Genomic DNA, 112,951 nt, shown 5'->3' on the forward strand with positions numbered 1-112,951 from the left:
AGTACTGCCCGAATTTATCCGCCAGCAGGTCGCGATATGTCTGGAAACCTACGAGCAGGTTCCCACATGTCATAACGTTGAACTGGTGAAAACCCTGGATTCCCCCTGGCTGGGTATCTGTCTCGATCCCGCCAACTGCGTTGCCGCCCTGGAAATGCCCGACGAAGTCGCCACGCTGACCGCCCCCTGGGTACTCAACTGGCACGTCAAAGACTTTACTTTTTCCCGGCGTGATGGCTGGGTCGGTTTTACGCTTTCAGGCTGTCCCCAGGGAGAGGGGCTGCTGGATTACGACGCTATTCGCGAACGTATTCAGCCGGAAAAAAGGAACATCAGCCAGATAGTTGAACACTGGCTGCCCTGGCAGGGTGACTTTGCCACAAGCTGCGAAATCGAATCCCGCTGGGCACAACATAACATGCAGTATTTGCTACAAAAAAATGCTTCCCTGACAACATCCGACACTTCCAAGGAGTCCAATCATGCCTGCTGAACTGAAAACCGTTACCGTCATTGGCGCGGGCGGCAAGATGGGTATGCGTATTTCGGCAAACTTCCAGAACAGCCAGTACCAGGTGTTTTACTGTGAAAACTCACCGCAGGCCCGTGAAAAAGTCGCCGCCGAAGGGCGTGAAATCTCCGATCCTGAGTCGGTGGTTCCACTAAGCGATGTCGTTATCCTGGCGGTGCCGGATATCGTGCTGGGGAAGGTGTCGCAGGCCGTCGTACCACAAATGAAAACCGGCGCCATCCTGCTTACTCTGGATCCTGCCGCGGCCTATGCCAACCTGATCGCACTGCGCGATGGCATTGAATATGCCGTCGCCCACCCCTGCCATCCTTCGGTATTTTTACAGCGCTATACCAAAGAGGAGCATGACGACGCCTTCGGCGGCGTGGCGGCAATCCAGCATGTTGCCGCCTCCTGGGAGAGCGGAAGTGACGCCCAGCGAAGCGAGCTGGCCAAAGTCATCAACTGCATGTATGGCCCGGTTGAGCAGGTTCACTGGGTGACGGTGAAACAACTGGCTTACCTGGAACCCACCCTGGTTGAAACGGTCGCCTGCATGGTCGGCGCCTTTATGAAAGAGTCGCTGGATGAGACCGTAAAACATTGCGGCGTACCTGAAGAAGCGGCAAAAGCCATGCTGTATGGGCATATCCAGATTGCCCTGGCGGTCGCCTTCCGCGCCACCAACCCCTTCTCAGACGCCTGTATGATCGCCATGGAATACGGCCGGGAAAAAATCATCAAACCCGACTGGAAAGTGATTTTTGAAGAGAAAGAGCTGGATACGGTGATCGCCCGCATGTTGAAGATCGACAAGATCAACCGCTAACTCTGGCATTCAGGCATACATCCTGATGGCGGGGATGTATGCCTCAAAAATCCCTTTTCCCTTCACTGCGCTTGAGGGTTTCGGCCAGACAATCCCTGCGCCGCTCCAGTTCGGCGATTTGCCGTTCGATGGCGGCCAGGCGCTTAAGCTGCATATCCCGGGTTTCCGGGCAAAAGGCGGCGTCTTCGGTCATGCGCATACAATCGGGGAAAGCGCTGATTTCCGCCAGGCTAAAACCGGTGGCGATCAGGCGCTGGATCTGCCGGACCTGGGTTATCGCCTGCGGTGCAAAGTAGCGATAGCCGTTGCAGGCGCGCCGGGATACTAACAGACCGTGCCGGTCATAATGGCGGATAGCCCGCACGCTCACGCCTGTTTCTTTCGCCAGCTCACCTATCGATAAAGACATGATTTTTCCTCCCGGGGTTAGCGCTTGACTCTGACATCAGTGTCAGGGTTCAGGATAGCTGGAAATCAACCCAGAAGGAGTAATCAATGCGATTGTCAGCCCATTCTTATTTGGCCCTGCTGTTACTGCTGTTTTCCACCGCGCTGGCGGCCCAGCCCAAAAGCTATACCGTGACCGCGCCGGACGGCGTCCGGCTGGCGGTGCAGGAGGCGGGGAATCCGCAGGGTACGCCCATCATCTTTATCCACGGCCTGCTTGGCAGCCACCTGAACTGGGAGCGGCAGTTTAGCGATCCTCAGCTGCAACGCTTTCGGTTGATCGCCTTCGATTTACGCGGTCACGGGCTTTCCGATAAGCCCACTCAGGAATCCGCTTACCGCGACGGTAAACGCTGGGCTGAGGATCTGGCGGCAGTTATCGCCGCCAGCCACGCCCACAAGCCGCTGCTGGTGGGCTGGTCGCTGGGCGGCGCGGTGATCACCAACTATCTGGCGGCCCGGGGGGATATCGATATTCGCGGCGCCGTCTACGTGGATGGCGTGGTAGAACTGACGCCCACGCAGATCCCCGCTCACAGCAGCGTCTACCGGGATATGATCGCTGCGGATCTGAAGACCCATCTGGATGGCGAACGCGCCTTCCTGCGTTTGTGCTTCCACCAGCAGCCGGATAGCGTCACCTTTGAGCGCCTGCTGGCCAACGCCGCCCTGGCGGCATGGCCCATGCAGCGCGCGGTGCCGTCGATGAGCATTGCGCTGGAACAGGGACTGGGTCAGGCCCGGGTACCGCTGCTGTTTATTTACGGCGCGCAGGACGCCCTGGTCCGCCCCCAGCCAGCCCTGGCGCGAGCCCGCCAGGTTAATCCGGGGATCCAGTCGCGTCTCTATTCGAATTCCGGCCACGCCCCCTTTATCGAAGAGCCCGCTCGCTTTAATCGCGAACTGGCGACATTTGCCGCCAGCCTGTAACCCTTAAGGCAGGGACGCCTTAGCACCCTCTTCATTAATGAACAACCCTTATTGCGATTACAAATCTTAAATCCCTACCAGGATCGCAAATCAATGACCTTATAATTTCCATATGTATACAAATTGATACATTTAGAGTGTGAAGTATTAACAAACTGATAAAACGAAGGAGCCGCCTCATGGATGTTCAACCTCTGAAAGCCGCCATGGCCAGCCCACCTTCCGGGCGCGGGCTGGCGATTATCGCCATCGACATTGTTCTGTTGATACTGCTGATTAATTTTTTGCCGTTCGATGAAAAAGCTAACGCTGGCCTGGCGCTGATGGTGTTTATCGGCGTGCTGTGGCTGACGGAGGCAATCCACGTCACCATCACCGCGTTGTTGATCCCGCTGCTGGCCATCGGTTTTGGCCTGCTGGATGCCAATAACGCCCTGAAATCCTTCGCAAACCCAATTATCTTCCTGTTCTTCGGCGGCTTCGCGCTGGCGACGGCGCTGCACGTACAGGGGCTGGACAGGCTTATCGCTAACCGACTATTGATGCTGGCGGGCGGTCGCCTGGGGCTGGCGGTCATCATTCTGTTCGGCGTCACGGCTGCAATTTCCATGTGGATCAGTAATACCGCCACGGCGGCGATGATGCTGCCGCTGGCGCTGGGGATCCTCACCAATCTGGATCAGGAAAAAGAGCGTAAAACCTATATATTCCTGCTGCTGGGTATCGCCTACAGCGCCAGCATCGGCGGTCTGGGCACCCTGGTGGGCAGCCCGCCCAACGCCATCGCCGCCGCCCAGCTTAATATCGGCTTCTTCGAATGGATGAAGTACGGCATTCCGCTGGTGGTAGTGATGATGCCGCTGATGGTGGGCGTGCTGTATCTGATGCTGCGGCCAAATCTTAAGTACAAGGTGGATATCAAGCTGGAGCATGTGGAGTGGACCACCATGCGCCTGATAGCACTGGGGATCTTCGCCCTGACGGTAGTAAGCTGGATCTTCAGCACCCAGATAAGCGCAATGCTTGGCGGCGTGAAGCAGTTCGACTCGCTGGTGGCGATCTCTGCTGCGGTGCTGATTGGCGCAAGCGGCGTCGCCAGCTGGAAGCAGATTCAAAACAACACCGAATGGGGCGTGCTGATGCTGTTCGGCGGCGGCCTGACGCTAAGCATCATCCTGCAGGATTCCGGCGCCAGCGCCATTATGGCCAACGGTATGGCGGATATTTTCGGCGCCAGCCACTGGTTTATCATTATGCTGGCGGTAGCGACCTTTATCATCTTCCTGACTGAATTCACCAGTAATACCGCCAGCGCCGCCCTGCTGGTGCCGGTATTCGCCACGGTCGCGACAGCGCTGGGCATGCCGGAAGCGCTGCTGACGCTGATTATCGGTTTCGGCGCCTCCTGCGCCTTTATGCTGCCGGTCGCCACGCCGCCCAACGCCATTGTGTTCGGTTCAGGGTTTATTAAGCAGACCGATATGGTGCGGGTCGGCATTGGGCTTAACATTGTGAGCATCGCGGTGGTCACGATGTTTGCCTGGTTCCTGTGGCAGTAACATTTACAGATGAGGGCTTATACTCCAAAGTCCTCGTTCTGCAATTCGGTGCCGATCCACGCCAGGAACAGCGCCACTTTCTCCTTCTTATCCGCCCCGTGGGGGAAGACGAAATGGTGGGCGTTAAGCGGCATGCTGAACGCCCCGTCGAACACCGGCACCAGCAGGCCACGCCGGATATAGTCCGCCGCCAGCAGGCTGCTTTCCAGAATCACGCCCATCCCCATCCGCGCCGCTTCCAGGCTCATATAGGAGCGGTCGAAACTAAAAATAAAACTTTTCCCGTGATTCTCGACATCGTGGAAAGCGAACCAGTGATTCCAGTTAATCAGCGTGCTATTGGAATGAATCAAATCACAATCCAGCAGCGATGCGGGTTCATGAATGGCGTGCGAGGCCAGATACTCCGGCGCGGCCAGTACCATCACCCGCTCGTGCTTAACGGTGCGTACGCTTAGGGTGGGCCATTCCGAAAATCCGTGACGAATATCGATGTCGATATTATCCCGGGCGAATTGCAGATTCTCGTATGAGCAGGAGAGGCTAAGCTGGAGTTCCGGATGGCGTTGACGAAACTTGTCCAGCCGAATCATCAACCACAACAGCCCGAAGCTGGGGGCACTGTGAATACGTAAATGCTCATGATGAATATCATTAATAGCCTGATCGGTGGCCCGACCTATAATACTTAAAGCCCCGGAAACGTCTTTTAAATATTGCTGACCGATACTGGTTAATATGACACCCTTACCGCTACGAACAAAAAGTTTTTTACCAATAAAGCTTTCCAGTGCGGCAATCTGATGGCTGACCGCCGAAGCGGTTATATTTAATATTTCAGCGGCAAGATGAATGCTTCCGGCATTGGCCACTTCAATAAACGCCTGAATATTACGCAGCGAGGGAAGCGGTAAATTATTGTTATTATCGCGTCGGGTCATGGCTCCTCCCGGAAAGAATGTAGCTACAGGTTAGCCGCCGATACTACACGAAGCCCTGCCAACATCCACTTCCAGGGCGGTAATGAGGACGATTGCCAGTATCTCATTGCGCCGTCAGGCTATTTTTGTGATGGACTTATCATTATTCTGCAACAGAACATCAGCCGTCAGGATTTTCCCCTGCTACATCGTTTCGGCATTTGAATCCAGTCACATAACAAATTTTTCTCAGTATCAATTGAGTTTTCTTGTCTGGTGTCTGAGTGCTGAGTCGATATATTCACCGGAAACATGCCGTAATCAACAAAAGAAAATAAAAGAGAAAGCACATGCCGTTTCTCTATAATGAGGAGAAAACATGTCCAGAATTGAGAGCACCCTGTACCCAGGAATCGCCAGGACGAATTATCGCTTTGTAGTATTAAGTCTGATATTTATTGTCTATGCGATTAACTACGCTGACCGAACCAATATTGGCGCGGTACTGCCATTTATTATCGACGAATTTCATATTAATAACTTCGAAGCCGGGGCCATCGCCAGTATGTTCTTTCTGGGCTACGCCATCAGTCAGATCCCGGCGGGCTTCTTTATTGCCCGTAAAGGCACCCGTGGGCTGGTTTCTCTTTCCATCTTCGGCTTTTCCGCCTTTACCTGGCTGATGGGCACCGCCAGCTCGGTCTTTAGCCTCAAGCTGATCCGCCTTGGTCTGGGGTTGAGCGAAGGCCCCTGCCCGGTGGGGCTCACGGCCACCATTAACAACTGGTTTCCGGCCCGGGAAAAGGCCACCGCCACCGGCGTGTTTATTGCCGCTACTATGTTCGCGCCAATTATTGTGCCGCCGCTGGCGGTCTGGATTTCAGTGACCTGGGGCTGGCGCTGGGTGTTCTATTCCTTCGCCATTCCCGGCATCGTCGTCGCGCTGGCCTGGTATCTGCTGGTGAAATCCCGCCCGGGCGAAAGCCGTTTTGTCTCAGAGAGCGAACTGTCGTTAATTACCAATGACCGTCAGGCAAACAGCGATCCGGCGCTGCAGGAGGGCAACATCGTTCTGTCCCCCCGCTTCGCGCTGCTCGACAAGCTGATTCGGGTACGCAAGCTGGCGCCGCTGGACAGCGCAAAGGCGCTGTTCACCTCCAAAAACATTCTGGGGGACTGCGTGGCCTATTTCATGATGGTCAGCGTGCTCTACGGGCTGCTGACCTGGATCCCGCTCTATCTGGTGAAGGAGAAGGGATTCAACTTTATGAGTATGGGGCTGGTGGCCAGCATGCCCTGCATCGGCGGCTTTATCGGCGCCATTGTCGGTGGCTGGATCTCCGACCGTCTGCTTGGCCGCCGCCGCAAGCCCACCATGCTGTTCACCGCCATCACCACCGTCATCATGATGCTGATTATGCTCAACATTCCCGGCAACACCCTGGCGGTCTGTACCGGTCTGTTCATGGTCGGCCTGTGCCTCAATATCGGCTGGCCCGCCTTTACCGCCTACGGCATGGCGGCGGCGGCTCCCAAAACCTATCCCATTGCCGCCGCCATCATTAACAGCGGCGGCAATCTGGGCGGCTTTGTTTCGCCCATGGTGGCGGGATTCCTGCTGGACAGCACCGGCAGCTTCAACGCGGTGTTTACCTGGTTTGGCATCTGCGCCGCGCTGGGCCTGGTGGTGATTCTGTTTCTCGACGAGCCGCAGTAGCGGTCCGCTTATACCTTTCACTGAGTGTTATCTCTACCGGAGTCAAACTATGTTGCTTAACGATAAAGTCGCCGTTATCACCGGCGCAGCCTCGGCTCGTGGCCTGGGTTTCGCCACCGCCCGTCTGTTCGCCGAACAGGGGGCCAGAGTCGCCATTCTCGATCTGGACGCCGATGCCGCCGCGGCCGCCGCGGCGCAACTGGGTGACCAGCACCTGGGGCTGGCGGCTGATGTCACCAATGAACATCAGGTGCAGCAAGCCATTGCCGAAGTGATTAACCGCTATGGACGTATCGACGTGCTGGTCAATAACGCCGGTATCACTCAACCCCTGAAGCTGATGGAGATCGCACAGAACAACTACGATGCCGTGCTGGACGTCAGCCTGCGCGGCACCCTGCTGGCCTCACAGGCGGTGATTCCCACCATGCGCGCCCAGGGCAGCGGCAGCATTGTCTGCATCTCTTCGGTTTCCGCCCAGCGTGGCGGCGGTATCTTCGGCGGCCCGCACTACAGCGCCGCCAAAGCAGGCGTTCTGGGGCTGGCGAAAGCGATGGCCCGGGAACTGGGGCCGGATAATATTCGGGTCAACGCCATCACGCCGGGGCTGATTCAGACCGATATCACCGCCGGTAAGCTGACCGATGAAATGCGCCGCAACATTCTGGCCGGTATTCCGCTGAACCGCCTGGGCGACGCGCTGGATGTGGCCCGCGCCGCCCTGTTCCTGGGCAGCGACCTCTCCTCTTATTCCACCGGCATCACCCTTGATGTCAACGGCGGCATGTTAATTCACTAAGGAGCCAGCTATGCCATCACCTGCTGAAATCGAAAAGGTTGCCGCTGCGGCCTGGCGCATCCGGCGCTACGCCCTGCGTATGGGCGAAGTTCAGGGCCAGGGCTATATCGGCCAGGCGCTGGGCTATGCCGACGTGCTGGCGACCGCCTTCTGCCACACCATGCAACTGCGCCCGCTGGAGCCAGAATGGGAAGGGCGCGATCGCTTTCTGCTTTCTCACGGCCACTACGCCATCGCCCTGTATGCCGCACTGCTTGAGGCTGGCGTCATTCCGGAGGAAGAACTGGAAAGCTACGGCGCCGACGGCAGCCGCCTGCCAATGTCCGGTATGGCGACTTATACGCCAGGCATGGAGATCTCCGGCGGTTCGCTGGGCCAGGGTTTAAGCATCGCCGTTGGTATGGCGCTGGGGCTGCGCCACAAGAATAGCCCGGCGCTGGTGATCAACTCGATGTCCGACGGCGAACTGGACGAAGGCTCCACCTGGGAAGCCGCCATGTCGGCAGCCCACCACGGGCTGGGCAACCTGATTAACATCGTCGATATCAATCGCCAACAGGCCGACGGAAATTCCCAGCAGATCCTGGGCTACGAGCCGCTCCAGGATAAGTGGGCATCGTTCGGCTGGTATGTTCAGCGGGTGGACGGCAACGACACCGCCGCAGTTATCGACGCCTTCGACAAAGCGAAAAACCATGTAGGCAAGCAGCCACGGGTGATTCTGTGCGACACCCTGATGGGCAAAGGCGTCCCCTTCCTGGAAGAGCGGGACAAGAACCACTTTATTCGCGTGGAGGCAGACGAGTGGCAGAAAGCGCTCGCCGTATTAGACGCGCAGCAGCCGACAGGAGGCGCCCAATGAGCAACGCAGCCAAACCCCGTTTAACCACCTCTGCCATGATTGCCTCTATTGCCGAAGAGGGTCAACCCACCCGCGCCGCTCCCTTCGGTCACGCGCTGGTAGAGCTGGCGGCCCGGCGCCCGGATATCGTCGGAATGACTGCCGATCTGGCGAAATACACCGATCTGCACATCTTTGCTCAGGCCTGTCCGGAACGTTTCTTCCAGATGGGCATGGCCGAACAGCTACTGATGGGCGCCGCAGGCGGCATGGCTAAAGAGGGTTTTACCCCCTTTGTCACCACCTACGCCGTGTTCGCCACCCGCCGGGCCTATGACTTTATTCACCAGGTAATTGCCGAAGAGTCGCTGAATGTGAAGATCGCCGCCGCACTGCCGGGGCTGACCACCGGCTACGGACCCAGCCATCAGGCAGCGGAAGATCTGGCAATGATGCGGGCGATCCCGGGGATGACCGTGATCGATCCCTGCGACGCGCTGGAGATCGAACAGATGGTGCCTGCCGTTGCCGATCTACCCGGACCGGTCTATATGCGCCTGCTGCGCGGTAAAGTTCCTCTGGTGCTGGATAAATACGACTACCAGTTTGTTCCTGGCAAGGCGCAACTGCTGGAAGATGGCCGCGAGGTGCTGATTATCTCTTCCGGCCTGATGACCATGCGGGCTCTGGAGACGGCCGAACGTCTGCGCAGGGACAATATCGGCGCTGCGGTATTGCACGTGCCGACCATCAAACCGCTGGACGAGGAAACCATTATCGCCCAGGCCTCGAAACCGGGGCGGCTGGTGGTCACGGCGGAAAACCACAGTGCGGTTGGCGGTCTTGGCGAAGCGGTAGCCGCGCTGTTAATGCGCCGCGGCGTGCGCGCCCAGATGGCGACCGTCGGCCTGCCGGACGAGTTCCTGCTGGCCGGGGCCCTGCCTACCCTGCACGACCGCTACGGCATTTCGACCAGCGCTATGGTCGACACCATTAAGGCCCGTCTGTAATCCTGCCCCGCCGCCGGGCGGCCATGAGCCGTCCGGCACTTTTTCATCCCGCTTCGCGATCCCGCCAACACTTTTATCGCCCTGCCACAGTACCATCCGCTGGTAGCACAGCGCATCAATATGGAAAACCCGTTTTGTTTTAAAACAAACACCTATAAGGCATTTTTTCGATGTCTGAAAGGTATGAGTATAGTCGGCGACGCTACTTTGCGACAGGAAAGGGATAACCGGCTTCGATAATCTCCATCAGCTCTTTCATATACGGCGTAGCAGTAGTTTTAACCAGCGCCGGAAAGAAGATCTGAGGAGAGGGGAAAATATCCAGCACGTGGCAGTTCTTCAGCTGGCGGTCAGTCACTTCAGAAACGGGCAACAGCGTGGCGGCTGCCAGCCCATCTTCCAGCCATTCCAGAATCACTCCGGGTTGTGTGATATGCATAATCACATGGGGATCGACGCCCCCCTTGCGAAACAGATCGAGCAGGGTTTCATAGGTGCCGGAATCCCGGGCGCGGTGCAACAGCATCAGGGGAAATTTTCCCAGTTTCAGATAGGGGAAAGGCTGTACCGGCGGCTCTGACAGGAGCTTCTTACTGACCACCGCAACCAGTCGTACCGGCTCAAAAGCCACGTAATCGAAGCCGTCACTGTTATAGGGTTTCTGGATGAGAGCAATATCGATCAAGCCATCATTCAGATAAGACTCCAGATTGCTGGAATCGGAAACAGAAATACTTAATTCGGCATCCGGATGAAGGCGATGTAATTCCAGGAGCAATGGCCTGAAATAAGACTGAAAAAGATGCGTCAGGCCAATCCTTAATAACCGACTTTCTCGATGGGCAATTTTTAATGTTTCACGCGTAGTATCTTCGACTTCACGTAATATCTCACAGGCTTTACGGTATAAATAATATCCGGCATCGGTAGGCTCGATGCGTTTACCATTGCGCACAAACAGAGGAACATTGAGCTCTTCTTCCAGTTCGTGGATTCGTTTACTCAGCGGCGGTTGCGCCATATTGAGCATGCGAGCGGCCTGGCTGACAGAGCCCTGTTCTACCACCTTACAGAAATACCTTAGCCTTTTCAGATCCACAATTCCTCCTGAAGTCCGCCGCCCCGGCCCCAAACGCCTTTTGCCCTTTAGCATTATCTCACATCGGAGAGGATTCCTGCATATAAACAATAAGTGCGAATAGTTGTTAATAAATTGCGTAAATAATGAAAAGAAAAAAGAATAAAAACGCCATTACTGTTAATTAACATGGCAAAAACACCGATTTCTGACAAGTTATCGCCATAGATTCACCGTTCTTTACTCACACCATTTTGATCTGATCGCTATAACCTAAATGGTATTTGTTCAAATGACGACCCGGGAATATATTTTCAATCACCGACGGGGCGACCCGATATAGTGGAGAAAAAGAATGAAAGATTCTAAAAATAAAAACCCCAGTGGGGTACATGATTTACGTTCGGCGTTAGAATTATTAAAAAGAACGCCCGGAGAATATGTTGAAACTCATGTAGAAGTGGATCCCCATGCGGAACTGTCCGGCGTTTATCGTTACGTTGGCGCAGGCGGTACCTGCCAGCGTCCAACCCGCAAAAATGGTCCGGTGATGGTCTTTAATAAAATTAAAGGCTTTAAGGATATCAGTGTCGCTATCGGCCTTAATGGTTCCCGTAAGCGCGTGGGCCAGTTCCTGAACTGCGAACCGGAAAAACTGGGCTTTCTGCTTAAAGACTCTGTGGAGCACGCCATTGCCCCCATCGAGGTAAGCGCCGATAAAGCGGTATGTCAGGAAGTCGTTCACCTGGCGAGCGACGACGACTTCGATTTGCGCAAACTGCTGCCAGCGCCGACCAATACCGAAGAGGATGCAGGCCCTTACATCACCATGGGTCTGTGTTACGCCTCCGATCCTGATACCCACGAATCCGACGTTACGATTCACCGCCTGTGCGTACAGAGCCGCGACGAGCTTTCCATGTGGCTGACCCCTGGCCGCCATATCGATGCTTTCCGTATGAAAGCCGAAGCCGCCGGTAAACCACTGCCTATCTCCATCAGTATTGGTGTGGATCCCGCCATTGAAGTCGCCGCATGTTTTGAGCCGCCGACCACACCGCTGGGCTTTAACGAGCTGAGCATCGCCGGTGCCCTACGTGGACATCCGGTAGAGATGGTGCAGTGCAAAACCATTAATGAAAAAGCCATTGCCCACGCAGAAATCGTGATCGAAGGTGAACTACTGCCGGACGTAAGGGTTCGTGAGGACCAGAATACCGATACCGGGCGTGCCATGCCGGAATTCCCGGGTTATACCGGCGAAGCAAAAGCTGCGATTCCGGTCATTAAAGTTAAAGCGGTCACCACCCGCCGTAATCCTATCTGGCGTACCACGGTAGGGCCGGGCGAAGAACACGTGAACATGGCCGGAATTCCCACTGAGGCGAGTATTCTGGATATGGTAGAACGTGCCATGCCAGGCAAACTGCTAAATGTCTTTGCCCATACTGCGGGCGGCGGCAAGCTTCTGGCCGTTATGCAGTTCAAAAAATCAGCGCCAGTGGATGAAGGACGGCAGCGTCAGGCTGCATTGCTCGCCTTCTCGGCGTTCCCGGAACTCAAACACGTCATTCTGGTAGATGAAGATGTGGACATCTTCGACAGTGACGACGTTATGTGGGCGATGCAAACCCGCTACCAGGGCGACGTCGATACCGTTTTCATTCCCGGTGTACGCTGCCATCCGCTGGACCCTTCTCAGGACCCGAAATACAGCCCGAGCATTCTGCAACAGGGGATGTCCTGTAAGACCATCTTCGACTGCACCGTGCCTTTCCATCTAAAAGAGCACTTCGAGCGTTCAAAATTCAAAGAGGTGGATGTGAAACGCTTCCTGCCTGACTTCGAATAACGGGAGGAATCATGAGCAAGCAACGTATCATCGTCGGTATCAGCGGCGCGTCAGGCTTTCAGTACGGCGTTAAAGCGCTTGAACTGCTGGGCAATCGGGAGCTGGAAGTACATCTGGTGATCTCTAAAGGGGCAGAGCGCACCTGCCAGTTAGAGACGGACTACAACCTGAAACAGATCATGGAGATGGCTGATGTCGTTCACGCCATCGGAAATCTGGGAGCTGCTATCTCCAGCGGTTCCTTTAAAACCCTGGGGATGCTGATAGCGCCCTGTTCCATGCGCACGCTGGGCGCCGTCGCTCACTGTCTGACCGATAACCTGCTGACCCGTGCGGCGGATGTTGTGCTCAAAGAGCGGCGTCGTCTTGTACTTCTGGCTCGTGAGACGCCGCTTAACCTGGGGCATCTGCGCAATATGCAGCAGGTCACCGAAATGGGTGGGATCGTCTTCCCACCGGTTCCAGCGCTTTACCAACGTCCGCAAAGCGCGGATGAGATTGTCACTCACAGCGTCGCTCGCGCCCTCGATCTGTTCGGGCTTGAAAACGACATTCCCCGCTGGGGCGAAGGCGCCCTCCACCACTAAACATAACAAGGGTGCCGAAGGCACCCGATAACAGGTAATCAACAATGTTAATCGGACCTTATGTTAACGGTGCCGCGGTCATTATCGGCGGTTTGATCGGCGCTATGGCAGGCAATAAGCTGCCGGATCGCGTAAAAGCCGCGCTGCCGATGACCTTTGGGCTTTGCTCAGTTGGTCTTGGGATCAATCTGGTCATCAAGGTAAAATTTATGCCAGCAGTGGTGCTGGCCATGGTCATTGGTGCCGTGATCGGCGAGCTATTTTATGTCGAAAAAGGTATTGGTAAGGCAGCCGGGATGACCCGCGGCCTGGTCAATAAATTCCTGCCCCCCGTTCAGGGCCTCAGTCATGAAGAGTTCACCGAGAAATTTGTCGCGATTCTGGTCTTGTTCTGCGCCAGCGGTACCGGCATCTTCGGTGCGATGCATGAAGGTATGACCGGCGATCCATCTATCCTGTATATCAAAACCGTACTGGACCTGTTTACCGCCGCGATCTTCGCCACCATGCTCGGCTATTCAGTCGCGACCGTCGGTATTCCGCTGGTTGTCATTCAGGTCGCGTTAGCGATGTTGGCTAACTATATTATGCCCATGACCACGCCGGATATGATGGCAGACTTCTCCTGTGCCGGGGGATTGATCATGGTCGCTACCGGCCTGCGTATTTGTAATATCAAGCTGTTCCCGGTCGCCAATATGCTGCCCGGACTGTTCCTGGTAATGCCTTTTTCCTGGCTTTGGTACGTCCTGGTTGTCAGTTAACCGCGTGTTTATGGCAGGCTTCACCTGCCATAAACAAGATGCATACCCCCACCATCCTGAATGCATAACATCTCCTTACTTACCCGCCCTTAGAGCCTAAATATTTCCACAACGCTTTGTTATTTGCTTCACAGATTAAAAATAACTCATAGGGGTAAAAATGTTTTTTGCCGGACACCGCGCCTCCGGCTGCCTTAAGTTGGAACCAGCACAACATCAGACTTCCGCTTAAGGATGCATACCCTATGAGTCATAACATTCCTGTCGATGTGAAGGCCTGGATAGACAGTCGCCCTATCGCTCCCTTTCAGTGGGGCGTCGTGGCGCTCTGTTTTCTGATTATTACCCTGGATGGCTACGACGCCGCGGTGATGGGCTTTGTCGCTCCGGCCCTGATTGAGGACTGGGGCCTGTCGCGTGCTGCCCTGGGCCCCATTCTCGGCGCCGCCATGTTCGGCGTGGCTATCGGCGCTCTGGTCGCTGGCCCACTTTCCGATCGTTTTGGCCGTAAGCGAGTACTGCTGGGCTGTGTGCTGCTGTTCGCCCTCTTCAGCCTGGCCTGTGCCGCAGCCCAAAACCCGACCCAACTGGCGCTGCTACGTTTTCTGACCGGACTGGGGCTTGGGGCAGTCATGCCCAACTGCGTCACTCTGGTAGCCGAATATATGCCCGCCCGCCGCCGCGGGCTGATGATTACCCTGATGTACAGCGGCTTTAACGTGGGTTCCGGGCTGGGTGGCTTTATTGCCGCCTGGCTCCTTTCCCACTATAGCTGGCATTCGGCGCTGATTTTCGGCGGCGCAGTGCCGCTGGTGCTGCTACCCATTCTGTTGTGGCGCCTTCCGGAATCCGCCATGAGCATGGTGGCGCGCAACATTTCCGGGGCGCGAATTGCCGCAACCCTGAATCGTATGGGCGGCGCTTTTACGCCGCAGACCCGCTTCCGGCTGGAGGCCCCTCTTCTGAAGAGCGGCAGTAAAGTTTCCGGGCTGTTCCGGGATGGCTACGCCCGTGGCACCCTGGCCCTATGGCTGACCTACTTTATGGGGCTGTTCGTTATTTACCTGCTCAACGGCTGGCTGCCCACAATTCTGCGCTCTGGCGGACTTTCGCTTCAGCAGGCAGCCATGATTACCGGACTGTTCCAGCTCGGCGGCCCGCTGGGTGGAATCATCGTCGGCCTGTTGATGGATAAAATGCAGGCCCGCTCAGTGATTGCGGCCACTTACCTGCTGGGCTGCCTGTGCCTGTTCACTCAGGGATTGATGGATTTCGGCGCCGTGATGCTGTCAGCGCTGATTTTTATAAGCGGCATGTGTATTAACGGCGCCCAGAACGGTCTGCAAGCCTATTCACCGGCTTTTTATCAGACGGAAATACGCGCCACCGGAGTTAGCTGGATGCATGGCATTGGCCGCAGCGGCGCCATTCTCAGTTCATCGCTGGGAGGCGTCATTCTGGCGCTGGCACCGGGTCAGGGCGCCATCTTTAGCGTACTGGCGATTCCGGCGCTGCTGGCGGCACTCGCTATTTTACTGCACCGTATGCGCCCCTCCTCCGGTAATGCCAGCCCCGCCGCTATGACAGGCGCTTGCGCCCTTTCGCAACACATTAATCACCGATAACTGGAGTAAGACTATGGCCCGAATCATTGGCGGAATCGCCGTATCCCACACGCCGACGATCGGCTTCGCTGTCGATCACAACAAGCAGGAAGAGGCGGCCTGGGCTCCGATTTTTAAAAGCTTCGAGCCCATGCAGCGCTGGCTTGACGAGAAAAAACCAGACGCGCTGGTCTACATCTTTAACGACCATGTCACTTCGTTCTTCTTCGATCACTACTCCGCCTTTTCGCTGGGTATCGACAGCGAATATGGCGTGGCGGATGAAGGCGGCGGGCCGCGTCATCTACCGCCCGTACAGGGCGATCCGGCACTCTCAAGACATATCGGCACCAGCCTGATGAGCGACGAATTTGATATGTCCTTTTTTATGAATAAGAAGCTCGACCACGGCCTGTTTTCGCCATTGTCGGCCCTGATGCCCTGGGAACAGGGCTGGCCGACAAAGGTGATTCCGCTCCAGGTAGGCGTACTGCAGTTTCCCATTCCCAGCGCCCGTCGCTGCTATAAGCTGGGCCAGGCGCTGCGCCGGGCCATTGAAAGTTATCCCGAAGATATCAGTGTGGCCGTCGTCGCCACCGGTGGACTGTCGCATCAGGTACACGGCGAACGCTGCGGCTTTAACAATCCCGAATGGGACGCGCAGTTTATGGATCTGCTGGTCAACGATCCCGAAAAACTGGCTGAAATGACTATCGCGGAATATGCCGAACTGGGCGGAATGGAAGGATCTGAGGTGATCATGTGGCTGATTATGCGCGGTGCGCTTTCCGCCAACGTTAGCGAAAAATGGCGTGACTACTATCTGCCTTCCATGACCGGTATCGCCACCCTGATTCTGGAAAACCAGGCCCGCACGCCGCCAGTAGATACGCTAAGCCGCCATCGCGAACAGATGGCCCGCCAGTTGGCCGGGGTGGAGAAGCTGGAAGGCACCATGCCCTTTACTCAACAGCGCAGTCTCAATGCCATTCGCCTGAATAGCTTCCTGCACCAGCTTACCGATCCGGCATGGCGCGACCGTTTTCAGAAAGAGCCTCATGCTCTGTATCATGAAGCACAGCTATCGCCGCAGGAGCAGGAGCTTCTGAATCGCCTCGACTGGCGCGGGCTGATTCACTACGGTGCCAGTTTTTTCCTGCTGGAGAAACTGGGGGCGGTGGTTGGCGTTTCGAATCTGCACATCTACGCCGCCATGCGTGGGCAGTCGCTGGAAGAATTTCAGAAGACCCGCAACCAGCAGGTACTCTATTCCGTAGCCGGGGATAAGTAACAGAAGAAGGTATGCGGATCGCGATGATCCGCATACCACAGCGGAAAATTAGCCTTTCACAATTAATTTAACGTCATAGCCGCCAGTGTTGTTCTGATATTCGGTGGCCGGATTAATATCGTTAAAGATAAAGGCAATTTCACCGCTTTCAGGCGCCGGCCAGTCGAACTCACCGCTGCCGATGCCGTAACTCTGGCTGCCGACCTGAATAATCAACGTTCCCGCGATAGCATCCGGGCAGACGAAGTTGGGATCCCGCTGCTGCGCGGAGGGATGCTGGCTGTCGCCATCAGGGCCAAAGCTGCGTCCATTGCGGTCATATTGCGCAATACCCGACGCGGCAACCGAAATTTTATCGCCTTTATTTACGGTCACACCGGTTTTGGTCCAGTTGCTGTTGGTCGCATCAACCCGGCCTTTCCACTCACCTTTTTTGGCATTACTGACTTCCTGATAAACCACTGCATCGAAGCTGCCGCTGTTATCGGTATATTTCCCTGCGCCGTCAACCACGACCAGCACCAGCTCGCCATCCGTCGGCACGGTCCAGCGATACAGGCTATTGCCAACCGGCTGTTCGGTTGAACCAATTTTCGCCTTCAGTACCACATGTTTAGACGCGGTCAGGCTACCATCGCGGGGAATCGCGCCCTGAGGCGCCGCCAGGGTATAGTCTTCCTTACCAAGCTTGATCCAACCACTGGCAGTAATGGTGATAATATCGCCCGCCTTCAGCGTCTTACCGGTATTGACGCCCTGCTCTGCCTTAGCATCCACTTTTCCAGACCACAGCACGTTATCAGTCATAATATGTCTCTCTTTGAGATAATTAATAAAAAGGCCAACAATAACCAGCGCGGATTCCTTCAGCACATCCACATGAAATATCCCACACTGATTCAGTGGCTATTAAAAATAAACAACCAGACGACTATTTCTGCTGCACAAATAATAAGAAACCAATCCATAAAAATAACTATTCAGACAGTAGAAATATAAACAAAACTTTAGAAAATAATGAGTTAACCGGCAAACCAGAAAAAACATAAAAATAACAAAACAAACACAACGCACTGAAATTACGTGATTATTTAATTCATTTATGAGAATTTCCCCAAAATACACCTGATAAGATTCGGGAATATCCAGAAAATTTATTAATGATTTATTTTCACTGTGAATGGGCCACCTGACGAATAGCTTCCAGCAGCGCTGCCGCAGCAGGAGATGGCAATGCTCCGATCCGGAATGTCAGACCAATCGCGCGACGAGTACCGGAAAGCGTCAGCGGTAGCGGCGCCAGTACGCCGCTTTCAATCTCTACGGCCAGCTGACTGGCTGACACCGCCGCCAGCATATCGGAATCCAGCAGCAGACCGCGTACCATGGCCAAATCGCCAGTCTCCACTCTGGGCTGCGGCGCTGGTAATCCCATCTCCCGGAAAGCCGCTTCCAGTAATTGGCGAGCTGGCGTCATCGCCCTTGGCAACACCCACCGGGCCCGGGTCAGAGCTTCAGGAGTAACAGGCTGGTGCTGCAAAGGGTGACCGACACGTGCCAGGACCAGCATCTCCTCTTCAAACAGCGGTTCAACGCTAAGATCGGTTCCTTCACAGTCGCGCAGAGCGCCGATAATAAAATCGATATTCCCGGCACGCATCTCCGATACCAGCGCATCGAAGGGGCTCTCATTGGTCATCACCCGAATGGTCGGATAGTCACGCAAAAACTGACTGACGGCGCCGGGCAACAGGCGGGTGCGGCTCAGGGGTAACGCGCCGATTCTTACCTCGCCTTCCAGAATACCGCGTCGGGCCGAGATATCGGCCGCGATAAGCCGCAGTTCATTCAGGGCCCGGCTAATGCCCGGATAGATAGCCTGCGCGGCTGGCGTGGGCATCACCCCTTCCGGGGTGCGGCGAAATAGCGTAAAGCCGCTGCCTTTTTCCAGCATCTTCAGCGCAGCGCTGACCGCGGGTTGGGTAATGTTCAGTAGCCTGGCCACGCTCTGGGTATGATTTACGCTCCACAGCATCAGGAAAATTTGCAGACGCCGGGCGTTAAACAACCATACCGGCTCCACATATTCCCGTCCCGGGCTTGCCGCGGGCTTCAGCCGTTCCAGTATGGCCGGAATGGCCTGTAACTCTTCAATAGCACGCCGGGCGCGGGGCAGAATAGCCCGACCATAATCGGTCAGGATCATACCGCTGAAATGACGTTCGAACAGCGTCACTTCCATGCTCTGCTCCAGATCGCGAATGGCACGGGTCACTGCCGACTGGGTACGAAATAAATCATTAGCTGCCCGAGAGACAGAACCCCATTTCACCACCTGGCAGAATGCACGTATCTGCATGATATTTATGATATTAAAATCAAGAAACGATTCCACACTGCTCTCCAGAACCCGGCGTGCATTTTTCACGAACATAAATAAAAATCATAACCGGCGCAAATAAAATGATTACCCACGCCCCAGCTCCCAATGACAAGCTTTTCATCAAATCACAGAGGGAGTTTCAGCCATGAGCCATTCGATTACTCAAAAAAGCGCGCTGGTGGTCAGCGCCCATTCAGCGGACTTTGTCTGGCGTGCCGGCGGCGCTATTGCGCTACATGCCAGCCAGGGTTACCAGGTACATATCGTCTGTCTGTCATTTGGCGAACGCGGCGAGTCGGCAAAGTTGTGGCGACTGGGGGAAATGACCGAAGAGAAGGTGAAAGCGAAACGCCGGGAAGAAGCCCAGGCCGCCGCTGAAATCCTCGGCGCCGACATTGAGTTTTTCGATATGGGAGACTATCCGCTGCGGGCCGATAAAGAGAACCTGTTCCGGCTGGCGGATGTCTATCGCCGTATCCAGCCCCATTTTGTTCTGACCCATTCAATGCAGGATCCCTACAACTACGATCATCCCCTGGCATCTAATCTCGCCCAGGAGGCACGCATCATCGCCCAGGCCGAAGGCTATCGGCCCGGCGAAAAAGTGGTGGCAGCGCCGCCTGTCTACTGCTTCGAACCTCATCAGCCTGAACAGTGCAACTGGAAACCGGACGTACTGCTGGATATCACCAGCGTCTGGGATAAAAAATATCAGGCGATCCAGTGTATGCAGGGCCAGGAGCACCTCTGGGAGTATTACACCCGGGTGGCGCTGCAGCGTGGCGTACAGGCCAAACGCAATATCGGTATTACCGAAGCCCGCAACATTACCCATGCCGAGGGGCTCCAGAGCATCTTTCCACGCGTCACGGAGAATCTGTCATGAGCCTGATTAACAAAAAAGGGGTGGTGATCCGTACCCTTCCGCGCAGTGAACCCGCCACTCTAAAGCAGTTTGCCGGACTGGGGGTCGCCACGGTTCACGAAGCCTGGCAGCGCCAGGGGCTGATGCACCATGCCATTCGCCCTGTTCAACAGGGAAAGGCCGTGGCCGGTAACGCGGTGACCGTACTGGTCGCCCCCGGAGACAACTGGATGTTCCACGTGGCGGTGGAACAGTGCCGCCCCGGCGATATTCTGGTGGTCTCCCCGACTTCACCCTGCGGCGATGGCTTCTTCGGCGACCTGCTCGCCACCTCACTTCAGGCTCGCGGCGTTATTGGCCTGGTGGGCGACATTGGCATTCGCGACTCTCAGACCCTGCGTGAAATGGGCTTTGCCGTCTGGTCGCGTACCGTCTTTGCCCAGGGGACCGTAAAAGAAACCCTGGGTTCGGTTAACGTCCCCATCGTCTGCGGCGGTCAGTTGGTCACCCCCGGGGATATCATTGTTGCCGACGACGATGGCGTGGCCGTGGTCCCTCACGCCGAACAGGCAGAGGTACTTCGCCGGGCACTGGCACGGGAAGAGAACGAAACCATGAAGCGCGAACGGATGCGCAACGGTGAACTGGGGCTGGATATTTACAATATGCGCCCCCGGCTGGCGGAAAAGGGGCTGAGTTATTACGACACGCCGCAGCAGGCGGAGGATGACGATGGCGCAGCGTAAAATTCCTTGTCTGCTGATGCGGGGCGGCACCTCGAAGGCCGCCTGCTTTCTGGCAGACGATCTCCCGGATGATCCAACGCTGCGCGATCGGGTACTGCTGGCGGCTATGGGTTCACCGGATCCTCGCCAGATAGACGGCATCGGCGGCGCCGATCCGCTGACCAGCAAGGTTGCCATTATTCGCCGCTCCGCCAGAGCGGATGCCGATGTCGACTATCTGTTTGCGCAGGTGAGCGTCGATCGGGCTGTCGTCGACTACGGTCAGAACTGCGGCAATATTCTGGCCGCCGTCGCCCCTTTCGCCATTGAGTGTGGCCTGCTGCCAACAACGCCCCCCTTAACCCGGGTGCGCATCTATATGGAAAATACCGGTCAGACCGCCGTTGCCAGCGTGCCCTGTCGCGGTGATGAGGTCGAGTACGCAGGCAGTCTCCACATCGACGGCGTTCCCGGCAGCGCCAGCGAGATCCTGCTCGACTTTCCGGACGTCGCCGGTTCAAGCTGCGGTGCCCTGCTGCCCACCAGCAATGCCAGCGATCGCTTCGATGACGTGGCGGTAACCTGTATTGATAACGGAATGCCGGTGGTTCTGGTACGAGCGGCGGATCTCGGACGTACCGGCTATGAAAGCCGCAGCGAACTGGACGCCGATGAAGAGCTAAAGCAACGGCTGGAGTCCATTCGTTTGCAGGCGGGGCCACGCATGGGGCTTGGTGACGTCGCTGAACGCAGCGTGCCAAAAATGACGCTACTGGCTGAGCCGACCCACGGCGGCACAATCTGTAGCCGTACCTTTATCCCCCATCGTTGCCATGCTTCCGTAGGCGTTTTTGGCGCCGTAAGTATTGCCAGCGCCTGCCTGGTGCCTGGCTCCGTAGCCCAGGGGTTATATCGGGGGGATATCCCAACCGAAGGCGACCAGCACATCAGCGTAGAGCACCCCAGCGGAGAGTTCAGCGTAGTGATACGCCGCAACCAACAGGGCGAACTGGCAGGCTGCGCCCTGCCGCGCAGCGCCCGGCTGCTGTTTGCCGGTTATGTCGCCATTCCGGGCGCGCTCTGGCCCGTGAAGGAGGTTTTATGACACGGATAGCCTTTATTGGTTTCGGCGAAGCGGGCGGGATTCTGGCTGAAGAGCTGGCTGCCCGGCATCGCATCAGCATCTGGGACTGCAAACTGACAGGCGAACAGCGTACGGTCATGCAGGCCAGAGCCCGGCGGGCCGGCGTTCAGGCTGCGGATTCTTTGGCGCAAGCGCTATCAGATGCAGAACTTATCTTCTCAACCGTTACCGCCGATGCGGCACTGGAGGTCGCACAGGAAGCTGCGTCGCTGCTGAGCCACGGTCAATGCTTTCTCGATCTTAACTCAGTCGCCCCCAACACCAAACGCAGCGCCGCCCTGGCTTTTCAGCACGCCACCTATATCGATGTTGCCGTAATGGCACCGGTACCGCCGTCGCTGCTGGCTACCCCCATGCTGGCGGGGGGCCAGGGCGCGGATGCACTGTGCGAGCGGCTAAAGGGTATGGGGCTGAATATCCGCTACGGTGGTGAAGCGGTGGGTAAGGTTTCTGCCATTAAGATGTGCCGCAGCGTCATGATCAAAGGGCTGGAAGCGCTGACCACCGAATGCCTGCGCGGGGCACGAAAATATGGCGTGGAACAAGAGGTGTTAGCCTCGCTACATGCCAGTTTTCCATCTTTGGGCTGGAACGATACCCTGCCGGATTATCTGATTAGCCGGGTTGCCGAACACGGCCGTCGCCGGGCCGCAGAAATGCAGGAAGTGGTGAAAATGCTGCAGGATGGCGGTATGACCGGCGAGATGAGCATGGCCAGCGCCGCCATACAGTTAGCGCTGGTGGAGGCGATGGCCCATGCTCAACTGGACTATGCATCACTGGAGCCGTTCTGCTGGCAGCGCCTGGCGGACAGCCTGGAAACCTGAACCGCGCCGACGGCCAGCAGCGCGGTTTGTTATCAGACTTCTTTCTCGTGCCAGTACTCCACGGCGCGCAGGCGCCGGGCGTCAAACTCCGGCGTCTCGAAGCGGCTGCTCAGGCGCTTCACGGCTTTACCTTCCCCGGTTACCCACAGGAAGTAGTCATCCGTCGGGATAGAAGCTACGACCTTTGCTGAATTCAAGGGCTATCTGATACGCCTTCGTACCCGGGAGGGTATGGCAATTTCGCATGCAAAGGGGAAACGTTGGGTAAATAACCAAAACTGTCTGATAAATAACAGAAAGATCTGTGCCGGATACATCAAGCCGGGTGGTACTCAATCAGCGATCTCGCTGAGTTATTTTCAGTCGCACGGTCGAGTGTTTACCAGACACTTTCCCGTATCAAGATGATGCATCATTATCAAACAAATATTATCCCCGGCCTTAAAACCGGGGATAACCCATTAAATTAAATGATCCCTTTTTGGGTAAAAGTGACCCTGGTTGCTTCATTTAAATCCATGCTTTTTATAGTTTCAGGAGACACCCATATAATCTCCTGAAATTCTTCGTTAAATGTAATATCTCGATTAGCACTAACACAATCGAAAATAAGATAAATCATATAAATATCTTCGGTTGTACCATCTGGATACGTTTTAGTACGGATGTCGTCACGAAAAGCCCACGGCTTAATATCGGTGATAAGCAGTTTATCACCTAACTCTTCCATAATTTCGCGTCTGAGGGATGTTTCCATCGTCTCCCCGGGTTCCATTCCTCCACCAGGTAGAGCCCACTGTCCAGGGAAAACGCCACGATCAGAAGCCATTTTACAGAGCAGAAACTCACCGTCATTTTGTATAACAGGGCACACGATCATTCTCTGGCGCATTTTATCTCCTTAATAACATTGCTTTCTGAAATATCATATCAGAAAAGGTATCAATCTCATCAGGATGATGGCAAATCATCACCCGTTGACGAAGATGTTCCGGAAGGTTATCAACAAAATGCCGGTATTCCGAATACCAACCTTTTATCCATTTAAGTTTCATATCCTCATCAGGAAATTCCTGAGGTCGGATACCATGCATTTCGTCATCATGGAGATGGGCGAGTGAATGATCTACAGGGTAATCTATAAAAACTATAACATCAGGTTCGGTTAGCAATTCGTTGATTCTTTTCCAAAGGTTAGTGTAAGTATCATACTGCATTTTGCTAATATATTCAGCTTTGAACATGAAGTTTATAAAAATATAATCTTCAAGATGAGAACGTTCCATTATCAGATTAAACCCTTTATCCAGCCAGGATTTAATAATAAGTGCACGCTGTATCATAAAGTTGAGCTGAATAAGATAACCATAATTGCTTGTGCCATCGAATAAATAAGGCAAAAGAGAATGATGAACACTTTTTTCATCTATAGCGACAGTATACGAATCTTCCTTAAACAAACGTGAAGACAATCGTTTTAGGAGGGTACTTTTACCTACCCCTGAGTTTCCGGAAAGGCATATATAAAGAGGAGGTCGTACCTCATAACACTCTTTTTTATCTGCCGACCATGGATCCATATAAAGATAGTTATATCTCATGAGATGAACTCCCGTTCCTCCAGCCAGAACCTATTGTTTTCACATTTTCTCATGATTTCATTATTTCCAAAAATGGCTTTTACAATTTTGTCAGGTGCGTCTGTTAACATATTACCCAACAGAGTATAGTTTTCACCATCAGGAATAATGATGTCACAATTTGGCTCCATAACAACATTGGCTTTGTCCCTTTCTTCGAAGGTTGCCCAGCTGATGGGCATGCCGGGATGTTGTTTTTTCAGCATATCCATTTTAGATATAAACACATCTGTATTAATTTCTAATTTATCTCTTTTTTCTTTCCCAACCCTAGTGGGCAGAATTGATAAAACCGCCACGCATGGATCTTATAGGGAAGATTTTCAACCCAACTAACAATATCGCTCAGCAGATTAGCATTTGATTGAGAAACCACTGTAGTGAGTTTTATATTAATACGGTTATTATTATCCGGAAGCCATGTTAGTATATTTTTGATAACTCTGTGCTGGTTACTCATTTTATCACTACGAATATCTGTGTTTACATGCCTGTCAATACCATCAATTGGCATTCCTACCCAATCCAGAACCTGATTTAACCTCTCGTGATCCATTATGAAGCGGTGTCCAACTGTGGAGAGATAGGTCATAAACCCCATCTGTTTCGCATATTCAATCAGATTAATATAATCTGCTCTGGATGTCGGTTCACCACCAGTAAAACCTATACGGCGGAAACCCATTCTATACATACGGTTAATAACATTAAGGGCACTGGAGAGAGAAGAATCTTTGATACCAGGGTTACGAAAACACAGATCACATCCGAGATTGCAATGTGATGTTATTCTAAAATCCAGAAGCAGCTTGCTAATATCCATAACTAGTTCCTCTGATCGTTGAATTTAAACATCAAACACACACAATTTAAATGGATATAGCACCACAATACGCTCATACTGGACAGGTTTAAAGCTTAAATATAGTTTTGTTTATCCTCAGATCAGCTTAGCAGCAATGCCTGGTGGCTTCCGGCACACTCTTGGTTTTGCCTGATACGGGCTACGGAAATTTCTACGGTTCCGCCCCTAATGATCATCAGCGCAACTTTCCCCTGGCAGTGAGTCATGCCTGCCTGACGCTGATAATGACGGCTAAAATCAGTACGCTGAGCTTATCCCCGTTCTCTTTCTGTTCCATTAACGATAGATTAGAGGCACTATCGTAAAATTATCTGCAGATAACGGATAACCCCGACAAATGGCACTGATCCCCAAAAACTACGCGCGGCTGGAAAGCGGCTATCGCGAGAAAGCACTAAAAATCTATCCGTGAGGATGCGGACGCTGCGCGCGGGAGTTTGTCTATTCCAACCTGCGCGAACTCACGGTTCACCATATCGATCACTACCATACCAACAACCCGGAAGATGGCAGCAACTGGGAATGATTGTATCTGTACTGCCATGACCATGAACATTCGAAGTACACCGAAGCGGACCAGTACGGTACCAGCGTGGTGGCGGGGGAAGATACGCAGCAGGATGTCGGCGCCGCAACCTATAATCCGTTTGCCGATTTAAAGTCGATACTGAATAGCAAAAAATACTGCCAGCAGCGCCGCCCGCAGACGGCGCTGCTGAGTATCAGGTCTCTTTCTCGTGCCAGTACGCCACGGCGCGCAGGCGCCGGGCGTCAACTTCCGGCGTTTCGAAGCGGCTGCTCAGGCGCTTTACGACCTTGCCTTCCCCGGTTACCCACAGGAAGTAGTCATCCGCAGGTATCTCCAGAGTTTCCAGGCGACGAGCAATGGCCTGCTCATCGTCGGCCGCGACCCATTCAATATCAAAGTCGGACAGATGCGCCAGATAGGCTTTGCTGGCCGGATCGCGAATAGCAACGATGGCCGTCACCTTTACCCCGCTGGCCAGACGGCTTAGCGCTTCCAGACGGCGGCGCAGCGCCGGCATTCCGGTTTCATCACAGACATAAAGCTGCCAGCCGTAGTTTTCGGGAACAATCAGCGAACCGCGCGGGCCGCCGGCGAACAGCGTATCGCCCGGTTGCACTCGTTGCGCCCAGTCGCTGGCGACGCCGCCGTCGTGAATAAAGAAATCGAGCGCCAGTTCGTGGCGCTGCACGTCATACAGCGGGGTGTAGTCGCGCGACGGCGGGCGTTCATCGCTGCTCCAGATAATCCCTTCATCCGTGGCCTGGGGCGCGGTAAAGGTGGCGGGATCGGTGGGGAAAAAGAGTTTGATATGATCATCAAACCCTTGTGAGACAAAGCCTTCCAGCTCCGGGCCACCCACCACCACGCGCCGGAAACCCGGGGCGATGGTTTCACTACGCAGTACCGTCAGGGCGCGGAACCGTAGTTCGTTACGTACCCGACGCGGAAGATTCTCGTTTTTCTGTTCAGCCATCGTTTCTCTCTTCAACCGTAAAAGGACTCTTGTGCAGGCATGCTCACTGGCGCCCGCATCCATTAGATATATCTAAACTTCAGTGTAAGTGATAATGATTCCTGATTGCGTTAAATGCAACCTTTTTTTGATATAGCCATTCAGACGGCAGAACTCTCGTTGAGAAGTACATTTAATTTATTTATTATCAAAGAATTAACATAAAATCCCGCATACTTCATTGCATATAGATTATATTTAGATATAAATAGATATATCTATAAAACAGGACATCACATCATGCGAGACAGCGATAATCCCTGGGGCTCCGTTGCCAGTGAACTGAGCCATGAAGCCTCCCGTCACGGGCGCGGAGGCCGACACGGCAAGCGCCCGCGCTTCTTCGGCCACGGCGAACTGCGCCTGGTCATCCTCGACATCCTGACCCACGGCGCCAGCCATGGTTACGAGCTAATTAAAGCCATTGAAGGGCTGACCGGCGGCCACTATGCGCCAAGCCCGGGGGTTATTTATCCCACTCTCGATCTGCTGGCCCAGCAGCAGTTCATCAGCATCAGCGAAGAGGAAGGCGGCCGTAAGCGAATTGCCATTACCCCTGAGGGAGAAACCTGGCTTGCAGAGAATCGGGAACATCTGACCCATATCCACCAGCGTCTGAAAGCGCGGGCCGTGGGCCATCAGTTGCGCAAAAACCCGCAGATGAAGCGGGCGCTGGAAAATTTTAAGGCGGTGCTCGATCTGCAGGTCAATCAGGGTGAGTGCGACGAAGCGCGACTAAAGCGCATCGTCGCTGTGATTGACCGGGCGGCGCAGGAGATAGCCCAGCTTGAGTAACCCCGGCTAGCTCACATTGATGAACTCGCCTTTCGGGCCGGTCACAATACAGCGATTGCGGCCGGCGGTTTTGCCGAAATACATCGCCTTATCGGCGCGGCCAATGGCTTCGTGCAGGCTTTCATCTTCCAGAATCGGCGTCAGGCCGCCGGTGACCGTCACCTGAATTTCTTCGCCATTGCGCTTAATGGGGCGCTGCTCCAGATAGCGACAGATACGGGCACCGGCCCGGGCCGCTTCCCGCTCGTTATCGGCTTCCAGCAGCATCACAAACTCCTCACCGCCAAAGCGATAAATGCCCTCTTTGCGGCGGGTTCCCGCCTTCAGAGTCAGCGCCACGCTGCGCAGTACCTCATCACCGGCATTATGGCCCCAGGTATCATTAATGCGCTTAAAACGGTCGATATCCATCATCAGCAGCCACAGCTGTTTATCCTCACGCCGACAGCGCTGGCGACGTAGGGCGAAGTCGCTGTATAACATCTGACGCAGCGGTAATCCCGTTAGGGTGTCGTGCAAATTTCTTAATGAAAATAAATAGACCTTATAGCTATCGATCGCCTGAATAAATTCCTGCTGAGCCTTTAAATAATCATCCAGCAGTTCACTCGTCACCGTCGAGGCAATAATCGCATTAATTAACAAGCGCGCCTGGTGATGGACAATCTCGTGCCATCGATTAATTTCACTAATAAGTTCAACCTGTAAATCGTCCATTTCCGCCTGCGCAGCCAGCCAGTAACTAAAATGGCAGCGCTTGTGGGACTCAATATGGATCAGATCGTCATCAGGTTCACCGCCCAGCAGCTCCAGGCGCAGCAGCTTTCCGGCCCACTCATAGTGATTTTTAATCGCCAGATTCAACTCGCCCAGAGCCCGATCGATTTCATTGATATTCGTATTGGGCTTACATCCATTTACCATGGGTCACATCCATCATATCTATTTACACCAGGACAACGCCTGTCGGCGAAAATGAATATAGGAATAAACTCATGAAATAACAAACACAGGAAAGCACCCCATGATCCCGTAATAAGATAAGACTTACCAAATAAGATTACTTACAGACAAATAATTACATTTGTTTTCTCGGACAAAGAATGAAATATTCGCGTATTTTAAGCGTCGATATGGTGTTCACCCCTTACAGCATGCGCCCTGCGTGAATTCCGTCACAATCCTTCATCACCAACAGGCTCGATCGCCAACGGCGGATTATCCTTAACTCATCCGACCACATAAATTGTTCGCACCGGAATCAATTATGCGCTATCCCACACTGTTCACGCCGCTGGATTTGGGCTTTATCACATTAAAGAACCGGGTTTTGATGGGTTCAATGCACACCGGGCTGGAAGAGCGCCCGGACGGCGCCGAACGCCTTGCCGCTTTCTATGCCGAACGGGCGCGCCACGGCGTGGGGCTGATTGTAACCGGCGGTATCGCCCCCGACCCCAGCGGCGTCACAATGCCAGGCGGCGCGCTTCTCAACGCCAGTAGCCAACTGCCCCCCCACAGGACCATCACTCGGGCCGTTCACCAGCACGATGGGCGCATCGCGTTGCAGATTCTGCATACCGGGCGCTACAGCTATCAGCCTCATCCGGTGGCGCCTTCTGCCCTGCGCGCCCCCATCAACCGCTTTACCCCCCACGCCCTGACACCCCGGGAAATTCGCCAGCTTATTGACGACTTCGCCCGCTGCGCCATGCTAGCCAGGGAAGCGGGCTACGACGGCGTGGAAATTATGGGCTCAGAGGGCTATCTGATTAATCAGTTCCTGGCAGCCCGTACCAATCAGCGTAGCGATGAGTGGGGCGGTGACGCCGAACGTCGGATGCGCTTCGCCACGGAAGTGGTGCGTGCGGTACGCGCCAGCGTAGGGGATGATTTTATTATTATCTGGCGCCTGTCGCTGCTGGATCTGGTGGAAGGCGGCAGTACCTTTGAAGAGTCCCTGACGCTGGCCCGCCGCCTGGAAGCCGCAGGTATCACGCTCATTAACAGCGGCATCGGCTGGCATGAAGCACGTATCCCCACCATTGCCGCCTCGGTGCCGCGCGGTGCCTTTGCCTGGGCGACCCGTCGCCTGAAAGAACAGGTGAACCTGCCCACCATCGCCACCAACCGCATTAACGATCCCGGCGTGGCCGAGGCGATCCTTGCCGCCGGTGACGCCGATATGATCTCCATGGCGCGTCCCTTCCTGGCGGATCCGGCTCTGATCAGCAAGGCACAGGCCGGGCAGGAGGCGGATATTAACACCTGTATCGGCTGTAATCAGGCCTGCCTGGATCAGGTGTTCGCAGGTCAGGTGAGCTCCTGCCTGGTCAACCCGGTCGCCTGCCACGAAACTCTGCTGACACCCGCGCCGCTGGCTACCATCAAAAATCTGGCCGTGGTGGGCGCAGGTCCGGCCGGGCTGGCTTTTGCTATCAATGCCGCTCAGCGCGGCCATCGGGTGACGCTGTTCGACGCAGCGATGGAGCCCGGCGGTCAATTTACTCTCGCCCGCCAGATTCCGGGTAAGTCGGAATTCAACGAAACGCTGCGCTATTTCCACAACCGCCTCCATCATCTGGATATTCGGCTGTGTCTGGGCCAGCGCGCAGATCCTGAAGATCTTAAGGGCTTCGATGAGATCGTACTGGCCTGCGGCATCCGCCCCAGAACGCCCGATATTCCCGGCATCGGGCACCAGAAGGTGCTCAGCTATCTGGAGGTGCTGCGCGATAAAAAACCGGTAGGCAAGCGGGTGGCGATTATCGGCTGCGGCGGTATTGGCGTGGATACCGCGCTCTGGCTCAGTCAGAGTGCGACTCCGCAAAGCATTCCCGCCTTTTGCAGCGAATGGGGGATCGACACCGATCTCCATCATCCTGGCGGCCTGCTGCCGGCAGGCGCCCGGCCACACCCCAGCCCGCGCCAGATTGTGATGCTCCAGCGCTCCCCCGGTCAGCCGGGCGCAAAACTTGGTAAAACCACCGGCTGGATCCACCGACTGACGCTGAAAACCTGCGGCGTGGAGATGCTGTCCGGCGTGGCCTATCTGGGAGTTGATGACGCGGGGCTGCACATTGATACCCCGCAGGGACTGCGCACGCTGGCGGTGGATAATGTGGTTGTCTGCGCCGGTCAGGAGCCGGAACGTAGCCTGGCGCAGGCACTGGCCGGGGATCCCCGACCGGTGCATCTGATTGGCGGTTGTGATGAGGCCCGCGAGCTGGACGCGCGTCGGGCCATCGAACAGGGCACCCGACTGGGGATGACGATTTAACGCGCCTTGCTTTTACGCTGCTTCACGGCGCGCAGAATCACAAATTTTTTGTTGCTGGCAACGACGGCGCAGTTACCAAACAGCTTTTTCAGCTTGCGGTGATAGTCAAGGTGACGGTTGCCGACAATGCGCAGCTCGCCGCCGAATTTCAGGCAGCGCCTGGCATCCTGAAACATCTGCCAGGCGATATAGTCGGTAATGGCGTGCTGCTGATGAAACGGCGGGTTGCAAATCACCGCGTCCAGGCTTTCCGGCTCACCGCCCGCCAGCGCGTTATTGACCACAAAGCGGCTGCGGGTCCGCGCCTCTGGCAGGTTGTGCTGAACGTTAAGTTCGGCGGAAGCCACGGCCATATAAGACTCATCCACAAACGTGACCGTCGCATTGGGGTTCTGCGCCAGTAGCTGCATACCGATAATCCCATTACCGCAGCCCAGATCCACCATCTCCCCTTCCTGATTTTCTGGCAGATGCTGCAAAAAGAAACGGGCGCCGACATCCAGCCCGGAACGGGCAAAAACGTTGGCGTGGTTGTGAATCTGCCAGGGCGTGCCATCCAGCGCCCAGGTGTGGGTCAGTGGCGCTTCATCAAGCGCTGGCGCGCTCCAGGCGCAGTGAATCAGGCGCGCCTTTTTCCATGCAAGCGAAGTGCTGGTCGGCCCCAGGATGCGCTCAAACAGCGCCAGGGTGGAATTATGGATATCGCGCGTTTTAGCGGCGGCAATGATCCGGGTTTCCGGCGTCACCACGGCCCGCAGGGCACGTAGCTGGTGTTCCAGCAGCGCCAGTTGTTTAGGCACCTTGATAACCACCAGCGACGGCGCCTGGGGCAGCGGCGCCAGGCTATCCTGCAGCGTCACCGTCGATTCATCCAGGCCGTTCAGCCGCAAGTTCTGGCGCGTTGCCTGTTGAGTCATAAAGGAGTCGCTGACGCAGACGGGATGGTGCTGTGCCAGCGCACAGGCCAGCGCACCGAAGGCATCATTAAAAATTAACAGCGGGCCTGTGCCCGGCTCCCCTGCCTGCTGTAGCAGATATTCATCCGCCGCTTCCCACGCCTGTAGCGGCGAAGCATCATCAGTTGCGGGAAGACGCTGCAACGTCAGTTGCTGTCCCCCCAGTTCCACCTGGCTCATCGACCCCTCCGGATGATAAAATCCACACCCTAAACAAAACGCCAGAGTATATCTGAAAACCCGGCGCTTGCGGGAAACGCGGCACATAACGATAGCGGAGACAGCATGACGAAGCTCACTTACCTGCAGGGCTACCCTGAGTCGCTACTGGCGCAGGTGAGTACCCTGCTCGATCGGGGCAAACTGGGCGCCATGCTGCAAGCGCGCTATCCGCAACATCATGATGTCGCCAGCGATAAAGCGCTTTGGGACTACGTCCAGCAGATCAAGAACCGCTACCTGCGCAGCGCGCCGCCCATCAGCCGGGTGATGTATGACAATAAAATCCACGTCATGAAACATGCGCTGGGGCTACATAGCGCCATTTCCCGGGTTCAGGGCGGAAAGCTGAAAGCCAAAGCGGAAATTCGCGTCGCCACCCTGTTTCGCAACGCGCCGGAGCCTTTCCTGCGGATGATTGTGGTTCATGAACTGGCCCACCTGAGAGAAAAAGAGCACAACAAGGCCTTCTATCAACTGTGCTGCTATATGGAACCCCAGTACCATCAACTGGAGTTTGATACCCGTCTGTGGCTAACCTGGCGCGGCCTGCAGGCGGCGGGATAATACCCCTTCAAAATTTGGTTTTTACCCGCTCAGCCTGGATCTATATGCTGAGATCGTCCCGTTCCCTGATTTCAGGGTAGATCAAACACAATAAACCAGGAGACAGCATGAAGATCGTGACGCTCGACGGCGATACCCTTCCCTTACCGATCCCTCAACCCGACTGGTGCGACGAGTGGGTTTATCGCGGCAGCACCGGGCCCGATGAACTGACGGATGCGCTGCGCGGCGCAACCGTAGCTATCACCAATAAGGTGCAGCTACGGGCGGATGTGCTGAAAGATCTACCGGATCTACGCTATATCTGCGTCGCGGCCACCGGTTATGACTGTGTGGATATCGAAGCCTGTAGCCAGCAAGGCATCGCGGTCAGTAACGTACCGGGGTATTCCACCAACAGCGTGGCCGAAACCGTGATCGGCAACATTTTCGCCCTGCGTCGTCATCTGATCGAATACCGCCGCCGTTCCTTTGCCGAATGGCAGAGCGCCCCCCACTTCTGTATTCAGGGACCGCTGATTCGCGATTTGCAGGGCGCTACCTTAGGCGTCTTTGGCCGGGGTGCTACCGGCCGTGCCGTGGCGCAAAAGGCCGAAGCGCTGGGCATGAAGGTACTGTTCGCCGAGCATAAACAGGCGTCTCAGGTACGCGACGGTTACACCGCCTTTGACCAGGTGCTGGCCCAAAGCGACGTCATCAGCCTGCACTGTCCGTTAACGCCCCAGACCCGCCACCTGTTCGATGCCGCCACCCTTAGCGCCATGAAGCCCGGCGCGCTGCTGATCAACAGCGCCCGCGGTCCGCTGATTGACGAAGCGGCGCTGGCTCAGGCGCTACGCGACGGCACCCTGGGTGGCGCGGCGCTGGATGTTCTGTCGGAAGAGCCGCCGCGCAGCGGCAGCCCGCTGCTGGAAACCCATCTGGATAACCTGATTATCACTCCCCACGTTGCCTGGGCCAGCGAAGCCAGCGTGGAAAACCTGATTCAGGGCCTCAATGATAATCTGGCCGGATGGCAGGCTGGCGCCCTTAAAAACCAGGTCAATCGCACCTGATACGGCTACCGCTTTCCCACCATATGATGGGGAAGCGGTATAGCGCACAGGTTTTCACTAAACAACCTGCTACGCTATCCGTGATTCAGGCTTCGGAGAACATCCACAAAAATGATACGCCTTGCCGTGATAGGGACTAACTGGATCACCCGCCAGTTTGTCGATGCCGCCCATGAAAGCGGCCTGTATACCCTGACTGCTGTCTATTCACGAACCCTGGAGAACGCCCACGACTTCGCCCGGGATTATCCGGTCGACAGGCTGTTCACCTCTCTGGAAACCCTGGCGCGTAGCGACGCCGTCGATGCCGTCTATATCGCCAGCCCTAATTCCCTGCATTTTTCGCAGATCCAGTTAATGCTCAGCCACGGCAAGCATGTGATTTGCGAAAAGCCGCTGGCTTCGAACCTCCAGGAAGTAAAAGCCGCTATCCAGCTGGCGCGCGACAACCAGGTCGTGCTGTTCGAAGCGTTCAAGACCGCGTATCTGCCCAATTTTGTGGCGCTGCGCCAGGCGCTGCCGCGGGTCGGTAAGCTGCGGAAGGTGCTGTTTAACTACTGTCAGTACTCTTCGCGCTATCCGCGCTACCTGGCGGGCGAAAACCCCAATACCTTTAATCCGGCGTTTTCCAATGGTTCGATTATGGATATCGGCTACTACTGCCTGGCCACCGCGCTGGCGTTGTGGGGCGAGCCGCATTCGCTACAGGCGCATGCCACGCTGCTGGAAAGCGGCGTAGACGGCCACGGTAGCGTGCTGATGGACTATGGCGAATTCAGTCTGACGCTGCTGCACTCCAAGGTGAGCGACTCCACGCTGCCGAGCGAGATTCAGGGGGAAAAGGGCTCGCTGGTGATTGAGCGCATTTCAGAACTACAGCGCATCACCTTTATTCCTCGCGGCGGAACGCCTCAGGATCTGACGGAACCCCAGCATATCAACACCATGCTGTACGAAGCAGAGGTCTTCGCCCGACTGGTGGAAGAACGCGAAGTGAACCACCCGGGCCTGCAACTCAGCCGCAGTACCGCGCGCCAGTTGACCCGAATCCGCGCTCAGACCGGCGTGGTGTTCCCGGCGGACGGGGTGGATATCCAACACTCAACGTAAAGCTGGGTAAATAAGCGGTAACAGAATATTGACCCGGCTTGCAGCCTCGCCTATGGTAGTCGACGCAAAGGGGAGTAACTTCATTGCCGGTGGATCGTCATTACGAAACATTTTGTTTCCGGTCGCCGGGCAATGTGGACAATTTTCTATACTCAGGTATGAAGAGTGTAGTCCGCGTTGTAAGTGAGACCTTGCCGGAAGGCGAGGTGTAACTGCAACGCAGCAATTGCGGCTAACGTCTTCCGACGTTGGCCGTTTTTGTTTTTGAAGGAACTCTCTATGAATACTGTCGGCACCCCCCTGTTATGGGGCGGATTCGCTATCGTGGTCACCATCATGCTGGCTATCGACCTTCTGCTTCAGGGCAAGCGCGGCGCGCATGCGATGTCGATGAAGCAGGCGGCCGCCTGGTCTGTCGTCTGGGTGTCCCTCTCTTTACTGTTTAACGCCGCCTTCTGGTGGTATCTGGCTGGCACCGAAGGGCGCGCAGTGGCGGATACCCAGGCGCTGGCCTTCCTGACCGGCTATCTGATTGAAAAAGCCCTGGCGGTGGACAATGTCTTCGTCTGGCTGATGCTGTTTAGCTACTTCTCGGTTCCCGCCGCGCTACAACGCCGGGTATTGATCTACGGTGTACTGGGCGCCATCGTGCTGCGTACCATCATGATCTTTACCGGTAGCTGGCTTATCGCTCGCTTCGACTGGATCCTCTATCTGTTCGGCGCTTTCCTGCTGTTTACCGGTATTAAGATGGCTATCGTCAAAGAGGACGACGAAGGCGGCATTGGCGATAAGCCGCTGGTGCGCTGGCTGCGTAGCCATTTGCGTATGACGGACACCATCGAAAGCGAGCACTTCTTCGTGCGTAAGAAGGGCGTGCTGTTTGCCACGCCGCTGCTGCTGGTGCTGATTATGGTGGAACTGAGCGACGTTATCTTCGCGGTGGACAGCATCCCGGCCATCTTCGCCGTCACTACCGATCCCTTTATCGTTCTGACCTCGAACCTGTTCGCGATTCTGGGTCTACGTGCCATGTACTTCCTGCTGGCGGGGGTTGCCGAGCGCTTCTCGATGCTCAAGTACGGGCTGGCGGTGATTCTGGTGTTTATCGGTATTAAGATGCTGATTGTCGACTTCTATCACATCCCCATTGCCATCTCACTGGGCGTGGTGGGCGGTATCCTGGCGCTCACGCTGCTGATTAACGCCTGGGTGAACAAGCGTAATGACGCTAAAAAACAGCTTCAGTAATCGAATCGGGGCGCCTGCGCCCCGTTTTTCACTGCCATACCAGGTTATTAAATAAGCAAATATTAATAAGCTGTGAGTTTGACGTTATAAAATCTGCCATTCCGCACAAATATTAGCACTCCCCTCTTTCCGGATTGCCGCATTTCCTTATACTCGAACTGGCAAACACGCATTTTTACATCCTTTCACAATTACAAAGAGTACGGAAAGTACGCGCGGAAAGGCAGTAACGTTTCAACATCACAGGACGGTTTATAATGGCTACACAAAATGCATCCGGAAGGCTGTTCCGGCGACTGGCGCAGGGCAGTCTGGTAAAACAAATTCTGGTCGGTCTGGTACTGGGTATACTGCTGGCCTGGCTCTCTAAACCCGCAGCCCTTGCCACTGGGTTACTCGGTACTCTGTTCGTTGGCGCCCTGAAGGCCGTGGCGCCGGTTCTGGTGCTGGTACTGGTGATGGCCTCTATCGCCAACCACAAGCAGGGGCAGAAGACCAGTATCCGCCCGATTCTGATCCTCTATCTGGTGGGCACCTTTGCCGCGGCGCTAACGGCGGTGGTAGTGAGCTTCCTGTTCCCTTCTTCGCTGCATCTGGTGACTGGCAATACCGATATCACGCCGCCTTCCGGTATTGTGGAGGTTCTGAAGGGACTGCTGATGAGCATGGTTTCCAACCCCATCGACGCCCTGCTTAACGCCAATTACATCGGGATTCTGGTCTGGGCCGTGGCATTAGGTTTTATGCTGCGCCATGCCGGTGACACCACCAAAAACCTGATTAACGACTTTGCCGAAGCGATAACCCGCATCGTCAGAGCGGTAATCCGTTTCGCCCCCATCGGTATCTTTGGTCTTATCGCTTCGACTATCGCCAGCACCGGTTTTGACGCACTCTGGGGCTATGCCCAACTGCTGGTGGTGCTGATTGGCTGCATGTTCTTTGTGGCGCTGGTTATCAACCCGCTGATGGTGTGGTACAAAATTCGCCGCAATCCTTATCCGCTGGTATTCGCCTGCCTGCGCGAAAGCGGCGTCACCGCCTTCTTTACCCGCAGCTCCGCCGCCAATATTCCGGTGAATATGTCGATGTGTGAAAAGCTGAAGCTGGACAGGGATACCTATTCGGTCTCTATTCCGCTGGGCGCCACCATTAATATGGCGGGTGCGGCGATTACCATCACGGTGCTGACCCTGGCGGCGGTCCATACTCTGGGCATTGAAGTGGATCTGTTTACCGCCCTGCTGCTGAGCGTGGTGGCCGCGATGGGCGCCTGCGGCGCTTCAGGGGTGGCGGGCGGCTCGCTGCTGCTTATTCCGCTGGCCTGTAATATGTTTGGTATTCCCAACGATATCGCCATGCAGGTGGTAGCAGTCGGCTTTATTATCGGCGTACTTCAGGACTCCTGCGAAACCGCGCTGAATTCTTCCACCGACGTGCTGTTTACCGCCGCCGCCTGTCAGGCGGAAGAGCGCGCACTGGCGAACAGCGCACAGCAGGGTTAACCCGCACGGCCTCCGTCCGCCCTGGCGGAGGCCTGTTCTATTACCGCCCGCTCCACCCGAAAGGGATCGATACCCCGGCGCTGCATACGCCGGAAACGAATAATATTCAGGCCGTTCATCACCAGAAAACTCGCTTCTATCAGCGTTCCGCCAATGGAACCCAGCCAGAAGTTATGGGCAACCCAGCAGACGGTGGAACACCAGATAATGCAGCGCATCCCCAGACCGTGCCAGCGAAACAGCGCCCAGGTGCTGACGGTGGTCCCCACAATGGGTAGTAACTCCATGGGATGTTGCAATTTCGCCAGACCCAGCGTCAGGGTCAGGGCAATAAAAGCGGCCATCACCCACAGGCTGCGGGTACGCAGGGTAATCAGGGTGCGTAGCGCATTCAGCCCGGCGCTCATACCGGCGGGCCAGGCGCCCATCAGCACAAAATGGCAGGCGATTACCGCGCTGTAACAGGAAAGCTGCTTCTTAAAACGTCGCTCATCACGATTGATAAAGGTGGTGATACCGATAATAAAGGCGATGATGCCGACCCCCTGGGCCAGCCATTCCAGGTTCATGGATACTCCTTTAATCCGCGCTAACGCAAAAACGGCGCCTCACAAAGTGAAACGCCGTTTTATACCATACTACAATTTCTGCTTTACAGCGTGACACCGCTCTTAAATATCGCCAGCTCGCGGAAATCGTTACGCTCGTTGCAGGCCAGCTTGCCGCTTGCCATATCAGCAATGACGTCGATAAAGCGGTCCAGCAGATCGGACATCGTCACACCATGCAGAAGCTGTCCGGCATCGAAGTCGATCCAGTGCGGTTTCTTCGCCGCCAGTTCGCTGTTGGTGGCTATCTTCACCGTCGGCACAAAACCACCGTAGGGAGTGCCGCGCCCGGTGCTGAACAGCACCATATGGCATCCGGCACCGGCCAGGGCGCTGGTGGCGACCGCATCGTTACCCGGCGCGCTCAGCAGGTTAAGACCTGGCGTGCTCAGACGTTCGCCGTAGCGCAGAACGTCCACTACCTGGCTCTGGCCCGCTTTCTGAGTGCAGCCCAGAGACTTCTCTTCCAGGGTGGTAATGCCGCCCGCCTTGTTCCCCGGCGACGGGTTTTCGTAAATCGGCTGGTTGTGGGCAATGAAGTACTGCTTAAAGTCATTGACCATCGCCACCGTTTTCTCGAAGGTCGCTTCGTCGCGGCAGTGACTCATCAGGATCCGCTCTGCGCCGAACATTTCCGGCACTTCGGTCAGTACGGTCGTACCGCCATGAGCAATCAGATAGTCAGAGAAACGCCCCAGCATCGGGTTCGCGGTAATGCCGGACAGGCCATCGGACCCGCCGCACTCCAGACCAAATTTCAGCTCGCTCAGGCGCCCCGGCACGCGCTGGTCGTGACGCATCGCCTCATAGAGCTGGCCCAGATGTTCCAGCCCCGCCTCGACTTCATCATCCTGCTGCTGACAGACCATAAAGTGAACGCGTTGCGCGTCGTAGTCGCCCAGGGTTTCCCGGAAGACATCGATCTGGTTATTTTCGCAGCCCAGACCAATGACCAGCACCGCCCCCGCGTTGGGGTGACGCACCATGTTCTGCAACATGGTGCGGGTGTTGATATGGTCTTCGCCCAGCTGAGAGCAGCCAAACGGGTGGCTGAACAGATGCACGCCGTCGATATCCGGCGCATCGTCATTCTGCTTCAGAAAGCGCTGCTGTATCTGACGCGCAATGCCGTTCACGCAGCCAACGGTGGGCAGGATCCACAGCTCGTTACGCACCCCAACCTCGCCGCTGGCGCGGCGATAGATCTGCACTTCGCGATCCGCCGGCTGTGCGCCGGTGGCGGTGATTTCAGGCTGATAGCTGTACTCATCCAAATCGCTCAGATTGGTACGGGCATTCTGGGAATGGACATGTTCTCCGGGCTGGATATCGCTCAGGGCATGGCCGATGGGCAGGCCATACTTAACAATGTTCTCGCCCTGAGCGATCGGGCATAGCGCAAACTTATGGCCGCGCGACAGCGCCTGGCGGAGCTGAACCTGAACGCCGTCCAGTTCGATAACCGTCCCTTCCTGCAGATCCTCCAGTGCGACCGCGACATTGTCCTGCGCGTGGATCTTTATGTATTGCATATCAACCTCGAAATAGCCGGTTAGTTCAGTTCAATGCCGAAGTAGTCACGGGCATTGTTGAAGCAGATGTTTTCCACCATGGTGCCCAGCAGTTTAATATCCGCCGGTGCTTCGCCCGCTTCCACCCAGTGGCCGATCATCTGGCACAGCAGACGACGGAAATATTCGTGACGGGTGTAGGACAGGAAGCTGCGGCTGTCGGTCAGCATCCCAACAAAACGGCTCAGCAGGCCCAACTGCGCCAGTTGTGTCATCTGCCGCTGCATGCCGTCTTTCTGATCGTTAAACCACCAGCCAGAACCGAACTGCATCTTGCCCGCGACGCCTTCCCCCTGGAAGTTGCCGATCATGGTGCCCAGCACTTCGTTATCGCGCGGGTTCAGGCAGTACAGAATAGTCTTCGGCAGTAGGTTTTCTTCATTCTGCTTGCTCAGCAGGCGCGAGAGCTCCTGGGCCAGCGGGCGGTCATTGATGGAGTCGAAGCCCACGTCCGGACCCAGCAGCTTGAACTGACGCAGGTTGTTATTACGCAGCGCGCCGATGTGGTACTGCTGCACCCAACCGCGGCGCGCGTATTCGGCCCCCAGCCAGACCAGTACCGCCGTTTTAAACTGCGCGGTTTCCATTTCGCTTACCGCAGAGCCAGACAGGCGGCGAGCCAGAATGGCGTCCAGCGTAGCTTCGTCGGCATCGGCGTAAAGGACCACATCCAGAGCGTGGTCGGACACTTTACAGCCGTGAGCGGCAAAGTGGTCCAAACGCTTGCTCAGGGCACTCTGCAGATCGCTGAAGCGGCGGATATCGGTATCGGCGACTTCCGCCAGCTTAGCGATGTAATCGACAAAGGTGTCCTGCTCAATATTGAAGGCTTTGTCCGGACGCCAGCTCGGCAGCACTTTGACATCAAAGCTGCCATCGGCGGCAATGCGGGCATGGTCGCTAAGGGAGTCGATAGGATCGTCGGTAGTGCCCACCATCTTCACGTTCATCTGCTTCATGATGCCGCGGGCGGAAAACGCCTCCTGAGCCAGCAGATCGTTGCACTGGTTCCAGATCTCATCCGCCGTTTCCGGCGACAGCAGCTTGCCAGTGATACCGAACGGGCGGCGCAGCTCCAGATGAGTCCAGTGATACAGCGGGTTGCCGATGGTGTGCGGCACGGTAGCGGCCCAGGCATCGAACTTCTCGCGATCGGAGGCATCGCCGGTACACAGACGCTCGGCAACGCCGTTAGAGCGCATGGCGCGCCACTTGTAGTGATCGCCTTTCAACCAGATGTCATACAGGTTGTTGAAGCGATAGTCATCCGCGACCTGCTGCGGCGGCAGATGGCAGTGGTAATCAAAGATGGGCTGATCTTTAGCATGGTCGTGATAGAGACGACGGGCAAACTCGGTATCCAGCAGAAAATCTTCAGTCATAAACCGGTTCATTGTTTTTTCCTCTGGCGAATGGATTCTGTGGTCTGCAACTATAATGTCAAAGTTATCACACCAATTTCTCTCGCCAATGGTAAATTTGTGTACTAACTCACAATATCAAGACAAATCTTTACGCAAAAAGACCACAATTTACCTGCTAAACCCTTGCCAGAACTGGCCTTCCTACCCCTTTAGGATACCCTTACAGCGAAAAGTGCTTTTGTGATGTCACTCAACTTTTAAAGATGTATGACAAGTTATCGTTGGCCCCGTTGTCATCTATCTGCCAAATGGACTGATTGACGCGGCGATATGTCGCTTATTGCACGGTATGGACACCTCACAAGACAGAGGTCAGAAATGAGAAAAATAAAAGGATTACGCTGGTATATGATCGCACTGGTGACGCTGGGCACCGTGTTGGGCTACCTGACGCGTAACACGATTGCGGTCGCCGCGCCGACCCTTCAGGAGCAGCTGCATATCACCACGCAGCAGTACTCCTACATTATCGCCGCCTATTCGGCGTGCTACACCATCATGCAGCCGGTTGCTGGCTATATTCTTGACGTACTGGGTACTAAGCTCGGTTATGCGATGTTCGCCGTACTATGGGCGGTGTTCTGCGGAACCACCGCGCTGGCGGGCAGTTGGGGCGGTCTGGCCATAGCCCGCGGCGCCGTGGGCGCTGCCGAAGCGGCGATGATTCCCGCCGGCCTGAAAGCCAGCTCTGAATGGTTCCCGGCGAAAGAGCGCTCCATTGCCGTTGGCTACTTTAACGTCGGCTCCTCTATCGGCGCCATGCTGGCTCCACCGCTGGTGGTCTGGGCTATCGTCTGGCACAGCTGGGAAATGGCTTTCATTATTACCGGTGTGCTGAGTTTTATCTGGTCCATGCTGTGGCTGGTGCTGTATAAGCATCCGAAACATCAGAAGCACCTGAGTGACGAAGAGCGCGACTATATTATCGGCGGTCAGGAAGCGCAGCATCAGACCAACAACGGTAAGAAGATGTCCGCCTGGCAGATCCTGCGTAACCGCCAGTTCTGGGGCATCGCGCTGCCGCGCTTCCTGGCGGAACCGGCCTGGGGCACCTTTAACGCCTGGATCCCACTGTTTATGTTTAAAGCCTACGGTTTTAACCTGAAAGAGATCGCCATGTTCGCCTGGATGCCGATGCTGTTCGCCGATCTCGGCTGCATCGTCGGGGGTTACCTGCCGCCGCTGTTCCAGCGTCTGTTCGGGGTTAACCTGATTGTCTCCCGTAAACTGGTGGTCACCCTTGGCGCCGTGCTAATGATTGGCCCGGGCACCATCGGCCTGTTCAGCAGCCCTTATGTCGCTATTGCCCTGCTGTGCATCGGCGGTTTCGCTCACCAGGCGCTGTCTGGCGCGCTGATCACCCTCTCTTCCGATGTCTTCGGTCGTAACGAGGTCGCCACCGCTAACGGTCTGACCGGAATGGCGGCCTGGACCGCCAGTACCCTGTTCGCACTGGTGGTCGGCGCCCTGGCCGATACACTGGGCTTCAGCCCGCTGTTTGCGGCGCTGGCGGTGTTCGATCTGCTGGGTGCCGTGGTTATCTGGACGGTCCTGAAAAACAAACCGGCCGATGAGCTTAACGACGACGGTCCCGGCTCCCTGAAACCCGCACAACAACACTGAAACGAACCGTGAAAAAGCCGCCTCAGCGCGGCTTTTTCACTCTCCCGGTAGTGTACCTTCGGGAAAAGTGGTATAACAAATCGTTTGCAAATCAGTCCGGAGCCGCCCATGGAGTTAACAGAATCCCGACGACTTTATCAGCAGCTTGCTGCCGACCTTAAGCAGTCTATTGAAGGTGGTACCTATACTGTGGGAGAAAAACTCCCCGCAGAGCGTTTTATCGCCGAAGATAAAAACGTCAGCCGCACCGTAGTGCGCGAGGCGATCATTATGCTGGAGGTTGAGGGGTACGTTGAGGTTCGTAAAGGTTCCGGCATTCACGTAATCTCCAGCCAGGCCAAACACGGTCAGGTGCCCGATGAGCGCCTGGAATTCGCCAGTTTTGGCCCCTTCGAGCTCCTGCAGGCTCGCCAGCTTATCGAAAGCAATATCGCCGAGTTCGCCGCCACCCAGGTGACCAAGCAGGATATTGTGAAGCTGATGGAAATTCAGGAAAAATCCCGCTCTGAGCAGGACTATCGCGACTCGCCGTGGGATCTCCAGTTTCATGTCCAGGTGGCGCTGGCCACCCAGAACAGCGCCCTGGCGGCCATCGTCGAAAAGATGTGGACTCAGCGGGTACATAACCCCTACTGGAAAAAGCTGCACGAGCATATCGATCTCAGTACCGCCGATCACTGGTGCGAAGATCACGATGCCATTCTGAAAGCCTTGATTCGCAAAGATCCGGCGGCAGCCAAACTGGCGATGTGGCAACACCTGGAAAACACCAAACAGATGCTGTTTAACGAAACCAGCGACGACTTTGAATTTAACGCCGACCGTTTCCTGTTTACTGAAAATCCGGTGATTCATCTCAATCTGCCCGCCACCCCGCAAAAATAGCCTTCTCCGGCGAGGGTAAGCAAACAATGTATAGTGTCAGCCTGTGTAAATACCCTCGCCACGCCTCTTCGCGACAAGCAAAATCAAGACTCAACAAAACACAAATATTATGACGTTGCCCGAAGGGCTTTGTTACAATTAGACGTATACCCTAAATAATTCAGGCTGGCACTCTCGTACTCACGCTCTGAAGTATGACGGGAATAAATGATTGCATCGTCCCCTACAACTATCTGGCGCATGCAGACACCCGACCGTCTCCAGCCGTCGCACGCCCATTCGGGCAGCGCGATTGTGCCGATCGTGTCATACAGTCACCGCGCCCGCGGGTAGCTTGTTTTCAGATGTGTACCAGGAAAACTGAATGGAACTTATAACGCAACTGCTGAACGCTCTCTGGAGTCAGGATTTTGAAACACTGGCGAATCCATCCATGGTCTGGATGCTCTATTTTGTCTTGTTTATGATCCTGTTTCTGGAAAACGGACTGCTGCCTGCTGCGTTTTTGCCTGGGGATAGCCTGCTGGTCCTGGTGGGAGTACTCATTGCCAAAGGGGCGCTGGGCTTCCCGCAAACGGTTATTTTGCTGACGGTGGCCGCAAGCCTGGGCTGCTGGCTGAGCTATATACAAGGACGCTGGCTGGGCAATACCCGAACGGTGCAAAACTGGCTGTCGCATTTGCCTGCTCACTACCATCAGCGCGCCCATCATCTGTTCCATAAGCACGGTCTTTCCGCTCTGCTGATTGCGCGCTTTATCGCCTTTGTCCGCACGCTGCTGCCTACCATCGCCGGAATATCGGGACTGAGCAGCGCACGCTTTCAGTTCTTTAACTGGATGAGTGGTCTGCTGTGGATTCTGATTCTGACCACCCTGGGGTTTCTGCTTGGCAAAACGCCGGTCTTCCTGAAGTACGAAGACAAGCTGATGTCCGGCCTGATGCTACTGCCCGTCGTCTTGCTGGTTTTTGGGCTTATTGGCTCCCTGGTGGTACTGTGGAAGAAGAAACATGCCAATCGGGGATAAGTGAATATGCGTCTGAACCTGGGCCTGCGCCAGCTGATACTTATCGCTCTGCTGGCGCTTACCGCGACGACAGTCTGGCTGACGCTGCGACAACCGGAAGCGTCTTTGGAGATCCGTGCCGTACGCGCAGGCGTGAGCTCACCCGATGGCTTCTTTGTCTGGCACCATCTGGATGCTAACGGCATTCCTTTCAAAAGCATTACGCCAGTCGGTAACACGCTGGTGATTAAGTTCGACTCCAGCGCCGAGAGCAACGCCGCACGGGAAGTCCTTAACCGTACCCTGACTCACGACTACATCATCGCACAGCAGGAAGATCGGGACAGTTCCCTGTCATTACTGTCCCACTTACGCTCAGATCGCCACCGCCTGGGCTAATCATTTAAGCAAAATCTGTAGTCAATACCCACGCATTGCCTTTGGGTTTTGTGGCGAATCGTCTATGCTTATCTCGTTGCGGTTACACCGCATTTACACGATCGACTGGAATTTTCGGCGCTTTTGCGCGCCGTAACACAATGGAAGGTTTCTTGATGAAAAGCCGTATTATGCTGGCAGTTGCGCTCTTATCCCTCACCGCCGTGGCGCAGGCCTCCTCCTCCCCATGTAGTGAAAAAGAGCAGAGCATTCTTAAGGAAATCAGCTACGCCGAGCAGCACGGTAACGAATATCGTCTTTCCGGACTGAAAAAAGCGTTAAGCGAAGTTCGTGCTCACTGTAACGATGACCAGGTTCGCGCCGATCACCGTAAAGATATTGCAGAGAAGCGTGATGACGTCGCCGAACGACGGGCCGAGCTGGATGAAGCTAAACGCAAAGGCGATCCGGAAAAAATTGCCAAACGCGAGCGTAAACTCGCTGAAGAGGAATCAGAACTGAAGGCGTTAGAAGCCCGGGAATATTAATTTTCGGGAGCTGAACTCAACAATCAGGAGAGAGTAGTAATGTCAAAAGATACTGAAAACTTGCGCGTTGAACTGCAGTCACTGGCCGATACTCTGGAAGAGGTGCTGAACGCCTCAGGCGAGAAAAGTAAGGCCGAGCTGGAAACCCTGCGCGAAAAAGCGCGCCGTGCGCTGCAGGACAGCCGCAGCCGCCTGCATGATACGGGCGATGCCATCGCCCGTCAAACCCGCGAAGCGGCCTCCCGCGCCGATAACTACGTGCACGATAACCCCTGGACCGGCATCGGTATTGGCGCCGCCGTGGGCGTCGTGTTGGGCGTTCTGCTGTCCCGCCGCTGATTATGGCCGATAACCGTCAACATCAGGGACCAGGGAGTAGCCTGGTCGGGATCGGACAGCGGGTTCTGACCCTGTTGATCCAGATGGTGGAGACGCGTCTGCGCCTGGCAGTCGTTGAACTGGAAGAGGAGAAGTCCCGCCTGTTCCAGCTTTTACTGCTGCTGGGCCTGACGATGCTGTTCGCCGCCTTCGGCCTGATGAGTCTGCTGGTACTCATTATCTGGGCCGTAGATCCGCAATACCGGCTGGCCGTGATGATCGCCACCACCGCCACGCTACTGCTTCTGGCTCTGATTGGCGCCATCTGGACTCTGCGTAAGGCGCGCTCAACCTCGCTGCTGCGCTACACCCGCCGCGAACTCAAAACCGACAGAGAATTACTGGAGGAGAAAGAATGAGTCGCGAGCGCGAACAGCGTAAGGCGCTGTTGCTTAGTCAGATTCAGCAACAGCGTCTGGATTTGAGCGCCTGTCAGCGCAACTGGCTGCAGGCGACTGAATCATTCGATCGCGGCTGGCTTACACTGCTCAACCTGCGTACCTGGGCCGTGGCCGGCGGCGGCCTGATGGCTATCTGGGGGCTACGCCGTCCCCGTATGTTGATGCGCTGGGGCAGGCGTGGGCTGGGGCTGTGGAGTTCCTGGCGATTAATTCGCAACACCCTGAAGCGCGTGCAGCGCTAATTCACAACCGCGTCCAGAGCCAAAAGAGAAACGTGCTCCGCCTTTGCAGACGGAGCACGTATTTTAACTGCGTTTCATTAGCATCCAGAGGCTAATAAGCAGGAAGGTTCCGCTGGGAATCAACGCCCCAAGTAACGGCGGAATATGGTAGACCAGACTCAGCGGACCGAAGATCTTATCCAGCACGTAGAACAGGAAGCCGAAGCTGATACCGGTGACCACGCGAACCCCCATCGGCACGCTACGCAGCGGCCCAAAGATGAAGGAGAGCGCCATCAGCATCATGACCGCCACTGAAACGGGCTGGAATATCTTACTCCACATATTGAGCTGATAGCGCCCGGCATCCTGACCGCTCGATTTCAGGTATTTCACGTAGTTATGCAGACCGCTAATGGAAAGCGCATCGGGATCCAGCGCCACAACGCCCAGTTTGTCCGGCGTCAGGTTAGTTTTCCAGGTACCGCTTACGGTCTGGGTTCCGGTAATCTGTTTTGGATTACTCAGAATTGATTCATCCACCTGGGACAGCTTCCACACCTTCTGTTGTGGATCGAAGGTGGCCGAGGCCGCGTGGCGCACGGACTGCAGGCGGCGCTGCTTGTTAAAGCTGTAAATGCTGATGCCGGTCAGCTCGTTATTGCCGCGCACCCGCTGGATATAGACGAAGTTATCGCCATCTTTGGCCCACATGCCCTCATCCTTGGTGGAGAGCAGCGAACCGCCATATACCATCTGGGCCCGGTAGTTACGCGCCATCTGCTCGCCCTGAGGCGCCACCCATTCGCCAATGGCCATGGTCAGCAACACCAGAGGAATCGCAGTTTTCATTACCGAAGCAGCCACCTGCATACGGGTAAAACCCGAGGCCTGCATCACCACCAGTTCGCTGCGCTGAGCCAGCATCCCCAGCCCCAGCAGCGCGCCAAGCAGTGCCGCCATCGGGAAGAAGATCTGAATATCCTTAGGCACGCTGAGCAGGGTATACATCCCGGCCCCCGAGGCGGTATAGGCCCCTTTACCGGCACGTTTAAGTTCATCGACGAACTTAATAATGCCCGAGAGCGACACCAGCATAAACAGCGTCATCATGATGGTGTTAAAGATGGTTTTACCGATATAACGGTCGAGTACGCCGAATCCGAGCATCATACGGCTCCTTTTGTGGCAAATCGGGCACGGAACTTACGCATCGCCACCGTATCCCACATGTTCAGAACCAGCGCCATACCCAGGTAGAGCAGGTTGACTACCCACATCCAGACCACCGGATCCAGCTTACCCTTGCCACCGTTGGATTTCAGCGAGGTCTGCAACAGGAAAAAGATCAGATACAGCAGCATCGCCGGCAACATCGACAGTACCCGGCCCTGACGCGGGTTCACCACGCTGAGCGGCACCACCATCAACGCCATTACCACCACTGCGAAGATCAGCGTGATACGCCAGTGCAGTTCGGCACGCGCCTTGTCTGTGTGGGTATTCCACAGCGTGCGCATATCCATCTGCTCGGTATCATCCGGATCCAGGGTGACGGTCTGGTGACCGATAATGGCCTGGTAATCCTGGAATTCGGTGATTCGGAAATCGCGCAACATAGCGGTTCCCTCAAAGCGAGTGCCTTTGTTCAGAGTCACCACCTGAGAGCCATCCTTACGCAGGACGAGATGGCCGGAATCCGCCACCACCACGGAAGGACGCGCGTTCCCTTTCGGCCGCAGCTGGGCCAGGAAAACGTCGTTAAAGTTGCTGCCATCCACGCTTTCGATAAACAACACCGCGTTACCGTCAGACGACGAACGGAACTGCCCCTGGGCCAGCGAGGCCAGACCGGGGTTGGATTTGACTTCCCCCAGCACTTCATCCTGATAACGCGCTGACCACGGGCTGGCCCACATCACATTGACGGCCGCCAGGATACCGGTAAACAGTGCCAGCAACATCGCCGCTTTGATCAGCACCATCCGGCTCAGGCCACAGGCGTGCATCACGGTAATTTCGCTCTCGGTGTACAGCTTACCGAAGGTCATCAACAGGCCAAGGAAAAGACTAAGCGGCAGAATCAGCTGCGCCATTTCAGGCACGCCGAGGCCGAGTAACGAAAGGACAAGATTGGTCGGGATCTCTCCGTCAACCGCGGCTCCCAAAATCCTGACGAGCTTCTGGCAGAAGAAGATCAGTAACAGGATGAACAGAATCGCCAGTTGGCTTTTGAGCGTCTCCCGGACAAGATATCTTATGATTATCACATTAAATACGCCTGTGAAAACGAGTCTTTTTGCAGGAAAATCGCTTGTTTCAACGCTTAAACGTCATTTATTCTCCCGGAACAGCGAAAACGTCGCTAAGATTACTATACTTAGCGTTTTCGCACGCGGGCAAAAAATGTGCTGTCGTGCCGAAACCGCATATCGCATTCGTTAAGATTAACACGAAGTCACCACAACAGCGGAATGAGTTATATAAACGGCGTGATTTTATACCGCATAACCCGCTGTTGTCTTTAAGATTCAGGAGCGTAGTGCATGGAGTTCAGTGTAAAGAGCGGTAGTCCAGAAAAACAGCGGAGCGCCTGCATCGTTGTGGGCGTATTCGAACCGCGCCGCCTGTCCCCGATTGCCGAACAACTCGATAAAATCAGCGACGGCTACATCAGCGCTTTGCTGCGCCGCGGCGAGCTGGAAGGGAAAGCGGGGCAAACCTTGCTGCTGCATCACGTTCCCAACGTTTTGTCGGAGCGTATTCTGCTGATTGGTTGCGGTAAAGAGCGTGAGCTCGACGAGCGCCAGTACAAGCAGGTGATACAAAAAACCATTAATACCCTTAACGATACCGGTTCGATGGAAGCGGTCTGCTTCCTGACCGAACTGCACGTGAAAGGGCGCAATACCTACTGGAAAGTCCGCCAGGCGGTGGAAACCGCAAAAGAGACGCTTTACAGCTTCGACCAGCTAAAAACCACCAAAAGCGAGCCGCGCCGCCCGCTGCGTAAAATGGTGTTTAACGTGCCGACCCGCCGCGAGCTAACCAGCGGCGAGCGCGCTATCCAGCACGGCCTGGCAATTTCGGCAGGTATCCGCGCCGCCAAGGATCTCGGCAATATGCCGCCGAATATCTGTAACGCCGCCTATCTGGCTTCCCAGGCGCGTCAGCTGGCGGACGCCTTCGCCAGCAGCGTGAATACCCGGGTAATTGGCGAACAGCAGATGAAAGAGCTGGGTATGAATGCCTACCTGGCGGTGGGCAACGGCTCCCAGAACGAATCGCTGATGTCGGTCATCGAGTACCGCGGCAGCACCGATCCCGAAGCGCATCCCATCGTACTGGTAGGTAAAGGACTGACCTTCGATTCCGGCGGTATCTCCATTAAGCCTTCCGCCGATATGGACGAAATGAAATATGACATGTGCGGCGCGGCGGCTGTCTACGGCGTGATGCGGATGGTGGCGGAGCTTCAGTTGCCGATCAATGTCACCGGCGTGCTGGCGGGCTGTGAAAATATGCCTGGTGGCCGCGCCTATCGCCCCGGCGATGTGCTGACCACCATGTCAGGCCAGACCGTAGAGGTGCTGAACACCGATGCCGAAGGGCGACTGGTGCTGTGCGACGTGCTGACCTACGTGGAACGCTTCGAGCCGGAAGTGGTGATCGATGTCGCAACGCTGACCGGCGCCTGCGTGATTGCGCTGGGTCATCATTTGACCGGTCTGATGGCGAACCATAATCCGCTGGCGCACGAACTGATCGGCGCTTCCGAGCAGGCAGGCGATCGCGCCTGGCGCCTGCCGCTGAGTGATGAATTCCAGGAACAGCTGGAGTCCAATTTTGCCGATATGGCCAACATCGGCGGTCGCCCAGGCGGCGCCATTACCGCAGGCTGCTTCCTGGCGCGCTTTACCCGCAAGTATAACTGGGCGCACCTGGATATCGCCGGTACCGCCTGGCGTTCCGGTAAAGCCAAAGGCGCCACTGGCCGTCCGGTGGCCATGCTCTCTCAGTTCCTGCTGAACCGCGCGGGCCTGAACGGCGATGAGTAACCATTAGGTCACTGGCGGCGCTCACAGCGCCGCCAGTCTGTGATAAAGTATCGCCCTTTCCCGTCTCCCGACGCAGTCAAAGAACCAAACGCCATGAAAAACGCAACGTTCTACCTTATGGATAACGACGCCGCAGCGGACGGCCTGAGCGCCCAGGAGCTGCTGGTATGCGAACTGGCGGCGGTTCGTTGGCGGGCGGGCAAACGCATTCTTATCGCCTGCGAAGATGAACAGCAGGCGATCCGGCTGGATGAAGCGCTGTGGCAGCGCGATCCCCACAGCTTTGTGCCCCATAACCTGGCGGGCGAAGGCCCCCGGGCCGGCGCGCCGGTGGAGCTGGCCTGGCCAGCGCGACGCGGCAGCCACTCGCGGGATCTGCTCATCAGCCTGCTGCCGCACTTTGCAGATTTTGCCACCGCTTTCCATGAAGTGATAGACTTCGTACCCTACGACGAATCCCTGAAACAGCTGGCGCGCGAACGCTACAAAGCCTATCGCGTGGCCGGTTTTCACCTGACCACGGCCACCTATACGGCGCCCGGAACGACATAGCAGAAATGGAAAAGACATATAACCCGCAAGATATCGAACAGCCGCTCTACGAGCACTGGGAACAGCAGGGCTACTTTAAGCCAAACGGCGATAAGAGCCAGGAAAGCTTCTGCATCATGATCCCGCCGCCGAACGTCACCGGCAGTTTGCATATGGGTCACGCCTTCCAGCAGACCATCATGGATACCATGATCCGCTACCAGCGCATGCAGGGGAAAAATACCCTCTGGCAGGCGGGCTCTGACCATGCCGGTATCGCCACCCAGATGGTGGTTGAGCGTAAGATCGCCGCTGAAGAAGGTAAGACGCGTCACGATTATGGCCGCGATGCCTTTATCGACAAGATCTGGCAGTGGAAGGCGGAATCTGGCGGCACCATCACCCGTCAGATGCGTCGTCTGGGCAACTCTGTGGACTGGGAGCGCGAGCGCTTCACCATGGACGAAGGGCTGTCCAACGCGGTGAAAGAGGTGTTCGTTCGCCTGTGGCAGGAAGATCTGATCTATCGCGGCAAGCGCCTGGTGAACTGGGATCCGAAACTGCGTACCGCTATCTCCGACCTGGAGGTGGAAAACCGCGAATCCAAAGGCTCGATGTGGCATATCCGCTACCCGCTGGCAGACGGCGTGAAAACCGCCGAAGGTAACGATTATCTGGTGGTCGCCACCACCCGTCCGGAAACCCTGCTGGGCGATACCGGCGTGGCGGTTAACCCGGAAGATCCGCGCTACAAAGATTTGATTGGCAAATATGTGATGCTGCCGCTGGTAAACCGCCGCATCCCCATCGTCGGCGACGAACATGCCGATATGGAAAAAGGCACCGGCTGCGTGAAGATCACCCCGGCCCACGACTTTAACGACTACGAAGTCGGTAAGCGCCACCAACTGCCGATGATCAACATCCTGACCCTGGATGGCGATATCCGTGCCAGTGCCCAGGTGTTTGATACCAACGGCACTGAATCCGACGCCTATTGCGCCGATATCCCGGCCGAATTTCAGAATCTGGAGCGCTTTGCCGCACGTAAAGCCGTGGTCGCCGCCATCGACGCCCTTGGCCTGCTGGAAGAGGTCAAACCCCACGACCTGACGGTGCCTTACGGCGACCGCGGCGGCGTGGTGATTGAGCCGATGCTCACCGACCAGTGGTACGTACGCGTAGCGCCGCTGGCTAAACCGGCTATCGAGGCTGTAGAAAACGGCGATATCCAGTTTGTGCCGAAGCAGTACGAAAACATGTACTTCTCCTGGATGCGCGATATTCAGGACTGGTGTATATCCCGTCAGCTATGGTGGGGCCACCGCATTCCGGCATGGTACGACGCCGAAGGCAATGTCTTTGTCGGCCGTAGCGAAGAAGAAGTCCGTCAGCAAAACAATATCCCGGCGGATGTGGCGCTGAGCCAGGACGAAGACGTGCTGGATACCTGGTTCTCTTCCGCCCTGTGGACTTTCTCTACCCTGGGCTGGCCGGAGCAGACCGATGCTCTGAAGACCTTCCACCCCACCAGCGTGATGGTCAGTGGCTTCGACATTATCTTCTTCTGGATTGCCCGCATGATCATGATGACCATGCACTTCATCAAAGATGAGGATGGCAAACCTCAGGTGCCGTTTAAGACCGTCTACATGACCGGGCTTATCCGCGACGAAGAGGGCCAGAAGATGTCCAAGTCTAAGGGTAACGTTATCGACCCGCTGGACATGGTGGACGGCATCTCTCTGGAAGCGTTGCTGGAGAAACGCACCGGTAATATGATGCAGCCGCAGCTGGCAGAGAAAATCCGCAAGCGCACCGAGAAGCAGTTCCCCAACGGTATCGAAACCCACGGTACCGACGCCCTGCGCTTTACCCTGGCGGCGCTGGCCTCTACCGGCCGCGACATCAACTGGGATATGAAGCGCCTGGAAGGCTACCGTAACTTCTGTAATAAGCTGTGGAACGCCAGCCGTTTCGTGCTGATGAACACCGAAGATCAGGATTGCGGCTTCAACGGCGGCGAAATGACGCTGTCGCTGGCGGATCGCTGGGTACTGGCTGAATTCAACCGCACCGTGAAAGCCTACCGCGAAGCGCTGGACAACTACCGCTTCGATATCGCGGCCGGCATCCTGTATGAGTTCACCTGGAACCAGTTCTGCGACTGGTATCTGGAGCTGACCAAGCCGGTGATGAACGGCGGCAGCGAAGCCGAGCTGCGCGGCACCCGCCATACCCTGGTAACGGTACTGGAAGCGCTGCTGCGTCTGGCGCATCCGATCATTCCGTTTATTACCGAAGCTATCTGGCAGCGTGTGAAGGTCCTCAAGGGCATCGATGCCGATACCATTATGCTGCAACCGTTCCCGGCATATGACGCGGCTCTGGAAGACGATATCGCCACCGCAGATACCGAATGGCTGAAGCAGGCCATCGTCGCCGTGCGTAATATCCGTGCCGAGATGAACATCGCGCCGGGTAAACCGCTGGAACTGCTGCTGCGTGGCGCCTCTGCTGACGTTCAGCGTCGGGTGAACGACAACCTGAACTTCCTGAAGAGCCTGGCGCGTCTGGAAAGCATTACGCTGCTGCCCGCCGACGATAAAGGTCCGGTTTCCGTTACCAAACTGGTGGATGGTGCCGAACTGCTGATTCCGATGGCGGGTCTGATCGACAAAGAAGCCGAGCTGGCACGTCTGGCGAAAGAAGTGGCGAAGGTCGAAGCGGAAATTGGCCGTATTGAAAGCAAACTGGCTAACGAAGGCTTTGTGGCTCGCGCGCCGGAAGCGGTGATCGCTAAAGAGCGTGACAAGCTCAAAGGCTACGCGGAAGCAAAAGCGAAGCTGATTGAGCAGCAGGCAACTATCGCCGCGCTGTAATTCCCTTCCCCTCACCCTGGCCCTCTCTTCCTGGAGAGGACCGGGGTGAGGACGCTTTCCCTCTTGCGTTCACGCCCGCCGGGTGCTATTTACTTTTCCTTACCTGTCATTTTCCGGACATCCCCCTATGAGCGTTGCCACACCGGTCAAATTGATGATGCGTCCGTTGCGCGCTGACGATAACGCGGTGATTGCCCGCGTGATTCGCACCGTCTCGGCGGAATTTGGCCTGACGGCGGATAAAGGCTACACCGTCTCCGATCCAAATCTGGATGAACTCTACGCCTTGTATCATCATCCCGGGCATGCGTTCTGGGTGGTTGAGCTGGCAGGCGAAATCGTAGGTGGAGGAGGCCTGGCGCCGCTGAGCGGCGGTGCGCCTGGCATTTGTGAGCTACAAAAAATGTATTTTTTGCCCCAGGGGCGAGGCAAGGGACTGGCGAAACAGCTGGCGTTAACGGCGCTCGCTTTCGCCCGGGATGCTGGTTTCACCCACTGTTATCTGGAAACCACCGCCTCCCTGACCCGGGCAATACGCCTGTATGAGCGCCTTGGCTTCCGCCATATCGATCGGGCGTTGGGCAACACCGGACACGTTGACTGCGAAGTGCGGATGCTGAAAACGCTGTAGCGACCACATCGATGAGACTATCCCCACGGCTTTGTCAGTCGCACGGAGAAAAGCATTTCACTAAGCGGAAAATGAAATCCGCGGACGAATTCCAGTAAATTCAGCGCGACGGCGTTGCTCCCATTGATAGCGTCAGACGAATAATAGCCGCAGCCTTCTCTGGCGGTAGCGCCAGTACCTGACGCCAGAGTGCCAGCACCATATCGCACACCAGCGTCTCTTTACCCTGAGCCTGCTGTGGCGCCGCCATCAGCGCAATATCCTGACCGTACAGTTGCTGCATGTGCTTAACGACCGGCTCCAGCGCAGCGCGTGCCTGTTCGCGCTCCTGTTCGCTAACCTTATGCCGCCCCGCTCCCCTGGCGGCCCGCATCATTCGGGCATCGACCTCGAAACGGTACTGCATTTGTTCAGGTGTCAGGTACTGCGTTACATCAATGCCACCTTTCACCCCCGGAAACTGATAGCGAAAGCAGGCGTCGCCGCTGACCTTCTGAATCTGCGCCGTTTGCTCAATACTGGCGCGCATCCACGCCACCACATTGTCGTCCGGCGCCTCCTGTAAACGCTGCGACATAAGCGTATTGAACTGCGGCTGTAGCAGATCGATAATTCGCTGCTGCGACTCTCCGGCCTGTTCCAGCTCCTGCGCCCGCCGGTTCAGTTGGCTGTAGAGCGCCGGCTCCTGCTCCCGAATCACTCTCCAGACCGGAATATCTTCCAGCGCCATCTGCGATCCGGCATCGGGTTTACCTGAACGAGCCGAAATCGTCAGCAGCGCGATAACAATACCCGCAAGCGCTATCGCCACCGCAATGCCCCGACGCTGCCGACGCCAGAACAGCGCAGCCAGGGCAACAACCAGCACCAGCCAGGCGATAAATACAGGGATCGTCCAGTTCATCCTTTTCTCCTCAGGATTCAGATATTACAGCGGAACACCGCTGTGAAAGCGAAACTCGTCGTCAGGATCCAGAATCAGTTGCGCTTCCAGCTCGCCAAAATCACGCACCCTGGCGTCGATATCCTGGGGCGCGATCAGACGAGCCAGCGCCAGATAATCCTGGTAATGGCGCGCTTCCGAGCGCAGCAGCGACAGGTAAAACTTACCCAAATCGTCATCCAGATACGGTGCCAGAGCGGCAAAACGCTCGCAGGAGCGCGCCTCGATATAGGCGCCGCAAATCAGCTTATCGACCAGGGTCGCCGGTTCCCAGGTGCGCAGTCCTTTCAGCAGACCGCGGGCATAGCGGCTGGCGCTGACTTTCACGTAGGGAATCTCGCGGGCGAGCATCACTTCACGCACCTGCCAGAAGTGGTGTAGCTCCTCTTTGATGAGTAACACCATGCTGTCGATAAGCGCGCGGCCCCAGGGATCGTCAGTGTGGGGCATCTCACTTTTACCAATACGCCGGTGCAGCGCTACAAAGTCCGGCTCCGGTCCGTCGCGAAAAGTGAAGGCTTCATAGGGTTCCAGCCAGGCGAGCAACGCTTCTGCGCCGCGCTTATCCGCTACGTATTTGCGGATCAGCAACATCGCGGTCTGGGCCGCTTTCAGCTCGCAAATCATATGGTCGGTGAGCAGTAACGGCAGGTTAGCCGGATCTCGCGCCCGATCGATCCAGGCCTGTGGCGTCCGGCACGGCAAGAAGTCGAGCACCGGCGCGATAAGTTGTGGGTCAACCATGGTGTCAGTCCTGATAACAGTGCGGCGGCACCGGGCCGCCGCAACCTCTTCCTTAATGGCGTACGCCGTCATCATCCTCATCAATATAGTCGCCGCCGTCGCCATCCGGCTCGCCGTTCGGATCTTCGAAATAGGTGCCCCAGCCGTCATACTCCACGCCGAACTTTTCAGCCAGCGTCATCAGTTGCTCCACCTGGGCATCGATAAGCTCGGCATTGAGCGCGCATTCGCTCAGCGCATCGCAGCAGATGACGGTATCGCCCTCTTCCACTTCCAGCTCTTCAGGATCGGTCACTTCATAGCCCAGTTTGAAGATCTCAACGGCCGCCTTTTCCAGAGTTTCAAAGTCATCCGCCGAGAGGTGATGCTCAATGGTGTACAGCGCATCCGGATCGCTGCCATCCTCAAGGAGTTCTTCAATAATCAGCCGCGTCTCTTCGCGCTGTTCTTCCAGTAGTTCCGGGTTTGCCATGGATCTGTCCTCAGTGTGTCGGCAGTTACTGTTATTTTCACACAGCCCTGTGATTGCCTCCACGCTTATGGGAAAAAAAGATTTACCCGGGGGTTGAAAATGCATATTCATACTTATAAATTGAATATTAATTCAATTGATGGCATGGTGCCATGCGAGGTGAAAGATGACCTTTTATAAGAAGAATTTCCTTAGATTACTTGATTTTAGTTCAACAGAAATCGATGAACTCGTCACTCTTGCCGCCCAACTAAAAGGTGCAAAAAAACAGGCAACCGAAATTCAGCATCTTAAAGGCAAAAATATCGCGCTCATCTTCGAAAAAGACTCGACCCGTACCCGATGCTCTTTCGAAGTTGCCGCATATGATCAGGGCGCCCGCGTAACCTATCTGGGCCCGAGCGGCAGCCAGATCGGCAATAAGGAGTCCATTAAAGATACCGCCCGGGTGCTGGGCCGTATGTACGATGGCATTCAGTATCGCGGCTACGGACAGGGCGTCGTTGAAACTCTTGCACAATATGCAGGCGTGCCAGTGTGGAACGGTCTGACCGACGAATTTCATCCCACCCAGTTGCTGGCAGATCTGCTTACCATGCAGGAGCACCTGCCGGAGAAGCGCTTTAACCAGATGTCGATGGCCTATCTGGGCGACGCCCGCAACAATATGGGTAACTCCATGATGGAAGCGGCGGCGTTAACGGGTCTGGATCTGCGCCTGGTGGCGCCCAAAGCCTGCTGGCCGGAGGAAAAACTGGTTCAGGAGTGCCAGGCGCTGGCAAGTCAGACCGGCGGCAGTATTACGCTGACGGAAGATATCGGCGCTGGCGTTAACGGCGTGGACTTTATCTATACCGATGTCTGGGTCTCTATGGGCGAGCCGAAAGAGAAGTGGGCGGAACGTATCGCGCTACTGAAACCGTACCAGGTAAACGGAGAAGTGCTGATGCTGTCCGGCAATCCGCAGGTCAAATTCCTGCACTGTCTGCCCGCATTCCACGACGATCAAACCGTGGTCGGCCAGCAGATGGCCCAGGAGTTCGGGCTGCACGGCGGTATGGAGGTGACCGATGAAGTGTTCGAATCCGAGCACAGCATCGTCTTCGATCAGGCGGAAAACCGTCTGCATACCATTAAGGCCGTAATGGTCGCCACGCTGTCACAGCAGTAGTGGCAGCCCCCTCCCGCGGCGGCGGGAGGGGAAGCAAGGCGTTATTCCACCAGCATCTTCACCACCACCTTACGCACACGCGCCGGCTCGCCCACCGCGCACAGCGGCTTATGCACCTCTCCTGGCCAGAACACCACAAAATCCCCCTCTTCCAGTATCACCATTTTTTCCTGGCTACCTTCGGGAAGGAAGGCGATATCTTTGACCGCCAGCCAGTCAACCTCCGGTTTACCTGCGGGCTGGCTGCTGAACACCATGCCTTCACGTCCGTGAAAGAGGATCTGGATATCCAGATAGCGCTGATGAAACTCTGCCCGACGCGCCTCTCTTTTTTCGGTCATATCTTCAGAAACCAAAAAGAACAGCCGATCGCCGTCGATATCGTGTCGGCCGGTGGGCGTCTGGTCAGTCACCCGCTGCCTGATTTCATCAATCGCCTGGCGCAGCGGCGCTGGCAGCCAGGGCATCGGAGTATCAATATTGCCAACAATCATTTGCCATTTCCTTTTTCAAAACAACGTTTCATATTTCACGTTATACACCCGGCGATACTGCCATACTACCAATAGCCCCATAAAATATGCGCCAGCTCACCTCTGCAGGCGCAATCGATTACTGGCGCAAAAAATGTGCTTATTTTCCTTGATACGTCGAAAAACACGGGTATAATTTCGGGCGTTTTGCCGGGAGGAAATATGGTTCAGCTAACTGAGCATCGTGATTTACACCAGCGCCTGACTGCAGGCGTGGCGCACGCTTTTTTTCTTCCGCATCATTTACCGATTATCAAAAAGCCCCTCGTTTGAGGGGCTTTTTTTTGCCCGATACGCGCCGGGGCGTCGAAAACAGGAGAGAACGATGGCTAATCCGCTCTATCAGAAACATATTATTTCCATCAACGACCTCAGCCGCGAGGAGCTGGAGCTGGTGCTGGACACCGCCGCAAGCCTGAAGGCTCACCCACAGCCGGAACTGCTGAAGCATAAAATGATCGCCAGTTGCTTCTTTGAAGCCTCCACCCGTACCCGCCTCTCCTTTGAAACCGCCATTCAGCGCCTGGGCGCATCGGTCGTTGGCTTTTCCGACAGTAGCAACACCTCGCTGGGAAAGAAGGGAGAGACCCTGGCCGATACCATTTCGGTTATCAGCACCTATGTCGACGCCATTGTGATGCGTCACCCCCAGGAGGGCGCCGCGCGTCTGGCCACCGAGTTTTCCGGGGCGGTACCCGTGCTGAACGCCGGTGACGGCGCTAACCAGCATCCGACCCAGACGCTGCTGGATCTGTTTACCATCCGTGAAACCCAGGGTCGGCTGGAGAACCTGAATATCGCCATGGTGGGCGATCTGAAATACGGGCGCACCGTGCACTCTCTGGCCCAGGCGCTGGCGAAATTCAACGGTAACCGTTTCTACTTTATTGCGCCGGATGCCCTGGCGATGCCGCAGTACATCCTCGATATGCTCGACGAGAAAGGCATTACCTGGAGCCTGCACGGCAGCATTGATGAAGTGATGGCTCAGACGGATATTCTGTATATGACCCGGGTACAGAAAGAGAGACTGGATCCGTCAGAATACGCCAGTGTGAAGGCGCAGTTTGTTCTACGCGCCGCCGATCTGGAAGGCGCTCGCGCCAATATGAAGGTACTGCACCCGCTGCCCAGAGTGGACGAAATCACCACCGATGTCGACCGCACGCCCCATGCCTGGTATTTCCAGCAGGCCGGGAACGGCATCTATGCGCGCCAGGCGCTGCTGGCGCTGGTACTGACTCAGGATTTGGCTTAAGTAAAGGGGAAGCAAAATGACACAGGATAATAAACTGCAGGTTGAGGCGATTAAGCGCGGCACGGTGATCGATCATATTCCGGCCCGGGTGGGCTTTCGCCTGCTGACGCTGTTCCGTCTGACCGAAACCGACCAGCGTATTACCATTGGCCTGAACCTTCCCTCCGGCGAGCTGGGTCGCAAGGATCTGATTAAAATTGAGAATACTTTTCTGACCGATGAGCAGGTGAATCAGCTCGCCATCTATGCCCCTCAGGCCACCGTTAACCGTATCGACAATTATGAGGTGGTGGGTAAGAGCCGTCCGGCGCTGCCGGAGCGGATTGAAAACGTGCTGGTGTGCCCGAACAGCAACTGCATCAGCCGCAATGAACCGGTCGCCACCAGCTTTACGGTGAAAAAGCGCCAACAGGATATTGCACTGAAATGCAAATACTGTGAGAAAGAGTTCTCACACCAGGTGGTTCTGGCCGGGTAAGGTGATGGAAATAAAAGCAAGGCTCCCTATAATGGGGGAGCCTTATGCTAATAACGAACGACTTTTTCAGGAGAGGACTATGTCTCGCGCAATCAGTACGGAAAATGCACCGGCCGCTATCGGCCCCTATGTTCAGGGCGTTGACCTGGGCAGCATGATCATTACCTCCGGTCAGATCCCTGTAGATCCAAAAACCGGCGGCGTATCAGAAGATGTAGCAGCACAAACCCGCCAGTCGCTGGAAAATGTCAAAGCGGTGGTCGAAGCTTCCGGTCTGAAAGCGAGTGATATTGTGAAAACCACGGTTTTCGTGAAGGATCTGAACGACTTCGCCATCGTTAACGCCGCTTACGAGGCCTTCTTCACTGAAAATGATGCGCCGTTCCCGGCGCGCTCCTGCGTGGAAGTGGCGCGTCTGCCGAAAGACGTGAAGATCGAGATCGAAGCTATCGCGTTACGCCGCTAATCGGCGCATGCCGCAGCCAGACGGCTGCGGCCTTCCATCCGTTATTGATTCAGTTCCACGCCAGCACGCAACAGTTTTTCCAGCGGATATACCGCCGCAATCACCAGTTCATCACGCACCCGGGCGGCTTCATCCAGTTGACTCTGCCACAGGGCCCGCTCTGCAGCACTGATACGCTCCCGTTTTTCTATCCGTTCGATCATTTTCAGCCCCAATGCCGCCAGATGCGCCACATCCTCCGCGACCGGTTTAATCGCCCGTAACTGATAGCTTCCTTCCAGCAATGGCAGGAGATCCTGATAGTTATCCTGCCAGCGGATAAAGAGACGGCGCAGCGCCTGAGCGCTCTCTTTATCCCGGGGATTGGCGATCAGCGCATCCACCCAGCCCTGCACCTGTCGCGTTGTCATACTCTCTGGCCCCAGCGCATCCGCCAGTCGATTAAGCGGCTCGAACTGGTGGTAGTTTCCGGCCTGGAATTTCAGATGGTTGCGGGTATAGTACTGGGCGGGCTCCAGCGCCTGAGCCAGAATCTGCAATGGCAAAATATCGGCAGTGCCCGCCAGGCGCATCATCTGACGCTGAGACTGGTCATGCTGCTGCAATCCCACAGAGATGGTCGACCAGGCGTCCGTCTGCGCCAGCCGGCGGTACATATTGTCCACATCGTTAACGTCACGGGCAGACCACAGCCGCTCGGCAACCGAAAAAGCCCGCGGCCAGAGTTTGATATCCATCACCGGCGCTATCACGTTTTCGGCCCAGAGAGCGGCTTCGCCACCGAGAATATTAGCCATTTGCTCCTGTTCAGGAACCACCGGCGCCCTCCCTTCGGGTATATCCTCCAGACGTTTACCGCTGGCCGGATAGCGCGTATTCCCCACCAGGAAATATCCGCTCAGCACATTTTCCCGCAGCGTCAGTACCGGACGCGTTTCGCCCATCCAGGTATCAACGCTAAAGCTCACCTGTCCGTCACCGGGCCAGGTGATATCACGCACGGCACGCCGTGACTTCCCCTTGAAGTCAATAAAACCCCGCCACGTGCGATTTTCGGCATCGGCAATCAGTGTGAAGCTACCTTCCACCGCACTCCCCTTCAGCCGAGGCATGGTAAAGGACCAGCTTTGCGCCCTGTCCCCTTTCCGGGGCTTATCGATATCATTAAGACCCTGGGGCAGAACTTCATTACGGTAGTGATAGGCGGTGGCGTGAGGCTGGTCGAGGTAAAAGCCGGTGGACAAAATGCCCTGATAGCCCGCTCTGGCAATACTACCCAGCGCATCCTGCCCCTGCCAGGACTGAATCAGGCTCCGCTTAGGCAGAGAGGGATGAAAAATCTCGTCCCAGCCCACCATGCGCCGCTGATGTTTTGCCAGAATGGTCTCCAGCCGCTGGTTAAACCAGGTATGCAGCGCGTGACTGTCGGCCAACTGGTGCTGACGCATAAAATTCTGGATATCGGGGTTGTTGCGCCACTGGGTATCATCCACCTCATCGCCGCCAATATGCAGATAGCTGTCCGGGAAGATATCGGCCAGCTCCCCGACCAGGGTATCGATGAACCGGTACGTCTCCTCTTTTGTAGGATCCAGCACCGGCTTTAACACACCCCATTCGCGCTCCATCGCATAAGGCCCTGGCGCACTCATCAGTTCGGGATAGGCCACGGCAATGGCCGAGGCATGTCCGGGAACATCAAACTCGGGCACGACGCGGATTCCCCGTTCAGTGGCATAGCGCACCACTTCCCGCATTTGCGCCTGGGTATAAAACTGACCATCGCTCGCCAGCTGCTGAAGCTTAGGATAGTGGGTAGAGGCGAAACGCCAGCCCTGATCGTCGGTCAAATGCCAGTGAAACACGTTAAGCTTCGCCGCCGCCATACCGTCGAGCTGGCGCAGAATAGTGCTGACCGGCATAAAATGACGGGCAGAATCGATTAGCAGTCCGCGCCAGGGAAAGCGCGGCCTGTCTTCGATTTCTATCCAGGGGATAGCCACTCGCTCCGCTCCCGGACGGATCAACTGCAGCAGCGTCTCCATACCGCGCAGCGCACCAAAGCGCGTGGCGGCATTGAGCTTCACCCCTTCGGCAGTGATACTCAGGTGATAGCTTTCATCGCTGTCCAACCGGGGTTGGGGGTCCAGTCGTTGGGCGATGGTAACCGTTATGGTCGGGGGCCGGTGGCTGCCGGACTGAGGCTTTAGCTCCCAGCCAGTCTGTAAGGCAATACGCTGGCGCCAGCGCTCGACAGCGCCTTCCAGATCGTCGCCCCGTATCGCTATCGATACTTCATTATCCAGCGTCAGATAACCGGCCTGCGCTGAAAGTTCCACCTTCTGCGGCCAGGGCATCAGAGGCAGATCACCAGCTGGCGCGGCCTGGCCGCAAAAACTCAATGAGAGCGCTCCGGCCAGTACGGCATAACGCACTGATTTTAGCATCAAAGATTCCTTCTTTATGATGTCAAATGGTCAACGCATCTGGTATCACGAGAAGAAGATTTGAGCAAACCGGGTAACGGGACGCCGTTCACACATCGCCACAATTAAGGCTTACTACCAACCATAACGTCGGCTATAGAATCCTTTCACCGCCTGAGTCAGCGCCATATAGCCAGCCAGAATCGCCGCCAGCCACGGGAAGTAGCTTAACGGCAGAGCCTGAAGATGCAGGCATTCGGCCCAGGGCGAAAAAGGCAGCAGGATCCCCAGCGCCATCACCACCAGAGTCATCACTATCAGCGGCCAGGCGGCGCGGCTTTGCAGGAATGGCAGGCGCCGGGTGCGAATCATATGGACGATCAGCGTCTGGGACAGCAGACCGACCACAAACCATCCTGACTGGAACAGAGTCTGGGCCTCCGGTACCCTGGCCTGGAATACCCACCACATCAGGCAGAAGGTCAGGATGTCGAAGATGGAACTGATCGGGCCGAAAAACAGCATAAAGCGCCCAATCTGCGCCGGCTCCCAACGCTGGGGCCGAGCCACCTGCTCCTCATCCACGTTATCAAACGGAATCGCCACCTGTGACATATCGTAAAGGAGGTTCTGAATCAGCAGATGCAGCGGTAGCATCGGCAGGAAAGGCAAAAAGGCGCTGGCCACCAGCACGCTAAAGACGTTGCCGAAGTTGGAGCTGGCGGTCATTCTGATGTACTTAAGCATGTTGGCAAAGGTGCGGCGCCCTTCGCGTACCCCTTGTTCCAGCACCATCAGGCTCTTTTCCAGCAGAATAATATCCGCCGCCTCACGGGCGATATCCACCGCGCTATCGACCGAGATACCAATATCTGCCGCGCGCAGCGCCGGAGCGTCGTTAATACCATCGCCCATAAAGCCCACGACGTGCCCCTGTTCGCGTAGCAGACAGACCACACGCGACTTCTGCAGCGGCGTCAGGCGGGCGAACAGCACGCACTCCCGCGCCCTGGCGGCCAGGGTGGCATCGTCCATCTCCTCAATCTGGCTACCGGTGAGGGCTTCGCCTGGCGCCAGCCCGACCTCATGGCAGACTTTCGCCGCCACCAGTTCGCTGTCACCGGTCAGCACTTTAATCGCCACGCCGCCCGCCTGTAGCGCCCGCAGCGCAGGCGCCGTGCTCTCTTTCGGCGGATCGAGGAAGGTCAGAAAACCTTCCAGGATCAAATCCGACTCATCCCTTTGTCCATACTCGCTGTCGCGCATCGGCAGCGGCTTACTGGCAACCGCCACCACCCGTAGCCCTTCACGATTGAGCCGCTCCGCTGTCTGGCGAATCCTGGCGCGTAGTGCGCTATCCATCCTGATAACGTCGCTCCCCTGACGTATCCGGGTCGAGACATTCAGCATCTCTTCCAGCGCGCCTTTACAGATCAGCCAGTGGCTATCCACCGTCTGGCTCACCACCACCGTCATCCGACGTCGGCTGAAGTCGAAGGGCACCTCATCCACTTTGCGCCAGCGGGCTGCGATCTCCTCCCCCTGAACCTGCGCCATTTTTTCTTTTATCGCCTCATCCAGCGGGCTGTTCAGACCGGTCTGGTAATGGCTGTTAAGCCACGCCATCTCCAGTACCTGCTGGCTTGTTTGGCCATCGAGATTCATGTATCCCTCAAGCCGGATACGGTCCCGGGTCAGGGTGCCGGTCTTATCGGTACACAGAAGGTCCATCGCGCCGAAATTCTGAATGGCGTCCAGCCGCTTGACGATCACCTTCTGACGCGACAGTTTCATAGCGCCCCTCGCCAGCGTGGAAGTGACGATCATCGGCAGCATTTCCGGCGTCAGTCCTACGGCCACCGAAAGCGCAAACAGCGCGGCGTCCCACCAGTCACCTTTGGTAAACCCGTTGATCAGCAGTACGATCGGCGCCATCACCAGCATAAAGCGGATCAGCAGCAGGCTGACCCGGCTGATGCCCTGACGAAACGCATTAGGCTCAGGATCCTTCCCCAGCGTCTGACGGGCAAGTTGCCCGAACCAAGTGTTCTCTCCGGTGGCCACCACTAAAGCCAGGCCGCTGCCGCTGGCCACGCTGGTGCCCATAAAGCACAGGTTGCTGCTTTCTAACGGACTGCCGGTGGAATCACAGGGCTGAGCCGATTTCTCTACCGGCAGCGATTCGCCGGTCAGCGTCGCCTGCGAAACAAACAGCGCCCGACCGTTCAACAGGCGAAGATCGGCAGGAACAATATCGCCCGCAGCCAGCTTGACGATGTCGCCCGGCACCAGATCTTCAACCGGAATGGTCACGTAGCCGCTTTCGCCCCGCTGGTTCAGGGTGCGCAGTACAGTCGCATTACTACTGACCATGGCCTTCAGGACCTGCGCTGCCCGGGAAGAGCGCAGCTCCTGAATCGCGTTTAACAGCGTAGAGATAAACACCATCAGCGCAATAATTACCGTGGCGGAAAGATCGTCCGTAGCCCAGGAGATCGCCGCCAGTGCCGTCAGCAGCAGGTTGAAGGGGTTGACGTAGCTACGAACCAGATAGCGCCACCATGGCGTGGAACACTCCGACGCCACCTGATTCAGACCGTGGCGCACTCTGGCTTTCACTACCTCTCCGGGGGTCAGCCCTTCCGGATGGCTGGCGAAATGGCGCATCAGGGCAGCCTCATCCATACGGGCATAGTGCAGGCAGGCGCGAGCCAGTTCGGCATCGCTCCCGGCTCTGGCGCGCTTTTCCCGGTTCAGTAAGCCACGCGCAGCAGTAAAAGGGGAAGAAAGTAAAGTAAACAGCATAAGCGTCCCTCCGGCGCTTCTTGCGAGGCGCCGCAATCCCTACGGATACGACAAGGCCGTCCCGTCAGGGCAATAAATCAACGAGCAGGCAGGGACACAACGCGTGTCGCTGCCTTCCGCTTCCGGAAGGCAGCCATCAAAAGAAGAGAACTGACTTACCGGAAGAAATTACACAACTGGGGATAAGGATCGGGGTCCATAACGCCTCCGGTAACGGCAGAAAGAAGAAAGGGCGACACTATGCCGCCGATAATCGGGATAAATCCTAATGTCCGGTCACTAAACCGCACGTCAACCAACACGGCCGCAGAATGACTTAAATCTGAACGGGCAATCGATTTATTAGAAAACACCCTCTTTGTTCCAGGCCGCGTCATTTCAGGAGCGGGAATTTTACTTTGATCTGAGTCAACAACAGCGCAAACATCTTTAGTGAAAACACCATATATAGGCAATAAAATCACAACCAACCCCAACATGTTGTAGTTGGTGCATATTGACTGATACCACACCCGGCCCGGAAACAGGCGCCGGGCTGTGGATAATGCCGGGCGGGTATTGCGAAAAGCCTCTAATTAACAAGCCGCAAAGGATGTACTGCCCAACGGTCAACGCTGTGGATAACCTGTTTTTAAAATGGAGAGATCATGACACCGCATGTGATGAAACGGGATGGGTGCAAAGTACCTTTCACTTCAGCGCGTATTCAAGAAGCGATTATACGCGCCGCCGTCGCCGCGGGGGTCGATGACGCAGACTATTGCGCCACCGTCGCGGAGACTGTTAGCAACCTGATGCAGGATCGCAGTCAGGTCGATATCAACGAGATTCAGACCGCGGTGGAAAACCAGCTGATGTCCGGTCCGTACAAACAGCTGGCCCGCGCCTATATCGAATACCGCCATGACCGCGATGTTGCCCGTGAAAAACGCGGCCAGCTCAATCAGGAGATCCGGGGGCTGGTCGAACAGACCAACGCCTCACTGCTGAACGAAAACGCCAATAAAGACAGTAAAGTGATCCCCACCCAGCGCGACCTGCTGGCGGGTATCGTTGCCAAACACTACGCCAAACAGCATCTGCTGCCGCGCGATGTGGTGCGCGCTCACGAGCGCGGAGAGATCCATTACCACGATCTCGACTACTCCCCCTTCTTCCCGATGTTCAACTGTATGCTGATCGATCTGAAAGGCATGCTGACCCGCGGTTTTAAGATGGGCAATGCGGAGATCGAACCACCGAAATCTATCTCTACCGCGACGGCGGTCACTGCCCAGATCATCGCCCAGGTAGCCAGTCATATTTATGGCGGTACCACCATTAACCGTATCGACGAAGTGCTGGCACCTTTCGTCACTGCCAGCTTTGACAAGCACCGTAAAACCGCCGACGAATGGCAGATTCCGGATGCCGAAGGTTATGCCCGCGCCCGCACCGAAAAAGAGTGCTACGACGCCTTCCAGTCGCTGGAATATGAGGTGAACACCCTGCATACCGCCAACGGCCAGACGCCGTTCGTGACCTTCGGTTTTGGTCTGGGTACCAGTTGGGAATCGCGTCTGATCCAGACCTCTATCCTGCGTAACCGCATCGCCGGCCTGGGCAAGAACCGCAAAACCGCGGTCTTCCCGAAGCTGGTGTTCGCCATCCGCGATGGCCTGAATCACCAGTTTGGCGATCCCAACTACGACATTAAGCAGCTGGCCCTGGAGTGCGCCAGCAAGCGCATGTATCCGGATATCCTGAACTACGACCAGGTGGTGAAAGTCACTGGCTCCTTTAAGACCCCGATGGGCTGCCGCAGCTTCCTGGGGGTGTATGAAGAAAACGGCGAACAGATTCACGATGGCCGTAACAACCTGGGCGTCATCAGCCTCAACCTGCCGCGTATCGCGCTGGAAGCTAAAGGTGATGAGGCGCGTTTCCATGCGCTGCTCGACGAACGCCTGTTGCTTGCGAAAAAAGCGCTGATGACCCGTATCGCACGCCTGGAAGGGGTTAAGGCCCGGGTTGCGCCAATCCTCTATATGGAAGGTGCCTGCGGCGTACGCCTGAAAGCGGACGATGACGTCGCAGAGATCTTTAAAAACGGTCGCGCTTCTATCTCGCTGGGTTATATCGGCATCCACGAAACCATTAACGCGCTATACGGCAATCAGCACGTTTATGACAGCGAAACGCTGCGCGCTAAAGCGCTCGACGTTGTTCAGCGCCTGCGCCAGGCTGTAGACAGTTGGAAAGAGGAAACCGGGTACGGCTTCAGCCTCTACAGCACCCCGAGCGAAAACCTGTGCGATCGCTTCTGTCGTCTGGATACCGCTGAATTCGGCGTAGTACCGGGCGTAACCGATAAGGGCTACTACACCAACAGCTTCCACCTGGACGTGGAGAAGAAGGTGAATCCTTACGATAAGCTGGACTTCGAAGCGCCCTACCCGCCCGTCGCCAGCGGCGGTTTCATCTGCTACGGCGAATATCCCAACCTGCAGCATAACCTGAAAGCGCTGGAAGATGTCTGGGATTACAGCTACCAGCACGTGCCCTATTACGGCACCAACACGCCGATCGATGAATGTTACGAATGCGGCTTCACCGGCGAGTTCGACTGCACCAGTAAAGGCTTTACCTGCCCGAAATGCGGTAACCATGACGCCAGCCGGGTTTCAGTTACCCGCAGGGTCTGCGGCTACCTGGGCAGCCCGGACGCGCGCCCGTTTAACGCCGGTAAACAGGAAGAGGTGAAACGCCGCGTTAAGCACCTGGGCAACGGCCAGTTGGGCTGAGGATGAACATACACCAGTATTACCCGGTCGATGTGGTTAACGGGCCGGGTACCCGCTGCACGCTGTTTGTGGCGGGTTGCGTTCATCAGTGCCCCGGTTGCTACAACAAAAGCACCTGGCGTCTGAACTCCGGCGTTGCCTTTACGCCAGAGATGGCGCAAAAAATCATTGATGACCTCAATGACACCCGGGTACGGCGCCAGGGACTATCGCTCTCTGGCGGCGATCCGCTCCATCCGCAAAATGTGCCCGATATTCTGAAACTGGTGCAGCGGGTTCGTCGCGAATGCCCCGGCAAAGACATCTGGGTCTGGACCGGCTACAAGCTGGATGAGCTGACCCCCCAGCAAATGGAGGTGGTGAGTCTGATTAACGTTCTGGTGGACGGTAAGTTCGTTCAGGACCTGAGAGATCCGGCGCTCATCTGGCGCGGCAGCAGCAATCAGGTGATTCACCATCTGCGCTGAATGGAAGGGACCCGAAGGTCCCTGAGACTAATGGCAAACCTGGGCCGAACGCGTTCGGCCAGAATCACCAGAAAAATAAACAAGGAAAATCAATTCATTGATTTTCGGCAGCTCAACCACAAAGAAGGAAAAACCACGTTTTTTCCCTCTTTGTCATCAACCTGAAGGGACCCGAAGGTCCCTTTTTTATGGCTGTTACTGAAACACCGGCAACAGATTAAAGCTGGAAAAAATATGCACCAGCGCGTTACCGACGCCAAATACCAGAATCAGCGCAATCATCGGCTTACCGCCCCATACCCGAAAGCGAGGACTGCCAAAGCGCTTGCGTGACGCCCGCGCCAGCAGCGCTGGTACGATAGCGGCCCAGATGGTCGCCGCCAGCCCGGCATAGCCGATAGCATACAGGAACCCGTTCGGCCACAGCAGGCCCCCCACCATCGGCGGCAGGAAGGTGATGAGCGCCGTCTTCAGACGACCCAGCGGTGAATCGTCGAAACCAAACAGATCCGCAAGGTAGTCAAACAGTCCCAGCGTTACGCCAAGGAAAGAGCTGGCCACCGCAAAGTTAGAGAAAATCACCAGCAGCAGATTGAGCGAACGGCTGTTCAGCACACCGCTCAGTGCCTGAACCAGCACATCGATATTACCGCCCTTCTGAGCAATGCCGATAAAGTCCTGGCGCGGAATATTGCCCATAGTGCCCAGAAGCCAGATAACGTACAGCCCCAGGGCAATCAGCGTCCCCCAGAGCAGACAGCGGATAATCAGCTTAGGCTCGCGGCCATAGTATTTCATCAGGCTGGGAACGTTACCGTGATAGCCGAAAGAGGCAAGACAGAACGGCAGCGTCATCAGCAGGTAGGGGGCATAGCGCGGGCTTTCTTCACTCAGGTTCAGAAGCGTGCCCGGCTCAACGTGACCCAGCAGGCTGCCGAAAGTCAGGAAGAAGGTGATCACCTTGGCCCCCAGCACAATCGCGGTCATCCGGCTGACCGCCCGGGTACTCAACCAGACGATAAAGGCCACCGCCAGTGCAAACAGCAGCCCCGCCATCCGTGCCGGAAAAACAACGCCCATCTCCCCCAGAGTATGGTGGATGATCGAGCCGCTGGCCGAGATATAGGCATAGGTCAGGATATAGAGCACAAAGGCAATGGACAGGCCATTCACCAGGTTCCAGCCACGGCCCAGCAGATCTTTGGTCAGGGTGTCGAAGCTGGCGCCCGGCGGGTAGTTCAGGTTGGCTTCCAGAATCATCAGCCCCGAATGCAGCATGCAGAACCAGGTGAATACCAGCGCCGCCAGCGACCAGAAAAACCAGGCACCAGACATCACTACAGGCAGAGAGAACATACCGGCACCAATAATGGTGCCCCCGATAATCATCACACCGCCCAGAATGGAGGGCGTCGGACGGGAAGTGGAGAGTGCGGTCATCTGATGCTATTCCTGTAAGGTAAATCGTGGCGGGCCATCTGCCTGCCGCTGCATTGTACCAGTACATGAGTACAAAAGGGATAAAAAAATCCCGATCGGGCAGATCGGGATTCGTTTATTTTACTTTACAGCGGGTAAAGCAGCATTTTCCGCTTAATTTTTATGCATCACCGAAGCGACGACGATTGCCGCTCTCTTCGCGACGACCGCGACCGCCTTCACGACGCTCACCGGAGAAGCGACCACCGCCTTCACGACGTTCGTTGTTAAAGCGACGACCTTCACCGCCACCGCGACGCTCGCCGTTGAAGTTACGACCACCGCCACCGCCACCGCCGCGACGTTCGCCGCGCGGCTGGGCATCGCCCAACAGCTGCATGTTCATCGGCTTGTTCAGAATGCGGGTACGGGTAAAGTGCGACAGCACATCGCCCGGCATCCCTTTCGGCAGCTCGATGGTTGAGTGGGAAGCAAACAGCTTGATGTTACCGATATAACGGCTGCTGATGTCACCTTCGTTGGCGATGGCGCCCACGATATGGCGAACTTCCACACCGTCATCACGGCCCACTTCAATGCGATAAAGCTCCATATCGCCAACGTCGCGACGTTCACGGCGCGGGCGCTCGCTGCGCTCGCCACCGCGGCGGTCGTCACGCTCACGGAATTCGCGCTTGGGACGACGCTCGACAACCGGATCCGGCGGCAGAATCAGCGGACGCTCACCCTGTGCCATTTTCAGCAGCGCGGCGGCCAGAGTTTCCATATCCAGCTCGTCTTCCGGCTGCAGCTTGCTCAGCAGTTCGCGATACTGATCCAGATCGCTGGCTTCCAGCTGCTGATGAACGCGACCGGCGAATTTCGCCAGACGGCGCTGGCCCAGCAGTTCTGCATTCGGCAGTTCCACTTCCGGGATGGTCAGCTTCATGGTGCGCTCGATGTTGCGCAGCAGGCGACGCTCGCGGTTTTCCACGAACAGCAGCGCGCGCCCTGCACGACCAGCACGACCGGTACGACCGATACGGTGTACATAAGATTCGGCATCCATCGGGATATCGTAGTTCACGACCAGGCTGATGCGATCCACATCCAGACCACGGGCAGCAACATCGGTGGCAATCAGGATATCCAGGCGGCCATCCTTCAGACGCTCCAGGGTCTGCTCACGCAGCGCCTGGTTCATGTCGCCGTTCAGCGCGGCGCTGTTGTAGCCGTTACGCTCCAGCGCTTCGGCCACTTCAAGAGTGGCATTTTTGGTACGCACGAAGATGATTGCAGCGTCGAAATCTTCCGCTTCCAGGAAACGAACCAGCGCTTCATTCTTACGCATTCCCCAGACGCTCCAGTAGCTCTGGCTGATGTCCGGACGAGTGTTAATGCTGGTCTGGATACGCACTTCCTGCGGATCCTTCATAAAGCGCTTAGTGATGCGGCGGATCGCTTCCGGCATGGTGGCGGAAAACAGCGCGGTCTGATGCCCTTCCGGGATCTGCGCCATGATGGTTTCCACATCTTCGATAAAGCCCATACGCAGCATTTCGTCGGCTTCATCCAGTACCAGCCCTTTCAGGTTGGAGAGATCCAGGGTACCGCGCTTCAGGTGGTCAAGCAGACGACCCGGGGTACCCACAACGATCTGCGGTCCCTGACGCAGGGCGCGCAGTTGCACGTCGTAACGCTGGCCGCCGTAAAGCGCCAGAACCTGTACGCCGCGCATGTGTTTAGAGAAATCATTACAGGCTTCAGCAACCTGCACCGCCAGTTCGCGGGTCGGCGCCAGCACCAGAAGCTGCGGAGCGCGCAGGTTTGCGTCAATGTTGTTCAGCAGCGGCAGGGAAAATGCCGCGGTCTTGCCACTACCGGTCTGGGCCATCCCCAGCACATCGCGACCTTCCAGCAGGTGCGGGATACAGGCAGCCTGGATCGGAGAAGGCTTCTCATAGCCCAGGTCGTTAAGTGCTTCAAGAATGGGGGCTTTCAGGCCCAGCTCGCTAAAAGTGGTTTCGATATCAGCCATGTAGTACAAGTGCCTCAGTATCAATGGCGGCCAGTCTACATAACTCATCTTGAAAATGGTCTGTAATTTTCATTGAAAAGTGTGAACCGGCTCAAATTGTATGGATTAACAAACAAAAACCCCCTCACCCGCTAAGATGATGACTTAAAAGGGATTTCACCCGTCACATTCGGGTTGCCGAACCAAAGGCCGTTCGCATTCGCCGGGTACTGACATTGTGTCAGTGACTCGGTAGTACGTTGCCTGCCTGCAACACGAATTCTTTAAGGTTAATGGGTTAATGTTCGTCAGCTATTGCTGGTCCGATTCTGCCAGGTCATCTTGCTCCTGGCCCAGGAGCGCTAATTCCAACAATGCATAACGGTGCTCAACGTAGTTGTGGACGTTGTTCGCGACCGTCAACTTGAACAGTGCACTGGCACTGCTCTTATCCCCCAGACTCAGGTAGTACTTACCTAAATAGAAGTTGGTTTCACTGAGATGCTCAGCGAGCGAGGTGTTATCCGTTGCGTCTGCCTTCAGTCTTTCCATCAGCGTCTTTTCGCTGATGCGACCAAGGTAGAATTCGACGATGTTCCATCCCCACTGCTCTTTATCCGCTTTGTCAAAGTGCTGCTTAAGCATCACTTTGGCCTGGTCTTCGTCTATCCTGCTTCCGGCAAGGTAGACCCAAAGACTACGGAAAGGATCATTGGGATCGTCTTGATAAAACGCCAGCAGATCATCTTGCGCTAGCCGGTAACGTCCACCGTAATAGAGGGCGATTCCCCGGTTCAAATGCGCGTAGTTATATGTTGGATCAAGCTCAAGTACAGAATCAAACGCTTCATAGGCGGCATCAAAATTGCCCGCCTGCGTTAAATAAATGCCCAGGTAATTAAATACCTCGGGCATATCCGGGCGGATCACCAGCGCTTGTGAAAAATCATTTCGCGCCAGAGCCCGCAAGCCGAGACTATCATACAATACTCCGCGCTCATATAAAAGCTGAGCGCGTTCATCATCGGTTAAAGCCCGACTGGCAAGAATCTGTTCCATGCGCGCCAGAATCACCTCCTGCTGGAGGGTCGGCTGTAGCGGCACGGCCAGTACTTCATTCTGACGCCAGGCAGTGCTACTGCTGCATCCTGCCAGCGCCAGAGCGGTCGCAACGAGACACCAGCGCAAAAAAGGCTTCATTTCCTACTCCCGAAGACACTATTGGATGAACGTCCTGTTCCCCGGCTGGAACGCAGAGCTTCCAGCTCTGCTTACCGGCACTCTGCCATTACTGGCAGAGTGCCGGAAAAGCGCATCTTATTCAGCTTCAGGTGCGGCAGGCGCCGCAGCCGGAGCCGCTTCAGCAGCAGCTTCCTTCATGCTCAGTCGGACGCGGCCCTGACGGTCCACTTCCAGTACCTTAACCGGCACTTCCTGGCCCATTTCCAGGTAATCGGAGACTTTCTCTACACGCTTATCGGCGATCTGAGAAATGTGCACCAGCCCTTCTTTGCCGCCGCCAATGGCAACAAAAGCACCGAAATCAACGATGCGGGTAACTTTACCGTTGTAAATACGGCCTACTTCGATCTCAGCGGTAATCTCTTCGATACGGCGGATGGCGTGTTTCGCTTTATCGCCATCGGTCGCCGCAATCTTCACGGTACCGTCGTCTTCGATCTCAATGGTGGTGCCTGTCTCTTCGGTCAGTGCGCGAATAACGGAACCGCCTTTACCGATAACATCTTTGATCTTATCAGGACTGATCTTGATGGTATGGATACGCGGCGCAAATTCAGAGATGTCACCACGCGGTGCGTTGATAGCCTGCTCCATAACGCCCAGGATGTGCAGACGCGCACCCTTAGCCTGGTTCAGCGCCGCTTGCATGATTTCGCGGGTGATACCTTCAATTTTGATATCCATCTGCAACGCAGTGATACCGTCGCGGGAACCGGCAACTTTAAAGTCCATATCGCCCAGGTGATCTTCGTCGCCCAGGATATCGGACAGCACGACGTAGTTGTCGCCTTCTTTCACCAGACCCATCGCGATACCCGCCACGGCGGCTTTCACCGGTACGCCAGCATCCATCAGGGCCAGAGAGGCGCCACACACGGAGGCCATGGAAGAAGAACCGTTGGATTCGGTGATTTCAGAAACCACGCGCACGGTGTACGGGAAACGCTCAGCGTCCGGCATGATAGCCAGCACGCCACGCTTCGCCAGACGACCGTGACCAATTTCACGACGCTTCGGCGAACCTACCATCCCCGTTTCGCCTACGCAGTACGGAGGGAAGTTGTAGTGGAACAGGAAGCGATCGGTACGCTCGCCCATCAGTTCGTCGATGTTCTGGGCGTCACGCTCGGTACCCAACGTCGCGGTAACCAGAGCCTGAGTTTCACCACGGGTGAACAGCGCGGAGCCGTGAGTACGCGGCAGAACGCCTGTGCGCACATCCAGACCACGAATCATATCTTTTTCACGACCGTCGATACGCGGCTCGCCAGCCAGTACGCGGGAACGCACCACGCTCTTCTCGATGGCGTGCAGAATATCACCCAGCTCGTTTTCGTCGAGCGGCTGGTCTTCCGGCTGTTCCGCCTGCAACGCAGCAATGGTTTCAGATTTGATCGCGTCGATCTGCGCATAGCGTTCCTGCTTATCGGTAATGCGATAAGCGTCGCTCAGGCGAGATTCAGCCAGGGCAGCAACGCGCGCGTTCAACGCTTCGTTTGCGGCTTCTGGCTGCCAGTCCCAACGCGGTTTACCCGCTTTAGCCACCAGCTCATTGATGTTCTGGATAACAACCTGCTGTTGATCGTGGCCAAATACCACGGCGCCCAGCATCTGCTCTTCGCTCAGCAACTCAGCTTCGGACTCAACCATCAGAACGGCGCCTTCAGTACCGGCAACCACCAGATTCAGCTGACTGGTTTTCAGTTCATCAGTGGTCGGGTTGAGCACGTATTGATCGTTGATGTAACCCACGCGCGCACAGCCGATCGGTCCGTTAAACGGAATACCGGACAGGGAAAGCGCGGCGGAAGCGCCAATCATTGCCACAACGTCCGGGTTAACCTGCGGGTTTACCGAAACAACGGTCGCGATGACCTGAACTTCGTTAACAAAACCTTCCGGGAACAGCGGGCGGATAGGGCGGTCGATCAGACGCGCAGTCAGGGTTTCGCCTTCGCTCGGGCGGCCTTCACGACGAAAGAAGCTGCCAGGAATGCGGCCAGCAGCGTAGGTACGCTCCTGGTAGTTAACGGTCAGCGGGAAGAAGTCCTGACCCGGTTTAGCTTTTTTAGCACCAACGGCCGTAACGAAAACCGCGGTATCATCCATGCTCACCATGACAGCGGCGGTAGCCTGACGCGCCATCATGCCGGTTTCTATCGTTACCGTATGCTGACCATACTGAAATTTTTGAACGATCGGATTAAGCAAAATAGTACCCTTACTCTCATTAACATGGCAGCGCGCCCTGTGGCGCGCTGTCGTTAGAACCCGATCTTAGCCGCATCCTCGCGACTAATGACAACCCTGCACCGCCCCTGGCGGTCAAGCCTCTCATTAGCCGCGCGAACCTCTGCGGTAAAGATCACTCTTAGCAACAATACATGAGTTTACCTGCAATTGCTGCCATCTGGTTGAAAAAAGGGGCCGTAAAGGCCCCTTTTCTGAAACTTGCAAAAATTAGCGACGCAGACCCAGACGCTCAATCAGGCTGGTGTAGCGAGCAACATCTTTACGCTTCAGGTAGTCGAGCAGCTTACGACGCTGAGAAACCATACGCAGCAGACCACGACGGCTGTGGTGATCTTTTTTGTGCTCCGAAAAGTGGCCCTGCAGGTGGTTGATCTGTGCAGTCAGCAGAGCAACCTGGACTTCGGTAGAACCGCTGTCGTTTGCATCACGGCCGAACTCAGAAACGATTTTAGCTTTAGCTTCAACGCTTAGAGACATTTTAGAACTCCAAAACTTAAGGTAAATGACAGGGCGCCGATCTCTAATTCAGCAACCCCCGAATAAAGCCGGTGTATTCTACCTGTCGCCGCCTTTTATCGCAAGATAAGGGCTCGTCAGTAACGCATCGGGCGCGGAGAATACCTCCGCGCCCTGGCTGTTATGGCTTATCCGCCGCGGCCCCGGGGAGCGGTGGAACCCCGGGCTTATGTCCGCCCACGTGTCGGGCATACAGCGCGGTAATAATCGGCACCAGAATCGCCGTGACGATAACGCTGGCGGCCACCAGTGCGGTCGCCGATGCGGCCACCGGTTCGAATGCCGGGTTAATCTGCGCGATGATAACCGGATTAGCGACCGCAGCACCCGCTGCTGAGGAAGCCGCAACCCCTGCGGTGCCGTTACCACCACCGATAAACTTATCGGCAAGAATCAGCGGAATACCGGTAATCACAATCACCGCCACGCCCAGCAGCACGCCAAGCAGGCCGGTATCGAGGATCACGCCAAGATTAATGGTGTTACCCAGCGCAAATCCGAAGAATGGAATCAGTACCGGCGTTGCCTTGCTGAAAAAGGTGCGGAAGTCATGATCGATATTGCCCAGCGCGAAGCCAATCAGGAACGGCAGTACCGCACCGATAAAGTGGTGAGCCTCAAAGGAAGCCAGACCTGCGGAGCCCAGAATCACCATGGTCATCAGCGGGCCGGATTCTAGCGACATCAGAACGAAAGCGCCAGACTCCTCTTTGGTGCCGTACTGATTCATCAGGCTGGCGTACAGACCGCCGTTGGTCATATCCATTGCCGAAACAATTGCCAGTACCGACAGGCCAGCAAAGACGCCAGTCTGAATACCGGTTTCCGGAATAAAAGAAGCGGCGATGATAGCCACAATCCAGGCTACGGCAATTTTAGTCAGCACCAAAGTGCCAGACTTACGCAGTACCGTGCCGGTGGCGCGCAGGTCGATCGATGCGCCGATACAGAAGAACCAGACGGCAAGAATCGGCACCGTCCCTGAGATCATTCCCTTAGTGAAGGAACCAAAATACTCCCCCGTCGACGGCGCCAGGGTGTTCAGTATCGCGCCAAGTAACAGAGGGACCAGCATCATCCCGCCTGGGATACGTTCAATCGTGGCTTTAATCTTCATCATTAATCCTTACCGTTTTATCAGACCGGGGCATGGCCGGATCCTCTACGGCGATAAACAGTGACCCTATATCCTCGGCGTGAGTCAGACGGGCGAACCACCGCGTAAACGCGGAGTGGCAGACCATTGCCTGGATACGCTCTGGATGAATTCTTCGCGCTTAGCTATAACACGGAACGTGTGTTTGAACAGAATGAAACATTGTTTTAGTTATGCGCGTCACACTCTTATTTTTTGGCGCTGATAGAATGAAAAGAAGTTGATGAAGAAAAGTTTCGTCAGTATTAATCAGACAGCATTGCGGGGTTGCGGGATACCGCCTCCCCATGAGAGGAGAGAGAATGGACGTACGTCAGAGCATTCATAGCGAGCACGCCAAAACACTGGACACTACCGGTCTGCGCAAAGAGTTTTTAATTGAACAGATCTTTGTGGCCGATGAGTACACCATGACCTACAGCCATATCGATCGCATCATTGTCGGCGGCGTTATGCCGGTCACCCGCACGGTCAGTGTGGGTGGCGAGGTCGGCAAGCAGTTGGGTGTGAGCTACTTCCTGGAACGCCGTGAGTTGGGCGTTATCAATATCGGTGGTGCGGGCCGCATCACCGTGGACGGTAAAGCCTGGGAGATGAGCCATCGCGACGGTCTGTACGTGGGTAAGGGCGCAAAGGAGGTGGTTTTCGAATGCCTGGATCCGCAAAATCCGCCGCGCTTCTACTATAACTGCGCACCGGCGCACACGAGCTACCCAACCCGTCGGGTTACACCGGCGGATGTCTCCCCCCAGACGCTGGGCGACGATGTCACCAGTAACCGTCGTACCATCAATAAGTATTTTATTCCCGACGTACTGGAAACCTGCCAGCTCAGCATGGGGCTGACCGAACTGGCGCCGGGCAACCTGTGGAACACCATGCCCTGCCACACCCACGAACGCCGTATGGAGGTCTACTTCTACTTCGGGATGGAAGAGGACAGCTGCGTTTTCCATATGATGGGGCAGCCTCAGGAAACCCGTCACATCGTGGTTCGCAATGAGCAGGCAGTGATCTCGCCAAGCTGGTCGATTCACTCAGGAGTCGGCACCCGCGCCTACACCTTTATCTGGGGAATGGTTGGTGAAAACCAGGTCTTCGACGATATGGATCACGTCGCCGTTAAAGATCTGCGTTAATCCCTGAATAACAAAGGGGGGAGCACCATCAGCGCTCCCCCCTTTTCTTTGTTATATCGCACAGACGCCAGATTTACTCCTGGTGTTCCACCACCAGACGTCGCGGGGCCACGCGCCCGTCGTCGGCGATTTCCGCCATGCCAATAAACTTGTGCTCTTCGCCTTCAGTCACCCGAACCAGCCCTTCAGCAGGGGCGCCATTCACCCGTACCGGCTGGCCGTTCTTAAACCAGAAAGCCACTTCCGACAGCAGATTAACCACCGGGAAGTCGGCAGCCGGGCTGTCCATCGGCATCAGTAGCGGATCCAGCAGCGCTGCCGAATCAGACTCTTCGGCTTCCGCCCGGGCGACCAGCGCATTGAGCTGCTCCAGCGTCACCATCCGTTCGGTCGGATAACGTCCCACCGCCAGACGGCGCAGGAAGATAACGTGAGCGCCACAGCCCAGTTTTTCCCCGAGATCGTCGATGATGGTTCGAATATAGGTGCCCTTGGAGCAGTGAATCTCCAGCTCCAGCTCGTCGCCTTCATGACGAATAAACAGCAGTTCATACACCACTATCGGCCGGGGCTCACGCGGGACTTCAATGCCCTGACGCGCATACTCATACAGGGGACGCCCCTGATGTTTCAGCGCCGAGTACATCGAAGGCACCTGCTGAGTTTCGCCACGAAACGATTCCAGCGCCTGCGCCAGCTCTGCTGCGCTGAAGTTCACCGGGCGCTCTTCCACCACCTGGCCGTCGGCATCGGAGGTGTCGGTACGCTGCCCAAGACGGGCAATCACCCGATAGCGCTTGTCGGTATCCAGCAGATAGCGGGAAAACTTCGTCGCTTCTCCAAGACAGATGGGCAGCATGCCGGTCGCCAGCGGATCCAGGGCGCCGGTATGGCCAGCGCGATTAGCCCGATAGAGACGCTTAACCTTCTGCAACGCATCGTTGGAGGAGAGCCCGCCGGGTTTATCCAGCAGCAGCACGCCGTGAATGTCGCGACCGCGACGACGTGGACGACTCATTACTCCTCCTTGTCGCCATCGTCAGCACGCCCACGACGCGCTTCATCCTGCTTAATCACGTTGGAAACCAGGTTGGACATGCGCATCCCTTCCACCAACGAGTTATCGTAAAAGAAGGTCAGCTCCGGCACGATACGCAGACGCATGGCCTTACCCAGCAGGGTACGGATGTAGCCGGAAGCTTCTTTTAGCGCCTTCAGGCCCTGCTTCACGTTTTCTGCATCATCGTCATTCAGGAAGGTGACATAGACTTTGGCGTAGGCCAGGTCACGTGAGACCTCAACGCCAGATACGGTAGTCATCAGGCCTAAGCGCGGGTCCTTGATTTCGCGCTGCAGGATGATGGCAATCTCTTTCTGCATCTCCTGAGCGACGCGCTGCGAACGACCAAATTCTTTCGCCATGGTAATTTCTCCAGACAAACAGGGGGGCCGTAGCCCCCCATGATTACGCCGATATGTGGTCTATCAGTCGATAGTGCGCTGAATTTCGATAATCTCGAAGACTTCGATCATATCGCCAGTACGCACGTCGTTGTAGTTCTTAACGCCGATACCACATTCCATGCCGTTACGGACTTCGTTAACGTCATCCTTGAAGCGACGCAGGGACTCCAGCTCGCCTTCGTAGATCACCACGTTCTCGCGCAGGACGCGGATCGGGTTGTGACGTTTGACGACGCCTTCGGTAACCATACAGCCCGCGATAGCACCAAACTTCGGCGACTTGAACACGTCGCGGACTTCGGCCAGACCGATGATCTGCTGTTTGTACTCCGGCGCCAGCATGCCGCTCATGGCCTGCTTCACTTCGTCGATCAGGCTATAGATAACGGAGTAGTAGCGCAGATCCAGGCTTTCCGCTTCAATGACCTTACGCGCAGAGGCGTCGGCACGAACGTTAAAGCCCACGATGATGGCGTTGGATGCCGCAGCCAGGGTCGCATCGGTCTCGGTGATACCACCAACGCCGGAACCGACAATCTTCACCTTCACTTCGTCGGTGGAGAGTTTCAGCAGCGAGTCGCAGATAGCTTCGACAGAACCCTGAACGTCGGCCTTAAGCACGATGTTCACTTCGGAGACTTCGCCTTCGGTCATGTTGGCGAACATGTTTTCCAGCTTCGCCTTCTGCTGACGAGCCAGTTTCACTTCGCGGAACTTACCCTGACGGTAGAGCGCCACTTCACGGGCTTTCTTCTCGTCACGTACAACCGTCGCCTCGTCACCGGCAACCGGCACGCCAGACAGGCCCAGAATCTCAACCGGAATGGAAGGACCAGCTTCGGTCACTTCTTTGCCCAGTTCGTTACGCATCGCACGTACACGGCCATATTCAAAGCCGCAGAGCACGATGTCGCCTTTGTGCAGCGTACCTTCACGTACCAGAACGGATGCCACCGGACCACGACCTTTATCCAGGAAGGATTCGATAACCACACCGCTCGCCATACCGTTACGTACCGCTTTCAGTTCCAGAACTTCGGACTGCAGCAGGATGGCATCCAGCAGTTCGTCAATACCGGTACCGGCCTTAGCGGAAACGTGGACAAACTGGCTTTCGCCGCCCCACTCTTCCGGAATAACGCCGTACTGCGCCAGTTCGTTCTTCACGCGATCCGGATCGGCTTCCGGCTTATCGATTTTGTTCACCGCAACCACGACCGGCACCTGCGCCGCTTTAGCGTGCTGGATAGCTTCGATGGTCTGCGGCATCACGCCGTCATCGGCTGCAACCACCAGAACCACGATATCGGTGGCCTGAGCACCACGCGCACGCATTGCGGTAAACGCGGCGTGCCCCGGGGTATCCAGGAAGGTGATGTTGCCGTTGTCGGTGTGAACGTTATAAGCACCAATGTGCTGGGTAATGCCGCCCGCTTCGCCAGAGGCGACTTTGGTGGAACGAATGTAGTCCAGCAGAGAGGTTTTACCGTGGTCAACGTGGCCCATGATGGTGACGACCGGCGCACGCGGTTCAGCCTGAGCGCCGGTATCACGGTCGCTCATTACCGCCTCTTCCAGCTCGTTTTCACGGCGCAGAGTCACTTTATGGCCCATCTCTTCCGCAACCAGCTGCGCGGTTTCCTGGTCGATAACCTGGTTGATAGTCGCCATGGCACCCAGCTTCATCATCACTTTGATAACCTGGGAGCCTTTTACCGCCATCTTGTTAGCCAGTTCAGCAACGGTGATGGTCTCACCAATCACCACGTCGCGGTTAACAGCCTGCGCAGGCTTCTGGAAGCCCTGCTGCAGCGCGCTGCCGCGGCGATTACGACCGCCTTTGCCACCGCGCCCTGCGGCACGTGCTTCTTCACGATCGGCCTTGGACTCGGAATGCTTGTTGCCTTTCTTATGACGGCTGGCCTTGCTGGTACGGCTACGTCCACGTCCGCCTTCCACTTCGCGGTCGTTTTCATCTTCAGCCTGACGGGCATGCTGGGAGGTGGTTACGTGATAGTCGCTATCATCCGTCGTCCCTTCCCAGTCTTTGGTACCGGCTTCGGCCATGCGGCGCGCTTCTTCAGCGGCTCGTTTGGCGTCTTCCTCGAGTTTGCGGCGCGCCTCTTCTTCGGTCTTGCGCTTCAGCTCAGCGGCTTCGGCTTCCAGGCGGGCTTTCTCGGCGTGTCTGGCTTTGGTCACTTCGTCGGTCTGTTGATTGCTCACTTTCTCTTTTTCCGCAGCTTCACGTTTCGCTTTATCAGCGGCTTCACGTTTGGCCTTTTCTTCAGCTTCACGCTTCGCTTTTTCTTCTGCCTCACGTTTGGCAGCTTCCTCTGCCTCACGACGGGCCGTTTCTTCCGCTTCACGCTTCGCTTCTTCTTCCGCTGCCAGACGTTCGGCCTCTTGCGGATCGCGTTTTACAAAGGTGCGCTTTTTGCGGACTTCGATCTGTACCGACTTACTCTTCCCGCCGGTACCCGGAATATTTAAAGTACTGCGCGTTTTACGCTGCAATGTCAACTTGTCTGGCCCTGAAGCGTGTTCGCGATTCAGGTGTGCCAGCAAAGCTTCTTTTTCTTGCGCCGTCACAGAGTCATCAGCAGACTTCCGGATCCCTGCGTCAGCGAATTGCTGTACCAGGCGGTCCACGGGAGTCTGGATCTCTGCGGCCAGCGCTTTTACGGTTACATCGGTCATGCTGTTCCTTCCTGCTAAGTTGATTACGCGTCGTCGCCGAACCAGCAGATATTTCGTGCCGCCATGATAAGCGTCCCGGCCCGCTCTGCGGTCAGGCCTTCGATATCGGACAGGTCGTCCACGCCCTGCTCAGCAAGATCTTCCAGCGAACAGACACCACGTGCAGCCAGCTCTAAGGCCAGAGAATGCTCCATCCCCTCAAGGTTGAGCAGGTCGTCAGCCGGCTTGTTATCGCCGAGACTCTCTTCCTTCGCCAGCGCCAGCGTGGTCAGCGCGTTTTTAGCGCGCTCGCGTAATGCTTCCACGGTTGGTTCATCGAGACCTTCGATCTCCAGCAGTTCCGACATCGGAACATAAGCCAGCTCTTCGAGCGAGGAGAAGCCCTCTTCCACCAGAACCGTGGCGAAATCTTCGTCAATATCGAGATATTTGGTAAACGTATCGATCGCAGCATTGGCCTCGGCCTGGTGTTTGGCCTGCAGGTCTTCCATGGTCATCACGTTCAGCTCCCAGCCGCTCAGTTGGGAAGCCAGGCGAACGTTCTGCCCGTTACGGCCAATGGCCTGCGCCAGGTTACCGGCCTCAACGGCGATATCCATGGTGTGTTTATCTTCGTCCACAACGATGGAGGCGACATCTGCCGGCGCCATAGCATTGATGACGAACTGCGCCGGGTTATCGTCCCACAGCACAATATCGATACGCTCGCCGCCCAGTTCAGTAGAAACCGCCTGAACGCGCGCACCGCGCATACCTACGCAGGCGCCCACCGGGTCGATGCGTTTATCGTTAGTTTTCACCGCGATTTTGGCACGGGAACCCGGATCGCGGGCCGCGGCTTTAATCTCGATAACCTCTTCACCAATTTCCGGCACCTCAATGCGGAACAGTTCGATCAGCATCTCCGGCTTGGAACGGGTGACAAACAGCTGCGCTCCACGCGCTTCCGGACGCACGGCGTAAAGCACGCCACGCACGCGGTCGCCCGGGCGGAAGTTTTCCCGCGGCAGCATATCTTCACGCAGAATCACCGCCTCGGCATTGCTGCCCAGATCCAGCGAGATACTGTCGCGATTTACCTTCTTCACCACCCCGGTCACGATTTCGCCTTCGCGATCGCGGAACTGATCCACCACCATTGCGCGCTCGGCTTCACGCACTTTTTGTACGATGACCTGCTTGGCGGTCTGGGTGGTAATGCGGTCAAAGGTGACGGATTCAATCTGGTCTTCAACATAGTCGCCAGGGTTGAGTTCCGGATCTTCAAAGCGCGCAGCCTCCAGCGTAATTTCGCGGGTTGGCAGAGTCACCTCTTCCACAATGAGCCAGCGGCGGAAGGTATCAAAATCACCGCTACGGCGATCGATGCTGACACGCACATCGATCTCTTGCTCATATTTCTTCTTGGTCGCCGTTGCCAGGGCAGTTTCCAGCGCTTCGAAAATCTTTTCGCGCGGTACCGCTTTCTCGTTGGAAACAGCTTCGACAACGGCCAAAATTTCTTTGTTCATCCTGGGTTTCGCCTCAATCCAGAGTGTTAAAAGTGGGGTACCAGGTTCGCCTTCTGAACGTTGCTCAGCGCGAACACTTCATCTTTGCCTTCGACCGTGACGGTCACCATTTCACCTTCCACGGCTTTAATCGTGCCCTGCCATTTACGACGGTTCTGCACCGCCATGCGCAGGACAAGGCTCACCTCTTCACCGATATAACGGTGGTAGTGATCGGCGGTGAACAGCGGACGATCCAGGCCAGGCGAGGAAACTTCCAGGTTGTAAGCCACAGTGATGGGATCTTCGACATCCAGTACGGCACTTACCTGGCGGCTGGCATCAGCGCAATCATCAACATTTATGCCATCTTCACTATCAATATAGATGCGCAGCGTAGATGTGCGACCGCGAATGAATTCGACGCCAACCAGCTCGTAACCCAGCGCCTCCACAGGCGCGGTGATCATCTCTGTTAACTTCTGCTCTAATGTGGACAAATCCACCCCCAGGACATAAAAAAAGGGCCAAAAGCCCAGTTATTCTCTCGTCAGATAACAAAAAACCCCGATTAACGGGGCTTTATATAACTGAACCCTGTCACCCGTCATACCTCAGGTTGCCGTAATGCAATCTGAACTATTCCGGATGTCACCTTCCGGGAGAATTTTTTTCAAAATTCATCGCGAAGGCGATGCTCTTCACAGTATATTTGAAAAAGAACTCTCAGGGAAAGTGGTTGCGGGGGCCGGATTTGAACCGACGACCTTCGGGTTATGAGCCCGACGAGCTACCAGGCTGCTCCACCCCGCGTCAGAAAACGTTGCGATGATACGCCTGAACTGCCAAAAAAGCAAGTTAACAGGATTTGGTACCGAGGACGGGACTTGAACCCGTAAGCCCTATTGGGCACTACCACCTCAAGGTAGCGTGTCTACCAATTCCACCACCTCGGCACGTAAAGTGCGGCTCTCGCATTAGCCGCACCCGATGCTGGCTGATTAGTTCGGGATATCGCTGGACGGCTTAGCCGGTGCCGCCGGTTGAGTCTGCTCAGTTTTCGGCTGAGTCAGGTTTTCCCATTCGCTTCCCTTACTGGTTTTGTTGCTGTTCAGGTTACCCAGCACGAGGCTGATGATAAAAAACAGCGTCGCCAGTACAGCCGTTACGCGGGTCATAAAGTTCCCGGAACCGCTCGAACCAAACAGCGTAGTAGAAGAGCCTGCGCCGAAGGAGGCTCCCATATCAGCACCTTTGCCTTGCTGCAGCATGATCATGGCGATCAGCGCCACCGCTACAATAAGGAAAACGACTAAAAGAGCTTCGTACATAATCGACCTGTTCCTTGCGGGGTTTCCGCGTACCTTTGCTTCAAACCAAGTAATAGTGAGATGGCATTAGCCTTCCCCACTGAAGCGGGTCTGAATACTATCTAAAGCCTGTGCCGCACGCAAGGGCAATTTCTCAACTTGATGTTATGTGCGGAAAAAAACAGCAATCGCGCGCAACCTGCAGCGGAAAAGCCCCTGAGGAGCCTTTCCGCTTCGGAGATTAAACCTTCTTCACCGCGTCGGCGATGCGATTTGCCATAGCGGTGACCTGGGTTTCATCCTCCCCTTCGACCATCACGCGAATCAGCGGTTCGGTCCCTGACTTGCGCAGCAGCACCCGGCCACGCCCTGCCAGTTCACGTTCCACTTCAGCGGCCACCTTCTGAACTTCCGCATTCTGGAGCGGATCGTCGCTGCCAGCGGTATAGCGTACGTTCACCAGTACCTGCGGGAAAAGTTTCATACCGCGGCACAGGTCCTGAAGGCTCATGCGATTGCGCACCACAGCCGCCAACACCTGCAGACCCGCGACAATGCCGTCACCGGTCGTGGTCTGATCGAGAAGAATCACATGACCGGAGTTTTCCGCACCAATGCGCCAGCCTTTCTCCTGCATCTTTTCCAGCACGTAGCGGTCGCCCACTTTCGCACGCTCGAAGGGAATACCGAGCTCTTTCAGCGCCAGTTCAAGCCCCATATTGCTCATCAGCGTACCCACGGCGCCGCCGTTCAGCCGCCCCTGGCGCAGCCCTTCCCGGGCGATGATATAGAGGATCTGATCGCCATCGATCTTGTTACCTTCATGGTCGACCATAATGATGCGATCGCCGTCGCCATCCAGGGCAATGCCCAAATCCGCATGCTCTGTCACCACCCGCGCCTGCAACATTGCCACATCGGTGGCGCCGCACTTATCGTTGATGTTAACGCCATTCGGTTCGCAACCGACCGCGATCACTTCAGCGCCCAGCTCGCGCAGTACGTTAGGGGCGATGTGGTAAGTCGCCCCGTTGGCGCAATCCACCACAATCTTCAGACCGTTAAGGCTCAGCGCGTTCGGGAAGTTCGCCTTACAAAATTCAATATAGCGACCTGCCGCATCGACAATACGGCTGGCCTTACCGAGATCGGCGGAATCGACACAGCAGATCTCTTTTTCCAGTTCAGCCTCAATCGCCTCTTCCACATCGTCCGGTAGTTTGGTGCCATCGGTAGAGAAGAACTTAATCCCGTTATCGTAGTAAGGGTTGTGGGAGGCAGAAATCACAATCCCCGCTTCAGCACGGAAGGTACGCGTCAGGTAGGCCACCGCCGGTGTCGGCATCGGGCCGGTAAAGGCAGCAGAGAGCCCCGCCGCGGCCAGACCCGCTTCCAGCGCGGACTCCAGCATATAACCAGAGATACGCGTATCCTTACCGATGATGACCTGGCGTGAGCCATTACGCGCCAGGACCTTGCCTGCGGCCCAGCCCAGTTTCAACACAAAATCCGGCGTTATAGGGCTGTCGCCCACCCGGCCACGGACACCATCGGTACCAAAATATTTGCGGTTACTCATAGTAGCTTTTTTCCTTTGCTGAAAGCGTTGCTTCCGTCACCCGCAGCGCCTCTACGGTTTCTTTAACGTCGTGGACGCGAATAATCTGCGCGCCCTGCATTGCCGCGATCACGGCGCAGGCCAGGCTCCCGCTCAGACGCTGATCGGGACCCACGTTCAGCAGTTGCCCAATCATAGACTTACGCGACATTCCGACCAGTAATGGCAGACCAAAGCGGTGAAACTCAGAGAGTCTGGCCAGAAGCTGATAGTTATGTCCTAAATTTTTACCGAAACCAAAGCCCGGGTCGAGCAACAATTTCTCTTTTCCGATTCCTGACGCTTCACAGCGCGAAATCTGTTGATTGAAATACGCCACCACATCATGGAAAACATCGTCGTAGCGCGGCGCCTGTTGCATCGTGCGCGGTTCACCCTGCATATGCATCAGACAGACCGGCAGGCCCGTTTTTGCCGCCGCTTCCAGCGCCCCCGGCTCGCTTAGCGAGCGGATATCGTTGATAATATGAGCGCCCGCACGCGCGCTCTCAAGAATCACCTCGGGTTTAGAAGTATCTACCGAAATCCACACCTCAAAGCGCCGGGAAAGCGCCTCGACTACCGGCACCACCCGTGACAGCTCTTCGTCAACGCTCACCTCATCGGCCCCGGGACGCGTGGACTCACCGCCGATATCGATAATGGTCGCGCCTGCGTTGATCATATCGTTGGCATGCCTGACCGCATCGATCAGCGCATTATGGCATCCGCCGTCGGAAAAAGAGTCCGGCGTCACGTTGAGAATCCCCATAACCTGAGGGTGCGAGAGATCCAGAGAGGATCCCTGGGCGAAGAGTTTCATCAGTTTTCCTTGTGGTTACGACTGGTGACAGAAAAACAAAACCCCGGTCTTAGCCGGGGTTTACTTATAACGATACGGACACTGCAGTCAGCGCTTATTTGTCGCCGGTCTGCTCTGACACGGTGTTGCCTGGCGTCGGACCACGCGGCTCGTCAGTCGGACGCGGCGTGCCGTTGCTGCTACCGGTGTTGTTGCCGGAATCACCGGAAGTTCCCGGATCTTCCCAACCCGCTGGCGGGCGGACTTCACGGCGCGCCATCAGATCGTCGATCTGAGGTGCATCGATAGTCTCATACTTCATCAGCGCGTCTTTCATCGAGTGCAGAATATCCATATTGTCGTTCAGGATCTGGCGGGCACGATTGTAGTTACGCTCAATCATCGCCTTCACTTCCTGATCGATAATACGTGCGGTCTCATCCGACATATGCTTCGCTTTCGCGACGCTACGGCCCAGGAAGACTTCGCCGTCTTCTTCCGCATACAGCAGCGGCCCCAGCTTCTCGGAGAAGCCCCACTGGGTCACCATGTTGCGCGCCAGGTTAGTGGCTACTTTAATGTCGTTGGAGGCGCCGGTGGAGACATGCTCGACACCGTAGATAATCTCTTCCGCCAGACGACCGCCGTACAGCGTTGAGATCTGGCTTTCCAGCTTCTGACGGCTGGCGCTGATGGCGTCCCCTTCCGGCAGGAAGAAGGTCACACCCAGCGCGCGACCGCGCGGGATAATCGTCACTTTATGCACCGGATCGTGTTCCGGCACCAGGCGGCCGATAATGGCATGGCCCGCTTCGTGATACGCCGTGGATTCCTTCTGAGCTTCGGTCATCACCATGGAGCGGCGTTCCGCACCCATCATGATCTTATCCTTCGCCTTCTCGAATTCCACCATGGACACAACGCGTTTGTTACCGCGAGCAGCGAACAGTGCCGCTTCGTTAACGAGGTTAGCCAGGTCGGCGCCGGAGAAGCCCGGGGTACCGCGCGCGATAATCGCAGCATCGATATCGGTCGCCAGCGGCACGCGACGCATATGCACCTTCAGGATCTGTTCACGACCGCGTACGTCCGGCAGGCCGACAACAACCTGACGGTCGAAACGACCAGGACGCAGCAGCGCCGGGTCCAGAACGTCCGGACGGTTGGTCGCGGCGATAACGATAATGCCTTCATTGCCTTCGAAGCCGTCCATCTCAACCAGCATCTGGTTCAGGGTCTGCTCGCGCTCGTCGTGACCGCCGCCCAGACCTGCACCACGCTGACGACCCACGGCATCGATCTCATCGATGAAGATAATGCAGGGAGCCGCTTTCTTCGCCTGTTCGAACATATCACGGACACGGGACGCACCCACACCCACGAACATTTCTACGAAGTCGGAACCCGAAATGGTAAAGAACGGGACTTTCGCCTCACCGGCGATCGCTTTCGCCAGCAGGGTTTTACCGGTACCCGGCGGGCCCACCATCAGCACGCCTTTCGGAATCTTACCGCCCAGTTTCTGGAAGCGGCTCGGTTCGCGCAGATACTCAACCAGTTCACCCACCTCTTCTTTGGCTTCGTCGCAACCTGCAACGTCGGCAAAAGTGGTTTTGATTTGGTCTTCGGTCAACATCCGCGCCTTGCTCTTACCGAATGACATGGCGCCTTTACCGCCGCCGCCCTGCATCTGGCGCATAAAGAAGATCCAAACCCCGATCAACAGCAGCATCGGGAACCAGGAAATAAAGATAGAAGCCAGCAGGCTCGGTTCTTCTGGCGGCTCACCAACGACTTTTACGTTTTTGGTAACCAGGCTGTCGAGCAGTTTGGGATCGTTGATGGGGATATAAGTCGTGTATCGGTTACTATCTTTCTTGGTAACGTTGATTTCACGTCCGTTGATACGCGCTTCGCGAACCTGGTCCTGATTGACCTCTTGCAGGAAGGTAGAGTAATCCACCCTACGGCCATTTGACTCGCTGGGCCCAAAGCTCTGGAATACTGACATCAGCACGACTGCGATGACCAGCCAGAGTATTAGGTTTTTCGCCATGTCACTCAAGGGATTAACCTCATATTACAACTGCGTTAACAAACAGCGTCAGGGTACTATAGTTTACGCCCGGTCGCTACAATGTACACTTCGCGTGAACGGGCACGAGAAGAGTCCGGTTTACGAACTTTCACTTTCGTAAACAGGGAGCGAATTTCCCGCAGGTACTCATCGAAACCTTCGCCCTGAAAAACTTTCACTACAAAACTTCCGCCCGGCGCCAGCACATCGCGACACATATCGAGCGCCAGTTCGACCAGATACATGGCGCGGGGAATATCTACTGCCGGAGTCCCGCTCATGTTTGGCGCCATATCTGACATGACAACCTGAACTTTACTATCGCCCACACGCTCCATTAGCGCATTCACGACTAATTCATCACGAAAGTCGCCCTGAAGAAAGTCCACACCAACAATAGGATCCATAGGTAAAAGATCGCAAGCGATGATGCGGCCCTTGCCCCCAATTTGGCTTACCACATATTGTGACCAACCTCCGGGTGCGGCGCCAAGATCGACAACGGTCATTCCCGGCTTAAAAAGTTTGTCACTTTGCTGTATTTCATCAAGTTTAAACCAGGCCCGGGAGCGTAACCCCTTTTTCTGTGCCTGTTGAACATATTTATCGCTAAAGTGTTCCTGAAGCCAGCGACTGGAGCTGGCAGAACGCTTTTTACCTGTCATTTCGCATTCCATCCGGGTTCATCGTAAAGCCGCTGCTCAAAAAAACTGCGCCAGCTTAGCTATACTCTCAATGGGAGATGGCGGTAGAATGGCCCGTTTTCAATCCCAATGTAAGTAAAAAACACGATGAATCTGAGTACTAAACAAAAACAGCACCTGAAAGGTCTGGCACATCCGCTTAAGCCCGTCGTACAGCTTGGCGATAATGGTTTGACCGAAGGGGTACTGGCCGAGATTGAACAAGCGCTGGCGCATCATGAGTTAATCAAGGTGAAGATTGCCGCGGAAGACCGCGATACCCGGGCCCTGATTGTGGATGCTATCGTGCGGGAGACCGGCGCCTGCAATGTCCAGGTCATCGGTAAAACCCTTGTGCTGTATCGTCCCTCTGAAGAGCGCAAAATTTCGCTTCCTCGCTAAGAAACCCTCTCGGTTTCGGGCTACTGTAACAGCCAGAAACGGCGATTTCTTGCCGGAGTGTGTGCAAAATGCCACGCCCCTTCAGTTGTTAAAAGGCCGCATCGCGGCCTTTTTCTTATCTTTACAATCAGACATCACTGACACAAGCGTAGCAGAAATCAGAGGTACTCAACCTTAACGATCTCATACTCGACTTCTCCGCCCGGCGTCTTGATCACCACCACGTCATCCACCTCTTTGCCTACCAGCCCACGGGCGATAGGGGAATTGACGGAGAGAAGATTCTGCTTAATATCCGCCTCATCATCACCCACGATACGGTAGCACTGCTCTTCATCGCTATCGAGGTTCAGAATGGTAACGGTAGCTCCAAAGATAACGCGACCGTTGTTCGGCATTTTAGTGACATCAATCACCTGCGCGTTAGAGAGCTTGCCCTCAATATCCTTGATGCGCCCCTCGCAGAAGCCTTGCTGTTCGCGGGCGGCATGGTATTCAGCATTCTCTTTCAGATCGCCGTGCTCACGCGCTTCCGCAATCGCCGCAATGATCTCAGGGCGGCGGACGGATTTCAGGTGATCCAGCTCTTCGCGAAGTTTTTCTGCACCACGTAAAGTCATCGGAATAGGTTGCATTTCTTATACCTCTTAAAACTGTCCTGTTGGGATCGGTACACCACAGTCGGCACTCGGGCCTGGCCCGGAAGTCCTGCTTTTAGCCGGGAAAGAAACAAAAGAAAACCGACCCGGGGAAGACCCCCGGGTCAGTGATAATTTTTCAATTTGATACTCATTTTACCCGGAAGTTCCCCGGGGGTCATCGTTTACTTTGCGGTGCAATGCACCGTAGTATGACGGGCACGTTTCCAGGCCGTAACCGCGAGATTTATGCGATTTTCCAGTTTTATAATCGGGTTGACCAGCATTTTTACATTGAGCGCCCAGGCTGCCAGTGTGGATGAATACGTTCAGCAGCTCCCCGCCGGGAGCAACCTTGCGTTCCTGGCTCAGAAGGTGGGTGCGAGTTCGCCAACTATGGATTACCACGGTCAGCAGATGGCGCTACCGGCCAGTACCCAGAAGGTGATTACCGCGCTGGCGGCTCTGCTGCAGTTGGGGCCGGACTATCGCTTTACCACCACACTGGAGCGCCGCGGCGATGTGGAGGATGGCGTACTTCAGGGGGATTTGATCGCGCGCTTTAGTGGCGATCCTACTCTGCGTCGTCAGAATATTCGCAATCTGGTGACGGCGCTGAAAAAAGAGGGCGTACAGCGCATTAGCGGCAACATCCTGATCGACACCTCGGTCTTTACCAGCCACGATAAAGCGCCGGGTTGGCCATGGAACGACATGACCCAGTGCTTCAGCGCCCCCCCCTCGGCCGCCATTATCGACCGCAACTGTTTTTCCGTCTCGCTCTACAGCGCGCCGAAAGCTAACGACACCGCCTTTGTGCGTATCGCCTCATACTATCCGGTCACCGTTTTCAGTCAGGTGCGTACCCTGGCTCGCGGCTCGGCGGACGCCCGCTACTGTGAACTGGATGTGGTGCCGGGCGATCTTAACCGCTATACCCTGACCGGCTGCCTGCCCCAGCGCAGCGATCCGCTGCCGCTCGCCTTCGCGATTCAGGATGGTGCCGGCTATGCCGGCGCGATCATCAAAGACGAACTGAAAACCGCAGGCATTAGTTACGACGGCTCCCTGATGCGCCAGACCAAACCGGAAGAGCCCGGCACCGTCATTGCCAGCGTGAATTCGCCGCCACTGCACGATCTGCTGCGCATTATGCTGAAGAAGTCCGATAACATGATCGCCGATACCGTTTTCCGTACCATTGGTCGCGAATACTTCGGCGTTCAGGGTACCTGGCGCGCCGGTGCCGATGCGGTACGCCAGTTGCTGCGACAAAAGGCGGGTATCGATCTGGGTAATACCATCGTGGTGGACGGCTCAGGCCTGTCACGTCACAACCTGATCTCGCCAACCACCATGATGAAGGTGCTGCAGTACATTGCTGCCCACGACAGCGAGCTGAACTTTATTTCAATGCTGCCGCTGGCGGGTCACGACGGCTCGCTGCAGTATCGCGCCGGTCTGGATATCGCGGGGGTCAATGGCAAAGTTTCCGCCAAGACCGGATCGCTGCAAGGGGTGTATAATCTGGCTGGCTTTATCACGACTGCCAGCGGTCAGAAAATGGCGTTCGTCCAGTTCCTGTCCGGCTACGCCGTACCGCCGGCCGATTATCGTAACCGTCGTATTCCTTTATCCCGCTTCGAAGGGCGGCTTTATAAGGATATCTACCGGAATAACTGACTATGAAGCTACTCATTGTCGAAGACGATTTACTGCTGCAACAGGGACTGGCCCAGGCGCTGGGTAACGAAGGCTATGCCCTGGATTGTGCGGCCAGCGCCGCCGAAGCGGACGCGCTGATCCAGAGCGGCGAATACAGTCTGGTGATCCTCGATCTCGGCCTGCCGGACAAAGACGGCGCCACGCTGTTAAGCCAGTGGCGTCGCCGCGGCACCAGTAATCCGGTCCTGATCCTGACCGCCCGCGACGCGCTGGAAGATCGGGTTCAGGGGCTGGATGCCGGTGCTGATGACTACCTGGTCAAGCCTTTCGCCCTGACTGAACTTCAGGCCAGGGTGCGGGCGCTGATCCGCCGCTGGCAGGGCCAGAGCGATAACCTGCTGCAGCAAGATGATTTGACCCTCAACCTGCAAACTCAGCAGGTACTTTTGGGCGGCCAACCGGTGGAAGTCACCCCCAAAGAATTTGCTCTGCTTTGCCGCCTGATAATGCGGGTCGGCCAGACCGTTCACCGCGAAACGCTCCAGCAGGATATCTATAGCTGGCAGGACGACCCCGGCTCCAACACCCTGGAAGTGCATATCCATAACCTGCGCCGCAAGCTGGGCAAAGAGCGCATTAAAACGGTGCGCGGCGTCGGCTACCGGCTGGAGAAAATCCAGTGAACAGCATGCGCCGCCGTCTGATGATTATGCTGGCGGCGATTCTGCTGTTCTTTCAACTGGTGAGCGTTATCTGGCTGTGGCATGAAAGCCAGGAGCAAATCGGCTTTCTGGTTAATGAGACGCTGTCAGCACAAACCCGCAATCAGCACGTGGAAAAAGAGATTCACGAGGCCATCGCCTCCCTGCTGGTGCCTTCGCTGGTGATGGTGGGTTTCACCCTGTTCTTCTCGTTCTGGGCCGTAAGCTGGATCACCCGGCCGCTGAACCGTCTGCGCAGTAGCCTTGCCAGCCGTTCCGCCGATAATCTTTCGCCGTTGCCGATGTATACCGATATGGAAGAGGTGGCGGCCGTCACCACCTCCATTAACCAACTGTTGGCGCGTCTGGACAGCACCATTCAGCAGGAGCGGCTGTTCACCGCCGACGCCGCCCACGAGCTCCGCACGCCGCTGGCAGGCATCCGCCTGCATCTGGAACTGCTGGAGCAGCAGGGAATGCCCCAGGCCGGGTTGCTGATTGAGCGCATCGATCGCCTGATGCATACCGTTGGTCAGCTACTGATGCTGTCACGGGCCGGTCAGGCGCTGGCCAGCGGCCACTACACCACCGTGAACTGGCGCAACGACATTATCGCCCCGTTAACCATGGAGGCGGAAGAGATGGCGCAGCAGCGCCAACAACGCATTATTTGGCCGGCGTCTTCCCCCCTGATGGTGGAAGGCGACGCGGTGTTGTTACGCCTGATGCTGCGTAATCTGCTGGAGAATGCCTGCCGTTACGGACCGGAGGGCGGCGTTATTGATGTGCGGCTTAGCCAGCAGCAGGAAGGAACGCAGCTGACGGTTATCGATGAGGGCCCCGGCATTGATGAGGAACATCGGCTGAAAATTACCGAGCCGTTTCGCCGCCTCGATCAGCGCTACGGCGGCAGCGGCCTTGGGCTAAGTATTATTCAGCGCATCGTGCAGCTTCATCGGGGGAAAATTATTCTGGAAAACCGTCGCGATAGCGAAGGTCTTGAGGCGGGCTGCTGGCTACCAACCCATATCGATTAAAAAACGCCCCGCGTCCCTTCTTCTCTTGTGAAGGTAACGCAGGGCGTATTCTGACGATTAGCGCTCGTAGATAATCTCTACGCCTTCGTCGTCGTCTTCATCCCAGTCATCGTCCCAGTCGTCATCTTCTGCTTCGCTGGCTGTCTCTTCCAGCTGCTGACGATGGTAGTCATCCCACATGAATTCGACCTTCTCAGGCTGCTGCTCGCCTTCTTCCTTATTGACCGGGTTCTCAATGATGAAATTCATCACATCCCAGCACAGCGCGTTCACGCCGTCGTGGCTGGCTGCGGAGATCAGGTAATGCTTACCTTCCCAGCCCAGAGCGTCGGCGATTTCCTGAGCCTTCGCTTCCGCCTCTGCCCTGTCCATCAGATCGACTTTGTTAAACACCAGCCAGCGCGGCTTCTCAGCCAGCTTGCTGCTGTATTTTTCCAGCTCGCTGATAATCACCCGGGCATTTTCAACCGGATCGGACTCATCGATAGGCGCAATATCGATCAGGTGCAGCAGTACCCGGCAGCGTTCCAGATGCTTCAGGAAGCGAATGCCCAGGCCGGCGCCTTCCGCCGCCCCTTCAATCAACCCGGGAATATCCGCCACCACGAAGCTCTTTTCGCTGTCCATACGCACCACGCCCAGGCTTGGCACCAGGGTGGTAAACGGATAGTCCGCCACTTTCGGTTTCGCTGCCGAGACCGAACGAATAAAGGTGGATTTGCCGGCATTAGGCAGTCCCAGCATGCCGACATCCGCCAGCAGCATCAGTTCCAGCAGTAGATCGCGCTTATCGCCCGGCGTGCCGTTAGTCTTCTGACGCGGCGTTCGGTTAACCGAAGATTTAAAACGGGTATTGCCCAGGCCGTGCCAGCCCCCTTTGGCAACCATCAGACGTTGACCATGTTTGGTCATATCGCCCATGACTTCGCCAGTGCCCTGGTCGACCACACGGGTTCCTACCGGCACTTTAATGGAGACATCTTTACCCCGCCTGCCGGTACAATCACGGCTCTGGCCGTTCTGGCCCCGCTCGGCCCGAAACGCTTTCTCAAAGCGATAGTCGATCAGGGTGTTCAGGTTCTCATCGGCCTCCAGCCAGACGTCTCCCCCATCACCGCCATCACCGCCATCCGGGCCCCCTTTCGGGATATATTTTTCGCGGCGGAAACTGATACAACCGTTACCACCATCACCCGCGACGACCAGAATCTTCGCTTCATCAACAAACTTCATCTTACTTCTCCGTAACTCATTCGCCCGGGCGGGTAGTGGTCATTGCCACCGCCGCGTCACGCTTACGTAAACCGCCCCACAGACGGTGACCGATAGCGGAATACATCGCGCCCGATACCACGACGAAAGCCCCCACCAGCGCCAGCAAATTATGCATCGGTCTGTCGAAGACCAGGGGCCAGGCGAGTGACAACAATTCAGAAAACAGCAGTGTAAACAGCGGCGTCAGCGTAATCAGGGCGCTGACCTGCGCCGCCTGCCAGCGAGCCATCGCTTCCGCCAGGGCACCATATCCAACCAGGGTATTCAACCCACAGAAGATAAGACAGGCAAGCTGCCAGCTATCGAGCTGCATGATGACCCCAGGGCTTGCCAGCGGCAACAAGGCTATTGTACATAAAATATACAACAATAATAAAATCTGCTGTGATGCCAGACGGCGTAACAGTACTTTTTGGGCCAGGCCATAGCACACCCATGACGATGCGGCGCCAACGCCGAAAATCACGCCCCAGGTGTAATCCGTCAGCCGGGTGAAGATCTCCACCAGACTGGTGTTGAAAAACATGATCAGCCCGCTCAGCAGCATTAGCGCGCCGACCACCTGGGTACCGCGCATCTTCTCTTTAAGCACAATCACGCTTGCCACCATCAATCCAACCGGTGAAAGCTGACCAATCACCTGGGAAGCGGTGGGGTTCAGGTACTGAAGCGAGGAGCTGAACAGGATAAAGTTACCGAACAGGCCGCCGGTGGCTATCGCCAGCAATCCGAGCCAGCGAGGCTTACGGAACATCCGCAAGGGCGGTAGTTGACCGCGCATCGCCAGAATGGGCGCCAGCCCAATCCCGGCCAGCAGGAAACGATAAAACACCACAGTAGGAGGATCCATGACCTCCAGCACCTGCTTCATGGCTATCGGTAGCGCACCCCAGCACATCGCGGTCACGATCGCCAGAACGAAACCGACGCTGGCCTGCTGTTTCATCACTCTTTCCCCTGTTGCGGCAACTGCCTGCCCCAGAATAATAAAAAGCCCCGCAACGTGTTGCGGGGCTCTATCCGTTACCGGGACTCGAAAAACTTATTCAGCGACGATGCTGATAAATTTACGGTTTTTCGGGCCTTTCACTTCGAACTTAACTTTACCGTCAGTCAAAGCGAACAGAGTGTGGTCACGGCCGCAACCAACGTTGGTGCCTGCGTGGAATTTGGTGCCACGCTGACGAACGATGATGCTACCTGCCAGAACTGCTTCACCGCCAAAGCGTTTTACGCCCAGACGTTTAGCTTCTGAATCGCGACCGTTACGAGTTGAGCCGCCAGCCTTTTTGTGTGCCATTTTACCTGCTCCCCTGTATTAAGCGCTGATACCAGTGATCTTCACATCAGTGAACCACTGACGGTGACCCTGCTGCTTACGGTGATGCTTACGACGACGGAACTTAACGATCTTAACTTTCTCGCCGCGACCGTGAGCAATGATTTCAGCTTTGATTACGCCGCCATCAACGAAAGGAACGCCGATTTTGACATCTTCGCCATCAGCAACCATCAGAACTTCGTTGAATTCAACGGATTCACCAGTTGCGATGTCCAGCTTTTCCAGGCGAACGGTCTGACCTTCGCTTACTCGGTGTTGTTTACCACCACTTTGGAAAACTGCGTACATAAAAAACTCCGCTTTCCGCGCTGGCCTTTCTTTGGATTCAGGCTGCGCTACAAATATTCACAATAGGGCGCGAATATTACGCAAATAGTGAGGCTTTGACAAGCCCGATCGACGTTCTGTACAGAAAAAAAACGCAACTGCGACGGCGCCGTTTATCTGCCGCGTTTTTACGGTACAATCCGTACAATTGAGTATACGATTCCCCATTACGTTATCCCGTAGGGATGTGTGGTCAACAGGACGATAGCCAGATTTTTGCGATGAATTTAGAGAATATTAATCAGTTAACCGCGCAAGATATGGCGGGTGTCAACGCAGTCATCCTTGAGCAACTCAGCACTGATGTTCAGCTTATCAATCAGTTGGGATACTACATCGTTAGCGGCGGTGGAAAGCGCATTCGCCCCATGATCGCCGTGCTTTCTGCCCGGGCGCTCGACTATCAGGGGGATGCCCACATCACGCTCGCCGCGCTGATTGAGTTTATCCACACGGCCACCCTGCTGCACGACGATGTTGTGGACGAGTCGGATATGCGTCGCGGCAAGGCGACAGCCAACGCCGCCTTCGGAAACGCCGCCAGCGTGCTGGTGGGTGACTTTATCTATACCCGCGCCTTCCAGATGATGACCCGTCTGGGCTCATTAAAGGTGCTGGAAGTGATGTCCGAAGCGGTCAACGTTATCGCTGAAGGCGAAGTACTGCAGTTGATGAACGTCAACGATCCGGACATCACGGAAGAAAGCTATATGCGGGTTATCTATAGCAAGACTGCCCGCCTGTTCGAGGCCGCCAGCCAGTGTGCGGGAATTCTGGCCGGTGCGACGCCGGAGCAGGAACAGGCGTTGCAGGATTATGGCCGTTATCTGGGTACCGCTTTCCAGCTTATCGACGATCTGCTGGATTACAGCGCCGATGGCGAAACTCTGGGCAAGAATGTCGGCGACGATCTGAATGAAGGCAAGCCGACACTACCGCTACTGCACGCCATGCAGAACGGCACGCCGGAACAGGCCCGGATGATCCGTCAGGCTATTGAGGAAGGCAACGGCCGTCATTTATTGGAACCGGTTCTGGAAACAATGGCCGCCTGCGGATCGCTGGAATGGACCCGTCAGCGTGCGGAGGAAGAGGCCGATAAAGCCATCGCCGCCCTCGCCGCCCTGCCGGACACGCCGCAGCGTGAAGCCCTGGTGGCGCTGGCGCATATCGCCGTACAGCGTAATCACTAATCTCCCCCGCGTCGTCCGGCGCGGGTTTCACCCGTTTCATTCTCCTCTGTGCATCAGTCCACATTTCAGCGCGTATTAGAAACTTACAGGAACCATTGGTAACTGTTTATGTTATAAACAGAAGGCAATGAAGTCACCGGAGCTATGGCACATTCTGCTGACAGGGAGAAAACATGAAAAACCAATTCGTCGACTGGCACTCTGCCGATATCATCGCAGCGCTTCGTAAAAAGGGAACATCACTGGCGGCGGTTTCACGCAGTGCCGGTCTTAGCTCGTCCACGCTTGCCAACGCGCTTAGCCGCCCCTGGCCGAAAGGCGAACGGTTGATCGCCGAAGCGTTAGGCATTGACCCGTGGGTGATCTGGCCATCCCGCTACCACGATCCTGTTACCCACGAGTTTATCGACAGAAGGCGTTCCATTCGCCAGCGCTAAAAACGAAACGGGGCCAATCAGGCCCCGTTTTTTGCTCTTATCTCAGCGATTATTCTTCGCCGGAGATGCGCTCGATTCTGGCGCCCAGCGCCTGCAGCTTATCTTCAATACGTTCATAGCCGCGATCGATATGGTAGATACGCTCCACCACCGTGGCACCTTCCGCGATACAGCCCGCCAGTACCAGGCTCGCAGAAGCGCGCAGGTCAGTCGCCATGACCTGAGCGCCGGACAGATGCTCAACGCCGTGACAAATCGCGGTATTGCTTTCGATCTCCGCGTGCGCGCCCATACGAATCAGCTCGGGAACGTGCATAAAGCGGTTTTCAAAGATGGTTTCGGTGATGACGCCAGTCCCTTCCGCTACCATATTCAGCAGCGTGAACTGGGCCTGCATATCGGTCGGGAATCCCGGATGCGGTGCAGTACGCACGTTTACCGCCTTCGGGCGCTTGCCGTGCATATCCAGGCTTATCCAGTCATCACCGGTCTCAATATCGGCACCGGCATCACGCAATTTGGCCAGCACGGCATCGAGCGTGTGCGGGCAGGCATTGCGACACATCACCTTACCGCCGGAAACTGCCGCAGCCACCAGGAAGGTGCCGGTTTCAATGCGATCCGGCAGTACGCGCCATACGCCGCCGCCCAGTCGCTCTACCCCTTCAATGGTGATGCGATCGCTGCCCATGCCGGTGATCTTCGCGCCCAGTTCGTTCAGGAAGTTGGCGGTATCGACAATTTCCGGCTCCCGCGCCGCGTTTTCGATGACGGTAGTGCCTTCCGCCAGCGTCGCCGCAGTCATGATGGTCACGGTAGCGCCAACGCTTACCTTATCCATCACGATATGCGCCCCTTTCAGACGGCCGTTAACCGATGCTTTAACGTAGCCCTCTTCCAGCTTGATCTCTGCGCCCAGTTGCTCCAGGCCGCTGATATGCAGATCCACAGGACGCGCGCCGATAGCACATCCTCCCGGCAGTGAGACCTGACCCTGACCAAAGCGTGCCACCAGCGGCCCCAGAGCCCAGATGGAAGCGCGCATGGTTTTAACCAGTTCATAAGGCGCACAGAAGATGTCGACCTTGCTGGCATCGATCCAGACAGAACCATTACGCTCCACTTTGGTGCCCAGCTGGCTGAGCAGCTTCATGGTGGTATCGATGTCCCTGAGTTTTGGAACATTCTGAATCTCCACCGGCTCTTCAGCCAGCAGAGCCGCGAACAAAATCGGCAGGGCCGCGTTTTTCGCTCCGGAAATCGCCACTTCGCCGCTCAACCGGGTCGGGCCCTGTACACGAAACTTATCCATTCAACAGTTCTCTATTATTCAATCTCTGCTACCGGCGCACTGCCCATAGCTTAAAAGCCGTTTAATTTACGGTCGCGTTCCCACTCCTGCGGGGTATAAGCCTTAATGGAGACCGCGTGAATGCGGTTTTCGGCAATCAGCTCCATCAGCGGCGCATAAACAGCCTGCTGCTTCTTAACGCGACTCATATCGGCGAACAGGTCACCCACCGCGATAACCTGAAAGTGGCTGCCATCGCCAGAGACGTGGGCTTCCTGAAGGGGCAGTGCATTCATCAGCACTGTCTGAATTTCATGATTTTCCATGGGATCACTTCGTCGGATAGTAAAACAGCCCCACATCTTAGAGGAAAGTGGCGCACGCTTAAACAGGCAAAGCGGCCCGGATTGTAACAATCATCCGGGCCGCCAGGTAAAGTGCTGAAAATTAGAGGCCGTCTGTGGGAAAGGCGCCTGACGGCAAATTGTAGAGCCGGGCCAGGGTCTGCAGGCTGGGGCTAACGCCGCTAATCGTCACCGACTGACCAGAAGATGAGGCGAGAGCAACCAGATGCACCAGCAACGCCAGGCCTGCGGTATCTACCCGTTCCAGCCCCTGCAACGCGATATACCGCAGGTCGCGGCTCACTTCAGCCCGTGCGTCCCACAGTGGACGCAGGGTCTGCTCCTCGAGTACGCCTTCCAGGTTCAGGGTCTCGCCCTGACGTGCCCAGCGTAGCGATGCGGACATTACTTTTTCTCGTCCAGGGTGATTTTCTGTTTAGAGATAGATTTTAGCTGTTCGGTCAGACCATCAATGCCTTTAGTGCGCAGCAGATCGCTCCATTCATTCTGTTTGGTGGTGATCATGCTGACGCCTTCGGCAATCATGTCGTAGGCCTGCCAGTTGCCGCTCTGGGTGTTCTTACGCCACTGGAAGTCCAGGCGTACCGGCGGACGGCCGTTGGGATCGATGATAGTGACGCGAATCGGCACTATGGTGGCGTCGCCCAGCGGCTTTTCGGGAGCGACCTGATAAGTCTGGCCGTGATACATCGCCAGCGCCTGGCCGTAGGCCTGTTTCAGATATTCGCGGAAAGCAGCGAAGTAGGCTTCACGCTGCGCCGGAGTCGCCTCTTTATAGTAACGACCCAGCACCAGGGCACCGGCATATTTTACCTGCACGTAGGGCAGCAGTTCCTGATCGACCACGTCGCGCAGATGGTCCGGGTTCTGACGAATCTGCGGCTGCTCGCGTTTCAGACGATCGAAGGTTTTTTTCGCCGCTTCGTTCATCACCTGATAAGGATTGGACATATCCGCGGCTACCGCTGTTGCCAGCGGCGCAATCACCAGCATAGCGACCATTAACATACGTTTAATCATATGAATTTTCTCCTGAATTACTTCGTCGTGCCGGGTTGCGGCTGTGTTCCATTATCTCCGGCCGCGGCCTTATCGCCATCGCCCGGGTTCTTATTATCGTCGCTGTTGCTCTTGTACAGGAACTGACCGATCAGATCCTCCAGCACCATCGCCGACTTGGTGTCCTGAATGGTATCACCATCCTTAAGAATAGCGGTTCCCAGCTCAGGATCCTCGAAGCCGATATTCATCGCCAGGTACTGCTCTCCCAGAAGCCCGGAGGTGCGGATCGCCAGCGAGCTGGTATCCGGAATATGGTTATAACGCTGTTCGATGTCCATCGCTACCCGCGGCAGATAGCTCTTCGGGTCAAGGGAGATATCGTGCACCCGGCCAATAGTCACCCCGCCGATACGAATAGGCGAGCGCTCCTTCAGACCGCCGATATTATCGAAGGTCGCATACAGACGATAAGTTGGCTCGCTGTTCAGCGCGGTGACGTTAGCCACCTTCAGACACAGGAAAATGGCGGCCACCAGCGCTATCAACAAAAACGCGCCGACCCAGATTTCAGATTTCTTGGTTTGCATTCACTTAATTCCCAAACATCAGTGCCGTCAGCACAAAATCCAGACCCAGCACCGCCAGCGACGCATGCACGACGGTACGCGTGGTTGCCCGACTAATTCCCGCGGAGGTCGGCACCGCATCATAGCCGTTAAACAGCGCTATCCAGCTTACGGTTACGGCGAACACTACGCTCTTAATCACGCAGTTCACCAGATCCATACGCCAGTCAACCGCGTTCTGCATGGCGGACCAGAAGAAGCCGGCGTCGATGCCTTTCCAGGTCACGCCCACCAGCGCGCCGCCCAGAATCCCGACGGCGACAAAAATCACCGATAGCAGCGGCAGCGAAATCATACCGGCCCAGAAGCGCGGCGAAACGACCCTGCGCAGCGGATCCACCGCCATCATCTCCATACTGGAAAGCTGCTCGGTGGCCTTCATCAGGCCAATCTCCGCCGTCAGGGCGGAGCCCGCACGTCCGGCGAACAGCAGCGCCGTCACCACCGGCCCCAGCTCCCGCAACAGCGATAGCGCCACCATCATGCCAAGACTGGTTTCCGCACTGTAGGTGGTCAGCACCAGATAGCCCTGGAGCCCCAGCACCATCCCGATAAACAGCCCGGAAACGATGATGATCATCAGCGACAGTACGCCAACGTTATAGAGTTGCTTAACCAACAGTGGGGCGTGTTTACGGAATTCCGGCTTGCCCACCAGCGCGTTAAACAACATTAACCCGGCACGCCCGAACGCGGCGCAGGTCGCTATCCCACGACGGCCGAACGACGCCAGTGCATTTAGAAGCATGAGTGGCTCAACTCCCTGTTCCTGTTAGATCGTGTTGGTAGTCCCCGGCGGGGTAGCGGAACGGAACCGGACCGTCGGCGATGCCGTCCAGGAACTGGCGCACCCGGGGATCCTGATTATCCGCAAGCGACTGGGGCGAACCTTCAGCCACCACCCGACGATCCGCGATAATCCAGGCGTGATCCGCGATGCTCAGCACCTCTGGCACGTCGTGGGAAACCACAATACAGGTGACACCCAGCGAGCTGTTCAGCTCGGAGATCAGCTTCACCAGCACTCCCATGGTAATGGGATCCTGACCGACAAAAGGCTCATCGAACATGATCAGATCCGGCTCAAGCGCGATAGCGCGCGCCAGTGCTGCACGGCGCGCCATACCGCCGGACAGTTCGGAAGGCATCAGCGACGCCGCGCCCCGCAGTCCTACCGCCTCCAGCTTCATCATCACCGTGCTATGCAGCAGCGGCTCCGGCAGCCGGGTATGCTCGCGCAGCGGCCAGGCCACGTTTTCAAATACGGTGAGATCGGTAAAGAGCGCCCCGGACTGGAACAGCATACTCATCCGTTTGCGCACCTGGTAAAGCCGCGAGCGTGACATGGCGGGTATGTTTTCTCCGTCGAAGAGAATCTCCCCGGTATCCGGCGGGATCTGGCCGCCGATCAGGCGCAACAGCGTCGTTTTACCGATGCCTGAAGGGCCCATAATCGCCGAGATCTTGCCCCGGGGTACCGAGAGCGTAATCTCGTCAAAGATACGCCGCTCCCCTCTCGAGAAGCTGACTCCCCGAACCTCGACCAGATTCGTCTGCGTCTGGCTCATCAATTGAGTTCCTGTTTACCGCATAAGATTCGCTCTGTGGCAGAGCATTCATCAAAACCCCGCATTCTTACAGAAGAATAACGCGCCGGGTTAGCTAAAGCTGGCATTTGTTTTACTTTTTCCCTTCTAAAAGTCAAAATTAAGAATTAAACGCAACTAACACAGAACTGTATGCGCGCCCGGGGTTTCCAGCCAATGGACCGGCGATTATACCTTCCTTGAGGATTCTGCATGCTTTTAGCTACGGCTCTGTTAATCATCGGGTTACTTCTGGTTGTTTATGGCGCAGACCGGCTGGTATTTGCCGCGTCGATTCTTGGCCAGAGCCTGGGCGTTCCACCTCTGATTATTGGTCTGACCGTAGTCAGTATCGGTACTTCCCTGCCAGAAATTATTGTTTCGGCGGCGGCCGGGCTGCATGGCCAGTTGGATCTGGCAGTAGGAACGGCGCTTGGCTCTAATATCACCAATATTCTGCTGATACTGGGTCTGGGCGCGTTACTGCACCCCTTTACCGTGCATTCCGATATTCTGCGCCGCGAGTTACCCTTAATGTTGGCGCTCAGCGTTCTGTGCGGCTTTTTGCTGTATGACGGCAACCTGAGCCGACTGGATGGCGTGATATTGCTGGCAACCGCCGTGCTTTATCTGCTGTTTACCGTTAAGATTGCCCGTCTCGCCCAACGTCAGGGTAATGATAGCCTGACCAATGAGCAAATGCTGGAATTACCGCGCGGCGTAAGCCAGCCGGTCGCGTTTCTCTGGCTGGGCGTTGCGCTGCTGATTATGCCGGTGGCCACCCGAATGGTGATCGATAACGCCACCGTGCTGGCTAACGCCTTTTCAGTGAGCGAGCTGCTGCCAGGCCTGACGATCATCTCCGTTGGCACCAGTTTGCCTGAGCTGGCGACGGTGATTGCTGGCGCACGTAAAGGCGAGGACGATATCGCTATCGGTAATATTATTGGCGCTAACATTTTTAATATCGCCATTGTGCTTGGGCTGCCGGCGCTGCTCTCGCCTGGCGCCTTTGACCCGCAGGCTATAGTTCGGGACTATGGTCTGATGCTGGTGGTCAGCGTACTTTTTGCTCTGCTGTGCTGGCGTAAGACGCGCCATATCGGACGCACGGTGGGCGCCCTGTTAACCTGTGGATTTTTAATATGGATGACGGTGCTGTTTATCACGGCTCCTCGTCTCGTTGAATAACTGGAAAAGATTATGTCGCAGATTGCTATACCGCCCGGTTTCGACTTTCAGCAAGCGGGTAAAGAAGTGCTGGAGATCGAACGTGAAGGGATCAATCAACTGACGCAGTATATCAATGAGGACTTCACGCGCGCCTGCGAAATGATTTTCCACTGCCCCGGCAAAGTCGTGGTCATGGGCATGGGGAAATCGGGCCATATTGGCCGCAAGATGGCAGCCACCTTCGCCAGTACCGGCACACCTTCCTTCTTTGTGCATCCCGGTGAGGCCAGCCACGGCGATCTGGGCATGGTGACGGCGCAGGATGTCGTTATCGCCATCTCCAACTCCGGCGAATCCAGCGAGATTCTGGCGCTGATCCCGGTGCTGAAGCGCCTGCGGGTACCGCTGATCTGCATCTCTGGCCGCCCGGAAAGCGCCATGGGGCGCGCCGCCGACGTCCATCTGTGCATCACAGTTCCCCAGGAGGCCTGTCCGCTGGGACTGGCGCCGACCACCAGCACGACCGCAACACTGGTCATGGGCGATGCCCTGGCGGTGGCGCTGCTGAAAGCCCGCGGTTTTACCGCCGAAGATTTCGCGCTCTCCCACCCCGGCGGCGCGCTGGGGCGCAAACTACTGCTACGGGTTAACGACATTATGCATACCGGCGATGAAATTCCCCGCGTCAGTAAAGAGGCGACACTACGCGACGCGCTGCTGGAGATCACTCGCAAAAATCTGGGGATGACGGTTGTCTGCGACGACGATATGACCATTGAAGGCATCTTCACCGACGGCGACCTGCGCCGGGTATTCGACACCGGCGTCGATCTCTATCAGCTCCATATCACCGATGTGATGACCTCAGGCGGTATTCGCGTACGTCCGGATATTCTGGCCGTCGATGCACTCAACCTGATGCAGAACCGCCATATCACCTCGGTGATGGTTGCCGATGGCGACAAACTACGCGGTGTGTTACATATGCATGACTTACTGCGCGCTGGCGTAGTGTAAAGAAGGATAAGCGGTAATGAGCAACCAGGAAGCAATGCTTGCCACCTGTTATGGTCCGGTAAGCTCGCAGGTCATGAATCGGGCGCAGAATATTCGCCTGCTGATTCTCGATGTCGACGGCGTGATGTCCGACGGCCTGATCTATATGGGCAACAACGGCGAAGAGCTAAAAGCCTTTAACGTGCGTGACGGTTACGGTATTCGCTGCGCCCTGACCTCCGATATCGAGGTGGCGATCATCACCGGACGCGATGCGAAGCTGCTTGAGGATCGCTGTAAAACGCTCGGTATTACACATCTTTACCAGGGGCAGTCAGATAAACGGCTGGCCTTTCAGGAGCTGTTGCATAAACTCTCATTAACAGCCGATCGGGTAGCATACATCGGCGATGATCTTATCGACTGGCCGGTCATGGCTGAAGTGGGGCTGAGCGTCGCCGTTGCCGATGCCCATCCGCTGCTGCTGCCGCGAGCAGATTATGTGACCCGCATTGCAGGCGGCCGCGGCGCGGTACGCGAAGTGTGCGATCTGCTACTGCTGGCGCAGGGCAAGCTGGAGGAGGCTAAAGGGCAATCCCTATGAGTAAGCTGAAACGTTGGATCATTATCGGGCTGGCCATTGTGGCACTGGTACTGATCGGCTTTAATCTGACCGACCTCGATGATGCTGCGCCTGAAGCCGTGAACAGTAACGAGCCGACCTACAAGAGCGAGCACTCCGACACTGTCGTTTACAACCCTCAGGGGGCGTTGAACTATCGACTGGTCGCTCAGCACGTGGAATATTTCTCCGCAGAAGAGCTTTCGTGGTTTACTCTGCCAGTGATGACCGTTTATGACGCCAACGACGCAAATAAGACCGCCACCTGGTCAGTTCGCGCCGATCGCGCCAAACTGACTAAAGATCGTATGCTGTATTTGTACGGAAATGTGGTGGTGACCGCGCTGGCGCCAGATTCGCAATTGCGTAAAATCACCACCGATAATGCCCAGGTGAACCTTGTGACACAGGATGTTACTTCTGATGACCTCGTCACGCTGTACGGGACCACATTTAATTCCAAAGGCCTAAAAATGCGCGGAAACCTGCGCAGCAAAACTGCCGAGCTGATTGAAAAGGTTAGATCCTCATATGAAATCCAGAATAAACAAACACAGCCTTAATCTCCTGCTGGCCGGTACGCTTTTTGCCGCAGCGCTCCCGGCCTTTGCAGTTACCGGTGACACCGATAAACCGATCCATATCGAATCCGACCAGCAGTCGCTGGATATGGAAGGCAACGTGGTGACCTTTACCGGCAACGTAGTGGTGACTCAGGGCACGATTAAGGTGAACGCCGACAAAGTGGTGGTGACCCGTCCGGGCGGCGAAAAAGGTAGAGAGGTGGTGGAAGCCTATGGTAAACCTGCCACTTTCTACCAGATGCAGGACAACGGCAAACCGGTGAAAGGCCACGGCAGCAAGATGCGCTACGAGCTTCAGAATGATTATGTCATCCTGACCGGTAATGCATACCTGGAGCAGCTCGACAGCAACATCAAGGGCGATAAGATCACCTATCTCGTAAAAGAGCAGAAAATGCAGGCTTCCAGTGAGAAAGGCAAACGCGTGACAACCGTTCTGGTACCGTCACAGCTTCAGGATAAAAACAATTCCGGTCAGAAGAGTAACTAATTTCGTATGGCAACACTCACTGCAAAGAACCTCGCCAAGGCCTATAAGGGCCGAAAGGTGGTAGAAGATGTCAGCCTGACCGTGGAGTCCGGCGAAATCGTCGGTCTGCTTGGCCCTAACGGCGCCGGTAAGACCACAACCTTCTACATGGTGGTGGGCATCGTCCCGCGCGATGCCGGTAATATCATCATCGACGATGAAGACATCAGTCTGCTGCCGCTGCACGCCCGCGCCCGCCGCGGCATCGGCTATCTGCCTCAGGAAGCGTCCATTTTTCGGCGCCTGAGCGTCTTCGACAACCTGATGGCGGTGCTGCAAATTCGCGACGATCTGTCGGCGGAACAGCGTACCGATCGCGCCAACGAGCTGATGGAAGAGTTCCACATCGAGCACCTGCGCGATAACCTGGGTCAATCCCTCTCCGGTGGGGAACGTCGACGGGTCGAAATCGCCCGCGCGCTGGCGGCTAATCCCAAATTTATCCTGCTGGATGAGCCCTTCGCAGGGGTCGATCCCATCTCGGTTATCGACATCAAACGCATTATCGAACACCTGCGCGACAGCGGTCTTGGCGTCCTGATCACCGACCATAACGTTCGCGAGACGCTGGCCGTCTGCGAACGCGCTTATATCGTCAGCCAGGGGCACCTGATTGCCCATGGTACGCCTGATGAGATCCTCAAGGACGACCAGGTGAAACGCGTGTATCTTGGGGAAGAGTTCAGACTCTGATAGGGTAAGGACTGGACGCCGCACGCCCCTATGAGTGCGCGGTTTCATCGAAACATTGACCTGAGGTAGCTTGTTCTGAACATGAAGCAAGGTTTGCAATTAAAGCTGAGCCAACAGCTTGCCATGACGCCCCAGCTGCAACAGGCCATCCGCCTGCTGCAGCTCTCCACGCTGGAACTCCAGCAGGAGCTTAACCAGGCGCTGGAAAGCAATCCCCTGCTTGAACAGAGCGACCCCCTTGACGAAGTCGCGACCACCGAAAGCAGCGACAGCGAAACGCTCGATAGCCGGGATGCGCTGGAACAAGACTCCATGCCCGAAGAGCTGCCGCTTGATGCCAGCTGGGACGAGATCTATACCGCAGGCACTCCCTCCGGTACCGGCACTGACTATGTCGACGACGAACTGCCCATCTACCAGGGCGAAACCACCCAGTCCCTTCAGGACTACCTGATGTGGCAGGTTGAGCTAACTCCTTTCTCCGACACCGATATCGCCATCGCGACCTCTATTGTCGACGCCGTCGACGACACCGGCTACCTCACCATCACGGTCCAGGACATTCTGGACGGCATGGGCGATGAAGAGGTGACCCAGGAAGAGGTAGAGGCGGTACTCAAGCGCATTCAGCGCTTCGATCCGGTTGGCGTGGCTGCCCGCGATTTGCGGGAATGTCTGTTGATCCAGCTTTCTCAGTTCGCGCCCGAAACCCCGCGCCTGAATGAGGCGCATCAGATCGTCAACGATCATCTCGATCTGCTGGCCAATCATGATTTTCGCTCGCTGATGCGCGTTACGCGCCTTAAAGAGGAGGTGCTGAAAGAATCCGTCGGGCTGATTCAGTCCCTCGATCCACGCCCAGGCCAGTCGATTCAGACCAGCGAGCCGGAATACGTTATCCCTGACGTGCTGGTCCGTAAGCACCAGGGACGCTGGGTTGTGGAACTTAACGGCGACAGTATTCCGCGCCTGAAGATTAATCAGCAGTATGCGGCCATGGGGACCAGCGCCCGTAACGACAGCGACAGCCAGTTTATCCGCAGTAATCTGCAGGAAGCGAAGTGGCTGATTAAGAGTCTGGAGAGCCGTAACGACACCCTGCTACGCGTCAGCCGCTGTATTGTGGAACAGCAGCAGGCCTTTTTCGAACATGGTGAAGAGCATATGAAACCCATGGTGCTGGCCGATATCGCCCAGGCCGTTGATATGCACGAATCCACCATCTCACGCGTCACCACTCAAAAATACCTCCAGAGTCCAGGAGGTATTTTTGAGCTCAAGTATTTCTTCTCCAGCCACGTGAGCACCGAAGGCGGCGGCGAAGCCTCCTCTACGGCTATCCGGGCGTTGGTGAAGAAATTAATCGCTGCGGAGAATCCCGCCAAGCCACTGAGCGACAGTAAGCTCACCGCCATGCTCTCCGACCAGGGGATTATGGTGGCGCGCCGAACCGTTGCGAAGTACCGAGAGTCTTTATCGATTCCTCCGTCTAACCAGCGTAAACAACTGGTCTGACTCAACAGATAAGGAAGACACTATGCAGCTCAACATCACTGGACAAAACGTCGAAATCACCGATGCATTGCGCGATTTTATCAATCCAAAATTCGCCAAGCTGGAGCAGTATTTTGATAGGATCAATCAGGTCTATATTGTGTTGAAAGTGGAAAAGGTTTCCCACGTCGCGGAAGCGACGCTGCACGTCAACGGCGGAGAGCTGCACGCCAGCGCGGAAGCTCAGGATATGTACGCGGCCATTGATGGCCTGATCGACAAGCTGGCGCGGCAGTTAACCAAACATAAAGATAAACTGAAACAACACTAATTGTCCGGGCGTTTCTGTGACCCGTGCGGCTCGCCATTGCGGCGGGCCGTTCCCGCAGAAGGCTTAGGTGAAATTATGATGAACAATGATTTAGCGCTGCAACTGAGCAATGTCCTTAACCAGGAGTGTACCCGAAGCGGCGTCCCGTGCCAGAGTAAAAAGCGGGCGCTGGAGGTAGTCAGCGAGCTGGCTGCCAAACAGCTGGGGCTGGCTCCCCAGCTCGTGTTTGAGGCTGTACTGACCCGGGAGAAAATGGGGAGTACCGGTATCGGTAACGGTATCGCCATCCCCCACGGTAAGCTGGAAGAGGATACCGAACGCGCCGTGGGCGTCTTTATTAAGCTGGAGACCCCCATCGCCTTCGATGCTATCGATAATCAGCCGGTGGATCTGCTGTTCGCGCTGCTGGTGCCGGCGGACCAGACCAAAACGCATCTGCATACGCTGTCTCTGGTAGCGAAACGGCTGGCGGACAAAACTATCTGCCGTCGGCTGCGAGCGGCGCAAAGCGATGAAGAGCTTTATCAGATCATCACTGAAGAAAACCTGGATGTTGAATAATAAACATTCCGGCAGGAATCACGGCCGCGTAGCAACGCGGTCGATTAATGGGGGGAGAGACTGCACATGGTGCTGATGATTGTCAGCGGCCGTTCAGGTTCAGGGAAGTCCGTGGCACTGCGCGCGCTGGAAGACATGGGCTTTTACTGCGTCGATAACCTGCCGGTCGTGCTACTGCCGGAACTGGCGAATACGCTGGCTGAGCGCGGTATTTCGGCGGCGGTCAGTATCGACGTCCGTAATATGCCGGAATCGCCGGAAATCTTTGAACGGGCAATGGACAGTCTGCCCAAAGCCTTTTCGCCGCAGTTGCTGTTCCTGGATGCCGATCGCAATACCCTGATTCGCCGCTACAGCGATACCCGACGCCTGCATCCGCTATCCAGCAAAAACCTGTCGCTGGAAAGCGCTATCGACCGTGAGAGCGACCTGCTGGAGCCGCTGCGTTCCCGGGCCGACCTCATTATCGATACCTCGGAAATGTCGGTACACGAACTGGCGGAGATGCTCCGTACCCGGCTGCTGGGCAAGCGGGAACGCGAGCTGACCATGGTCTTCGAATCCTTCGGCTTTAAGCACGGTATTCCCATCGACGCCGATTACGTCTTCGACGTGCGCTTCCTGCCGAACCCGCACTGGGATCCCAAACTGCGCCCGATGACCGGTCTGGACAAGCCTGTTGCCGCCTTCCTGGACCGGCACACCGAGGTGCACAACTTTATCTATCAGACCCGCAGCTACCTTGAGCTCTGGCTCCCCATGCTGGAGACCAACAATCGTAGCTATCTGACTGTCGCCATCGGTTGTACCGGGGGTAAGCACCGTTCGGTCTACGTTGCCGAACAGCTGGCGGACTATTTCCGCTCCCGCGGCAAGAATGTGCAGTCGCGCCACCGAACCCTGGAAAAGCGTAAAACATGACCGTCAGACAAACCGTTGAAATCACTAACCGACTGGGCATGCACGCCCGGCCGGCGATGAAGCTATTCGAACTGGTACAGAGCTTTGATGCCGAAGTTCTGCTGCGTAACGAGGGCGGCATCGAGGCGGAAGCCAGCAGC

General features: G+C 56.1%; 112 protein-coding genes, 2 tRNA genes and 4 pseudogenes (2 of these 118 running past the window's edge). 62 read left to right on the top strand and 56 right to left on the bottom strand.

Annotation, left to right across the window (positions count from 1 at the left end; genetic code table 11):
* A protein-coding gene (locus tag FEM41_RS02310; protein WP_138094057.1) for a sugar phosphate isomerase/epimerase family protein crosses the window boundary here: on the top strand, positions 1-493 show its 3' portion. Its footprint begins 353 nt before the window's first position; only the last 493 of its 846 coding nucleotides appear in the window; its start codon lies beyond the left edge, outside the window; it ends in the stop codon at positions 491-493.
* Positions 483-1,340, top strand: a complete 858-nt coding sequence (locus tag FEM41_RS02315; protein WP_138094059.1) for a phosphogluconate dehydrogenase C-terminal domain-containing protein — start codon at positions 483-485, stop codon at positions 1,338-1,340. Before FEM41_RS02310 ends, FEM41_RS02315 begins: the two co-directional genes overlap by 11 nt.
* 43 nt (positions 1,341-1,383) lie before the next feature.
* Here the strand turns inward: FEM41_RS02315 and FEM41_RS02320 are convergent, their stop codons facing one another.
* Positions 1,384-1,749, bottom strand: a complete 366-nt coding sequence (locus FEM41_RS02320; protein ID WP_138094061.1) for a MerR family transcriptional regulator — start codon at positions 1,747-1,749, stop codon at positions 1,384-1,386.
* Between the two features lie 86 nt (positions 1,750-1,835).
* Between FEM41_RS02320 and FEM41_RS02325 the strand changes: the two genes are divergently transcribed.
* A complete protein-coding gene (locus FEM41_RS02325; RefSeq protein WP_138094063.1) occupies positions 1,836-2,717 on the top strand; it encodes an alpha/beta fold hydrolase in 882 nt (293 codons plus the stop codon).
* A gap of 179 nt (positions 2,718-2,896) precedes the next feature.
* Positions 2,897-4,276: a DASS family sodium-coupled anion symporter gene (locus tag FEM41_RS02330; RefSeq protein WP_138094065.1), complete on the top strand. Its 1,380-nt coding sequence runs from the start codon at positions 2,897-2,899 to the stop codon at positions 4,274-4,276.
* Positions 4,277-4,293: 17 nt separating this feature from the next.
* Here FEM41_RS02330 and FEM41_RS02335 read toward each other — a convergent pair whose 3' ends face one another.
* Positions 4,294-5,217: a LysR substrate-binding domain-containing protein gene (locus FEM41_RS02335; protein WP_138094067.1), complete on the bottom strand. Its 924-nt coding sequence runs from the start codon at positions 5,215-5,217 to the stop codon at positions 4,294-4,296.
* A gap of 358 nt (positions 5,218-5,575) precedes the next feature.
* Here FEM41_RS02335 and FEM41_RS02340 point away from each other — a divergent pair, with 358 nt between their 5' ends.
* From FEM41_RS02340 to FEM41_RS02355, 4 genes are read left to right on the top strand one after another with little or no spacing between them, the layout of a single operon-like run.
* Positions 5,576-6,913, top strand: a complete 1,338-nt coding sequence (locus tag FEM41_RS02340) for an MFS transporter (protein WP_138094069.1) — start codon at positions 5,576-5,578, stop codon at positions 6,911-6,913.
* Positions 6,914-6,962: 49 nt separating this feature from the next.
* Complete coding sequence (locus FEM41_RS02345; protein ID WP_138094071.1) at positions 6,963-7,712, top strand: SDR family NAD(P)-dependent oxidoreductase; 750 nt, start codon at positions 6,963-6,965, stop codon at positions 7,710-7,712.
* 10 nt (positions 7,713-7,722) lie between these two features.
* A complete protein-coding gene (locus tag FEM41_RS02350) occupies positions 7,723-8,574 on the top strand; it encodes a transketolase (protein WP_138094073.1) in 852 nt (283 codons plus the stop codon).
* Positions 8,571-9,563: a transketolase family protein gene (locus tag FEM41_RS02355; protein WP_138094075.1), complete on the top strand. Its 993-nt coding sequence runs from the start codon at positions 8,571-8,573 to the stop codon at positions 9,561-9,563. The genes FEM41_RS02350 and FEM41_RS02355 overlap by 4 nt, the downstream gene beginning before the upstream one ends.
* A 202-nt stretch (positions 9,564-9,765) precedes the next feature.
* Here FEM41_RS02355 and FEM41_RS02360 read toward each other — a convergent pair whose 3' ends face one another.
* Complete coding sequence (locus FEM41_RS02360) at positions 9,766-10,662, bottom strand: LysR family transcriptional regulator (RefSeq protein WP_138094077.1); 897 nt, start codon at positions 10,660-10,662, stop codon at positions 9,766-9,768.
* 334 nt (positions 10,663-10,996) lie between these two features.
* Between FEM41_RS02360 and FEM41_RS02365 the strand changes: the two genes are divergently transcribed.
* From FEM41_RS02365 to FEM41_RS02385, 5 genes are all read left to right on the top strand, one after another.
* Positions 10,997-12,493 (top strand): UbiD family decarboxylase, encoded by a 1,497-nt coding sequence (locus FEM41_RS02365; RefSeq protein ID WP_138094079.1) that lies wholly within the window; start codon positions 10,997-10,999, stop codon positions 12,491-12,493.
* 11 nt (positions 12,494-12,504) lie between these two features.
* Positions 12,505-13,080 carry a UbiX family flavin prenyltransferase gene (locus FEM41_RS02370; RefSeq protein ID WP_138094080.1) on the top strand — a complete coding sequence of 192 codons (576 nt, stop codon included), beginning with the start codon at positions 12,505-12,507 and terminating at the stop codon, positions 13,078-13,080.
* 44 nt (positions 13,081-13,124) lie between these two features.
* Positions 13,125-13,844: a DUF554 domain-containing protein gene (locus FEM41_RS02375; RefSeq protein ID WP_138094082.1), complete on the top strand. Its 720-nt coding sequence runs from the start codon at positions 13,125-13,127 to the stop codon at positions 13,842-13,844.
* A gap of 245 nt (positions 13,845-14,089) precedes the next feature.
* Positions 14,090-15,469 (top strand): MFS transporter, encoded by a 1,380-nt coding sequence (locus FEM41_RS02380; RefSeq protein WP_138094084.1) that lies wholly within the window; start codon positions 14,090-14,092, stop codon positions 15,467-15,469.
* A gap of 13 nt (positions 15,470-15,482) precedes the next feature.
* Complete coding sequence (locus FEM41_RS02385; protein WP_138094086.1) at positions 15,483-16,739, top strand: gallate dioxygenase; 1,257 nt, start codon at positions 15,483-15,485, stop codon at positions 16,737-16,739.
* A gap of 48 nt (positions 16,740-16,787) precedes the next feature.
* On the opposite strand, the gene FEM41_RS02390 is transcribed toward FEM41_RS02385, so the two are convergent.
* Both FEM41_RS02390 and FEM41_RS02395 read right to left on the bottom strand, forming a co-directional pair.
* A complete protein-coding gene (locus FEM41_RS02390; protein WP_138094088.1) occupies positions 16,788-17,546 on the bottom strand; it encodes a LecA/PA-IL family lectin in 759 nt (252 codons plus the stop codon).
* A gap of 364 nt (positions 17,547-17,910) precedes the next feature.
* Positions 17,911-19,098, bottom strand: coding sequence for a LysR family transcriptional regulator (locus FEM41_RS02395; protein WP_138094090.1), 1,188 nt, complete (start codon positions 19,096-19,098; stop codon positions 17,911-17,913).
* 169 nt (positions 19,099-19,267) lie between these two features.
* On the opposite strand from FEM41_RS02395, the gene galB reads away from it, so the two are divergent.
* The 4 genes from galB to FEM41_RS02415 are packed head-to-tail and all read left to right on the top strand — an operon-like array spanning position 19,268 to position 22,683.
* Complete coding sequence (gene galB, locus FEM41_RS02400; RefSeq protein WP_138094092.1) at positions 19,268-20,008, top strand: 4-oxalmesaconate hydratase; 741 nt, start codon at positions 19,268-19,270, stop codon at positions 20,006-20,008.
* The gene (locus FEM41_RS02405; RefSeq protein WP_138094095.1) at positions 20,005-20,733 is read left to right on the top strand and encodes a 4-carboxy-4-hydroxy-2-oxoadipate aldolase/oxaloacetate decarboxylase; all 729 of its coding nucleotides are present in this window, start codon (positions 20,005-20,007) and stop codon (positions 20,731-20,733) included. Before galB ends, FEM41_RS02405 begins: the two co-directional genes overlap by 4 nt.
* Entirely contained in the window at positions 20,720-21,817 is a 1,098-nt protein-coding gene (locus FEM41_RS02410; protein ID WP_138094097.1) for a 4-oxalomesaconate tautomerase, read from the top strand. Before FEM41_RS02405 ends, FEM41_RS02410 begins: the two co-directional genes overlap by 14 nt.
* A complete protein-coding gene (locus FEM41_RS02415; RefSeq protein ID WP_138094099.1) occupies positions 21,814-22,683 on the top strand; it encodes a DUF1932 domain-containing protein in 870 nt (289 codons plus the stop codon). The genes FEM41_RS02410 and FEM41_RS02415 overlap by 4 nt, the downstream gene beginning before the upstream one ends.
* A gap of 32 nt (positions 22,684-22,715) precedes the next feature.
* Here FEM41_RS02415 and FEM41_RS24475 read toward each other — a convergent pair.
* Positions 22,716-22,853: pseudogene (locus tag FEM41_RS24475) on the bottom strand (SIP domain-containing protein); the annotation flags it as partial.
* Between the two features lie 10 nt (positions 22,854-22,863).
* Between FEM41_RS24475 and FEM41_RS02420 the strand changes: the two are divergent.
* Positions 22,864-23,087 (top strand): annotated as a pseudogene (locus FEM41_RS02420) (helix-turn-helix domain-containing protein); the annotation flags it as partial.
* 62 nt (positions 23,088-23,149) lie between these two features.
* On the opposite strand, the gene nudI reads toward FEM41_RS02420, so the two are convergent.
* Genes nudI through FEM41_RS02435 form a run of 4 tightly spaced genes read right to left on the bottom strand, consistent with a single transcriptional unit; the run spans position 23,150 to position 25,146 of the window.
* Positions 23,150-23,575: a nucleoside triphosphatase NudI gene (gene nudI / locus FEM41_RS02425; protein WP_138094101.1), complete on the bottom strand. Its 426-nt coding sequence runs from the start codon at positions 23,573-23,575 to the stop codon at positions 23,150-23,152.
* A gap of 1 nt (position 23,576) precedes the next feature.
* Positions 23,577-24,284 carry a deoxynucleoside kinase gene (locus tag FEM41_RS02430; RefSeq protein WP_138094103.1) on the bottom strand — a complete coding sequence of 236 codons (708 nt, stop codon included), beginning with the start codon at positions 24,282-24,284 and terminating at the stop codon, positions 23,577-23,579.
* Positions 24,281-24,622: a hypothetical protein gene (locus FEM41_RS24810; RefSeq protein ID WP_241666675.1), complete on the bottom strand. Its 342-nt coding sequence runs from the start codon at positions 24,620-24,622 to the stop codon at positions 24,281-24,283. Before FEM41_RS24810 ends, FEM41_RS02430 begins: the two co-directional genes overlap by 4 nt.
* Positions 24,565-25,146 carry a radical SAM protein gene (locus tag FEM41_RS02435; protein ID WP_241666564.1) on the bottom strand — a complete coding sequence of 194 codons (582 nt, stop codon included), beginning with the start codon at positions 25,144-25,146 and terminating at the stop codon, positions 24,565-24,567. Before FEM41_RS02435 ends, FEM41_RS24810 begins: the two co-directional genes overlap by 58 nt.
* A 379-nt stretch (positions 25,147-25,525) precedes the next feature.
* Here FEM41_RS02435 and FEM41_RS02440 point away from each other — a divergent pair.
* Positions 25,526-25,870 (top strand): annotated as a pseudogene (locus FEM41_RS02440) (YajD family HNH nuclease); the annotation flags it as partial.
* Positions 25,871-25,910: 40 nt separating this feature from the next.
* Here FEM41_RS02440 and FEM41_RS02445 read toward each other — a convergent pair.
* Positions 25,911-26,690: a siderophore-interacting protein gene (locus FEM41_RS02445; protein WP_138094105.1), complete on the bottom strand. Its 780-nt coding sequence runs from the start codon at positions 26,688-26,690 to the stop codon at positions 25,911-25,913.
* Between the two features lie 279 nt (positions 26,691-26,969).
* Here FEM41_RS02445 and FEM41_RS02450 point away from each other — a divergent pair, with 279 nt between their 5' ends.
* Positions 26,970-27,524, top strand: coding sequence for a PadR family transcriptional regulator (locus FEM41_RS02450; RefSeq protein WP_138094107.1), 555 nt, complete (start codon positions 26,970-26,972; stop codon positions 27,522-27,524).
* Positions 27,525-27,530: 6 nt separating this feature from the next.
* Here the strand turns inward: FEM41_RS02450 and FEM41_RS02455 are convergent, their stop codons facing one another.
* On the bottom strand, positions 27,531-28,448 hold the full coding sequence (locus FEM41_RS02455; RefSeq protein ID WP_138094110.1) for a diguanylate cyclase: 918 nt from the start codon (positions 28,446-28,448) through the stop codon (positions 27,531-27,533).
* A gap of 343 nt (positions 28,449-28,791) precedes the next feature.
* Here FEM41_RS02455 and FEM41_RS02460 point away from each other — a divergent pair, with 343 nt between their 5' ends.
* A complete protein-coding gene (locus FEM41_RS02460; protein ID WP_196240476.1) occupies positions 28,792-30,804 on the top strand; it encodes an oxidoreductase in 2,013 nt (670 codons plus the stop codon).
* Here the strand turns inward: FEM41_RS02460 and rlmG are convergent.
* Positions 30,801-31,940, bottom strand: a complete 1,140-nt coding sequence (rlmG, locus tag FEM41_RS02465; RefSeq protein WP_138094112.1) for a 23S rRNA (guanine(1835)-N(2))-methyltransferase RlmG — start codon at positions 31,938-31,940, stop codon at positions 30,801-30,803. The genes FEM41_RS02460 and rlmG overlap by 4 nt on opposite strands.
* 105 nt (positions 31,941-32,045) lie before the next feature.
* On the opposite strand from rlmG, the gene FEM41_RS02470 reads away from it, so the two are divergent.
* From FEM41_RS02470 to sstT, 5 genes are all read left to right on the top strand, one after another.
* Entirely contained in the window at positions 32,046-32,546 is a 501-nt protein-coding gene (locus tag FEM41_RS02470) for a M48 metallopeptidase family protein (protein ID WP_138094114.1), read from the top strand.
* Between the two features lie 107 nt (positions 32,547-32,653).
* Complete coding sequence (locus FEM41_RS02475; RefSeq protein WP_138094116.1) at positions 32,654-33,601, top strand: D-2-hydroxyacid dehydrogenase; 948 nt, start codon at positions 32,654-32,656, stop codon at positions 33,599-33,601.
* A 111-nt stretch (positions 33,602-33,712) separates the two neighbouring features.
* On the top strand, positions 33,713-34,711 hold the full coding sequence (locus tag FEM41_RS02480; RefSeq protein ID WP_138094118.1) for a Gfo/Idh/MocA family protein: 999 nt from the start codon (positions 33,713-33,715) through the stop codon (positions 34,709-34,711).
* 279 nt (positions 34,712-34,990) lie between these two features.
* Complete coding sequence (locus tag FEM41_RS02485) at positions 34,991-35,962, top strand: TerC family protein (RefSeq protein WP_138094120.1); 972 nt, start codon at positions 34,991-34,993, stop codon at positions 35,960-35,962.
* Positions 35,963-36,219: 257 nt separating this feature from the next.
* Positions 36,220-37,467 carry a serine/threonine transporter SstT gene (sstT, locus tag FEM41_RS02490; RefSeq protein ID WP_138094122.1) on the top strand — a complete coding sequence of 416 codons (1,248 nt, stop codon included), beginning with the start codon at positions 36,220-36,222 and terminating at the stop codon, positions 37,465-37,467.
* On the opposite strand, the gene FEM41_RS02495 is transcribed toward sstT, so the two are convergent.
* The 3 genes from FEM41_RS02495 to uxaC all read right to left on the bottom strand — a co-directional run bounded on the left by FEM41_RS02495 (position 37,464) and on the right by uxaC (position 41,040).
* Positions 37,464-38,036, bottom strand: coding sequence for a YgjV family protein (locus FEM41_RS02495; RefSeq protein WP_138094124.1), 573 nt, complete (start codon positions 38,034-38,036; stop codon positions 37,464-37,466). The two genes, sstT and FEM41_RS02495, sit on opposite strands and share 4 nt — an antisense overlap.
* 83 nt (positions 38,037-38,119) lie before the next feature.
* Positions 38,120-39,607, bottom strand: a complete 1,488-nt coding sequence (locus FEM41_RS02500) for a UxaA family hydrolase (RefSeq protein ID WP_138094126.1) — start codon at positions 39,605-39,607, stop codon at positions 38,120-38,122.
* 20 nt (positions 39,608-39,627) lie between these two features.
* A complete protein-coding gene (gene uxaC / locus FEM41_RS02505; RefSeq protein ID WP_138094128.1) occupies positions 39,628-41,040 on the bottom strand; it encodes a glucuronate isomerase in 1,413 nt (470 codons plus the stop codon).
* Between the two features lie 348 nt (positions 41,041-41,388).
* Here uxaC and FEM41_RS02510 point away from each other — a divergent pair, with 348 nt between their 5' ends.
* The 8 genes from FEM41_RS02510 to FEM41_RS02545 all read left to right on the top strand — a co-directional run bounded on the left by FEM41_RS02510 (position 41,389) and on the right by FEM41_RS02545 (position 46,531).
* Positions 41,389-42,693 (top strand): MFS transporter, encoded by a 1,305-nt coding sequence (locus FEM41_RS02510; RefSeq protein WP_138094130.1) that lies wholly within the window; start codon positions 41,389-41,391, stop codon positions 42,691-42,693.
* 108 nt (positions 42,694-42,801) lie between these two features.
* Positions 42,802-43,578 (top strand): transcriptional regulator ExuR, encoded by a 777-nt coding sequence (exuR, locus tag FEM41_RS02515; RefSeq protein ID WP_138094132.1) that lies wholly within the window; start codon positions 42,802-42,804, stop codon positions 43,576-43,578.
* Between the two features lie 364 nt (positions 43,579-43,942).
* Positions 43,943-44,605: a DedA family general envelope maintenance protein YqjA gene (gene yqjA, locus FEM41_RS02520; RefSeq protein WP_138094134.1), complete on the top strand. Its 663-nt coding sequence runs from the start codon at positions 43,943-43,945 to the stop codon at positions 44,603-44,605.
* 6 nt (positions 44,606-44,611) lie between these two features.
* Positions 44,612-44,983 (top strand): EnvZ/OmpR regulon moderator MzrA, encoded by a 372-nt coding sequence (mzrA, locus tag FEM41_RS02525; protein WP_138094136.1) that lies wholly within the window; start codon positions 44,612-44,614, stop codon positions 44,981-44,983.
* 155 nt (positions 44,984-45,138) lie between these two features.
* A complete protein-coding gene (locus tag FEM41_RS02530; protein WP_138094138.1) occupies positions 45,139-45,510 on the top strand; it encodes a DUF1090 domain-containing protein in 372 nt (123 codons plus the stop codon).
* 39 nt (positions 45,511-45,549) lie between these two features.
* On the top strand, positions 45,550-45,849 hold the full coding sequence (locus FEM41_RS02535; protein ID WP_138094140.1) for an ElaB/YgaM/YqjD family protein: 300 nt from the start codon (positions 45,550-45,552) through the stop codon (positions 45,847-45,849).
* Between the two features lie 2 nt (positions 45,850-45,851).
* Positions 45,852-46,247, top strand: a complete 396-nt coding sequence (locus FEM41_RS02540; protein ID WP_138094142.1) for a phage holin family protein — start codon at positions 45,852-45,854, stop codon at positions 46,245-46,247.
* On the top strand, positions 46,244-46,531 hold the full coding sequence (locus FEM41_RS02545) for a YqjK-like family protein (RefSeq protein WP_138094144.1): 288 nt from the start codon (positions 46,244-46,246) through the stop codon (positions 46,529-46,531). Before FEM41_RS02540 ends, FEM41_RS02545 begins: the two co-directional genes overlap by 4 nt.
* Positions 46,532-46,594: 63 nt before the next feature.
* On the opposite strand, the gene lptG is transcribed toward FEM41_RS02545, so the two are convergent.
* A complete protein-coding gene (gene lptG, locus FEM41_RS02550) occupies positions 46,595-47,680 on the bottom strand; it encodes an LPS export ABC transporter permease LptG (RefSeq protein ID WP_138099091.1) in 1,086 nt (361 codons plus the stop codon).
* Complete coding sequence (gene lptF, locus FEM41_RS02555; RefSeq protein WP_138094146.1) at positions 47,680-48,780, bottom strand: LPS export ABC transporter permease LptF; 1,101 nt, start codon at positions 48,778-48,780, stop codon at positions 47,680-47,682. The genes lptG and lptF overlap by 1 nt, the downstream gene beginning before the upstream one ends.
* A 276-nt stretch (positions 48,781-49,056) precedes the next feature.
* Here lptF and pepA point away from each other — a divergent pair, with 276 nt between their 5' ends.
* The 4 genes from pepA (at position 49,057) to FEM41_RS02575 (ending at position 54,612) form a co-directional block, all read left to right on the top strand.
* Positions 49,057-50,568 carry a leucyl aminopeptidase gene (gene pepA, locus FEM41_RS02560; RefSeq protein ID WP_138094148.1) on the top strand — a complete coding sequence of 504 codons (1,512 nt, stop codon included), beginning with the start codon at positions 49,057-49,059 and terminating at the stop codon, positions 50,566-50,568.
* 93 nt (positions 50,569-50,661) lie between these two features.
* Entirely contained in the window at positions 50,662-51,120 is a 459-nt protein-coding gene (locus FEM41_RS02565) for a DNA polymerase III subunit chi (RefSeq protein WP_138094150.1), read from the top strand.
* A gap of 5 nt (positions 51,121-51,125) precedes the next feature.
* Positions 51,126-53,981, top strand: coding sequence for a valine--tRNA ligase (locus FEM41_RS02570; RefSeq protein WP_138094152.1), 2,856 nt, complete (start codon positions 51,126-51,128; stop codon positions 53,979-53,981).
* A 127-nt stretch (positions 53,982-54,108) separates the two neighbouring features.
* Complete coding sequence (locus FEM41_RS02575; protein ID WP_138094154.1) at positions 54,109-54,612, top strand: GNAT family N-acetyltransferase; 504 nt, start codon at positions 54,109-54,111, stop codon at positions 54,610-54,612.
* A gap of 100 nt (positions 54,613-54,712) precedes the next feature.
* Here the strand turns inward: FEM41_RS02575 and FEM41_RS02580 are convergent, their stop codons facing one another.
* The 3 genes from FEM41_RS02580 to rraB are packed head-to-tail and all read right to left on the bottom strand — an operon-like array spanning position 54,713 to position 56,771.
* Positions 54,713-55,516, bottom strand: a complete 804-nt coding sequence (locus FEM41_RS02580) for a topoisomerase II (RefSeq protein ID WP_138094156.1) — start codon at positions 55,514-55,516, stop codon at positions 54,713-54,715.
* 24 nt (positions 55,517-55,540) lie between these two features.
* The gene (gene miaE, locus FEM41_RS02585) at positions 55,541-56,299 is read right to left on the bottom strand and encodes a tRNA isopentenyl-2-thiomethyl-A-37 hydroxylase MiaE (protein WP_138094158.1); all 759 of its coding nucleotides are present in this window, start codon (positions 56,297-56,299) and stop codon (positions 55,541-55,543) included.
* Positions 56,300-56,351: 52 nt separating this feature from the next.
* Entirely contained in the window at positions 56,352-56,771 is a 420-nt protein-coding gene (gene rraB, locus FEM41_RS02590; protein ID WP_138094160.1) for a ribonuclease E inhibitor RraB, read from the bottom strand.
* A 166-nt stretch (positions 56,772-56,937) separates the two neighbouring features.
* On the opposite strand from rraB, the gene argF reads away from it, so the two are divergent.
* Positions 56,938-57,942 (top strand): ornithine carbamoyltransferase, encoded by a 1,005-nt coding sequence (gene argF, locus FEM41_RS02595; protein WP_138094162.1) that lies wholly within the window; start codon positions 56,938-56,940, stop codon positions 57,940-57,942.
* Positions 57,943-57,983: 41 nt separating this feature from the next.
* On the opposite strand, the gene FEM41_RS02600 is transcribed toward argF, so the two are convergent.
* Positions 57,984-58,436, bottom strand: coding sequence for a NanQ anomerase/TabA/YiaL family protein (locus tag FEM41_RS02600; RefSeq protein ID WP_138094164.1), 453 nt, complete (start codon positions 58,434-58,436; stop codon positions 57,984-57,986).
* Between the two features lie 364 nt (positions 58,437-58,800).
* Between FEM41_RS02600 and pyrB the strand changes: the two genes are divergently transcribed.
* From pyrB to ridA, 3 genes are all read left to right on the top strand, one after another.
* A complete protein-coding gene (gene pyrB / locus FEM41_RS02605; protein ID WP_138094166.1) occupies positions 58,801-59,733 on the top strand; it encodes an aspartate carbamoyltransferase in 933 nt (310 codons plus the stop codon).
* A 16-nt stretch (positions 59,734-59,749) separates the two neighbouring features.
* Positions 59,750-60,211: an aspartate carbamoyltransferase regulatory subunit gene (pyrI, locus tag FEM41_RS02610; RefSeq protein WP_138094168.1), complete on the top strand. Its 462-nt coding sequence runs from the start codon at positions 59,750-59,752 to the stop codon at positions 60,209-60,211.
* 79 nt (positions 60,212-60,290) lie between these two features.
* Positions 60,291-60,677: a 2-iminobutanoate/2-iminopropanoate deaminase gene (ridA, locus tag FEM41_RS02615; protein ID WP_138094170.1), complete on the top strand. Its 387-nt coding sequence runs from the start codon at positions 60,291-60,293 to the stop codon at positions 60,675-60,677.
* A 41-nt stretch (positions 60,678-60,718) separates the two neighbouring features.
* Here ridA and FEM41_RS02620 read toward each other — a convergent pair whose 3' ends face one another.
* The 3 genes and pseudogenes from FEM41_RS02620 to FEM41_RS02630 all read right to left on the bottom strand — a co-directional run bounded on the left by FEM41_RS02620 (position 60,719) and on the right by FEM41_RS02630 (position 66,372).
* Complete coding sequence (locus FEM41_RS02620; RefSeq protein WP_138094172.1) at positions 60,719-63,124, bottom strand: beta-N-acetylhexosaminidase; 2,406 nt, start codon at positions 63,122-63,124, stop codon at positions 60,719-60,721.
* Between the two features lie 114 nt (positions 63,125-63,238).
* A pseudogene (gene mgtA / locus FEM41_RS02625) lies at positions 63,239-65,818 on the bottom strand (magnesium-translocating P-type ATPase); the annotation flags it as partial.
* Positions 65,819-66,063: 245 nt separating this feature from the next.
* Entirely contained in the window at positions 66,064-66,372 is a 309-nt protein-coding gene (locus FEM41_RS02630) for a hypothetical protein (protein WP_138094176.1), read from the bottom strand.
* A 183-nt stretch (positions 66,373-66,555) separates the two neighbouring features.
* Here FEM41_RS02630 and nrdD point away from each other — a divergent pair, with 183 nt between their 5' ends.
* Together nrdD and nrdG are read left to right on the top strand one after the other, a co-directional pair.
* Positions 66,556-68,691 carry an anaerobic ribonucleoside-triphosphate reductase gene (nrdD, locus tag FEM41_RS02635; protein ID WP_138094178.1) on the top strand — a complete coding sequence of 712 codons (2,136 nt, stop codon included), beginning with the start codon at positions 66,556-66,558 and terminating at the stop codon, positions 68,689-68,691.
* Positions 68,692-68,693: 2 nt separating this feature from the next.
* A complete protein-coding gene (gene nrdG / locus FEM41_RS02640; RefSeq protein ID WP_138094180.1) occupies positions 68,694-69,158 on the top strand; it encodes an anaerobic ribonucleoside-triphosphate reductase-activating protein in 465 nt (154 codons plus the stop codon).
* A 195-nt stretch (positions 69,159-69,353) separates the two neighbouring features.
* Here the strand turns inward: nrdG and mtr are convergent, their stop codons facing one another.
* The 7 genes from mtr to kdgT all read right to left on the bottom strand — a co-directional run bounded on the left by mtr (position 69,354) and on the right by kdgT (position 77,722).
* On the bottom strand, positions 69,354-70,598 hold the full coding sequence (gene mtr, locus FEM41_RS02645; protein ID WP_138094182.1) for a tryptophan permease: 1,245 nt from the start codon (positions 70,596-70,598) through the stop codon (positions 69,354-69,356).
* Between the two features lie 160 nt (positions 70,599-70,758).
* Positions 70,759-72,615 (bottom strand): DEAD/DEAH family ATP-dependent RNA helicase, encoded by a 1,857-nt coding sequence (locus FEM41_RS02650; RefSeq protein ID WP_138094184.1) that lies wholly within the window; start codon positions 72,613-72,615, stop codon positions 70,759-70,761.
* A complete protein-coding gene (gene yrbN, locus FEM41_RS25135; protein ID WP_138099092.1) occupies positions 72,608-72,688 on the bottom strand; it encodes a protein YrbN in 81 nt (26 codons plus the stop codon). The genes FEM41_RS02650 and yrbN overlap by 8 nt, the downstream gene beginning before the upstream one ends.
* Positions 72,689-72,906: 218 nt before the next feature.
* Entirely contained in the window at positions 72,907-73,794 is an 888-nt protein-coding gene (gene nlpI, locus FEM41_RS02660; protein WP_138094186.1) for a lipoprotein NlpI, read from the bottom strand.
* A 117-nt stretch (positions 73,795-73,911) separates the two neighbouring features.
* On the bottom strand, positions 73,912-76,047 hold the full coding sequence (pnp, locus tag FEM41_RS02665; RefSeq protein ID WP_138094188.1) for a polyribonucleotide nucleotidyltransferase: 2,136 nt from the start codon (positions 76,045-76,047) through the stop codon (positions 73,912-73,914).
* A 249-nt stretch (positions 76,048-76,296) separates the two neighbouring features.
* Positions 76,297-76,566: a 30S ribosomal protein S15 gene (gene rpsO, locus FEM41_RS02670; RefSeq protein WP_138094190.1), complete on the bottom strand. Its 270-nt coding sequence runs from the start codon at positions 76,564-76,566 to the stop codon at positions 76,297-76,299.
* A 160-nt stretch (positions 76,567-76,726) separates the two neighbouring features.
* Positions 76,727-77,722 carry a 2-keto-3-deoxygluconate transporter gene (kdgT, locus tag FEM41_RS02675; RefSeq protein WP_138099093.1) on the bottom strand — a complete coding sequence of 332 codons (996 nt, stop codon included), beginning with the start codon at positions 77,720-77,722 and terminating at the stop codon, positions 76,727-76,729.
* Between the two features lie 341 nt (positions 77,723-78,063).
* On the opposite strand from kdgT, the gene kduI reads away from it, so the two are divergent.
* Positions 78,064-78,900 carry a 5-dehydro-4-deoxy-D-glucuronate isomerase gene (gene kduI, locus FEM41_RS02680; protein ID WP_138094192.1) on the top strand — a complete coding sequence of 279 codons (837 nt, stop codon included), beginning with the start codon at positions 78,064-78,066 and terminating at the stop codon, positions 78,898-78,900.
* Positions 78,901-78,973: 73 nt separating this feature from the next.
* Here the strand turns inward: kduI and truB are convergent, their stop codons facing one another.
* The 12 genes from truB to rlmE form a co-directional block, all read right to left on the bottom strand.
* Positions 78,974-79,918, bottom strand: a complete 945-nt coding sequence (gene truB, locus FEM41_RS02685; RefSeq protein ID WP_138094194.1) for a tRNA pseudouridine(55) synthase TruB — start codon at positions 79,916-79,918, stop codon at positions 78,974-78,976.
* On the bottom strand, positions 79,918-80,322 hold the full coding sequence (gene rbfA, locus FEM41_RS02690) for a 30S ribosome-binding factor RbfA (RefSeq protein WP_138094196.1): 405 nt from the start codon (positions 80,320-80,322) through the stop codon (positions 79,918-79,920). The genes truB and rbfA overlap by 1 nt, the downstream gene beginning before the upstream one ends.
* 63 nt (positions 80,323-80,385) lie before the next feature.
* Entirely contained in the window at positions 80,386-83,061 is a 2,676-nt protein-coding gene (gene infB, locus FEM41_RS02695) for a translation initiation factor IF-2 (RefSeq protein WP_138094198.1), read from the bottom strand.
* A 23-nt stretch (positions 83,062-83,084) separates the two neighbouring features.
* Positions 83,085-84,572, bottom strand: a complete 1,488-nt coding sequence (gene nusA, locus FEM41_RS02700; protein ID WP_138094200.1) for a transcription termination factor NusA — start codon at positions 84,570-84,572, stop codon at positions 83,085-83,087.
* A gap of 26 nt (positions 84,573-84,598) precedes the next feature.
* Entirely contained in the window at positions 84,599-85,051 is a 453-nt protein-coding gene (gene rimP / locus FEM41_RS02705) for a ribosome maturation factor RimP (protein ID WP_138094202.1), read from the bottom strand.
* Between the two features lie 236 nt (positions 85,052-85,287).
* Positions 85,288-85,364, bottom strand: a tRNA-Met gene (locus tag FEM41_RS02710).
* Positions 85,365-85,420: 56 nt separating this feature from the next.
* Positions 85,421-85,507, bottom strand: a tRNA-Leu gene (locus FEM41_RS02715).
* A 45-nt stretch (positions 85,508-85,552) separates the two neighbouring features.
* Complete coding sequence (gene secG, locus FEM41_RS02720; protein ID WP_138094204.1) at positions 85,553-85,882, bottom strand: preprotein translocase subunit SecG; 330 nt, start codon at positions 85,880-85,882, stop codon at positions 85,553-85,555.
* Positions 85,883-86,102: 220 nt separating this feature from the next.
* A complete protein-coding gene (gene glmM / locus FEM41_RS02725) occupies positions 86,103-87,440 on the bottom strand; it encodes a phosphoglucosamine mutase (protein WP_138094206.1) in 1,338 nt (445 codons plus the stop codon).
* Entirely contained in the window at positions 87,433-88,281 is an 849-nt protein-coding gene (gene folP, locus FEM41_RS02730) for a dihydropteroate synthase (RefSeq protein WP_138094209.1), read from the bottom strand. The genes glmM and folP overlap by 8 nt, the downstream gene beginning before the upstream one ends.
* A gap of 94 nt (positions 88,282-88,375) precedes the next feature.
* Positions 88,376-90,316: an ATP-dependent zinc metalloprotease FtsH gene (gene ftsH, locus FEM41_RS02735; RefSeq protein ID WP_138094211.1), complete on the bottom strand. Its 1,941-nt coding sequence runs from the start codon at positions 90,314-90,316 to the stop codon at positions 88,376-88,378.
* Between the two features lie 56 nt (positions 90,317-90,372).
* On the bottom strand, positions 90,373-91,002 hold the full coding sequence (gene rlmE, locus FEM41_RS02740; RefSeq protein WP_138094213.1) for a 23S rRNA (uridine(2552)-2'-O)-methyltransferase RlmE: 630 nt from the start codon (positions 91,000-91,002) through the stop codon (positions 90,373-90,375).
* A 126-nt stretch (positions 91,003-91,128) separates the two neighbouring features.
* Between rlmE and yhbY the strand changes: the two genes are divergently transcribed.
* Complete coding sequence (gene yhbY / locus FEM41_RS02745; RefSeq protein ID WP_138094215.1) at positions 91,129-91,422, top strand: ribosome assembly RNA-binding protein YhbY; 294 nt, start codon at positions 91,129-91,131, stop codon at positions 91,420-91,422.
* A 158-nt stretch (positions 91,423-91,580) separates the two neighbouring features.
* Here the strand turns inward: yhbY and greA are convergent, their stop codons facing one another.
* A complete protein-coding gene (gene greA, locus FEM41_RS02750) occupies positions 91,581-92,057 on the bottom strand; it encodes a transcription elongation factor GreA (protein ID WP_138094217.1) in 477 nt (158 codons plus the stop codon).
* A 252-nt stretch (positions 92,058-92,309) separates the two neighbouring features.
* Here greA and dacB point away from each other — a divergent pair, with 252 nt between their 5' ends.
* The 3 genes from dacB to pmrB are packed head-to-tail and all read left to right on the top strand — an operon-like array spanning position 92,310 to position 95,463.
* On the top strand, positions 92,310-93,743 hold the full coding sequence (dacB, locus tag FEM41_RS02755; RefSeq protein ID WP_138094219.1) for a serine-type D-Ala-D-Ala carboxypeptidase: 1,434 nt from the start codon (positions 92,310-92,312) through the stop codon (positions 93,741-93,743).
* Between the two features lie 2 nt (positions 93,744-93,745).
* A complete protein-coding gene (gene pmrA, locus FEM41_RS02760) occupies positions 93,746-94,408 on the top strand; it encodes a two-component system response regulator PmrA (RefSeq protein WP_138094221.1) in 663 nt (220 codons plus the stop codon).
* A complete protein-coding gene (gene pmrB / locus FEM41_RS02765) occupies positions 94,405-95,463 on the top strand; it encodes a two-component system sensor histidine kinase PmrB (protein WP_138094223.1) in 1,059 nt (352 codons plus the stop codon). The genes pmrA and pmrB overlap by 4 nt, the downstream gene beginning before the upstream one ends.
* Before the next feature lie 57 nt (positions 95,464-95,520).
* On the opposite strand, the gene cgtA is transcribed toward pmrB, so the two are convergent.
* The 4 genes from cgtA to rplU form a co-directional block, all read right to left on the bottom strand.
* Positions 95,521-96,696, bottom strand: coding sequence for an Obg family GTPase CgtA (gene cgtA, locus FEM41_RS02770; RefSeq protein ID WP_138094225.1), 1,176 nt, complete (start codon positions 96,694-96,696; stop codon positions 95,521-95,523).
* Positions 96,697-96,712: 16 nt separating this feature from the next.
* A complete protein-coding gene (locus FEM41_RS02775; protein ID WP_138099094.1) occupies positions 96,713-97,684 on the bottom strand; it encodes a DMT family transporter in 972 nt (323 codons plus the stop codon).
* A 96-nt stretch (positions 97,685-97,780) separates the two neighbouring features.
* Positions 97,781-98,038, bottom strand: coding sequence for a 50S ribosomal protein L27 (gene rpmA, locus FEM41_RS02780; protein WP_002434222.1), 258 nt, complete (start codon positions 98,036-98,038; stop codon positions 97,781-97,783).
* A gap of 18 nt (positions 98,039-98,056) precedes the next feature.
* Complete coding sequence (gene rplU / locus FEM41_RS02785; protein ID WP_138094227.1) at positions 98,057-98,368, bottom strand: 50S ribosomal protein L21; 312 nt, start codon at positions 98,366-98,368, stop codon at positions 98,057-98,059.
* A gap of 260 nt (positions 98,369-98,628) precedes the next feature.
* Here rplU and ispB point away from each other — a divergent pair, with 260 nt between their 5' ends.
* Positions 98,629-99,600 (top strand): octaprenyl diphosphate synthase, encoded by a 972-nt coding sequence (ispB, locus tag FEM41_RS02790; RefSeq protein WP_138094229.1) that lies wholly within the window; start codon positions 98,629-98,631, stop codon positions 99,598-99,600.
* A gap of 173 nt (positions 99,601-99,773) precedes the next feature.
* Positions 99,774-100,037, top strand: a complete 264-nt coding sequence (gene sfsB, locus FEM41_RS02795; RefSeq protein WP_138094231.1) for a DNA-binding transcriptional regulator SfsB — start codon at positions 99,774-99,776, stop codon at positions 100,035-100,037.
* A 49-nt stretch (positions 100,038-100,086) separates the two neighbouring features.
* Here sfsB and murA read toward each other — a convergent pair whose 3' ends face one another.
* From murA to mlaF, 7 genes are all read right to left on the bottom strand, one after another.
* Positions 100,087-101,349 carry a UDP-N-acetylglucosamine 1-carboxyvinyltransferase gene (gene murA / locus FEM41_RS02800; RefSeq protein WP_138094233.1) on the bottom strand — a complete coding sequence of 421 codons (1,263 nt, stop codon included), beginning with the start codon at positions 101,347-101,349 and terminating at the stop codon, positions 100,087-100,089.
* A gap of 50 nt (positions 101,350-101,399) precedes the next feature.
* Positions 101,400-101,654 carry a BolA family iron metabolism protein IbaG gene (gene ibaG, locus FEM41_RS02805; protein ID WP_138094235.1) on the bottom strand — a complete coding sequence of 85 codons (255 nt, stop codon included), beginning with the start codon at positions 101,652-101,654 and terminating at the stop codon, positions 101,400-101,402.
* Positions 101,655-101,775: 121 nt separating this feature from the next.
* A complete protein-coding gene (gene mlaB / locus FEM41_RS02810; RefSeq protein WP_138094237.1) occupies positions 101,776-102,078 on the bottom strand; it encodes a lipid asymmetry maintenance protein MlaB in 303 nt (100 codons plus the stop codon).
* Entirely contained in the window at positions 102,078-102,713 is a 636-nt protein-coding gene (gene mlaC, locus FEM41_RS02815) for a phospholipid-binding protein MlaC (RefSeq protein WP_138094239.1), read from the bottom strand. Before mlaC ends, mlaB begins: the two co-directional genes overlap by 1 nt.
* 17 nt (positions 102,714-102,730) lie before the next feature.
* Positions 102,731-103,282: an outer membrane lipid asymmetry maintenance protein MlaD gene (gene mlaD / locus FEM41_RS02820; RefSeq protein ID WP_138094241.1), complete on the bottom strand. Its 552-nt coding sequence runs from the start codon at positions 103,280-103,282 to the stop codon at positions 102,731-102,733.
* A gap of 4 nt (positions 103,283-103,286) precedes the next feature.
* Positions 103,287-104,069 carry a lipid asymmetry maintenance ABC transporter permease subunit MlaE gene (gene mlaE, locus FEM41_RS02825; protein WP_138094243.1) on the bottom strand — a complete coding sequence of 261 codons (783 nt, stop codon included), beginning with the start codon at positions 104,067-104,069 and terminating at the stop codon, positions 103,287-103,289.
* Positions 104,070-104,076: 7 nt separating this feature from the next.
* Positions 104,077-104,889 carry a phospholipid ABC transporter ATP-binding protein MlaF gene (gene mlaF / locus FEM41_RS02830; protein WP_138094245.1) on the bottom strand — a complete coding sequence of 271 codons (813 nt, stop codon included), beginning with the start codon at positions 104,887-104,889 and terminating at the stop codon, positions 104,077-104,079.
* A 231-nt stretch (positions 104,890-105,120) separates the two neighbouring features.
* Between mlaF and FEM41_RS02835 the strand changes: the two genes are divergently transcribed.
* The 11 genes from FEM41_RS02835 to npr all read left to right on the top strand — a co-directional run.
* Positions 105,121-106,098 carry a calcium/sodium antiporter gene (locus FEM41_RS02835; protein WP_138094248.1) on the top strand — a complete coding sequence of 326 codons (978 nt, stop codon included), beginning with the start codon at positions 105,121-105,123 and terminating at the stop codon, positions 106,096-106,098.
* 12 nt (positions 106,099-106,110) lie between these two features.
* Entirely contained in the window at positions 106,111-107,097 is a 987-nt protein-coding gene (gene kdsD / locus FEM41_RS02840) for an arabinose-5-phosphate isomerase KdsD (RefSeq protein WP_138094250.1), read from the top strand.
* A 16-nt stretch (positions 107,098-107,113) separates the two neighbouring features.
* Positions 107,114-107,680: a 3-deoxy-manno-octulosonate-8-phosphatase KdsC gene (gene kdsC, locus FEM41_RS02845; protein ID WP_138094252.1), complete on the top strand. Its 567-nt coding sequence runs from the start codon at positions 107,114-107,116 to the stop codon at positions 107,678-107,680.
* The gene (lptC, locus tag FEM41_RS02850) at positions 107,677-108,261 is read left to right on the top strand and encodes an LPS export ABC transporter periplasmic protein LptC (protein ID WP_138094254.1); all 585 of its coding nucleotides are present in this window, start codon (positions 107,677-107,679) and stop codon (positions 108,259-108,261) included. Before kdsC ends, lptC begins: the two co-directional genes overlap by 4 nt.
* On the top strand, positions 108,230-108,772 hold the full coding sequence (gene lptA / locus FEM41_RS02855; RefSeq protein ID WP_138094256.1) for a lipopolysaccharide ABC transporter substrate-binding protein LptA: 543 nt from the start codon (positions 108,230-108,232) through the stop codon (positions 108,770-108,772). Before lptC ends, lptA begins: the two co-directional genes overlap by 32 nt.
* A 6-nt stretch (positions 108,773-108,778) precedes the next feature.
* Complete coding sequence (lptB, locus tag FEM41_RS02860) at positions 108,779-109,504, top strand: LPS export ABC transporter ATP-binding protein (RefSeq protein ID WP_138094258.1); 726 nt, start codon at positions 108,779-108,781, stop codon at positions 109,502-109,504.
* A gap of 81 nt (positions 109,505-109,585) precedes the next feature.
* Positions 109,586-111,019 carry an RNA polymerase factor sigma-54 gene (gene rpoN / locus FEM41_RS02865; protein ID WP_138094260.1) on the top strand — a complete coding sequence of 478 codons (1,434 nt, stop codon included), beginning with the start codon at positions 109,586-109,588 and terminating at the stop codon, positions 111,017-111,019.
* Between the two features lie 22 nt (positions 111,020-111,041).
* Positions 111,042-111,329, top strand: coding sequence for a ribosome hibernation promoting factor (gene hpf / locus FEM41_RS02870; protein ID WP_138094262.1), 288 nt, complete (start codon positions 111,042-111,044; stop codon positions 111,327-111,329).
* 75 nt (positions 111,330-111,404) lie between these two features.
* Complete coding sequence (gene ptsN, locus FEM41_RS02875; RefSeq protein WP_138094265.1) at positions 111,405-111,890, top strand: PTS IIA-like nitrogen regulatory protein PtsN; 486 nt, start codon at positions 111,405-111,407, stop codon at positions 111,888-111,890.
* Positions 111,891-111,956: 66 nt separating this feature from the next.
* Complete coding sequence (gene rapZ, locus FEM41_RS02880; RefSeq protein ID WP_138094267.1) at positions 111,957-112,811, top strand: RNase adapter RapZ; 855 nt, start codon at positions 111,957-111,959, stop codon at positions 112,809-112,811.
* Positions 112,808-112,951, top strand: the 5' portion of a protein-coding gene (gene npr, locus FEM41_RS02885; protein ID WP_138094269.1) for a PTS phosphocarrier protein NPr. It continues 129 nt past the right edge of the window; the window shows 144 of its 273 coding nt (coding positions 1-144); its start codon is at positions 112,808-112,810; the stop codon falls past the right edge of the window. The genes rapZ and npr overlap by 4 nt, the downstream gene beginning before the upstream one ends.

This window comes from Jejubacter calystegiae (assembly GCF_005671395.1).
GTDB lineage: Bacteria > Pseudomonadota > Gammaproteobacteria > Enterobacterales > Enterobacteriaceae > Jejubacter > Jejubacter calystegiae.

What these genes read in the sequence shown, in the direction of transcription:
- ftsH (WP_138094211.1), bottom strand. Translation starts at nt 90,316, where the DNA reads ATGGCGAAAAACCTAATACTCTGGCTGGTCATCGCAGTCGTGCTGATG.
- FEM41_RS02350 (WP_138094073.1), top strand. Translation starts at nt 7,723, where the DNA reads ATGCCATCACCTGCTGAAATCGAAAAGGTTGCCGCTGCGGCCTGGCGC.
- nlpI (WP_138094186.1), bottom strand. Translation starts at nt 73,794, where the DNA reads ATGAAGCCTTTTTTGCGCTGGTGTCTCGTTGCGACCGCTCTGGCGCTG.
- FEM41_RS02405 (WP_138094095.1), top strand. Translation starts at nt 20,005, where the DNA reads ATGAGCCTGATTAACAAAAAAGGGGTGGTGATCCGTACCCTTCCGCGC.
- FEM41_RS02510 (WP_138094130.1), top strand. Translation starts at nt 41,389, where the DNA reads ATGAGAAAAATAAAAGGATTACGCTGGTATATGATCGCACTGGTGACG.
- FEM41_RS02315 (WP_138094059.1), top strand. Translation starts at nt 483, where the DNA reads ATGCCTGCTGAACTGAAAACCGTTACCGTCATTGGCGCGGGCGGCAAG.
- FEM41_RS02340 (WP_138094069.1), top strand. Translation starts at nt 5,576, where the DNA reads ATGTCCAGAATTGAGAGCACCCTGTACCCAGGAATCGCCAGGACGAAT.
- kdsD (WP_138094250.1), top strand. Translation starts at nt 106,111, where the DNA reads ATGTCGCAGATTGCTATACCGCCCGGTTTCGACTTTCAGCAAGCGGGT.
- FEM41_RS02545 (WP_138094144.1), top strand. Translation starts at nt 46,244, where the DNA reads ATGAGTCGCGAGCGCGAACAGCGTAAGGCGCTGTTGCTTAGTCAGATT.
- cgtA (WP_138094225.1), bottom strand. Translation starts at nt 96,696, where the DNA reads ATGAAGTTTGTTGATGAAGCGAAGATTCTGGTCGTCGCGGGTGATGGT.
- FEM41_RS02355 (WP_138094075.1), top strand. Translation starts at nt 8,571, where the DNA reads ATGAGCAACGCAGCCAAACCCCGTTTAACCACCTCTGCCATGATTGCC.
- FEM41_RS02775 (WP_138099094.1), bottom strand. Translation starts at nt 97,684, where the DNA reads ATGAAACAGCAGGCCAGCGTCGGTTTCGTTCTGGCGATCGTGACCGCG.
- FEM41_RS02565 (WP_138094150.1), top strand. Translation starts at nt 50,662, where the DNA reads ATGAAAAACGCAACGTTCTACCTTATGGATAACGACGCCGCAGCGGAC.
- rpmA (WP_002434222.1), bottom strand. Translation starts at nt 98,038, where the DNA reads ATGGCACACAAAAAGGCTGGCGGCTCAACTCGTAACGGTCGCGATTCA.
- FEM41_RS02370 (WP_138094080.1), top strand. Translation starts at nt 12,505, where the DNA reads ATGAGCAAGCAACGTATCATCGTCGGTATCAGCGGCGCGTCAGGCTTT.
- lptG (WP_138099091.1), bottom strand. Translation starts at nt 47,680, where the DNA reads ATGCTCGGATTCGGCGTACTCGACCGTTATATCGGTAAAACCATCTTT.
- rbfA (WP_138094196.1), bottom strand. Translation starts at nt 80,322, where the DNA reads ATGGCGAAAGAATTTGGTCGTTCGCAGCGCGTCGCTCAGGAGATGCAG.
- uxaC (WP_138094128.1), bottom strand. Translation starts at nt 41,040, where the DNA reads ATGAACCGGTTTATGACTGAAGATTTTCTGCTGGATACCGAGTTTGCC.
- FEM41_RS02475 (WP_138094116.1), top strand. Translation starts at nt 32,654, where the DNA reads ATGAAGATCGTGACGCTCGACGGCGATACCCTTCCCTTACCGATCCCT.
- FEM41_RS02390 (WP_138094088.1), bottom strand. Translation starts at nt 17,546, where the DNA reads ATGACTGATAACGTGCTGTGGTCTGGAAAAGTGGATGCTAAGGCAGAG.
- FEM41_RS02380 (WP_138094084.1), top strand. Translation starts at nt 14,090, where the DNA reads ATGAGTCATAACATTCCTGTCGATGTGAAGGCCTGGATAGACAGTCGC.
- secG (WP_138094204.1), bottom strand. Translation starts at nt 85,882, where the DNA reads ATGTACGAAGCTCTTTTAGTCGTTTTCCTTATTGTAGCGGTGGCGCTG.
- FEM41_RS02470 (WP_138094114.1), top strand. Translation starts at nt 32,046, where the DNA reads ATGACGAAGCTCACTTACCTGCAGGGCTACCCTGAGTCGCTACTGGCG.
- FEM41_RS02460 (WP_196240476.1), top strand. Translation starts at nt 28,792, where the DNA reads ATGCGCTATCCCACACTGTTCACGCCGCTGGATTTGGGCTTTATCACA.
- nrdD (WP_138094178.1), top strand. Translation starts at nt 66,556, where the DNA reads ATGACACCGCATGTGATGAAACGGGATGGGTGCAAAGTACCTTTCACT.
- FEM41_RS02335 (WP_138094067.1), bottom strand. Translation starts at nt 5,217, where the DNA reads ATGACCCGACGCGATAATAACAATAATTTACCGCTTCCCTCGCTGCGT.
- FEM41_RS02480 (WP_138094118.1), top strand. Translation starts at nt 33,713, where the DNA reads ATGATACGCCTTGCCGTGATAGGGACTAACTGGATCACCCGCCAGTTT.
- galB (WP_138094092.1), top strand. Translation starts at nt 19,268, where the DNA reads ATGAGCCATTCGATTACTCAAAAAAGCGCGCTGGTGGTCAGCGCCCAT.
- rpsO (WP_138094190.1), bottom strand. Translation starts at nt 76,566, where the DNA reads ATGTCTCTAAGCGTTGAAGCTAAAGCTAAAATCGTTTCTGAGTTCGGC.
- FEM41_RS02415 (WP_138094099.1), top strand. Translation starts at nt 21,814, where the DNA reads ATGACACGGATAGCCTTTATTGGTTTCGGCGAAGCGGGCGGGATTCTG.
- FEM41_RS02600 (WP_138094164.1), bottom strand. Translation starts at nt 58,436, where the DNA reads ATGATTGTTGGCAATATTGATACTCCGATGCCCTGGCTGCCAGCGCCG.
- lptA (WP_138094256.1), top strand. Translation starts at nt 108,230, where the DNA reads ATGAAATCCAGAATAAACAAACACAGCCTTAATCTCCTGCTGGCCGGT.
- FEM41_RS02575 (WP_138094154.1), top strand. Translation starts at nt 54,109, where the DNA reads ATGAGCGTTGCCACACCGGTCAAATTGATGATGCGTCCGTTGCGCGCT.
- hpf (WP_138094262.1), top strand. Translation starts at nt 111,042, where the DNA reads ATGCAGCTCAACATCACTGGACAAAACGTCGAAATCACCGATGCATTG.
- FEM41_RS02385 (WP_138094086.1), top strand. Translation starts at nt 15,483, where the DNA reads ATGGCCCGAATCATTGGCGGAATCGCCGTATCCCACACGCCGACGATC.
- FEM41_RS02445 (WP_138094105.1), bottom strand. Translation starts at nt 26,690, where the DNA reads ATGGCTGAACAGAAAAACGAGAATCTTCCGCGTCGGGTACGTAACGAA.
- lptB (WP_138094258.1), top strand. Translation starts at nt 108,779, where the DNA reads ATGGCAACACTCACTGCAAAGAACCTCGCCAAGGCCTATAAGGGCCGA.
- mtr (WP_138094182.1), bottom strand. Translation starts at nt 70,598, where the DNA reads ATGACCGCACTCTCCACTTCCCGTCCGACGCCCTCCATTCTGGGCGGT.
- ibaG (WP_138094235.1), bottom strand. Translation starts at nt 101,654, where the DNA reads ATGGAAAATCATGAAATTCAGACAGTGCTGATGAATGCACTGCCCCTT.
- FEM41_RS02580 (WP_138094156.1), bottom strand. Translation starts at nt 55,516, where the DNA reads ATGAACTGGACGATCCCTGTATTTATCGCCTGGCTGGTGCTGGTTGTT.
- ispB (WP_138094229.1), top strand. Translation starts at nt 98,629, where the DNA reads ATGAATTTAGAGAATATTAATCAGTTAACCGCGCAAGATATGGCGGGT.
- mlaD (WP_138094241.1), bottom strand. Translation starts at nt 103,282, where the DNA reads ATGCAAACCAAGAAATCTGAAATCTGGGTCGGCGCGTTTTTGTTGATA.
- FEM41_RS02620 (WP_138094172.1), bottom strand. Translation starts at nt 63,124, where the DNA reads ATGCTAAAATCAGTGCGTTATGCCGTACTGGCCGGAGCGCTCTCATTG.
- nrdG (WP_138094180.1), top strand. Translation starts at nt 68,694, where the DNA reads ATGAACATACACCAGTATTACCCGGTCGATGTGGTTAACGGGCCGGGT.
- FEM41_RS02435 (WP_241666564.1), bottom strand. Translation starts at nt 25,146, where the DNA reads ATGGATATTAGCAAGCTGCTTCTGGATTTTAGAATAACATCACATTGC.
- sfsB (WP_138094231.1), top strand. Translation starts at nt 99,774, where the DNA reads ATGAAAAACCAATTCGTCGACTGGCACTCTGCCGATATCATCGCAGCG.
- rplU (WP_138094227.1), bottom strand. Translation starts at nt 98,368, where the DNA reads ATGTACGCAGTTTTCCAAAGTGGTGGTAAACAACACCGAGTAAGCGAA.
- greA (WP_138094217.1), bottom strand. Translation starts at nt 92,057, where the DNA reads ATGCAACCTATTCCGATGACTTTACGTGGTGCAGAAAAACTTCGCGAA.
- pepA (WP_138094148.1), top strand. Translation starts at nt 49,057, where the DNA reads ATGGAGTTCAGTGTAAAGAGCGGTAGTCCAGAAAAACAGCGGAGCGCC.
- FEM41_RS02450 (WP_138094107.1), top strand. Translation starts at nt 26,970, where the DNA reads ATGCGAGACAGCGATAATCCCTGGGGCTCCGTTGCCAGTGAACTGAGC.
- mlaB (WP_138094237.1), bottom strand. Translation starts at nt 102,078, where the DNA reads ATGTCCGCATCGCTACGCTGGGCACGTCAGGGCGAGACCCTGAACCTG.
- folP (WP_138094209.1), bottom strand. Translation starts at nt 88,281, where the DNA reads ATGAAACTCTTCGCCCAGGGATCCTCTCTGGATCTCTCGCACCCTCAG.
- murA (WP_138094233.1), bottom strand. Translation starts at nt 101,349, where the DNA reads ATGGATAAGTTTCGTGTACAGGGCCCGACCCGGTTGAGCGGCGAAGTG.
- exuR (WP_138094132.1), top strand. Translation starts at nt 42,802, where the DNA reads ATGGAGTTAACAGAATCCCGACGACTTTATCAGCAGCTTGCTGCCGAC.
- argF (WP_138094162.1), top strand. Translation starts at nt 56,938, where the DNA reads ATGACCTTTTATAAGAAGAATTTCCTTAGATTACTTGATTTTAGTTCA.
- FEM41_RS02330 (WP_138094065.1), top strand. Translation starts at nt 2,897, where the DNA reads ATGGATGTTCAACCTCTGAAAGCCGCCATGGCCAGCCCACCTTCCGGG.
- FEM41_RS02500 (WP_138094126.1), bottom strand. Translation starts at nt 39,607, where the DNA reads ATGCAATACATAAAGATCCACGCGCAGGACAATGTCGCGGTCGCACTG.
- FEM41_RS02650 (WP_138094184.1), bottom strand. Translation starts at nt 72,615, where the DNA reads ATGGCTGATATCGAAACCACTTTTAGCGAGCTGGGCCTGAAAGCCCCC.
- truB (WP_138094194.1), bottom strand. Translation starts at nt 79,918, where the DNA reads ATGAGTCGTCCACGTCGTCGCGGTCGCGACATTCACGGCGTGCTGCTG.
- rlmG (WP_138094112.1), bottom strand. Translation starts at nt 31,940, where the DNA reads ATGAGCCAGGTGGAACTGGGGGGACAGCAACTGACGTTGCAGCGTCTT.
- lptC (WP_138094254.1), top strand. Translation starts at nt 107,677, where the DNA reads ATGAGTAAGCTGAAACGTTGGATCATTATCGGGCTGGCCATTGTGGCA.
- mlaC (WP_138094239.1), bottom strand. Translation starts at nt 102,713, where the DNA reads ATGATTAAACGTATGTTAATGGTCGCTATGCTGGTGATTGCGCCGCTG.
- sstT (WP_138094122.1), top strand. Translation starts at nt 36,220, where the DNA reads ATGGCTACACAAAATGCATCCGGAAGGCTGTTCCGGCGACTGGCGCAG.
- rraB (WP_138094160.1), bottom strand. Translation starts at nt 56,771, where the DNA reads ATGGCAAACCCGGAACTACTGGAAGAACAGCGCGAAGAGACGCGGCTG.
- FEM41_RS02430 (WP_138094103.1), bottom strand. Translation starts at nt 24,284, where the DNA reads ATGAGATATAACTATCTTTATATGGATCCATGGTCGGCAGATAAAAAA.
- FEM41_RS02570 (WP_138094152.1), top strand. Translation starts at nt 51,126, where the DNA reads ATGGAAAAGACATATAACCCGCAAGATATCGAACAGCCGCTCTACGAG.
- yrbN (WP_138099092.1), bottom strand. Translation starts at nt 72,688, where the DNA reads ATGAAAATTACAGACCATTTTCAAGATGAGTTATGTAGACTGGCCGCC.
- mzrA (WP_138094136.1), top strand. Translation starts at nt 44,612, where the DNA reads ATGCGTCTGAACCTGGGCCTGCGCCAGCTGATACTTATCGCTCTGCTG.
- FEM41_RS02835 (WP_138094248.1), top strand. Translation starts at nt 105,121, where the DNA reads ATGCTTTTAGCTACGGCTCTGTTAATCATCGGGTTACTTCTGGTTGTT.
- kdsC (WP_138094252.1), top strand. Translation starts at nt 107,114, where the DNA reads ATGAGCAACCAGGAAGCAATGCTTGCCACCTGTTATGGTCCGGTAAGC.
- pyrB (WP_138094166.1), top strand. Translation starts at nt 58,801, where the DNA reads ATGGCTAATCCGCTCTATCAGAAACATATTATTTCCATCAACGACCTC.
- rapZ (WP_138094267.1), top strand. Translation starts at nt 111,957, where the DNA reads ATGGTGCTGATGATTGTCAGCGGCCGTTCAGGTTCAGGGAAGTCCGTG.
- miaE (WP_138094158.1), bottom strand. Translation starts at nt 56,299, where the DNA reads ATGGTTGACCCACAACTTATCGCGCCGGTGCTCGACTTCTTGCCGTGC.
- FEM41_RS02530 (WP_138094138.1), top strand. Translation starts at nt 45,139, where the DNA reads ATGAAAAGCCGTATTATGCTGGCAGTTGCGCTCTTATCCCTCACCGCC.
- FEM41_RS02495 (WP_138094124.1), bottom strand. Translation starts at nt 38,036, where the DNA reads ATGAACCTGGAATGGCTGGCCCAGGGGGTCGGCATCATCGCCTTTATT.
- rpoN (WP_138094260.1), top strand. Translation starts at nt 109,586, where the DNA reads ATGAAGCAAGGTTTGCAATTAAAGCTGAGCCAACAGCTTGCCATGACG.
- ptsN (WP_138094265.1), top strand. Translation starts at nt 111,405, where the DNA reads ATGATGAACAATGATTTAGCGCTGCAACTGAGCAATGTCCTTAACCAG.
- mlaE (WP_138094243.1), bottom strand. Translation starts at nt 104,069, where the DNA reads ATGCTTCTAAATGCACTGGCGTCGTTCGGCCGTCGTGGGATAGCGACC.
- glmM (WP_138094206.1), bottom strand. Translation starts at nt 87,440, where the DNA reads ATGAGTAACCGCAAATATTTTGGTACCGATGGTGTCCGTGGCCGGGTG.
- ridA (WP_138094170.1), top strand. Translation starts at nt 60,291, where the DNA reads ATGTCTCGCGCAATCAGTACGGAAAATGCACCGGCCGCTATCGGCCCC.
- FEM41_RS02410 (WP_138094097.1), top strand. Translation starts at nt 20,720, where the DNA reads ATGGCGCAGCGTAAAATTCCTTGTCTGCTGATGCGGGGCGGCACCTCG.
- FEM41_RS02375 (WP_138094082.1), top strand. Translation starts at nt 13,125, where the DNA reads ATGTTAATCGGACCTTATGTTAACGGTGCCGCGGTCATTATCGGCGGT.
- nusA (WP_138094200.1), bottom strand. Translation starts at nt 84,572, where the DNA reads ATGAACAAAGAAATTTTGGCCGTTGTCGAAGCTGTTTCCAACGAGAAA.
- dacB (WP_138094219.1), top strand. Translation starts at nt 92,310, where the DNA reads ATGCGATTTTCCAGTTTTATAATCGGGTTGACCAGCATTTTTACATTG.
- FEM41_RS02455 (WP_138094110.1), bottom strand. Translation starts at nt 28,448, where the DNA reads ATGGTAAATGGATGTAAGCCCAATACGAATATCAATGAAATCGATCGG.
- infB (WP_138094198.1), bottom strand. Translation starts at nt 83,061, where the DNA reads ATGACCGATGTAACCGTAAAAGCGCTGGCCGCAGAGATCCAGACTCCC.
- kduI (WP_138094192.1), top strand. Translation starts at nt 78,064, where the DNA reads ATGGACGTACGTCAGAGCATTCATAGCGAGCACGCCAAAACACTGGAC.
- FEM41_RS02365 (WP_138094079.1), top strand. Translation starts at nt 10,997, where the DNA reads ATGAAAGATTCTAAAAATAAAAACCCCAGTGGGGTACATGATTTACGT.
- FEM41_RS02485 (WP_138094120.1), top strand. Translation starts at nt 34,991, where the DNA reads ATGAATACTGTCGGCACCCCCCTGTTATGGGGCGGATTCGCTATCGTG.
- mlaF (WP_138094245.1), bottom strand. Translation starts at nt 104,889, where the DNA reads ATGAGCCAGACGCAGACGAATCTGGTCGAGGTTCGGGGAGTCAGCTTC.
- FEM41_RS02535 (WP_138094140.1), top strand. Translation starts at nt 45,550, where the DNA reads ATGTCAAAAGATACTGAAAACTTGCGCGTTGAACTGCAGTCACTGGCC.
- yhbY (WP_138094215.1), top strand. Translation starts at nt 91,129, where the DNA reads ATGAATCTGAGTACTAAACAAAAACAGCACCTGAAAGGTCTGGCACAT.
- pyrI (WP_138094168.1), top strand. Translation starts at nt 59,750, where the DNA reads ATGACACAGGATAATAAACTGCAGGTTGAGGCGATTAAGCGCGGCACG.
- FEM41_RS02540 (WP_138094142.1), top strand. Translation starts at nt 45,852, where the DNA reads ATGGCCGATAACCGTCAACATCAGGGACCAGGGAGTAGCCTGGTCGGG.
- rlmE (WP_138094213.1), bottom strand. Translation starts at nt 91,002, where the DNA reads ATGACAGGTAAAAAGCGTTCTGCCAGCTCCAGTCGCTGGCTTCAGGAA.
- nudI (WP_138094101.1), bottom strand. Translation starts at nt 23,575, where the DNA reads ATGCGCCAGAGAATGATCGTGTGCCCTGTTATACAAAATGACGGTGAG.
- FEM41_RS02320 (WP_138094061.1), bottom strand. Translation starts at nt 1,749, where the DNA reads ATGTCTTTATCGATAGGTGAGCTGGCGAAAGAAACAGGCGTGAGCGTG.
- pmrA (WP_138094221.1), top strand. Translation starts at nt 93,746, where the DNA reads ATGAAGCTACTCATTGTCGAAGACGATTTACTGCTGCAACAGGGACTG.
- FEM41_RS02345 (WP_138094071.1), top strand. Translation starts at nt 6,963, where the DNA reads ATGTTGCTTAACGATAAAGTCGCCGTTATCACCGGCGCAGCCTCGGCT.
- FEM41_RS02325 (WP_138094063.1), top strand. Translation starts at nt 1,836, where the DNA reads ATGCGATTGTCAGCCCATTCTTATTTGGCCCTGCTGTTACTGCTGTTT.
- kdgT (WP_138099093.1), bottom strand. Translation starts at nt 77,722, where the DNA reads ATGAAGATTAAAGCCACGATTGAACGTATCCCAGGCGGGATGATGCTG.
- FEM41_RS02395 (WP_138094090.1), bottom strand. Translation starts at nt 19,098, where the DNA reads ATGCAGATACGTGCATTCTGCCAGGTGGTGAAATGGGGTTCTGTCTCT.
- yqjA (WP_138094134.1), top strand. Translation starts at nt 43,943, where the DNA reads ATGGAACTTATAACGCAACTGCTGAACGCTCTCTGGAGTCAGGATTTT.